The 112,171-nt window shown below is 70.0% G+C and carries 101 protein-coding genes and 1 riboswitch (2 of these 102 running past the window's edge); of the genes, 44 read left to right on the top strand and 57 right to left on the bottom strand.

Annotated elements, in window-relative coordinates:
- Positions 1-98, top strand: the 3' end of a protein-coding gene (locus OHB49_RS06105; RefSeq protein ID WP_329158555.1) for a potassium transporter Kup. It extends 1,873 nt beyond the left edge of the window; the window shows 98 of its 1,971 coding nt (coding positions 1,874-1,971); the start codon falls outside the window, past its left edge; its stop codon occupies positions 96-98.
- Positions 99-640: 542 nt separating this feature from the next.
- Positions 641-1,444: a Cof-type HAD-IIB family hydrolase gene (locus tag OHB49_RS06110; protein ID WP_030980804.1), complete on the top strand. Its 804-nt coding sequence runs from the start codon at positions 641-643 to the stop codon at positions 1,442-1,444.
- Between the two features lie 143 nt (positions 1,445-1,587).
- On the opposite strand, the gene OHB49_RS06115 is transcribed toward OHB49_RS06110, so the two are convergent.
- The gene (locus tag OHB49_RS06115) at positions 1,588-2,553 is read right to left on the bottom strand and encodes a pirin family protein (protein ID WP_329158556.1); all 966 of its coding nucleotides are present in this window, start codon (positions 2,551-2,553) and stop codon (positions 1,588-1,590) included.
- 166 nt (positions 2,554-2,719) lie between these two features.
- On the opposite strand from OHB49_RS06115, the gene OHB49_RS06120 reads away from it, so the two are divergent.
- The gene (locus OHB49_RS06120) at positions 2,720-3,085 is read left to right on the top strand and encodes a tetratricopeptide repeat protein (protein WP_329158557.1); all 366 of its coding nucleotides are present in this window, start codon (positions 2,720-2,722) and stop codon (positions 3,083-3,085) included.
- A gap of 142 nt (positions 3,086-3,227) precedes the next feature.
- Positions 3,228-3,803: a GNAT family N-acetyltransferase gene (locus OHB49_RS06125; RefSeq protein WP_329158558.1), complete on the top strand. Its 576-nt coding sequence runs from the start codon at positions 3,228-3,230 to the stop codon at positions 3,801-3,803.
- Positions 3,804-3,892: 89 nt separating this feature from the next.
- Here the strand turns inward: OHB49_RS06125 and OHB49_RS06130 are convergent, their stop codons facing one another.
- Positions 3,893-4,666, bottom strand: a complete 774-nt coding sequence (locus tag OHB49_RS06130; RefSeq protein ID WP_329158559.1) for a CbtA family protein — start codon at positions 4,664-4,666, stop codon at positions 3,893-3,895.
- Positions 4,667-4,694: 28 nt separating this feature from the next.
- Positions 4,695-4,913 carry a CbtB domain-containing protein gene (locus OHB49_RS06135; protein ID WP_030980799.1) on the bottom strand — a complete coding sequence of 73 codons (219 nt, stop codon included), beginning with the start codon at positions 4,911-4,913 and terminating at the stop codon, positions 4,695-4,697.
- Positions 4,914-4,916: 3 nt separating this feature from the next.
- Positions 4,917-5,065: riboswitch (adenosylcobalamin (AdoCbl) riboswitch) on the bottom strand.
- Positions 5,066-5,192: 127 nt separating this feature from the next.
- Between OHB49_RS06135 and OHB49_RS06140 the strand changes: the two genes are divergently transcribed.
- The 4 genes from OHB49_RS06140 to OHB49_RS06155 all read left to right on the top strand — a co-directional run bounded on the left by OHB49_RS06140 (position 5,193) and on the right by OHB49_RS06155 (position 7,836).
- On the top strand, positions 5,193-5,789 hold the full coding sequence (locus tag OHB49_RS06140; protein ID WP_030980798.1) for a histidine phosphatase family protein: 597 nt from the start codon (positions 5,193-5,195) through the stop codon (positions 5,787-5,789).
- A gap of 250 nt (positions 5,790-6,039) precedes the next feature.
- Positions 6,040-6,549: an Asp23/Gls24 family envelope stress response protein gene (locus OHB49_RS06145; RefSeq protein WP_329158560.1), complete on the top strand. Its 510-nt coding sequence runs from the start codon at positions 6,040-6,042 to the stop codon at positions 6,547-6,549.
- A 162-nt stretch (positions 6,550-6,711) separates the two neighbouring features.
- Entirely contained in the window at positions 6,712-7,266 is a 555-nt protein-coding gene (locus OHB49_RS06150) for a hypothetical protein (protein WP_329158561.1), read from the top strand.
- A 255-nt stretch (positions 7,267-7,521) separates the two neighbouring features.
- Positions 7,522-7,836 (top strand): hypothetical protein, encoded by a 315-nt coding sequence (locus OHB49_RS06155; protein WP_329158562.1) that lies wholly within the window; start codon positions 7,522-7,524, stop codon positions 7,834-7,836.
- A gap of 79 nt (positions 7,837-7,915) precedes the next feature.
- On the opposite strand, the gene OHB49_RS06160 is transcribed toward OHB49_RS06155, so the two are convergent.
- The gene (locus OHB49_RS06160; RefSeq protein WP_329158563.1) at positions 7,916-9,358 is read right to left on the bottom strand and encodes a dihydrolipoyl dehydrogenase family protein; all 1,443 of its coding nucleotides are present in this window, start codon (positions 9,356-9,358) and stop codon (positions 7,916-7,918) included.
- Between the two features lie 115 nt (positions 9,359-9,473).
- On the opposite strand from OHB49_RS06160, the gene trxA reads away from it, so the two are divergent.
- Complete coding sequence (gene trxA / locus OHB49_RS06165; RefSeq protein WP_030980386.1) at positions 9,474-9,848, top strand: thioredoxin; 375 nt, start codon at positions 9,474-9,476, stop codon at positions 9,846-9,848.
- 70 nt (positions 9,849-9,918) lie between these two features.
- On the opposite strand, the gene OHB49_RS06170 is transcribed toward trxA, so the two are convergent.
- The 3 genes from OHB49_RS06170 to OHB49_RS06180 form a co-directional block, all read right to left on the bottom strand.
- Complete coding sequence (locus tag OHB49_RS06170) at positions 9,919-11,355, bottom strand: aldehyde dehydrogenase family protein (protein WP_030980387.1); 1,437 nt, start codon at positions 11,353-11,355, stop codon at positions 9,919-9,921.
- Positions 11,356-11,646: 291 nt separating this feature from the next.
- Positions 11,647-11,979: a hypothetical protein gene (locus OHB49_RS06175; RefSeq protein WP_392749877.1), complete on the bottom strand. Its 333-nt coding sequence runs from the start codon at positions 11,977-11,979 to the stop codon at positions 11,647-11,649.
- Positions 11,980-12,125: 146 nt separating this feature from the next.
- Complete coding sequence (locus tag OHB49_RS06180) at positions 12,126-13,148, bottom strand: LacI family DNA-binding transcriptional regulator (RefSeq protein ID WP_329158566.1); 1,023 nt, start codon at positions 13,146-13,148, stop codon at positions 12,126-12,128.
- A 49-nt stretch (positions 13,149-13,197) separates the two neighbouring features.
- Between OHB49_RS06180 and OHB49_RS06185 the strand changes: the two genes are divergently transcribed.
- The 3 genes from OHB49_RS06185 (at position 13,198) to OHB49_RS06195 (ending at position 15,798) form a co-directional block, all read left to right on the top strand.
- Positions 13,198-13,416 (top strand): hypothetical protein, encoded by a 219-nt coding sequence (locus OHB49_RS06185; RefSeq protein WP_329158568.1) that lies wholly within the window; start codon positions 13,198-13,200, stop codon positions 13,414-13,416.
- Positions 13,417-13,576: 160 nt separating this feature from the next.
- Entirely contained in the window at positions 13,577-15,106 is a 1,530-nt protein-coding gene (locus tag OHB49_RS06190; protein ID WP_030980391.1) for a flotillin family protein, read from the top strand.
- Between the two features lie 206 nt (positions 15,107-15,312).
- Positions 15,313-15,798 carry a type II toxin-antitoxin system PemK/MazF family toxin gene (locus tag OHB49_RS06195; protein WP_052190215.1) on the top strand — a complete coding sequence of 162 codons (486 nt, stop codon included), beginning with the start codon at positions 15,313-15,315 and terminating at the stop codon, positions 15,796-15,798.
- Positions 15,799-16,048: 250 nt separating this feature from the next.
- Here the strand turns inward: OHB49_RS06195 and OHB49_RS06200 are convergent, their stop codons facing one another.
- Positions 16,049-16,885 (bottom strand): TIGR02452 family protein, encoded by an 837-nt coding sequence (locus OHB49_RS06200; protein ID WP_329158570.1) that lies wholly within the window; start codon positions 16,883-16,885, stop codon positions 16,049-16,051.
- Positions 16,886-17,034: 149 nt separating this feature from the next.
- Here OHB49_RS06200 and egtA point away from each other — a divergent pair, with 149 nt between their 5' ends.
- Genes egtA through egtD form a run of 4 tightly spaced genes read left to right on the top strand, consistent with a single transcriptional unit; the run spans position 17,035 to position 21,432 of the window.
- A complete protein-coding gene (egtA, locus tag OHB49_RS06205) occupies positions 17,035-18,369 on the top strand; it encodes an ergothioneine biosynthesis glutamate--cysteine ligase EgtA (protein WP_329158571.1) in 1,335 nt (444 codons plus the stop codon).
- Positions 18,366-19,718, top strand: a complete 1,353-nt coding sequence (egtB, locus tag OHB49_RS06210) for an ergothioneine biosynthesis protein EgtB (protein WP_329158572.1) — start codon at positions 18,366-18,368, stop codon at positions 19,716-19,718. The genes egtA and egtB overlap by 4 nt, the downstream gene beginning before the upstream one ends.
- Positions 19,718-20,473, top strand: a complete 756-nt coding sequence (gene egtC / locus OHB49_RS06215) for an ergothioneine biosynthesis protein EgtC (RefSeq protein WP_030980396.1) — start codon at positions 19,718-19,720, stop codon at positions 20,471-20,473. The genes egtB and egtC overlap by 1 nt, the downstream gene beginning before the upstream one ends.
- Positions 20,470-21,432: an L-histidine N(alpha)-methyltransferase gene (gene egtD, locus OHB49_RS06220; protein ID WP_030980397.1), complete on the top strand. Its 963-nt coding sequence runs from the start codon at positions 20,470-20,472 to the stop codon at positions 21,430-21,432. The genes egtC and egtD overlap by 4 nt, the downstream gene beginning before the upstream one ends.
- Here egtD and OHB49_RS06225 read toward each other — a convergent pair.
- From OHB49_RS06225 to OHB49_RS06235, 3 genes are all read right to left on the bottom strand, one after another.
- Positions 21,375-22,223, bottom strand: coding sequence for a lysophospholipid acyltransferase family protein (locus OHB49_RS06225; RefSeq protein ID WP_329158574.1), 849 nt, complete (start codon positions 22,221-22,223; stop codon positions 21,375-21,377). The genes egtD and OHB49_RS06225 overlap by 58 nt on opposite strands.
- The gene (locus OHB49_RS06230; protein WP_329158576.1) at positions 22,220-23,119 is read right to left on the bottom strand and encodes a GNAT family N-acetyltransferase; all 900 of its coding nucleotides are present in this window, start codon (positions 23,117-23,119) and stop codon (positions 22,220-22,222) included. Before OHB49_RS06230 ends, OHB49_RS06225 begins: the two co-directional genes overlap by 4 nt.
- Positions 23,120-23,312: 193 nt before the next feature.
- Positions 23,313-24,569, bottom strand: a complete 1,257-nt coding sequence (locus OHB49_RS06235) for an extracellular solute-binding protein (RefSeq protein WP_329158578.1) — start codon at positions 24,567-24,569, stop codon at positions 23,313-23,315.
- Between the two features lie 201 nt (positions 24,570-24,770).
- Between OHB49_RS06235 and OHB49_RS06240 the strand changes: the two genes are divergently transcribed.
- A complete protein-coding gene (locus OHB49_RS06240) occupies positions 24,771-24,986 on the top strand; it encodes a dodecin (protein WP_030980401.1) in 216 nt (71 codons plus the stop codon).
- Between the two features lie 60 nt (positions 24,987-25,046).
- Here the strand turns inward: OHB49_RS06240 and OHB49_RS06245 are convergent, their stop codons facing one another.
- Positions 25,047-25,535, bottom strand: a complete 489-nt coding sequence (locus OHB49_RS06245) for a phosphatase domain-containing protein (RefSeq protein WP_030980402.1) — start codon at positions 25,533-25,535, stop codon at positions 25,047-25,049.
- Between the two features lie 170 nt (positions 25,536-25,705).
- Between OHB49_RS06245 and OHB49_RS06250 the strand changes: the two genes are divergently transcribed.
- The gene (locus OHB49_RS06250) at positions 25,706-28,129 is read left to right on the top strand and encodes an excinuclease ABC subunit UvrA (protein ID WP_329158580.1); all 2,424 of its coding nucleotides are present in this window, start codon (positions 25,706-25,708) and stop codon (positions 28,127-28,129) included.
- Positions 28,130-28,373: 244 nt separating this feature from the next.
- On the opposite strand, the gene OHB49_RS06255 is transcribed toward OHB49_RS06250, so the two are convergent.
- Genes OHB49_RS06255 through OHB49_RS06265 form a run of 3 tightly spaced genes read right to left on the bottom strand, consistent with a single transcriptional unit; the run spans position 28,374 to position 31,775 of the window.
- A complete protein-coding gene (locus tag OHB49_RS06255) occupies positions 28,374-29,120 on the bottom strand; it encodes a succinate dehydrogenase/fumarate reductase iron-sulfur subunit (protein WP_030980404.1) in 747 nt (248 codons plus the stop codon).
- Positions 29,117-31,066: a fumarate reductase/succinate dehydrogenase flavoprotein subunit gene (locus OHB49_RS06260; protein ID WP_329158582.1), complete on the bottom strand. Its 1,950-nt coding sequence runs from the start codon at positions 31,064-31,066 to the stop codon at positions 29,117-29,119. Before OHB49_RS06260 ends, OHB49_RS06255 begins: the two co-directional genes overlap by 4 nt.
- Position 31,067: 1 nt before the next feature.
- Positions 31,068-31,775: a succinate dehydrogenase gene (locus OHB49_RS06265; RefSeq protein ID WP_078853139.1), complete on the bottom strand. Its 708-nt coding sequence runs from the start codon at positions 31,773-31,775 to the stop codon at positions 31,068-31,070.
- Positions 31,776-31,870: 95 nt separating this feature from the next.
- On the opposite strand from OHB49_RS06265, the gene OHB49_RS06270 reads away from it, so the two are divergent.
- Positions 31,871-32,761, top strand: a complete 891-nt coding sequence (locus OHB49_RS06270; protein ID WP_030980407.1) for a LysR family transcriptional regulator — start codon at positions 31,871-31,873, stop codon at positions 32,759-32,761.
- 49 nt (positions 32,762-32,810) lie between these two features.
- Here OHB49_RS06270 and OHB49_RS06275 read toward each other — a convergent pair whose 3' ends face one another.
- The 3 genes from OHB49_RS06275 to OHB49_RS06285 form a co-directional block, all read right to left on the bottom strand.
- A complete protein-coding gene (locus tag OHB49_RS06275) occupies positions 32,811-34,985 on the bottom strand; it encodes a putative bifunctional diguanylate cyclase/phosphodiesterase (protein WP_030980408.1) in 2,175 nt (724 codons plus the stop codon).
- Positions 34,982-35,800: an SAM-dependent methyltransferase gene (locus tag OHB49_RS06280; RefSeq protein ID WP_329166380.1), complete on the bottom strand. Its 819-nt coding sequence runs from the start codon at positions 35,798-35,800 to the stop codon at positions 34,982-34,984. Before OHB49_RS06280 ends, OHB49_RS06275 begins: the two co-directional genes overlap by 4 nt.
- A gap of 202 nt (positions 35,801-36,002) precedes the next feature.
- Complete coding sequence (locus OHB49_RS06285; protein ID WP_313940437.1) at positions 36,003-36,980, bottom strand: SCO0930 family lipoprotein; 978 nt, start codon at positions 36,978-36,980, stop codon at positions 36,003-36,005.
- A gap of 204 nt (positions 36,981-37,184) precedes the next feature.
- On the opposite strand from OHB49_RS06285, the gene OHB49_RS06290 reads away from it, so the two are divergent.
- The 5 genes from OHB49_RS06290 to OHB49_RS06310 all read left to right on the top strand — a co-directional run bounded on the left by OHB49_RS06290 (position 37,185) and on the right by OHB49_RS06310 (position 40,915).
- A complete protein-coding gene (locus tag OHB49_RS06290; RefSeq protein ID WP_329166828.1) occupies positions 37,185-37,661 on the top strand; it encodes a hypothetical protein in 477 nt (158 codons plus the stop codon).
- A 15-nt stretch (positions 37,662-37,676) separates the two neighbouring features.
- Entirely contained in the window at positions 37,677-38,453 is a 777-nt protein-coding gene (locus OHB49_RS06295) for a bestrophin-like domain (protein ID WP_030973728.1), read from the top strand.
- A gap of 163 nt (positions 38,454-38,616) precedes the next feature.
- Entirely contained in the window at positions 38,617-39,147 is a 531-nt protein-coding gene (locus OHB49_RS06300; RefSeq protein ID WP_030973726.1) for a hypothetical protein, read from the top strand.
- A 447-nt stretch (positions 39,148-39,594) separates the two neighbouring features.
- Positions 39,595-40,251 carry a class F sortase gene (locus OHB49_RS06305; protein WP_329158588.1) on the top strand — a complete coding sequence of 219 codons (657 nt, stop codon included), beginning with the start codon at positions 39,595-39,597 and terminating at the stop codon, positions 40,249-40,251.
- Positions 40,252-40,453: 202 nt separating this feature from the next.
- Entirely contained in the window at positions 40,454-40,915 is a 462-nt protein-coding gene (locus OHB49_RS06310) for a universal stress protein (protein WP_329158590.1), read from the top strand.
- A 40-nt stretch (positions 40,916-40,955) separates the two neighbouring features.
- Here the strand turns inward: OHB49_RS06310 and OHB49_RS06315 are convergent, their stop codons facing one another.
- From OHB49_RS06315 to OHB49_RS06330, 4 genes are all read right to left on the bottom strand, one after another.
- Entirely contained in the window at positions 40,956-42,587 is a 1,632-nt protein-coding gene (locus OHB49_RS06315; RefSeq protein ID WP_329158591.1) for an extracellular solute-binding protein, read from the bottom strand.
- A gap of 61 nt (positions 42,588-42,648) precedes the next feature.
- A complete protein-coding gene (locus tag OHB49_RS06320; RefSeq protein ID WP_030973718.1) occupies positions 42,649-43,569 on the bottom strand; it encodes a carbohydrate ABC transporter permease in 921 nt (306 codons plus the stop codon).
- Positions 43,566-44,558 (bottom strand): ABC transporter permease, encoded by a 993-nt coding sequence (locus OHB49_RS06325; RefSeq protein WP_392749895.1) that lies wholly within the window; start codon positions 44,556-44,558, stop codon positions 43,566-43,568. Before OHB49_RS06325 ends, OHB49_RS06320 begins: the two co-directional genes overlap by 4 nt.
- Positions 44,559-44,657: 99 nt before the next feature.
- On the bottom strand, positions 44,658-45,797 hold the full coding sequence (locus OHB49_RS06330; protein WP_329158593.1) for an ROK family protein: 1,140 nt from the start codon (positions 45,795-45,797) through the stop codon (positions 44,658-44,660).
- 97 nt (positions 45,798-45,894) lie between these two features.
- On the opposite strand from OHB49_RS06330, the gene OHB49_RS06335 reads away from it, so the two are divergent.
- Positions 45,895-48,795, top strand: a complete 2,901-nt coding sequence (locus OHB49_RS06335) for a glycoside hydrolase domain-containing protein (RefSeq protein WP_329158595.1) — start codon at positions 45,895-45,897, stop codon at positions 48,793-48,795.
- A gap of 227 nt (positions 48,796-49,022) precedes the next feature.
- Positions 49,023-49,595 (top strand): sigma-70 family RNA polymerase sigma factor, encoded by a 573-nt coding sequence (locus tag OHB49_RS06340; protein WP_030973714.1) that lies wholly within the window; start codon positions 49,023-49,025, stop codon positions 49,593-49,595.
- On the opposite strand, the gene OHB49_RS06345 is transcribed toward OHB49_RS06340, so the two are convergent.
- A complete protein-coding gene (locus OHB49_RS06345; protein WP_030973713.1) occupies positions 49,526-49,726 on the bottom strand; it encodes a zf-HC2 domain-containing protein in 201 nt (66 codons plus the stop codon). The genes OHB49_RS06340 and OHB49_RS06345 overlap by 70 nt on opposite strands.
- A gap of 129 nt (positions 49,727-49,855) precedes the next feature.
- Between OHB49_RS06345 and OHB49_RS06350 the strand changes: the two genes are divergently transcribed.
- Positions 49,856-50,386, top strand: coding sequence for a hypothetical protein (locus OHB49_RS06350; protein ID WP_329158599.1), 531 nt, complete (start codon positions 49,856-49,858; stop codon positions 50,384-50,386).
- A gap of 37 nt (positions 50,387-50,423) precedes the next feature.
- Here OHB49_RS06350 and OHB49_RS06355 read toward each other — a convergent pair whose 3' ends face one another.
- The 4 genes from OHB49_RS06355 to OHB49_RS06370 all read right to left on the bottom strand — a co-directional run bounded on the left by OHB49_RS06355 (position 50,424) and on the right by OHB49_RS06370 (position 54,401).
- The gene (locus tag OHB49_RS06355) at positions 50,424-51,653 is read right to left on the bottom strand and encodes a sensor histidine kinase (RefSeq protein ID WP_329158601.1); all 1,230 of its coding nucleotides are present in this window, start codon (positions 51,651-51,653) and stop codon (positions 50,424-50,426) included.
- Between the two features lie 62 nt (positions 51,654-51,715).
- Positions 51,716-53,197, bottom strand: a complete 1,482-nt coding sequence (locus OHB49_RS06360; protein ID WP_329158603.1) for a sodium/solute symporter — start codon at positions 53,195-53,197, stop codon at positions 51,716-51,718.
- Positions 53,194-53,556: a hypothetical protein gene (locus OHB49_RS06365; protein ID WP_052189755.1), complete on the bottom strand. Its 363-nt coding sequence runs from the start codon at positions 53,554-53,556 to the stop codon at positions 53,194-53,196. Before OHB49_RS06365 ends, OHB49_RS06360 begins: the two co-directional genes overlap by 4 nt.
- 62 nt (positions 53,557-53,618) lie before the next feature.
- The gene (locus tag OHB49_RS06370) at positions 53,619-54,401 is read right to left on the bottom strand and encodes a LytR/AlgR family response regulator transcription factor (RefSeq protein ID WP_329158605.1); all 783 of its coding nucleotides are present in this window, start codon (positions 54,399-54,401) and stop codon (positions 53,619-53,621) included.
- A 36-nt stretch (positions 54,402-54,437) separates the two neighbouring features.
- Between OHB49_RS06370 and OHB49_RS06375 the strand changes: the two genes are divergently transcribed.
- Positions 54,438-55,133 (top strand): anti-sigma factor family protein, encoded by a 696-nt coding sequence (locus OHB49_RS06375; RefSeq protein ID WP_329158607.1) that lies wholly within the window; start codon positions 54,438-54,440, stop codon positions 55,131-55,133.
- 27 nt (positions 55,134-55,160) lie between these two features.
- On the opposite strand, the gene OHB49_RS06380 is transcribed toward OHB49_RS06375, so the two are convergent.
- The 7 genes from OHB49_RS06380 to OHB49_RS06410 all read right to left on the bottom strand — a co-directional run bounded on the left by OHB49_RS06380 (position 55,161) and on the right by OHB49_RS06410 (position 63,166).
- The gene (locus tag OHB49_RS06380) at positions 55,161-56,021 is read right to left on the bottom strand and encodes an Fpg/Nei family DNA glycosylase (RefSeq protein WP_329158608.1); all 861 of its coding nucleotides are present in this window, start codon (positions 56,019-56,021) and stop codon (positions 55,161-55,163) included.
- Positions 56,022-56,055: 34 nt separating this feature from the next.
- A complete protein-coding gene (locus OHB49_RS06385) occupies positions 56,056-56,913 on the bottom strand; it encodes an amidohydrolase family protein (RefSeq protein ID WP_329158611.1) in 858 nt (285 codons plus the stop codon).
- Position 56,914: 1 nt separating this feature from the next.
- The gene (locus OHB49_RS06390) at positions 56,915-57,226 is read right to left on the bottom strand and encodes an L-rhamnose mutarotase (protein ID WP_030973703.1); all 312 of its coding nucleotides are present in this window, start codon (positions 57,224-57,226) and stop codon (positions 56,915-56,917) included.
- A 2-nt stretch (positions 57,227-57,228) separates the two neighbouring features.
- Entirely contained in the window at positions 57,229-58,227 is a 999-nt protein-coding gene (locus OHB49_RS06395; RefSeq protein WP_329158613.1) for an aldo/keto reductase, read from the bottom strand.
- 120 nt (positions 58,228-58,347) lie between these two features.
- Positions 58,348-59,772 carry a wax ester/triacylglycerol synthase family O-acyltransferase gene (locus OHB49_RS06400; protein WP_329158615.1) on the bottom strand — a complete coding sequence of 475 codons (1,425 nt, stop codon included), beginning with the start codon at positions 59,770-59,772 and terminating at the stop codon, positions 58,348-58,350.
- A 166-nt stretch (positions 59,773-59,938) separates the two neighbouring features.
- Positions 59,939-62,005 carry a SpoIIE family protein phosphatase gene (locus OHB49_RS06405; RefSeq protein ID WP_329158617.1) on the bottom strand — a complete coding sequence of 689 codons (2,067 nt, stop codon included), beginning with the start codon at positions 62,003-62,005 and terminating at the stop codon, positions 59,939-59,941.
- A gap of 108 nt (positions 62,006-62,113) precedes the next feature.
- A complete protein-coding gene (locus tag OHB49_RS06410; protein ID WP_329158618.1) occupies positions 62,114-63,166 on the bottom strand; it encodes a chitinase in 1,053 nt (350 codons plus the stop codon).
- Positions 63,167-63,468: 302 nt separating this feature from the next.
- Between OHB49_RS06410 and OHB49_RS06415 the strand changes: the two genes are divergently transcribed.
- The 4 genes from OHB49_RS06415 (at position 63,469) to OHB49_RS06430 (ending at position 67,101) form a co-directional block, all read left to right on the top strand.
- Complete coding sequence (locus OHB49_RS06415; RefSeq protein ID WP_329158619.1) at positions 63,469-63,972, top strand: cyclic nucleotide-binding domain-containing protein; 504 nt, start codon at positions 63,469-63,471, stop codon at positions 63,970-63,972.
- Positions 63,973-64,124: 152 nt separating this feature from the next.
- A complete protein-coding gene (locus tag OHB49_RS06420) occupies positions 64,125-65,120 on the top strand; it encodes a YndJ family protein (protein WP_329158621.1) in 996 nt (331 codons plus the stop codon).
- Positions 65,117-65,626 carry a DUF1990 family protein gene (locus tag OHB49_RS06425; RefSeq protein WP_030973689.1) on the top strand — a complete coding sequence of 170 codons (510 nt, stop codon included), beginning with the start codon at positions 65,117-65,119 and terminating at the stop codon, positions 65,624-65,626. The genes OHB49_RS06420 and OHB49_RS06425 overlap by 4 nt, the downstream gene beginning before the upstream one ends.
- 38 nt (positions 65,627-65,664) lie before the next feature.
- A complete protein-coding gene (locus OHB49_RS06430; RefSeq protein ID WP_030973687.1) occupies positions 65,665-67,101 on the top strand; it encodes a lipase maturation factor family protein in 1,437 nt (478 codons plus the stop codon).
- Here the strand turns inward: OHB49_RS06430 and OHB49_RS06435 are convergent.
- From OHB49_RS06435 to OHB49_RS06445, 3 genes are all read right to left on the bottom strand, one after another.
- Positions 67,079-69,439 (bottom strand): alpha-L-fucosidase, encoded by a 2,361-nt coding sequence (locus tag OHB49_RS06435; protein ID WP_329158624.1) that lies wholly within the window; start codon positions 69,437-69,439, stop codon positions 67,079-67,081. The two genes, OHB49_RS06430 and OHB49_RS06435, sit on opposite strands and share 23 nt — an antisense overlap.
- 243 nt (positions 69,440-69,682) lie before the next feature.
- Positions 69,683-69,856, bottom strand: a complete 174-nt coding sequence (locus OHB49_RS06440) for a hypothetical protein (RefSeq protein ID WP_313940411.1) — start codon at positions 69,854-69,856, stop codon at positions 69,683-69,685.
- Positions 69,857-70,135: 279 nt separating this feature from the next.
- Entirely contained in the window at positions 70,136-71,620 is a 1,485-nt protein-coding gene (locus tag OHB49_RS06445) for an SDR family NAD(P)-dependent oxidoreductase (protein WP_329158628.1), read from the bottom strand.
- A gap of 180 nt (positions 71,621-71,800) precedes the next feature.
- On the opposite strand from OHB49_RS06445, the gene OHB49_RS06450 reads away from it, so the two are divergent.
- Positions 71,801-72,679 carry an RNA polymerase sigma factor SigF gene (locus tag OHB49_RS06450; protein WP_329158630.1) on the top strand — a complete coding sequence of 293 codons (879 nt, stop codon included), beginning with the start codon at positions 71,801-71,803 and terminating at the stop codon, positions 72,677-72,679.
- 102 nt (positions 72,680-72,781) lie between these two features.
- On the top strand, positions 72,782-73,237 hold the full coding sequence (locus OHB49_RS06455) for an ATP-binding protein (RefSeq protein WP_030973679.1): 456 nt from the start codon (positions 72,782-72,784) through the stop codon (positions 73,235-73,237).
- 44 nt (positions 73,238-73,281) lie between these two features.
- Here OHB49_RS06455 and OHB49_RS06460 read toward each other — a convergent pair whose 3' ends face one another.
- The 4 genes from OHB49_RS06460 to OHB49_RS06475 all read right to left on the bottom strand — a co-directional run bounded on the left by OHB49_RS06460 (position 73,282) and on the right by OHB49_RS06475 (position 80,854).
- On the bottom strand, positions 73,282-75,633 hold the full coding sequence (locus tag OHB49_RS06460) for a GH92 family glycosyl hydrolase (protein ID WP_329166382.1): 2,352 nt from the start codon (positions 75,631-75,633) through the stop codon (positions 73,282-73,284).
- Positions 75,634-75,783: 150 nt separating this feature from the next.
- The gene (locus OHB49_RS06465) at positions 75,784-78,387 is read right to left on the bottom strand and encodes a PA14 domain-containing protein (RefSeq protein ID WP_329158632.1); all 2,604 of its coding nucleotides are present in this window, start codon (positions 78,385-78,387) and stop codon (positions 75,784-75,786) included.
- Between the two features lie 365 nt (positions 78,388-78,752).
- The gene (locus OHB49_RS06470; protein ID WP_329158634.1) at positions 78,753-79,697 is read right to left on the bottom strand and encodes an NAD-dependent epimerase/dehydratase family protein; all 945 of its coding nucleotides are present in this window, start codon (positions 79,695-79,697) and stop codon (positions 78,753-78,755) included.
- A gap of 215 nt (positions 79,698-79,912) precedes the next feature.
- Positions 79,913-80,854, bottom strand: a complete 942-nt coding sequence (locus OHB49_RS06475; protein ID WP_329158636.1) for an alpha/beta hydrolase family protein — start codon at positions 80,852-80,854, stop codon at positions 79,913-79,915.
- Positions 80,855-81,144: 290 nt separating this feature from the next.
- Here OHB49_RS06475 and OHB49_RS06480 point away from each other — a divergent pair, with 290 nt between their 5' ends.
- Entirely contained in the window at positions 81,145-81,735 is a 591-nt protein-coding gene (locus OHB49_RS06480; protein ID WP_329158638.1) for a TetR/AcrR family transcriptional regulator, read from the top strand.
- A gap of 27 nt (positions 81,736-81,762) precedes the next feature.
- Here the strand turns inward: OHB49_RS06480 and OHB49_RS06485 are convergent, their stop codons facing one another.
- Positions 81,763-82,476 (bottom strand): (2Fe-2S)-binding protein, encoded by a 714-nt coding sequence (locus OHB49_RS06485; protein ID WP_030973667.1) that lies wholly within the window; start codon positions 82,474-82,476, stop codon positions 81,763-81,765.
- A 225-nt stretch (positions 82,477-82,701) separates the two neighbouring features.
- On the opposite strand from OHB49_RS06485, the gene OHB49_RS06490 reads away from it, so the two are divergent.
- Entirely contained in the window at positions 82,702-83,907 is a 1,206-nt protein-coding gene (locus OHB49_RS06490) for a DMT family transporter (RefSeq protein ID WP_030973665.1), read from the top strand.
- On the opposite strand, the gene OHB49_RS06495 is transcribed toward OHB49_RS06490, so the two are convergent.
- From OHB49_RS06495 to lepB, 4 genes are all read right to left on the bottom strand, one after another.
- The gene (locus OHB49_RS06495) at positions 83,877-85,145 is read right to left on the bottom strand and encodes a transglycosylase family protein (RefSeq protein WP_329158641.1); all 1,269 of its coding nucleotides are present in this window, start codon (positions 85,143-85,145) and stop codon (positions 83,877-83,879) included. The genes OHB49_RS06490 and OHB49_RS06495 overlap by 31 nt on opposite strands.
- Positions 85,146-85,271: 126 nt before the next feature.
- Entirely contained in the window at positions 85,272-86,627 is a 1,356-nt protein-coding gene (locus OHB49_RS06500) for an ROK family transcriptional regulator (protein WP_329158643.1), read from the bottom strand.
- 158 nt (positions 86,628-86,785) lie between these two features.
- Entirely contained in the window at positions 86,786-87,385 is a 600-nt protein-coding gene (locus OHB49_RS06505) for a TetR/AcrR family transcriptional regulator (protein ID WP_030973659.1), read from the bottom strand.
- Between the two features lie 92 nt (positions 87,386-87,477).
- Entirely contained in the window at positions 87,478-88,203 is a 726-nt protein-coding gene (lepB, locus tag OHB49_RS06510) for a signal peptidase I (RefSeq protein WP_384113702.1), read from the bottom strand.
- Positions 88,204-88,599: 396 nt separating this feature from the next.
- Here lepB and OHB49_RS06515 point away from each other — a divergent pair, with 396 nt between their 5' ends.
- The 4 genes from OHB49_RS06515 (at position 88,600) to OHB49_RS06530 (ending at position 93,836) form a co-directional block, all read left to right on the top strand.
- The gene (locus OHB49_RS06515) at positions 88,600-90,129 is read left to right on the top strand and encodes an SDR family oxidoreductase (protein WP_329158645.1); all 1,530 of its coding nucleotides are present in this window, start codon (positions 88,600-88,602) and stop codon (positions 90,127-90,129) included.
- Between the two features lie 234 nt (positions 90,130-90,363).
- Positions 90,364-91,806, top strand: a complete 1,443-nt coding sequence (gene gndA, locus OHB49_RS06520; RefSeq protein ID WP_030973653.1) for an NADP-dependent phosphogluconate dehydrogenase — start codon at positions 90,364-90,366, stop codon at positions 91,804-91,806.
- A gap of 162 nt (positions 91,807-91,968) precedes the next feature.
- Positions 91,969-93,039: a Dyp-type peroxidase gene (locus OHB49_RS06525; RefSeq protein WP_329158648.1), complete on the top strand. Its 1,071-nt coding sequence runs from the start codon at positions 91,969-91,971 to the stop codon at positions 93,037-93,039.
- On the top strand, positions 93,039-93,836 hold the full coding sequence (locus OHB49_RS06530) for a family 1 encapsulin nanocompartment shell protein (protein ID WP_329158649.1): 798 nt from the start codon (positions 93,039-93,041) through the stop codon (positions 93,834-93,836). The genes OHB49_RS06525 and OHB49_RS06530 overlap by 1 nt, the downstream gene beginning before the upstream one ends.
- A gap of 25 nt (positions 93,837-93,861) precedes the next feature.
- Here the strand turns inward: OHB49_RS06530 and OHB49_RS06535 are convergent, their stop codons facing one another.
- Positions 93,862-95,238: a M64 family metallopeptidase gene (locus OHB49_RS06535; protein WP_329158650.1), complete on the bottom strand. Its 1,377-nt coding sequence runs from the start codon at positions 95,236-95,238 to the stop codon at positions 93,862-93,864.
- 323 nt (positions 95,239-95,561) lie between these two features.
- On the opposite strand from OHB49_RS06535, the gene OHB49_RS06540 reads away from it, so the two are divergent.
- Positions 95,562-96,869, top strand: a complete 1,308-nt coding sequence (locus OHB49_RS06540) for a helix-turn-helix domain-containing protein (protein ID WP_329166383.1) — start codon at positions 95,562-95,564, stop codon at positions 96,867-96,869.
- A 208-nt stretch (positions 96,870-97,077) separates the two neighbouring features.
- On the top strand, positions 97,078-98,460 hold the full coding sequence (locus OHB49_RS06545) for a diaminopimelate decarboxylase (RefSeq protein WP_329158652.1): 1,383 nt from the start codon (positions 97,078-97,080) through the stop codon (positions 98,458-98,460).
- Positions 98,461-98,817: 357 nt separating this feature from the next.
- Here OHB49_RS06545 and OHB49_RS06550 read toward each other — a convergent pair whose 3' ends face one another.
- From OHB49_RS06550 to OHB49_RS06590, 8 genes are all read right to left on the bottom strand, one after another.
- Positions 98,818-99,444 (bottom strand): aspartate/glutamate racemase family protein, encoded by a 627-nt coding sequence (locus tag OHB49_RS06550; RefSeq protein WP_329158653.1) that lies wholly within the window; start codon positions 99,442-99,444, stop codon positions 98,818-98,820.
- 44 nt (positions 99,445-99,488) lie between these two features.
- Positions 99,489-99,839: a GNAT family N-acetyltransferase gene (locus OHB49_RS06555; RefSeq protein ID WP_329158655.1), complete on the bottom strand. Its 351-nt coding sequence runs from the start codon at positions 99,837-99,839 to the stop codon at positions 99,489-99,491.
- 28 nt (positions 99,840-99,867) lie between these two features.
- The gene (gene panD, locus OHB49_RS06560) at positions 99,868-100,293 is read right to left on the bottom strand and encodes an aspartate 1-decarboxylase (RefSeq protein ID WP_030973639.1); all 426 of its coding nucleotides are present in this window, start codon (positions 100,291-100,293) and stop codon (positions 99,868-99,870) included.
- Between the two features lie 714 nt (positions 100,294-101,007).
- A complete protein-coding gene (locus OHB49_RS06565) occupies positions 101,008-101,880 on the bottom strand; it encodes a hypothetical protein (RefSeq protein ID WP_329158658.1) in 873 nt (290 codons plus the stop codon).
- Positions 101,877-102,626: a MerR family transcriptional regulator gene (locus OHB49_RS06570; protein WP_329158660.1), complete on the bottom strand. Its 750-nt coding sequence runs from the start codon at positions 102,624-102,626 to the stop codon at positions 101,877-101,879. The genes OHB49_RS06565 and OHB49_RS06570 overlap by 4 nt, the downstream gene beginning before the upstream one ends.
- A 135-nt stretch (positions 102,627-102,761) precedes the next feature.
- The gene (locus OHB49_RS06575; protein WP_329158662.1) at positions 102,762-103,271 is read right to left on the bottom strand and encodes a hypothetical protein; all 510 of its coding nucleotides are present in this window, start codon (positions 103,269-103,271) and stop codon (positions 102,762-102,764) included.
- Between the two features lie 27 nt (positions 103,272-103,298).
- Positions 103,299-103,841, bottom strand: a complete 543-nt coding sequence (locus tag OHB49_RS06580; protein WP_329158664.1) for a GNAT family N-acetyltransferase — start codon at positions 103,839-103,841, stop codon at positions 103,299-103,301.
- Between the two features lie 186 nt (positions 103,842-104,027).
- Entirely contained in the window at positions 104,028-104,402 is a 375-nt protein-coding gene (locus OHB49_RS06590; RefSeq protein WP_329158666.1) for a VOC family protein, read from the bottom strand.
- A 1,050-nt stretch (positions 104,403-105,452) separates the two neighbouring features.
- Between OHB49_RS06590 and OHB49_RS06595 the strand changes: the two genes are divergently transcribed.
- Positions 105,453-107,426, top strand: a complete 1,974-nt coding sequence (locus OHB49_RS06595; RefSeq protein WP_329158668.1) for a discoidin domain-containing protein — start codon at positions 105,453-105,455, stop codon at positions 107,424-107,426.
- A 98-nt stretch (positions 107,427-107,524) separates the two neighbouring features.
- A complete protein-coding gene (locus OHB49_RS06600; RefSeq protein ID WP_329158670.1) occupies positions 107,525-109,594 on the top strand; it encodes a glycosyl hydrolase family 28-related protein in 2,070 nt (689 codons plus the stop codon).
- A 69-nt stretch (positions 109,595-109,663) separates the two neighbouring features.
- Here OHB49_RS06600 and OHB49_RS06605 read toward each other — a convergent pair whose 3' ends face one another.
- Positions 109,664-111,670, bottom strand: a complete 2,007-nt coding sequence (locus OHB49_RS06605; RefSeq protein WP_329158672.1) for a GxGYxYP domain-containing protein — start codon at positions 111,668-111,670, stop codon at positions 109,664-109,666.
- 429 nt (positions 111,671-112,099) lie between these two features.
- Positions 112,100-112,171: the 3' end of a DUF6114 domain-containing protein gene (locus OHB49_RS06610; protein WP_329158674.1), read on the bottom strand. It continues 498 nt past the right edge of the window; 72 of the gene's 570 nt are visible here — the last part of the coding sequence; the start codon falls outside the window, past its right edge; the stop codon is at positions 112,100-112,102.

A 112,171-nucleotide genomic window follows, 5' to 3' on the forward strand; every position in this document is an offset into this window, starting at 1 on the left:
TGTTCATCGCCACCTCCTACATCACGGCCGACGCCGCCGAGTACTTCAGCCTGCCCCGCGACCGCACGGTCATCATGGGCTCGCACATCGAGGTATAGGCGCGCACCGCGGGGAGCCGGGCCCGTTCGGCCTGCGTGGGCGGTCAGTTGCAGCGGGCACAGCCAGGGCCGCGCCCGCACGCGTCGTCCGCCTCGCCATCGACCGTCGACACCGCGGCGGCCACAGGCCCGCGGCCCCCTACCCTGCCACGCGTCGCGCCCCTCCTCGACGGCGATGGCGGCGATGACGAGGGCCGGCGAGGGAACGCTGACCTCGCCGGTGCCGGTGAATCAAGGGCACTGCCCCGCGAGAGCCTCGCCACACAATCGTTAATACTTAATATGTCCCTTTTATTGGTCAGGTTGCCCTTCAAGGGTTACATCGACACTTAATGGGTATATCCAAGCATTGCGTGCCTACAAGGGCATTAGCCTTCCCCTCCGTTCGAGAGGAACGCGACTGCGACTGATGCCGCCTCGACGATGCCCTCCAGCAACTTTCGGAAATCAACGACCGGGGACCCGCCCCACAGGCCCACCGCATCCTTGAGCCGTTGCCTTTCCCACCCCGACCTGCCGCGACCAGAGCTTACGGAGGCGTGATGCCAACCCGACCGATCCGCCTACTTCTTGCCGACGTCGACGGCACGTTGGTCACGAGCGACAAGCTCCTCACCGACCGCGCCATCCAGGCGGTCCACAAGCTGCACGACGCCGGCGTCCTCTTCGCGGTGACCAGCGGGAGGCCACCCCGCGGCATGTCCATGATCATCGAGCCCCTGGCGCTGACCACTGAACTCGCCGCCTTCAACGGTGGTCTCATCGTCAACCCGGACATGACCGTTGTCGAACAGCAGGTGATTCCCACGGAGGTGGTGGCCCCGGCCGTCGCGCTGATGGAATCGTTCGGCCTCAGCGTCTGGATCTACCGGGGCGCCGACTGGTACGTCCGCGATCTCAAGGGGCCGCACGTTGATCGCGAGAGCTGGACGGTGCAGTTCTCGCCCACGCTCGTTCCCGATTTCGACGGGCTCGAGCAAGGCGCCGCCAAGGTCGTCGGGGTCAGCGATGACCACCAGGTCGTAGAGGCGGCCGCGGTCGCAACTCGCGCGCAGTTCGGCGAGCATGTCTCGGCCGCCCGCTCGCAGCCCTACTACCTCGATGTGACCCATCCGCAGGCCAACAAGGGCGGTGTCGTCAAGTACTGGTCCGCCAAGCTCCGGATTTCCCCCGAACAGATCGCCACGATCGGCGACATGCCCAACGACGTGCTGATGTTCGCCCACTCGGGACTGTCCATCGCGATGGGAAACGCCAGCCACGAGGTCCAGCGCGCGGCGAGGCGGGTTACGACGAGCAACGAGGAGGAGGGTTTCGCGAACGCGGTCGAGCAGTTCATCCTATGACCCGCGGCACCGCATGACCGCGTCTGCCGCCTCAGGCCCGGATCACGGGCCTTCAGCCACCAGCCCACCGCCAAGGGGTACCGCAGCCGCCGACCCCGGACGGACACCAGCTCGACCCGTCCGATGCCGGCGCCCCACACAGTTCAACGCACCCGGCCCCGCGGCTTCAGCGCCACAGGCGGCAGTGCGGGGGCGGCCAGCCGGTCGCCGTCGTAGCCCTTCACCTCGCCGAAGCGGGAGCTCTCCATCCAGCCCCTCCGGGCCTCCTCGATTTCCTCATGGGAACGCCCGATGAAGTTCCACCACATGACGATCTCTTCCTCGAACGGCTCGCCACCCAGGAGCATGAGGCCGGCGTCGGAGGTGGCGCGCAGGGGGAGTTCGCTGCGGCCGCAGCCGAGGTAGAGCATCGATCCCGGCTGCAGCGGCACACCGTCGACCTCCGCCTCGCCGGACATCGACAGCACTGCGTACTCGAAGTCGGGGTCGAGCGGCAGTCGCGCCTCGGCGCCGCCCGCCAGGGCGACGTCCGCGCCGACGATCGGGGTGTAGGCCGTGCCCGGTGACGTGGCACCGTCGAGTTCGCCGAGGATCACCGTGGCGGTGAGGCCGGGGGCGGTGACGGTGGGCAGCTCGGTGTGGTGCTGAAAGTGCGGCTCGACCTGCCGGTGCGCGTCGGGCAGGGCCACCCAGAGCTGGGCGCCGTGCAGAAAACGGGCGTGTGACTTCGGGCTCTCCTCGGAGTGGCTGATCGCCCGGCCGGAGGTCATCAGCCCCAGTTCGCGCGGGCGCACCGTCTGCAGACTGCCGAGGCTGTCGCGGTGCAGCACCTCACCCTCGTGAAGCCAGCTGACCGTCTGAAGACCCATGTGGGGGTGCGGCGGGACCTGCATCCCGGGCTCGTCGGCAATGTCGTCAGGGCCGTAATGATCCACGAAGGCCCAGGCGCCGACCATGCGCCGGCCGAGATTGGGCAGCAGCCGGCGGACCTCCGTGGACTCGCCGAGCTGGACGTGGCGCGGGGCGAGAAGTTCACGTACCGGCTCAGCGACGACGAAACCCCGCCCTCCGCAGACGGAGAGTGCGGCCTGGCGATCGAGATTGCTCATGGCGCTCAACCTATTCCCGTGCGGGCGCGGGCGGTCGATACCCACGCCGAGATTTTAGTGGAATGTTCAACCATTATGCTGTGTTGTCAAGGGCGAACGAACGGCTGGGCGGATGAACGGACGCCCGACCGGCAGGATCCGGGAAGGCCGCGACCGAGGAGGACAAGTGAACGACAGCTACTTCGAGTTCGGTACGGCAGCCGACCGCTGGGACCGCGCCCGGATGTTCTTCGAGGCGAAGGAGTATCTCACCGCGGCCCGGATCCTGGGTGGGCTGGTCGAGGAAGCGCCGGAGCAGGTCGCCCCGCGGCTGCTGCTGGCCCGCGCCTACTACCACTCGGCCCGACTCGGCAAGGCCGAGACGGAGCTGCGGGCCGTGCTGGAGCGCGACCCTGTGGAGCACTACGCACGGCTCATGCTCGGTCGCACGTTGGAGCGGCAGGGACGGCAGGCCGAGGCGACACCGCATCTGCGCATGGCTGCGGCGATGTCCGGGGCTTTCTGGGACGACGAGGGCGACTCGGACGTCTGAGGCGGAGCGCCTTCGGTAGGGCTGCGGGCGTGTTCGGGGGGAGTCGGCCCTTACGCACGTCGCTACCCCCTCTTCGAGCGGCCAAAATTCCGATGCGTCGAGGCTTGCCGCCGTGATAGTCCGACGAGTCATGGAAGCTCTAGTGACAACGCGGCTCGTGCTCCACCCTCTGACCCCCGCAGAGGCGGAGTACGTAGTGGAAGGCCGTCCCGGGCCGGACGCCCTCTGGGCACCTGACTATCCCAACGACGGCGACCGGGCGGGCGCGCGGCACTTCCTGGAGCACTGCGCGGACACCGGCAATCCCGAGCCGTTCGGCGCGTACGAGATCCGCCTCCGCGAGGACGGGCACGCCATCGGCGGAGTCGGCTTCCATGGCGTCCCGGACGACCAGGGGCAGGTCACGATCGGCTACGGCCTGATACCGGCGATGCGCGGCAAGGGGTACGCCTCCGAGGCTCTGCGCGCGCTGCTGGAGTTCGCCCGTGCCGAGGGTGTCGCGTCGGTCAAGGGCGACGCCGACCTCGACAACGCCGCGTCCCAGCACGTCATGGCAGCGGCCGGGATGCGCTTCGTCGGGGAGGACGACCTGCTGAGGCACTACCGGATCGACTGGACGGCCGGATCGGCGGACGAACGCGGGGACGGAGCGGCTGCGACGGACGGAGCCGCCGGGTCCGCACCTTCTCCCCAGGTCTCGGCTCGACGTCCGTCATGACGCCGGACACCCGGGCGGCTGGACCCCTACCACGACCGAACCCGCCAGGCAGCTCCTGGCGGGTTCGGTCGTAGTGGTGTTTCGGCCGGTCAGCCGGCAGCGGTGGCCGTGCGGGATACCGTGCCACCCTCCGCCGGGACCGTGTCCGATCCCGGCACCAGCAGACGCTCGGTCAGATAGCCGAAGAACAGACCGAAAGTGGTCCAGAGCGTGGCCTGAACGGCGAGGGTGGCGAGGCGGAACTCCCACAGCAGGCCGGCCGGGAAGTCCTTGCCGACCTCGTTGAACGAGGGCAGGAAGACGTAGGCGAGCCCGATGACGAGGACGTAGGCGGCGGATGCGGCGATCGTCGCGTTCCAGTTGCCCAGGCGAGGAGCCAGCCGCTTGCCGAGAATGACGGCCGCGACGGCGAGCAGCACACTGAGAGCGACCATGAGGAAGAACATGGCGGTGCGTTGGCCGATCGTGTCGGGGTTGCCGACGGCCGGCGGGTTGGCCGGGTACTTGAGGAACGGCACGACATACACGGTCAGCAGGGCGCCGAACGCGATCAGTGCGGCGGTGGCCCGGGGGCCGAACCTGCCGATGCGGCCGAGGGCGTAGCAGAAGACGAGCGCGGCGATGCCGCCGACGGCCACGCCGAAGACGAGGACACCGGTGGCGAGGCCGGCCGTGGACTGCATGGCACGGCTGACGAGTTCCTCGCCGCCACCGTGGTCGTGGCTGTGCGCCTCTTCGAGGGCGATCGCCGCGTCGACCCGCGACTCCCCGAGGAAGTAGGCGACGGCAAGTGCGAGCGCGCCCGCGACGAGGCCGGCCAGCATGCCTCGGATCAGCAGGGCTCTGACAGATATGGAGTTCATGAGGGGTTCCCCTGGCTTGCGCGGTATGTCAGTGGCAGGGGAAACCGAGCAGGTGGCGACCGTCGTGGACCCACTCGTGGACACCCTCGCCGGAGATGACCGCAGTGGCGCCCTGCTCGGCGCCGACGAAGTACAGCAGGACGAGCATGAGAATGCCGAAGAAGACCGCCCACGGGGCAATGGCCTTCAGCGAGATGGGGGTGATGGCGGGTGATGCGACGGCGGCGGGGGCAGCAGTCTGTGCCATGGCAGAACCTCCTGGGGGAACACGCGTCCCGATCGTGGTGCCTGAGACGACAGTGCTGGGTCTGACTTCCCGTACGGATACGGGTTCACAGTGGCGCGACCGTGCCGGATTCTCACCGGACTTCCATCACACCGTCGTCATGTTCGTCGCGACCATACCGCCTGGGAGCACCCCGCCGCCATGGCACCATCTGCCCACCCCACAGCCCTGGATGCCATGGTGTGCTTACTGAAGAGGCCACAGTTCAGGGAGTTGACGCGGGTGTTCACGGTACGGGTGATGTTGATCTCACCGGCGCTCAACGCGGCGCTGCGCGAGGCCCGCTTCGACGGCGACGCCCCGCTCGACGCGTCCGGCGTCCGGCGGGCGCGTGCGGCCGCGGCCGCGGTGCCTGCTGCAGACCGCCGGGTGCACGGCTCGGACGAGCGGTGCAGCGGGACCGCCGAGGCGTTGGGGCTGCGGTCCGAGCCCGAACCTGCCCTTCGGGGCTGGGACTTGGGGCGTTGGCGCGGACAGCGGCTGGCAGAGGTGAGCCGGGGCGAGCCGGAGGCGGTGTCGACCTGGCTGTCCGACCCCTCGGCCGCCCCGCACGACGGTGAGTCGCTGCTGGAGCTGCACGCGCGGGTAGGCGGCTGGCTGGATTCGCTGCATGGGGAGGGTGCCGACGACGGCAGCGTGCTCGCCGTGGTCGAACCCGCGGCGGTACGGGCCGCGATCGTGCATGCGCTGGGCCTTCCGCCGCAGGCGTTCTGGCGGTTGGACGTCGCCCCGCTGACGCTGTCCGAGCTCAGCGGCCGGTCCGGGCGCTGGAACCTGCGTTGCGGGCGGCCCCTGAGCACCGGAACCGACGAGATCACCGCGTCGCACGGACGGTAGCCGGGGGAGCCGTCTCCGTGATGGATCGCGGAGTCACGTACGCCCCCCTCCACCATGGGTCACGACGGACTTCGCCTCCCCTGCCCGGCCGGAGGGCGGGCACCTGAGGCCCCACTCCCCCACAACGACCCGCCCTCCTCCGCGGCGGCGGGCCCGGCCGCACACCCTTCCACCCGGGCAATGATGACAAATCGTACGTAAAATGGCCAAGGCGATCGAGCCCACCTCCTCTTCGGAAGGGCGACCGACCATGACCGATCAAACGCAGCTGAGCCGGCCCGAGACCACCCGCCCGGCATCCGAGTCCACGCACGGAGCAGGATCTCAGGGCGAAAGCCGCCGGGAGAACCGCCGAACGGAATCCGGGGCACGGGGGCGTACCACGATCGCCGACGGCGTGGTGGCGAAGATCGCCGGGCTGGCGGCCCGGAGCGTGCCCGGAGTCCAGGGCATGGGCGGAGGATTCACCCGCGGTATGGGGACCGTGCGGGAGCGAGTGCCCGGAGCGGGAGGTCGGTCCGTCACCGGCGGTGTCAAGGTCGAGGTCGGTGAGGTCCAGACCGCGGTCGACCTGTCGCTCATCGTCGAATACGGCTTCCCGATCGTCGAGCTCACGGGCGACGTCCGGACCGAAGTGATCGCCGCCATCGAGCGGATGACCGGTCTGGAGGTCGTAGAGGTCGACATCACGGTGACCGACGTGAAGCTGCCCGACGAGGAAGAGGAGGAACAGGTGCCGGAAAGGCGAGTCGTGCAGTGATTCGCCGGACCGGATCTCGCCTGGCCGCAGGGGGTGACCATCGGCCGTGTCGTCGGCCTGAACCTCGGCTGCCTCCCGAGGTCCATCGGATTTCCGCCTGACAGGGCCCACTGAGGCAGCCGCGCATGACGGGGATGGGGCCGACCTCGATCGGAGGACCAGATGTCCACAGGAATCATTGTTGCCATCGTCGTCGTGGTGGTGGTCCTTGTCGCCATCGCGGTGATTGTCCGGCTCGCCGTTCGGCGGCGGCATCTGCGAGAGCGCTTCGGGCCGGAGTACGAGCGTGCTGTCGAAACAGGTGACAGCCGCACGGCGGCTGAGCGTGATCTGCGCGACCGCGAGCAACGGCACGACGACCTCGATCTCAAGCCGCTGCCCTCGACCGCTCGTCAGCAGTACGCGCAGGAGTGGAACAGCGTGCAGGAGCATTTCGTGGACCGCCCGCAAGAGGCGGTCGGTGAGGCGGACCAGCTGGTGACCCGGCTCATGACGGAACGTGGCTACCCGACCGAGGGCTACGAGCAGCAGGTGAAGGACCTGTCGGTCGAACACGGGCGCACGCTGGAGCATTACCGCGCCGCCCACGCAGTCAATGCACGAGCCGGTGGCCAGCAGACGACCACCGAGGAACTGCGGGGAGCGATGGTGCACTACCGCGCACTCTTCGACGACCTGCTCACCAACGGCGACAGGCCGGGGCAGCAACACGCTTGACCCGGCCCCGCGTATACCGGCGGGCCACGGATCGAGAGCCCGTCGACACCCATTCGGACGAGGTGAACAAGCATGCAGCGCGAACACAGTGGAGCAGGCGACCACAGCAGCGCGACCGACGAGGGACTCAGCACCGAGGATCTCGCCCGGCCTCGGGACGACCGAGACGCAGATCGTGGAACACCGCCGGCAGCGGCGGCCGCTCCCCCGCCCACTGTGGACGCCGCTGAGGGCTCCCTGTCCACGGAGCACGCCGTGGCGGGTACACCACACGCTTCGGCGCCGGAGGAGGGCCAGGAGAACGAGCCGCTTCTCGGTCCCGAGGAAGCCGAGGCCTTCAAGTCCAAATGGCAGGCCGTCCAGACAGCCTTCGTCGACGATCCACAGGACGCCGTCCGTACGGCCGACGCCTTGGTCGCCGAGGTCATGCAGACACTGGCCCGGTCGTTCGCATCCCGCAAGGAAGGCCTCGAAAGCCAGTGGGGCCGGGGCGAGGAGGTCCTCACCGAGGATCTGCGCATAGCGCTTCAGCGCTACCGCTCGTTCTTCAACCGCCTGCTCAGCGCCTGATCGCGGAGAGCACAGCGACCCCGCCTCTCGCAGGGCCGCTCGGCCACGTCGGGATCCGGCCCTCGCTCACCGTCCGTACTCAGCTGCGGTACGTCTCCAGCAGGCGCAGCCAGACCTCGCTGATCGTGGGGAAGGAAGGGACCGCGTGCCAGAGCCGGTCGATGGGGACCTCCCCCGCGACCGCGACGGTCGCCGAATGCAACAGCTCGCCGATGCCCGGCCCTACGAACGTGACGCCGAGCAGGATCTCCCGGTCGAGGTCGACGACCATGCGGGCACGGCCCCGGTAACCGCTCGCGTAGAGGCCGGAGCCCGAGACCGCGCCGAGGTCGTAGTCGACGGCACGTACCCGGTGGCCGGCCCGCTCCGCCCCGGCGAGGGTGAGACCGACGGACGCGGCCTCCGGATCGGTGAAGACCACCTGGGGGACGGCCGCGTGGTCGGCGGTCGCGGTGTGGGCACCCCAACGACCGGTCGCCTCCGGGGCGCCCTGGGCCCGCGCGGCGATCGCAGCACCCGCGATACGGGCCTGGTACTTGCCCTGATGGGTGAGGAGCGCCCGGTGGTTGACGTCGCCGACGGCGTAGAGCCAGTGGCTGCCCTCCACCCGGCAGCTGTCGTCGACCGGGAGCCAGGACCCGGGCTTCAGGGCCACCGTCTCCAGCCCGAGGTCGTCGGTGCGCGGGGCGCGGCCGGTGGCGAAGAGGATCTCGTCGGCCTCGATGGGCTCGCCGTTGTCCAGTTCGACGGTGACGGGTCCGTCCGGGGCTGTGCGGTTGACGGAGGTGGCCGAGACGCCGGTACGGATGTCGGCCCCGGCCTCGGTCAGCGCCTCGGCGACCAGCTCACCGGCGAACGGCTCCATCTTCGGCAGCAGGCCGTTGCCACGGATCAGCATCGTGACCTGGGCACCGAGCGCCTGATAGACGGTGGCCATCTCCACGCCGACGACCCCGCCGCCGACGATCACCAGGCGGCCCGGAACCTCCTTCGCGCTGGTCGCCTCCCGGCTGGTCCAGGGGCGGGCATCGGCGACTCCGGGCAGGTCGGGAACCACGGCGCGGCTGCCGGTGCAGACGGCGACGGCGTGCCGCGCGGTGAGCCGCTGTTCGGTGCCGTCGGGGCTGGTGACGGAGACCTGCTTCGTACCGGCCAGACGGCCCTGGCCCCGGTAGAGATCCGCACCGACGCCCTCCAGCCAGGCGACCTGCCCGTCGTCGTGCCAGTCCGAGACGTACCAGTCACGGTGGGCAAGGACCGCGGCCGTGTCCAGCGGGCCCTGCACGGCTGCGCTGAGGCCCGGGACCCTGCGCGCGTCGGCACGGGCGACGACCGGGCGCAGCAGGGCCTTGCTGGGAATACAGGCCCAGTACGAGCATTCGCCGCCGACCAGCTCCGCCTCGACGACCGCCGTACTCAGCCCGGCCGCGCGGGTCCGGTCCGCCACGTTCTCCCCCACCGGCCCCGCACCGATCACCACGACGTCGTATACGGCGTTCTTCACAGCATCAGCATCTGTCATGGGGACAGTCTGGTGGTGGGTGTGGGCTGCGGCCACATGGGCAGGCGGAATAGCGCAAACGAAGCCACCGTTGTCCCGTACAGGTCCGAGCGGGCACAGGAAGAGGTACAGAAGCATGAGCACCGTAGAGCTCACCAAAGAAAACTTCGATCAGGTCGTCAGCGAGAACGAGTTCATCCTGATCGACTTCTGGGCTTCCTGGTGCGGCCCGTGTCGGCAGTTCGCGCCGGTCTACGACGCGGCGTCCGAGCGCCATGACGACCTGGTCTTCGCCAAGGTCGATACGGAGGCGCAGCAGGAGCTGGCGGCGGCCTTCGAGATCCAGTCCATTCCGACGCTGATGATCGTCCGGGACAATGTGGCGGTGTTCGCCCAGCCCGGGGCGCTGCCCGAGGCCGCGCTGGAGGATGTCATCGGACAGGCCCGGAAGCTGGACATGGACGAGGTGCGCAAGTCCATCGAGACCCAGCAGAAGGAACAGCAGCAGTAGCCTGCTCACCCGAACAGCGGATAGGAGGGCCCGGCCATCGGCCGGGCCCTCCTGGCGTCAGGAGCCGGGGCTAGAAGGGGTGGCCGGCCGGTTCGTGGCGCACGGTCGTCCAGCGCAGCTGGGTGAAGGCCTCCAGGTTGGCCCCGCCGCCGAACCGTGCGCCGGTGCCGGACGCGGCGATGCCGCCGAAGGGCGCGACCGCCTCGTCGTTCACCGTCTGGTCGTTGATGTGGACGATGCCGGTCGGGATCCGGTCCGCGAGTTCCAGGCCGAGCGCGGTGTCACGGGTGACGATGCCGAGAGAGAGTCCGTACGGGCTGTCGGCGGCCAGCGCCGCGGCCTCGTCCAGAGTCTCGAAGGACCGCACGGGGGCCACCGGGCCGAAGACCTCCTCCGTGTAGGCAGGCGTGTGGTCGTCGACGTCGGTGAGCACGGTGGGGCGGTAGAACAGGTCGCGGTGGGTACCACCGGCCGCGAGCTTCGCGCCGCCCGCGGTGCTCGACTCCACCAGCCGGTGGATCTTGCCGAGCTGGCCGCGGTCGATGATCGGGCCCAGGTGGACCTGCTCACGGTGCGGGTCGCCGACCGCCAGCGCGTCGGCCTTGGCGACGAGCCGTTCGACGTACTCGTCGAGCAGTGAGGCGTGTACGAGGTGTCGGCCGGTGGTCATGCAGATCTGGCCCTGGTGGAAGAAAGAGCCCCAACTGGCCTGAGCCACCGCGCCCTCCAGGTCGGCGTCCTCCAGAACGACAAGGGCGGAGTTGCCACCGAGCTCCAGGTGGGCGCGCTTGAGGAGCCGTCCGGCAGCTTCGCCGACGGCGCGCCCCGCAGCGGTGGAACCGGTGAAGGAGATGACCGGCACGCGCGGTTCGGCGACCAGCGCCTGTCCCGCCTCGGCGCCGCCGGGCAGGATGTGCAGCAGGTGTTCGTCGAGTCCGGCCTCGGCGAAGACCGCAGCCAGCGCGAGCCCGCCGCAGACGGCGGTGCGCGGGTCGGGCTTGAGGAGGACCGCGTTGCCCAGGGCGAGTGCGGGGGCGACGGACCGGATGGAGAGGATCAGCGGCGCATTGAACGGGGCGATCACGCCGACGACGCCGACCGGGACGCGCCGGGTGTAGGAGAGACGCTCGTCCTCGCTGGGCAGTACCTCACCGGCCGGCCGGGATGCGAGCGCGGCGGCCTCGTAGCACTCCTGGGCGGCGACGTGGAGCTCGAAGTCGGCCTTGCCGGGGATCGAGCCCGACTCCCGTACGATCCATTCGCGCAGTTCGTCGGCGTGCGCGGCGAACAGGTCGCCGGCCCGGCGCAGGACCGCGGCGCGGACGAAGTGCGGGGTGCGGGACCAGGCGGCCTGGGCGGCGGCCGCGGACCGGGCGGCCGCGGCGATGTCCTCGGGTGCGGCGAGGGTGACTCGTCCGAGCACCTCGCCGGTGGCGGGCTCGACGACGTCCGACTCACCTCCCGCAAGCGTGCGGGGCTGCCAGGCCTTGGGGTCGAGCAGGGACATGAAGACTCTCCAGTCGATCGGTTCGAGGGGTGGTCCCATGCGGTGGGGCGCGGGGGTGCGGCCGCGGCTTCGCGGGACGACGCGATCCGGCGCAACCGTGCGAGCTGCGTCCGGCAATCGAACGTGGCCTCGCCCGGTTGAACGTGCAACATCGTAGCCACGTGGCACCCACCGACAAGGGAATTGATCGAACTGCTGCTCCCTTTTGCGCCCGACGTTCCGTGCTGACCTCACACAGCGACGGCACCCCCCAACTCTCCATCCTTAGAAGGAAGTTCCCTGTATCCCGGCTCAGCCTCGGTTCTTCCGCTCCGAGACCCTGACCGAGAGGCCGTAGTCCAGTTCGGCGCCGTCGATCAGCAGGGCCTCCACGGTCCGGGTCACCGGATCGATGTCCGCCACCATGCCCTCCCCGGCGTACCGGGGGTAGCCCGAGGCCCCCGTCTCGCCCGTGGCCTCCACGACGGCCGAGCGGATGGCGGCGACGGAGTCGGGAGCCTCGGCGTTGTCGGTGTGCTCGGTGTCGTCGGTGGCTTCCGGGCGTTCGGTGGCTTCGGCCGGTCCGGTCGTGGCGTCGGTGAACCCGGGGACGAGCAGGATCTCGTAACTCTGCGGATAGCTCATGGTCATGACGCTAGGCAAGCGACGTGCGGCGCGCACGTTGCCGCGCTGCCGTGTTGCGGTGCCGTGTTGCGGTGCCGTGTTGCGGTGCGGGGCAAGCCCACCCCGGGTGCTGCCGTCGGTGAGCCCGGCGACCGGGCCCCGCCGCCTCAGCTCGACTCGCGGGGGATCGCCCGCGCACTCAGCAGGTCGTGACGCTCGGGCTCGCCCCCCGGGTTCCGCACCAGCCGGTCGACGAGATCGGCCAGCGGCTGCGCCGTCGCCAGTTCCATCCGCACACTGCTCAACCGGGGCCTCAGCAGCCTGCCCAGCATCAGATCCTCGGCTCCGATCACGGCGGTCTCGCCGGGCACGTCGATGCCCGCGTCCTGGAGCGCCCGCATCAGAAGCATCGCGTAGTCGTCGTTGTACGCGAACACGGCGTCGAGTCCGAGCGTGCGCCACCGCGCGGCGAGGGCGGCGGCCGACTCCTCCTCGTACCGCAGGGGCAGCGGTTCGATACGGGCTCCGCCACCGGCCGCGGCCCGCCGGGCTCCGGCCAGCCGGGGTTCGGCGAACACGCCCACGCCCCGTTCCTCGGGCATGACCACGCCGATCCGGCGACGGCCGCGCTCCAGAAGATGCGTGGTGGCGCAACTGCCCACCTCCCGCTCGTCCATGACCAGGGCGTGGGCACCGTCGACCGGCTGCGGGCCGAGGGTGATCACCGCCCTGGCCCCGGAACGCCGGAGCACGGCGATGCCCTGCGGGGTGAGGGCGATCCCGCCGGGTGCGACGACGGCGACGGGGCGGAGCTCGGCCCAGGCACGGGCGGCCTCCTCGGCGTCCAGGCCGAGACTGCCGTGCTGGACCACGGTGTAGTCGAGGCGGCGCAGGCCGGACTCGAGCTCATGGAAGAACTGGTGGTGGAGCGGTCCGGCCGGATGGTTGCCGGTGGGAAGCAGCACCATCCGGGTGTGTCCGGCGCGCAGACTCCGGGCCGCCGCGTGCGGCACGTAGCCGAGTTCGCCTGCTGCTTCCCTGACCCGACGGCGGGTCGGATCGCTGATCCGCACCGTCGAGTTGTTGTTGAGTACGTACGACACGGTGGCCCGGGAGACGCCTGCGAGTCGCGCCACGTCGGCGCTCGTCGGGACCGGCCCTTCGGAGGGCTGCTTGGGTAACTGGCTCATGGCGTCGGGCAGTCTTCCAGACCGGTCCTGCGTGGGTACGCTCCGGGGCATGGATGACTCGTCGATGGTGGGACTGCTCGGCCGGGTGACCGGGACGGTGGGGCCGGGGTTGGTCGGCGAGGTGATCGTACGGATTCGCGGGGGCGCCGAGCACTTCCTCGCGTACCCGTCCTCACCGAAGGACCGCATGGAGCCGGGGACGGTGGTGTCGGTGATCGAGTATCTTCCCCCGCGCACGGTGTATGTGGCGCGTGCGTACGACAGCTGACGTGCACGCGCAGGACAGTTGAGGTGTGTGACGCACAGGCGTCGGGTCCGCTCCAGTCAAGAATGCGGCAAGGTTTTGCACACGTCTTCTCCACCGTCGCTCGCAGGAGAAGACTCCGTCTGTTCAGCAGTGCCGACGGGGCACTGCGATAAGGGGGCGCATGCCGATGGTCATCGGCGTCATGGCGGGGCTGGTTCTCGCCGCCATCATTGTGTTGATCGGCCTGTTCAAACTGATGTGGCGAGTGGCCGAGCCGAACGAAGCACTGGTCATCTCGGGCTCCAAGCACAAGACCGAAGGTCTTGGGCAGGGCATGGGGTTCCGTATCGTCACCGGGCACGGCACGCTCGTCCTGCCCGGTGTGCAGGCGGTACGGAAGATGTCTCTCGACCTCAACGAGACGGAACTGTCCGTCGATTGCGTCACGCATCAGGGGATTCCCCTGCGGGTGCGCGGTGTTGTCATCTTCAAGGTGGGCGACGACTTCGTGTCGATCGCCAATGCGGCCCGCCGCTTCCTCGACCAGCAGAAGATGATGGCGGAGCGGGTTCACAACGTGTTCGCGGGTCATCTCCGTTCCATCGTGGGTGGGTTGACCGTCGAGGACATGATCCGGGACCGGGAGAAGCTCACCGGTCAGACCCGGTCGGCGTGCGGCAGCGAGATGGAGAAGCTCGGGCTGATCGTCGATTCGCTGCAGATCCATGAGATCGAGGACCCGACCGGGTACATAAAGAATCTCGCCATGCCGCATGCCGCCGCCGTACAGCGGGATGCCCGGATCGCGCAGGCCGAGGCCAACCGGCGGGCGACCGAAGCGGAGCAGCAGGCCGCCGCCCGGATGTCGGAGGCGACCCGCGACAGCGAGATCCTGCAGGCCGGCTACCAGGCCGAGCGGGACAAGGCCGCGGCCAAGTCGCGGCAGGCAGGTCCGCTCGCCGACGCAGCGGCCCGGCAGGAGGTCGTGGTCCAGGAGACCCGGGTCGCCGAGCTGGAGGCCCAGCGGCGCGAGCAGCAGCTGCAGGTCGACGTACGGAAGCCCGCCGATGCCCAGGCCTACGAGAAGCGCACGCTGGCGGAGGGCGAGCGCGACGCCCGGATCTCGGCCGCCGAGGCTCATGCGAAGGAGACGGAGCTCGCCGCCATCGCCGAGGCCAACCGGGTGAAGACGGCGGCGATCGCCGAGGCCGAGGCGACCAAGGCGCGTGGCGCCGCCGCCGCTTCGGCGACCCGGGCGACCGGTGAGGCGGAGGCAGCAGCGGCGCAGGCCAAGGGGCTCGCGCTGGCCGAGTCGACCCGGGCGAAGGGTCTGGCCGAGGCCGAGGCGATCAAGGCACGGGCCGCGGCCCTGGCCGAGAATCAGGAGGCCGTGGTCGCACAGCAGTTGGCGGAGAAGTGGCCGGAGATCGTCGAGGCCGGCGCAGGCGCCTTCAGCAGCGTCGATCACATGGTGCTGCTGAACGGGGCAGACGGCATGTCGGAGATGTTCGCGAAGGCGCTGACGATGGGTGGTACGGGGCTGGGCCTGGCCCGCCAGCTCCTGTCCACGATGAGCCAGGGCGACGGCCGGAGCAACGGCGGGACGGAGGCTGCACCCCCGGTCAACGGTGTCGCGCCCGCCGTCCCGCCCACGCCGCGCAAGGAGCACATTCCGGTGACAGGTGGTCAGGAGGGCGGCACACCTTCCTGACCGGTCGTGGCCGCTGTGGCCGGTTCCTGTCCGTCAACCACGGGCGAGTACCGGCCACAGCTATGTGCTGTCCCGTCCATGTCCCGTCGAGCGGCACGGCGCGCCCGGTGCCCTTCGCAGCGCATCGGCGTCGTCCATCCCGGTCCGCTGCGTGTCCGGCGGACCCGGCTCCCCGGAATGGGTCGTACACGTTCTACGGTGTCGGGATGACGATCCCTCACCGTTCAGTCGGCACATTCAGCATGATCAGCACCGACGGCTCGGCCGACTTCCCCGGCCGTTCCGGTCCGACAGCCACCGCCGAGGCCGACCCGCACGATGTGGGCCAGGTCCGCACCTCGTACGCCCCCGACCGTGACGGCGATCCCGATCCCGGCGAGATCGTCTGGACCTGGGTGCCGTTCGAGGAGAGCGACGGCCGGGGCAAGGACCGCCCGGTGCTCGTGGTGGCGCGCGAGGCGGCGGGCACGCTGCTCGCCGTGCAACTCTCCAGCAAGCAGCACGACCGGGAGCGTGAGTGGGTGGCCCTCGGCGCCGGGCCGTGGGACAGCTCGGGCCGGCCGTCCTGGGTCGATCTCGACCGGGTGCTGCGGGTGCACGAGGACGGGATGCGCCGCGAGGCGTGCGCGCTGGACCGGGACCGGTTCGATCTGGTCGTCGGGCGGCTGCGGGAGCGCTACGGCTGGAGCTGACCGACGGGGCCGGGCCCACCGGCTGTGGCGGCTGCGGTCGACCTCTCCGGCTCGGCACCGTCACGGCCGGCGCCCATCCCTCCAGCTCGACCTGACCGTTACGGTCGGCGCCTGCCCCGACGTCCCGACGTATCCGTCACGGTAGATGCCCACAACACCGTCCGACGTCGGCCGTCACGGCCGGTGAACACTCCTTCGGCTCAACGTGACCGTTACGGTCGGCCGCCACTCCTCCGGCTCAACGTCACGCTCACGTCTGCGCTTCACGGCCGAACGTCCGGGCGAACGCGTTACGGGTCTCCGCTGTGCGGCTGCGGTCGAGGATGCCGAAGACGATCTGCTCGAAGTGGCCGTCGAACCGGCCCCCGTCGGCGAGCAGCGCCCGGAACGCGCCTGCCACCTGCGCCGGATCGTTCATGAACACGCCGCAGCCCCAGGCCCCGAGCACGAGCCTGCGGTACCCGCGCACGGCGGCGACCTCGAGCACCCGCTCGGCGCGGGACGCGAGCACCGCGGGGATGCGGTGGGCGTCCTCGGGCGTCCGGCTGCGGATGACTCCGGCGTTGGGCGCCGGCGAGGTGAGGAAGCCGACGGTGTACGGGGTGTCCAACAGCTGCCCCCGGTCGTCACGGAACACCGGCACGCCGGGCGAGTGGATCACTCGATCGGTGTAGAAGGCGCTGCGTTCGGCCCGGTGGTGGGCGTAGTAGTCGGGGGCCCGCAGCAGGGTGGCGTACAGCGCGGAACCGCGGCACAGGGCCTCCTCCTGGGCCTGCGCGCCGTTGAGGTAGCCACCCCCGGGGTTACGGGCGGAGGCGTAGTTCAGGACGGCGATCCTGCCGGGCCCTTCGCCGGTCATCCGGCGCGCCGCCTGCAGGCTGCTCTCGCCGGTCACCTCGATGACCGCGGTGCGGTCGGTGTCGAGCGCGGCGACGGGCACCGGGTCGGGACCGTACAGCCGGGTCCCGGAGAGCGCGGCAGCCAGAGTGCGCTCAATACTGATCTCACGCCCCTCGGGCGTGCGGTAGAGCCCGGCTTCGACGATGGACTCGGTCTCTGTCGCGATGGCGCGCAGCCGTGCGCTCATCGGCACTCCCCCGTGTGATGCATAGGGGGCATGATCGACGCTCCTGCGCTCCCTGCGCAACGGGATTATGTGCCGCGCAAGGGCACCCTTGTGCGATCTCCCTGCAAGGGTTTGGGTGGTACGGACGTACCGAAAAAGGAGGCCCCGGCATGTCACCGGACGCACCCGTCGGCCACGGTCCGACCGATTACGACCGCCCTCTCGGTGAGGGCGAGGCGGAGGATTTACTGCGATGCATCTGCTTCAAGACCGGCCCGCCCCGGACGGTCGGTGTCGAGCTCGAATGGCTCATTCACGACCGTGACCGGCCCCGTACGCCGGTCGCCCACGACCGTATCGACGCGGCCGTCGCCGCCGTGGGCGCGCTGCCACTGAGTGCTGCGCTCACGTTCGAACCCGGCGGACAGCTGGAGCTCAGCTCGCAGCCGGCGGACTCCCTGATGGCCTGTATCGAGGCCATGGCCACCGACCTGGCCGCCGTACGTGCCGCGCTCGGCCGGCTGGACCTCGTACCGGTCGGTCTCGGCGTCGATCCGTGGCATCCCCCGCGTCGTCTGCTGCACGAGCCCCGCTACGACGCCCTGGAGGCCTCGCTGGACCGGTCGGGACCGGCGGGTCGCGCCATGATGTGCTCCACCGCGTCCGTCCAGGTCTGTCTGGACGCCGGCGAGGAGGAGCCGGGGCCGCTCGGCTACGGGCGGCGCTGGCAGCTGGTGCATCTGCTGGGTGCGGTGCTGGTGGCGGCGTTCGCCAACTCGCCGTACCGGGAGGGCCGGCCGACGGGATGGCGGTCCACCCGCCAGTCGCTGTGGGCCGACCTCGATCCGGTACGGAGCCTGGCACCGCCGGGCCGTTCCGCCCCGCGCGACGACTGGGCCACGCATGTGCTCGACGCCCCGGTGATGTGCATCCGGAGCGACGAGGCGCCGTGGGCCGTGCCGGTCGGTCTGACCTTCCGGGACTGGATCCGTACGGGTGCGCCGCGGCCGCCGACGCGCGCCGATCTCGACTACCACATGACCACGCTGTTCCCGCCGGCTCGCCCGCGCGGACATCTCGAACTGCGCATGATCGACGCACAGTTCGGTGACGACGGATGGCTCGTGCCGCTCGCCGTCACCACCGCCCTGTTCGACGACCCGGAGGCTGCCGAGACCGTGTACCGCACCGTCAAACCTCTGGCCGAGATAGCAGGCGCGCGGTCCGCTCCGCGCAATCCGCTCTGGGTCGGCGCCGCCCGTGACGGCCTGGCCGACCCGGAACTGCGGGTGACAGCCGCAACCTGCTTCGAAGTGGCGCTGGAGGCTCTGCCCCGACTGGGTGCGTCCGAGGCGGTCCAGCAGGCGGTGGCGGTCTTCCACGACCGTTTCGTCGCCCGGGGCCGATGTCCGGCCGACGATCTGCCCGAACTTCTCGCGATGCCCTCGGTGCATGCGGCGCGCCCGGCGCTCCGTCCGGATGAGGGAAGGAAAGCCCGCTCATGACTGAATCCCGCGCAACCCCGACGCCCGATCTCGATGCGGAGGCGCTCCGGCAGCGCGCTCTCGCGGCGCTCCTCACCGCCCGGGAACGCACCACGCTCCTCACCGACAGCGTCGACGACCGTGAACTGACGGCCCAGCACTCGCCGTTGATGTCGCCCCTGGTCTGGGACCTCGCGCACATCGGCAATCAGGAGGAGTTGTGGCTGCTGCGTGGCGTCGCCGGGCGTGAGGCGATGCGCCCCGAGATCGACGGGCTGTACGACGCCTTCGAGCATCCGCGGGCCAGCCGTCCCTCTCTTCCGCTGCTGCCGCCCGCCGAGGCCCGCTCGTATGCCGCGGAGGTGCGCGGAAGGGCCCTGGACGTCCTGGAGAGCACCGCACTGATCGGTGACCGCCCGCTCGTGGAGGCCGGCTTCGCCTTCGGGATGATCGCCCAGCACGAGCAGCAGCACGACGAAACGATGCTGATCACCCATCAACTGCGATCCGGTCCGGCCGTGCTCACCGCACCGGAGCCGCCGCGGCCCACCGACGCGGCCTCCCTGCCCGCCGAAGTCATGGTTCCCGGTGGCCCGTTCACCATGGGTACGTCGACCGAGCCGTGGGCGCTCGACAACGAGCGTCCCGCCCATGTGCGTGAGGTGCCGGGATTCTTCATCGACACGGCGCCGGTCACCTGCGGCACGTACGAGCGCTTCATCGAGGACGGTGGCTACACCGATCAGCGCTGGTGGGCCCCCGAGGGCTGGGCGATGGTCCGTGAGCACCGGCTGACCGCCCCGCAGTTCTGGCACCGGGACGGAGGCCAGTGGCTGCGCCGCCGTTTCGGGGTGACCGAGCCCGTGCCCGCCGACGAGCCGGTGCTCCATGTCAGCTGGTACGAGGCGGACGCGTATGCCCGCTGGTCGGGGCGCAGGCTTCCCACCGAGGCCGAGTGGGAGAAGGCGGCGCGTCACGACCCGGATTCGGGGCGTTCGCGGCGCTATCCGTGGGGCGACGAGGACCCGTCCCCCGAGCGGGCCAACCTGGGCCAGCGCCATCTGCGGCCCGCACCGGCCGGCGCCTATGCGGCGGGCCGGTCACCGCTCGGAGTGCGGCAGTTGATCGGCGACGTGTGGGAGTGGACGTCGAGCGACTTCCTCCCCTATCCGGGCTTCTCGGCATTCCCCTACCGCGAGTACTCGGAGGTCTTCTTCGGGCCCGCCCACAAGGTGCTGCGCGGCGGCTCGTTCGCCGTGGACACGGTGGCCTGCCGGGGCACGTTCCGGAACTGGGACCTTCCGGTGCGGCGCCAGATCTTCTCCGGATTCCGCACCGCGAGGGATCTCCATACCGCGAAGGATCTCTGATGTGCCGCCATATCGCCTATCTGGGGCCGCCCGTGGCGCTCGGTGAGCTGCTGACCCGGCCGCCCCACGCGTTGGTCCGCCAGTCCTGGGAGCCACGCCGGCAGAAGTACGGAACGGTCAACGCGGACGGCTTCGGCGTGGGCTGGTACGCGGACGGCGACCCGGTCCCGGGACGCTACCGGCGCCAGGGACCCATCTGGGCCGACCAGTCGTTCGACGATCTGGCCAGAGTCGTACGCAGCACTGCGCTGCTCGCCGCCGTCCGGGACGCCACCGAGAGGGACGCGGACGGTGAGGCCGCGGCTGCGCCGTTCGCCGCGGGGCGGCTGCTGTTCAGCCACAACGGCGCGGTGAAGGGCTGGCCCGGATCGCTGGCGCCGCTCGCCGCCACGCTGCCCCCGGCCGAGCTCCTCGCCCTTGCCGCCCGCTGCGACTCGGCCCTGATCTGGGCGCTGGTGCGGCACCGGGTCGCGGATGGCGACGACGTGCCCCAGGCGGTCGCCGACACGGTGCGCGAGGTCGCGGAGGCGGCGCCCGGCTCACGGCTCAATCTGCTGCTCACCGACGGTACGACGATCGTGGCGACGGCCTGGGGCGACACCCTGTGGTATCTGGCCGAGCCGGGCCACCGAACGGTGGTGGCCTCGGAACCCTACGACGACGATCCGCACTGGCGCGAGGTCCCCGACCGCACTCTGCTGGTGGCGACCCGCGCCGACGTTCTGCTCACCCCGCTCAAGGAGCCCACCGAGTGAGTCCCTTTCTGCTGACCCGCACCCTGCCGGTGGACGCGACGGACGCGGCGCTGCGCGCCGATGTGCTGCACGGTCTGACCAGGCACCCGAAGACGCTGCCGCCCAAGTGGTTCTACGACGCGCACGGCAGCGAGCTGTTCGAGGAGATCACCCGGCTCCCCGAGTACTACCCGACCCGCGCCGAGCGGGAGATCCTGGTCGCCCGCGCGCCGGAGATCGCCGCGGCGTCCGGGGCGAAGACCCTGATCGAGCTGGGTTCCGGCTCGTCGGAGAAGACCCGGCATCTGCTCGACGCACTGCCCGGACTCCACAGCTACGTGCCGGTGGATGTGAGCGAGAGCGCGCTGCGAGGCGCGGCCGAGGCGCTGCTCGTGGAACGGCCGGACCTCTCGGTCCACGCCCTGATCGCCGACTTCACGGGCGAGCTCGTGCTGCCCGACACGCCGGGACCGCGACTCGTCGCGTTTCTGGGCGGCACGATCGGCAACCTGCTGCCGGACGAGCGGGCGGTGTTCCTGAAGTCCGTGAGGTCGCTGCTCTCGCCTGGCGACGCGCTGCTGCTCGGCACGGATCTGGTGAAGGACGAGGAGGTGCTGGTCGCGGCGTACGACGATGCGGCCGGAGTGACGGCGGCGTTCAACAAGAACGTACTGACCGTCGTCGACCGGGAGCTGGGCGCGGACTTCGACCCGGCCGACTTCGACCATGTGGCGCTGTGGGACCGGCGGCAGGAGTGGATCGAGATGCGCCTGCGGGCCCGCAGAGCGCTGACGGTGAAGATCCCCGGACTGGATCTGGTGGTTCCGTTCGAGGCCGGCGAGGGCCTTCGCACGGAGGTGTCGGCGAAGTTCCGCAAGGAGGGGATCCGTGGCGAGCTCGCCACGGCGGGGCTGAGGCTGACTCAGTGGTGGACGGATTCCGCGGACCGCTTCGCACTGTCGCTGGCCACGGCGGTCTGAGCGGCACGGGCGAGCGCACGGCGGCCGGGCATCGTGCCCGCGGGGATCGGCGGCAGGACGTGGATCTCTGCGGTCAGTCCGGCCGCCGTGACCACGCGCCACAGTGAGGCGGTGAGCGGATCGTCCCCGACGAAGGCGGCGGCGCCGGCCGCCGGCTCGTCCGGCCGCGCGGTGCGGTAGGTGATACGTACCGGGCGGACATCGACGTGCGCGTCGAGCGCGGCCTGGAACGCGGCGGGCCGGAACCGGCCGCCGGTTCCGCGACCGCACCAGGTGCTGCCTTCGGGGAAGACCACCACCCGGGAACCGCCGCGCAGCGCCCCCGCGATGTCGCGCACGGTCGTGGGCAGAGCCCGCAGCCGGTCGCGGTCGACGAACAGCGTGCCGCCGAGGGCGGCGAGCGTGCCGAGCACCGGCCAGCGCCGGATCTCGCTCTTGGCGAGCATCCGGCCCGGGATCACGGCGGCGACGAGCGGTATGTCCAGCCACGAGATGTGGTTCGCGACAACGAGTGCGCCGGCGCGCGCCTCTCCGGCCGACGGCTGCGGCCGGCCGATCACCCGTACCCGTACGCCGAACGCACGCACCACCCCGTACGCCCACCACCGGATCAACCGGTCCCGCGGGGCCTGGCCGAGCAGCAGCACGGCCGGGAAGCACACCACGCCCACGAGGACGAAGGTGCATCCCGCGACCAGCAGGGCCGAGGCCAGGAGCCGGCCGCGCACGGGGCCGGTGTGACCGGCGCAGGTGTGCGGGGTGCAGGGTGCCGTGGGCAGCCAGACGCTCATGTCAGCGGAGCGAGTGACAGGAAGTGGCGCAGATAGCGCGGGTCGGTGCGGCGCAGCGACAGCAGTACGTAGAGGTCGGCGACGTTGAAGTCCGGGTCGTGCGCGGGCGCACCGCAGACCCAGGCGCCGAGCCGCAGGTAGCCGCGGAGCAGCGGCGGGAGGGCGGCGAGCCCGGTGCGCGATGTGGTACCACCGGCAGCACCCACGGCTCCGGTGGGGCGGGTGGCGACGGTGGGCTGCCAGAGGCGGTGCGGGGTGACCCAGTACTCCTCGGGGGCCAGGTACTTCGTCCGTACCGTGTCCCAGGAGTCGGCGGCCAGCACACCGCCGTCTGCCAGGGGAATCGAGCAGCAGCCGGCCAGCCAGTTGTGCCCGCTGCGCTCCATGTAGCGGGCGAGGCCCGCCCAGATGAGGGCGATGACGGCGCCGTCCCGGTGGGCCGGGTGGACGCAGGAGCGGCCGACCTCGATCAGGTCGTCGCGGATCGGGCCGAGCCGGCCGAGATCGAATTCGCTCTCCGCGTAGAGACGGCCGGCGATCCGGGCCCGCTCGGGCGGCAGGAGCCGGTACGTGGCGATGACGTCGCCGCTCGCCGCCTCCCGTACCAGCAGGTGGTCGCAGTACGCGTCGAAGGCGTCGCTGTCCAGGCCGGGTTCGGGGCCGTCGAGCCGGGCGCCGAGTTCACCGGCGAAGACCTGGTGACGCAGCCGCTGTGCGGCGCGCACGTCTTCCTGGCTGACGGCGAGGGAGACCCGGTAGAGCGGCGGGGCCGGGCGGTCGGACGGGACCGGGGCCTCGGACAGCGCCGGGGTGGACGGCGTCGGGGTGGGCTGCTGCGGTACGGAGGGGGTGGTGAGCGGTCCGGCGACGAGTGGTGGGGTGGGCAGCGCGTTCATGACGGTCTCCGGGGACGGATCGGCAAGGGCGGCTGCCGGGCTGCCGCACTGCTGCGACGGCCCGGCCCCTTACTTCTTCCGTGACCGGCTGGATTCGACGTGACCGCTGTGGAGAGCCTGGATGTGCGACGGCTGAATCCCGAGGTGTCGGGCGGCGGACCGGGCAGCTGCCGTACACGGATCGAGCTGCCCCTCAGCTGCCCGCGAGCTCGGCGGTGATCCGTTCCGAAGCGGATTTGGCCTCTTCCAGCGGGTCGCCGCCCTGCAGGACAGCCGTCATGTACGGCTTGATCGGGTTTTCGGCCTCGACCGCCGCCCACTGGGGCGAGCTGGGGGTGGCACGCCCACGCCTGGCGCCCTCGGCCATGGCGGCGGTGCCCTCCTGGCCCTCGATGACATGGGCGAGGGTCGGCTTGTTCGGTACGTAGCTCATCGTCCTGGCGAGGTCCTGCTGCCACTTCTCGCCCGCGAGCGCCTTGACCACGTCTATACCGGCGGTGCGCTCGGCCGCCTTGTCCGGAACGATCAGATCGGAGCCGCCGGTGAATACGGAGCCGGGGTTCTTCGCGGTCTTGCCGGGGATCGGGAAGTATCCGAGTTTCCCCTTCAGTTCGGGGTTCTTCTGCTCGATGAGCTTTGCGCTGCCCGGCACGGAGATGATCTGCGCGACATCGCCCTTGGCGAACACGTCTGTCTGCGGGGGCTTTTCCTCGTCGGCGTCCTTGGGGCCGTTGCCGTACGACTGGAGTTCCTTGTAGAAGGCCATGCCCTTGAGCGCGGCGGGAGTGTCCAGGGCGCCCTCCCATTCGCCGCCGTTGTCGTTGGCCAGGTCGCCGCCCTCGTCCCAGATGAACCCGGCGAGTACGTACCAGTTCTGGCCCGCGAGATACATGCCCTGGTTGCCCTCCCGATTGAGCGACCGGCTGTCCTCGATCCACTCCTGCCGGGTCTTCGGCGGATTCTTGATGCCTGCCTGCTCGAAGAGGTCCTTGTTGTAGATCACCACACGGTTGGCCGCGTACCACGGGATGCCGTACTGAATGCCCTCGATGCTGCCCGGCTCGGCGAGACCGGGCAGCCAGTCGTCGCTGCCGAGGTCACGCATCGATTCGAGAGTGAGGTCGCGCAGACCGCCGCTCTCCGCGTACTGGGCGATCTGGGTGTTTCCGACTTCGATGACGTCAGGGGTGTCCTCGCCCTTGAGGGCCGCGGTGACCTTGGGGCCGATTCCACTCCAGCTCTGAATCTTGAACTCCAGTTCGATGGAGGGGTGTTCGTCCTCGTACGACTTCGTGAAGCGGTCCAGGAAATCGGCGGAAACGCTGTCCTTCATCAGCCAGATCGTGACCTTCTTGTCGCCGGACCCACCCGAGCCTGGGAGATAGCCGCAGCCACCCAGTACAACGGTGGACACGAGCGCGACGGCGCCGATGAGTACGCGGTTCTTCACAGGGGTCACCTTCTGCGAAACAGCACGACTGATACAGGACCCGATGTGGGGGGACTGCGGGCGGTGCTCGCACGGGTGTGGCTGGATTTTGGTATGGACCATTCAATTGGTCAAGGCCAGTTCACGACACGTTCCCCACCCCGACCCCTCGCGCACCAGGGCCGGATGGGGCACCGTGGTAAGGACGAAAGGAGACACACGATGTCAAGCCACACCTATCGGGTCACCGAAATCGTAGGAACCTCCCACGAAGGGGTCGATGACGCCATCCGCAGGGGCGTCGCAAGGGCTTCGGAAACATTGCACAATCTCGACTGGTTCGAGATCACCCAGGTGCGCGGGCAGATCGTGGATGGCCGAATCGAGCACTACCAGGTAGGCCTGAAGGTGGGCTTCCGGCTCGACGGGACCAGCTGAGCCGGCGCAACGCGCACAGCCGAGCCGGCGCGACGTGACAGCCGAGCCGACTCGACGGCGTCACGTACGCCCTTCGCGCTCCTGCGCGTCCCGCATCGAAGGCGAGGTCACCGCCCAGCGGGCCCGCACCACGGCGAACCCGGCCTGCTCGGCCGCGTCACAGACCAGCTCGTCGTCATCGACCAGCATCCGCACGTCACGCTCCCGGCCCAGCCGCTTCAGGATCTCCAGCTTGGTGTGGCGGGCCGGCCGGCGGTCGTCGTTGCGGCGCATGTACACCCGCCCCTCGGGCAGGCCCTGTTCCGCCAGCCAGGCCACGGTGTCGCGGCGGCAGCGCTCGGGCCGTCCGGTGAGATACCTGATCTCGCACTCCTCGGCGCTGCTCAGCACCAGCCGCACGCCCTCGTCGAGCGGCGGATCGTCGACGGCGGCGGCGAAGAAGCCGCCCCAGTCACGCCGGGCTCCTTCCAGGAAATGCTGCCGGTGGCCGCTGTCCGCGAGCGTGCCGTCCAGGTCGAATACGGCCAGCGGCCGGGCGTCGTCCATCACGCCTCCAGTGTCCTGGGCGACAAACAACGCGTCCACACCTCCGGGCTCCCGGGTCGCTTCGCACGGCCTGCGGGAGGCCTCCTCTCGGGCCCGGCCACCATCGACGCCTAGGATCGTGCTGTTTGCCTCAGGTGTCAGCCCTGTCCCGATCCGTACGGAGTCCCGCGCGCATGCCCACCCCCCACGATCGGTACGTTCGGGTGCGCGGCGCCCGTGAGCACAATCTGCAGGACGTCCAGGTCGACATCCCGCGCGACACCCTCACCGTCTTCACGGGCGTCTCCGGCTCAGGGAAGTCCTCGCTCGCCTTCGGGACGATCTACGCCGAGGCTCAGCGCCGCTACTTCGAGTCCGTCGCCCCGTACGCCCGCCGGCTGATCCACCAGGTCGGCGCGCCCCAGGTCGGCGCGATCACCGGGCTGCCGCCCGCCATCTCCCTGGAGCAACGCCGGACCGCGCCCGGCGCCCGGTCCTCCGTGGGCACGGTCACCACGCTGTCCAACTCGCTGCGGATGCTGTTCTCGCGCGCCGGGGAGTATCCTGCCGGCGCCGAGCGGCTGGACTCCGACGCGTTCTCGCCGAACACCGCCGCCGGGGCCTGCCCCGAGTGCCACGGGCTGGGCCTGATCCACCGCACCACGGAGGAACTGCTCGTCCCCGACCCGTCGCTGTCGATCCGCGACGGTGCGATCGCGGCCTGGCCGGGCGCCTGGCAGGGCAAGAACCTGCGCGATGTGCTGGACACGCTGGGATACGACATCGGCCGGCCGTGGCGCGAGCTGGACGCGAACGACCGGGAATGGATCCTCTTCACCGACGAGCAGCCGGTGGTGACGGTCCATCCGGTGCGTGACGCGGGCCGGATCCAGCGCCCCTACCAGGGCACGTACATGAGCGCGCGGCGCTATGTGATGCACACCTTCGCCGACTCCAAGAGCCGCACCCTGCGGGCCAAGGCCGAGCGCTTCCTGACCGGTGTCCCCTGCCCGGTCTGCGGCGGCAGCCGGCTGCGCCCGGAGGCGATGGCCGTCACCTTTGCGGGCCGTACGATCGCCGAGCTGGCCGCCCTTCCCCTCGCGGATCTCGCCGAGGTGCTGTCGGCCGCGGGCGGCGACGACACCGCGCGGGTGCTGACGGCGGATCTGCTGGCCCGGATCGAGACGGTGACCGAGCTCGGTCTCGGCTATCTCGGCCTCGACCGTACGGCTCCGACGCTGTCCTCCGGCGAGCTGCAGCGACTGCGGCTCGCCACCCAGCTGCGGTCGGGGCTGTTCGGGGTCGTCTATGTGCTGGACGAGCCGTCGGCCGGTCTGCACCCGGCGGACACCGAGTCGCTGCTCGCGGTCCTCGGGCGGCTGAAGGAGGCCGGGAACTCGGTCTTCGTCGTGGAGCACCAGATGGATGTGGTGCGGCAGGCGGACTGGCTGGTCGATGTGGGGCCACTGGCCGGCGAGCACGGGGGCAGGGTGCTGCACAGCGGGCCCCCGGCCGGGCTCGCGGACGTGCGGGAGTCGGCGACGCGACGGTTCCTCTTCGACCGGGGTCCGGTGCCGGTGCGGGAGCCGCGTACGCCCTCCGGGTGGCTGAGGCTGATCGGTGTCGAGCGGCACAATGTGCGCGGAGTCGACGCCGCGTTCCCGCTCGGGGTGTTCACGGCGGTCACCGGTGTCTCCGGCTCGGGTAAATCGACCCTGGTCGGCCAGGTGCTCGCCGGGGCCCTCGCCGACCGGCAGGCTTCCACCACCGCCGATCTCCCGGCCGAACGGCCCGTGCCGGGGTGCGCATCGGCGCGGGGGCTGGAGGCGGTGGACCGACTCGTCCAGGTCGACCAGCGGCCGATCGGCCGTACCCCGCGCTCCAACCTGGCCACGTACACCGGTCTTTTCGATGTCGTGAGGAAGCTGTTCACCGCGACCGACATGGCGCGCGAACGCGGCTACCGGGCGGGGCGGTTCTCGTTCAATGTGGCGGGTGGGCGGTGCGAGACCTGCCAGGGCGAGGGGTTCGTCTCCGTCGAGCTGCTCTTCCTGCCGAGTACGTATGCGCCCTGCCCGGACTGTCACGGTGCGCGGTACAACCCGCAGACGCTGGAGGTGACTCTGCGCGGGCTGAACATTGCGCAGGTGCTGGACCTGACGGTGGAGTCGGCAGCCGGGTTCTTCGCGGGGACGCCCGCCGCGGAGCGCAGTCTGCGGACGCTGCTCGATGTCGGGCTCGGCTATCTGCGGCTGGGGCAGCCGGCGACGGAGCTGTCCGGTGGTGAGGCGCAGCGGATCAAGCTGGCCACCGAGCTGCAGCGCACCCGTCGCGGGCACACCCTGTATCTGCTCGACGAGCCGACCACGGGTCTGCACCCGGCCGATGTCGAGGTGCTGATGCGGCAGTTGCACGGGCTGGTCGACGGGGGCAGCACGGTGGTGGTCGTGGAGCACGACATGGCGGTCGTCGCGGGCGCCGACTGGGTGATCGACCTCGGTCCGGGCGGCGGGGACCGGGGCGGCCGGATCGTCGCCACGGGACCGCCGACGGAGGTGGCCGGTGCGGCGGACAGCCGGACGGCACCGTACCTGTCGGCGGCGCTGCGACCGGGCTGAGCCTGCGCCCTCCGGTCCCGGGAGCGGACGGCTCCCGGGACCGGGAACGACAAAGAGGCTCCAAGGGCTGGGGCAGCCCCTGAGGGCTGTCCCGTGATCCCTGGCGGGCGCGCGACGACAGCTACGGGCACCTCGCCGCGTTGTCGGAACGCCCGAATACGCCCAGTACGAGGACGCCCCTTCGCCTTGCGATGCACCGCATCCGACGCCGCGCGCCGATCCACCAGGGATTACGGGACAGCGCTCAGCGGTGCACCTTGCGGGTCGCTCGCAGCCACTCCTTGTTCATGGCCGAGATCGACGGCAGCGGGATGCCCTTCGGGCAGGCCGTGGCGCACTCCCCGGTGAGCGTGCAGCCGCCGAACCCCTCGCTGTCCATCTGGTCGACCATGTCGAGCACTCGTGTCTCGCGCTCGGGGGCGCCCTGTGGCAGGACGTTGAGGTGGTTGATCTTCGCCGAGGTGAAGAGCATCGCCGAACCGTTGGGGCAGGCCGCTACGCAGGCACCGCAGCCGATGCACTCGGCGTGCTCGAACGCGAAGTCGGCGTCGGGCTTGGGAACAGGGGTGGCGTGGGCGTCGGGGGCGGTACCGGTCGGGGCGGAGATGTAGCCGCCCGCCTGGATGATCCGGTCGAAGGCCGAGCGGTCCACGACCAGGTCCTTGACCACCGGGAAGGCCGAGGCGCGCCACGGTTCGATGTCGATCGTGTCGCCGTCCTGGAAGGACCGCATGTGGAGCTGGCAGGTGGTCGTGCGTTCCGGGCCGTGGGCGTCGCCGTTGATGACGAGGCTGCAGGCGCCGCAGATGCCTTCCCGGCAGTCGTGGTCGAAGGCGACGGGGTCGTCGCCGGTGAGGATGAGCTCCTCGTTGAGGGTGTCGAGCATTTCCAGGAACGACATGTCCTGCGAGATGCCGTCCACCTGGTAGGTGGACATGGCGCCGGGGGCGTCGGCGTTCTTCTGGCGCCAGACGCGCAGGGTGAGCTTCATGCGTAGCTCCGCTGAGTGGGGTGGACGTACTCGAAGACGAGGTCTTCCTTGTGCAGGACGGGGGCTTCGCCGGTGGCACTGAACTCCCACGCGGCGGCGTACGAGAACTCCTCGTCCCGGCGGGCGGCTTCGCCGTCCGGGGTCTGCGACTCCTCGCGGAAGTGGCCTCCGCAGGACTCGGCGCGGTGCAGGGCGTCGAGGCACATGAGCTCGGCGAGCTCCAGGTAGTCGACGATGCGGTTGGCCTTCTCCAGGGACTGGTTGAACTCGTCACCGGTGCCGGGGACCTTGATACGACGCCAGAACTCCTCGCGGATCTGCGGGATCCGGTCGAGTGCCTTGCGCAGCCCCGTCTCGGTTCGGGCCATGCCGCAGTACTCCCACATGAGTTCGCCGATCTCCCGGTGGAAGGAGTCGGGAGTGCGGTCGCCGTCGACGGCGAGCAGCAGGTTCAGCCGGTCCTCGGTCTCCGCGAGGGCCTCTTCCACGGCCGGGTGCGAGGCGTCGACCTCGTCGTGGTGCGGGTTGCGGGCCAGGTAGTCGTTGATGGTCGACGGCAGGACGAAGTAGCCGTCGGCGAGCCCCTGCATCAGCGCCGAGGCGCCGAGCCGGTTGGCCCCGTGGTCGGAGAAGTTGGCCTCACCGATCGCGAACAGACCGGGGATCGTGGTCTGCAGGTCGTAGTCGACCCAGAGTCCGCCCATCGTGTAGTGCACGGCGGGGTAGATCCGCATCGGGGTCTCGTACGGGTTCTCCGCGGTGATCCGCGCGTACATGTCGAAGAGGTTGCCGTACTTCTCCTCCACCTTGGCCTTGCCCATCCGCTGGATGGCCTCCGCGAAGTCGAGGTAGACGCCCTGGCCGCCGGGGCCGACGCCGCGGCCCTCGTCGCAGACGTTCTTCGCGGCGCGCGAGGCGATGTCACGCGGTACGAGGTTGCCGAAGGCCGGGTAGATGCGCTCCAGGTAGTAGTCGCGCTCGTCCTCCGGGATCTCGTTCGCCGTCCGGTTGTCGCCCTTGGCCTTCGGGACCCAGATCCTGCCGTCGTTGCGCAGCGACTCGCTCATCAGCGTCAACTTGGACTGGTGGTCGCCGGTGCGCGGAATGCAGGTGGGGTGGATCTGGGTGAAGCACGGGTTGGCGAAGTACGCGCCGCGCCGGTGGGCACGCCAGATGGCGGTGGCGTTGGAGTTCATGGCGTTCGTCGACAGGTAGAAGACGTTCCCGTAGCCGCCGCTGGCCAGCACGACCGCGTCGGCGAAGTACGTGTCGATCTTCCCGGTGACCAGGTCGCGGGCCACGATGCCGCGGGCCTTGCCATCGACGATGATCAGGTCGAGCATCTCGGTCCGGGCGTGCAGCTCGACGTTGCCCGCGGCGATCTGCCGCGACAGCGCCTGGTAGGCGCCGAGGAGGAGCTGCTGCCCGGTCTGGCCGCGGGCGTAGAACGTACGGGAGACCTGGACGCCGCCGAAGGAGCGGTTGTCGAGCAGACCGCCGTACTCGCGGGCGAAGGGAACGCCCTGGGCGACGCACTGGTCGATGATCTCGACGGAGATCTGGGCGAGCCGGTGGACGTTGGACTCGCGGGCGCGGAAGTCGCCGCCCTTGACCGTGTCGTAGAAGAGCCGGTGGATCGAATCGCCGTCGTTGCGGTAGTTCTTCGCAGCGTTGATACCGCCTTGCGCGGCGACGGAGTGGGCGCGGCGGGGCGAGTCCTGGAAGCAGAACTGGACGACGTGGTAGCCCTGTTCGGCCAGCGTCGCCCCGGCCGAGCCGCCGGCCAGGCCGGTGCCGACGACGATGACGGTGTGCTTGCGCCGGTTGGCCGGGTTGACGAGCTTGGCCTCGAAGCGGCGGGTGTCCCAGCGTTCGGCGACGGGGCCCTCGGGGCCCTTGGTGTCGACGACGGGTGCACCGGTCTCGTAGTGCGAGTAGTCGGTCATGTCAGCTCACGACTCCGGTCATGACGGCGACGGGTACGGAGATGAAGCCCAGCGTCAGCACCAGTGCGAGGGCGTTGGCGATGGTCTTGAGAACACGGTCGCGGGTCGCTCTGCCCGCGCCGAGGGTCTGTGCGGCGCTCCAGAAGCCGTGCTGGACATGGAGTCCGAGGGCGAGCATGGCGACGATGTAGATGACGTTGCCGTACCAGGTGGAGAAGGTGTCGATGACGTTCTGGTACGGATGCCCGGACTGGAAGCCGCCGGAGTGCACGGTGCCCGTGGTCAGGTCGAGGAGGTGCCAGACGATGAACAGGGCGAGGATGATCCCGCCCCAGCGCATGGTGCGGGTGGCATAGCTCGCGCGGGGCCTCTTGTGGACGTACTTGCTGGGGCGCGCCCTGAGGTCGCGACGGCTCAGCTGGTACGCGGAGGTGGCGTGCAGCACGACGGCCGCGACGAGCACCACCCGGACGATCCACAGGGCCCACTCGTAGTGCAGGAAGGGCTCGCCCAAGGTCCGCAGCCAGTGGGCGTAGTGGTTGAACTCACCGGACCCGAAGAAGATCTTCAGGTTGCCCACCATGTGAACGACCAAGTAGAGGAGCATGATCAGGCCGCTCACGGCCATGATCGCCTTCTTGCCGACGGACGAGTCCCAGAGCGTGCGCGTCATGGACGGCCGTCGGTCCGTCCGGGTTGCCAATGCCATGGACACGACGCTAGGACGGAAGGGCCTCATCAGTCCAAGACATGGTATGGCTCATATCCATAGGCGCGGGCTATCGTGGGGTTTATGCTGCGTGTATGCACTTCCAGCAGCTCACGTATTTCGTGGCCGTCGCCGAGGCGCGGCATTTCACCCGCGCCGCGGAGGAGGTGCATGTCTCCCAGCCGTCGCTCTCCCAGCAGATCAGGGCCCTGGAGAACGAGCTGGGGGCGGAACTGTTCAGTCGGGCCCGCGGCAACATCACGCTCACCGACGCGGGCGAGGCGCTACTGCCGCTCGCCCGCCGGATCCTGGCGGACGCCGACACCGCCCGCCACGAGGTGCAGGAGCTGGCCCAGCTGCGCCGGGGCCGGGTCAGGCTCGGCGCGACACCCAGCGTCTGCACAGGGCTGCTGCCCGACGTGCTGCGCGCCTTCCACGACCGGCATCCGGGGATCCAGCTGCTGCTGGAGGAGGGCGGCTCGCACGACCTCGTACGGGAGCTGGCGCGAGGCGCGCTCGATCTCGCACTTGTGGTGCTGCCGCTACCTGCCGCGTCTCCGGCGCTCACCACGGTGGAGCTGCTCCAGGAGGACCTGGTGGTGGTGTCGGCGACGGAGGCTCCGCGGCCCGGGAAGGGCGGGAGCGTACGGATCGCGCATCTGGAGGGCGAGCCGCTGGTGATGTTCCGGCACGGCTACGACCTGCGGGAACTGACGGTGGCTGCCTGCCGGGCGGAGGGCTTCGAGCCGTCGTTCACGGTGGAGGGCGGCGAGATGGACGCGGTGCTCGGGTTCGTACGGGCGGGGCTCGGGGTGGCAGTGGTGCCGAGCATGGTGGCGACGCGGGCGGGGAGCGATCTGCGGACGACACCGTTGGCCCCGCCGGGGTTGCGGCGCACCATCGCGCTCGCGCACCGCAGTGACGTGGCGCCGCCACGGGCGGCGCGGGAGCTGCAGAAGGTACTGCTGGCCAGCCGGACGGGGTGATCGAGCCCGTCCGGCGGCCGGGGACGGAACCGGTGGCCCGTCCCCCCGTTCAGACCGCGTCGGCCAGCAGCAGCGAGTGGATCCGGTCCGGCGCACCGGGCCGCGCGTAGTACCACCCCTGCGCCGTGTCGCAGCCAAGCTTCCGCAGCTGCTCCGCCTGGGCGCCCGTCTCCACACCCTCCACCGTCACTGCCAGGTCCAGGCTGTGCGCCAGCGACACGATCCCCTCGACGATCTTCAGGTCGACCGGGTCCGCCGGATGCTGCTGCATGCCCCGGGTGAAGGAACGATCCAGCTTGAGCACGCTCACCGGCAGCCGACGCAGATTCGCCAGGTTCGAGTACCCCGTGCCGAAGTCGTCGAGCGCTATGTCGACGCCCATTTCGGCCAGTTGACGCAGCGGCTTCAGCAGATCGTCGTCCGCACCGATGAGCGCGGACTCGGTGACCTCCAGGCAGAGCGCCCTCGGCTCCAGCCCCGAACGCTCCAGGACATCGACCGTCTCGGCAACCAGCTGCGGGTGGTGCAGCTGGGTCGGCGACAGGTTGACGTTGATCCGCAGCGGGCCGCCGTCACTGTGCCGCTCCTGCCAGAAGTTGGCCTGCCGTACGGACTCCTCCAGCACCCAGCGCCCGAGCGGCACGATCAGCCCGGTGTGCTCGGCGAGCGGGATGAACCGGTCCGGGCCGAGCACGCCGTGCTGCGGGTGGCACCAGCGCACCAGGGCCTCCGCACCGTGCACCGTACCGTCGCCGAGATGCACGAGCGGCTGGTACTCGATGAAGAACTCACCGCGTTCCAGGGCGGCGGGCAGTGCGGTGGTCAGCCCGTGCCGGGTGATGGCGCGGGCGTCCGCCTCGGCGTCGGCGAGTTCGAAGCGGTTGCCGCCAGCCGACTTGGCCCGGTACATCGTGATGTCGGCGCTGCGCAGCACTTCGGCGGCGGTGCGTTCGCCCGCCGGTCCTTCGACGACGCCGATGGAGCCACGCACCGTCAGTTCGCGGCCGTCGAGCCGGATCGGGGTGGCGAGTACGCCGAGGATCCGGCCGGCCAGTTCATCGACCTCCTCCTCGGTGCCGGGGCCGGTGGTCAGCGCCACGAACTCGTCGCCTCCGAGCCGCGCCACCATTTCGCCGGGCGCGGTCGCACAGCTCTGCAGCCGGTCGGCCACCTCGACGAGCAGCCGGTCCCCTGCCGCGTGGCCCAGGCTGTCGTTGATCGCCTTGAAACCGTCGAGGTCGAGGTAGCAGAGCCCGAAGCGGCTGCCGTCGTCGGCGGACAGCGCCTTCTCCAGCCGCTCGAAGAACAGCGTCCGGTTGGGCAGGCCGGTGAGCGCGTCGTGGGTGGCCTCGTAGCGCAGCCGCAGATTGAGCAGCCGGCGCTCCGTAGTGTCCTCCATCAGTGCCAGCTGATACTCCGGCCGCCCCTCGGAGTCGCGGAGCAGCGACACCGTGAGGTTGGTCCACAGCACGGTTCCGTCGTTGCGGTAGAACGGCTTCTCGACCCGGTAGTGCTCGCGTTCGCCGCGTACCAGCTCCTCGTAGTACTTCCACACGTACGGCGAGTCCTCGGGGTGGACCCATTCGTTGACCTTGTGGCTGCGGACATGGTGGTCGAGCCCGCCGAACATCCGGGTCAGGGTGTCGTTGACCTCCAGCACGTTGCCTTCCAGGTCGGCGATGCCGATGCCGACGGCGGCGTCCTTGAAGACGGCGCGGAAGCGAGCCTCCGTGGCGTGCAGGGCCTGTTCGGCGTGGGAGCGGGCGGTCAGCGCCGAGCGGGCAATCGCCTCCTGCTCGGCGAGGGTCCGTTCGCGCAGCGCCTGGGTGAAGCCGCCCGCGAGGGCGTGCTGCATCCGGGCGCAGCGGGCCCGGCTGTCCTCGGTCGACAGCGCCACCGGGCCGTTGCCGCCGCAGTAGAGCACCAGGTACGAGTCGACGACGCCGAGCGTGGAGCTGAGGGCCTCCGGATCCGTGCAGTGCGCGTCGACGAGCGCGGCCCCCACCTTGTTCGCGGGCGCCGCGTCGAAGGGCCGGGCGTGCAGGATGTCACTCAGTCTGCGGGCCAGCGGCAGCAGGTGCTGCTCGAACTCCGGACGGGTCATGGAGGTGGCCGTCGACGGGAAGGTCGCCCGGCTCCAGATCGTCGCGAATCTTCGGAGCCGGTCCTCGGGACCGTCGGGCTCCGCGTCCGGTGCGTCGGACGCCTGGGCGGGAATGCTCACGCCTTGCGTCCCACTCCGGCGAAGCCCGAGAACGCATACGGGTCTTCCTGCTCCTGCGCCGCGGAGGTGTCGGGGCGCCACTCCGGCATCGCCACGAGACCGGGCTCGACCATCTCGTAACCGTCGAAGAACCTGGCGATCTCGTCGCGCGACCGCATGATCAGCGGGTTACGGATGTTCCGGTAGACGCCGACCGCACCCCCCGCCTCCTCCTGGGTGAGCGGAATGCCCTCGTACGAGGCGTGGGTGATGATGACGAGGCTGCCGGGTGCGAGCCCCTCGCGCAGTTCGGCGAGGGCCGTCTGCGGGTCGTCGGCGTCCTCGATGAAGTGGAGGACGGCTACGAGCATCAGCGCCACCGGACGGTCCATGTCGAGGAGTTCGGTGATCTCGCGGCTCTTCAGGATCTCCTGCGGGCTCCGCAGATCGGCGGTGACGATCACCGCCCGGTCGTTGCCCTCGAGTACGGCCTGGCTGTGCGCGACCGCAACGGGGTCGTGGTCGACGTACGCGACTCGCGCCTCGGGGTCGGCCGCCTGGGCGATTTCGTGGACATTGCCGAAGGTCGGTATGCCGGAACCTATGTCCAGGAACTGGGTGATGCCCTCACTCACCGCATGACGCACGGCCCTGCGCATAAAGGCGCGATTGGCTTGCATGATCTTGGGAAGTCCCGGCATGAACTCCATGGCCTTGCGGGCCGCTTCCCGGTCCACCTCGAAATTGTGCGATCCGCCCAGATAGAAGTCATACATGCGTGACACGCTCGGCACCGATATGTCAATGCCCTGCGGTGCCCAGGCGGGACGCTCCATCGATGTCTCCAACAAGTCGCCACGGTGATCCGGCCATGTTCATGGTCAGTGTGGACCAGAGGCTACTGATCGACCGCCAGGAGAGCGAGCGGAAACGGAAATTAGCGGTCCGTTATTGGTCACACACCAGTGGCATGTGCAACCGGCCCGTCGCTAAGTGTGACATTCAGCGACGGGCCGGTCCGGAACGGCTGTTGTGAGGTTACTTCGGGGCGCCGACGAGCTTTGCGTCGGGCGACACCGCGTACCATGTGCCCCCGACACCTTGTCCGTTGGTGTCCCCGGGCTTCGTGTCACCGGAGAACGTATAGATGGGCCAGCAGTCGATGGACTGCTGCTTGAGTCCGTCGGGCCGATTGAAGGTGACAAATCCCTTGGTGGTAACACCCGAGACATCATTCTTGGCCAATGGGGCGACAACCGGCCACTTCGAGAGGCAAGCCCCGGTGCAGGCCGACTTCATCGGCCAGGCGCTGTCCTTCTTGAACCGGTAGACCGTCATGCCGCGCTTGTCGACAACGATGTTCCCGAGTTCCGGGTCCTTGCGCACCGAAAGTCCCGCGAGATCAGCCTGCTCGCCACCGGCCGGCCCGTCGGCGTTCACCGCAGCTTTCTTGCCGTCGGGAGCGGAGGCGAACCAGGTGCCTCCCACCCCCTGCCCATTGGCGTCGCCGGGCTTGGCGTCCTTCGCATACCGGTACATCGGCCATCCCGCAATGGTGAGTTGCTGGGTGCCGTCCGCGCGGGTGACCTTGCCGATCAGTGCGTCATCGGTACCGGCGGCGGCCGTGACATTGCCCGCTGGGACGACCGGCCAGATCTTCGCGCAGTCACCTTCGCAATTCGACTTCGGCGGACTCGCGGTGTCCTTGTCGAAGCGGTAGAGCGTGAATCCCTCGCTGTCCGTCAGCACCTTGCCGAGCTTCTTGCTGTCCCACACCGCGAGCTGTCCGGCCTGCTTCGACTTGGCGGACTGCGCCCCGGAATCGGAGCCGTAGCCGGTGTCGGAGCCGTAGCCGCTGTCCGTGTCGTAGCCGCTGCCCGCCTGCCCGGCCGGGCTCGCGTTGCCCACGTTCTGCCCGTTGGGGGACTCGGTGCCCTTGTCCTGACCGCACGCCGTCGTCAGCGCCAACAGGGCCGCCGCGGTCACCGCGAGCGAGGCGTTCCGCCAGGTGTTCATGTCAACTCCCGTAATTCTTCCGCCAGTTGCGACGCAAGTCCGCGTCGTTCATGGCCCTAGGTACGGGCAGCGGGTGCTTCTTTGTTCAACGCGTCCGCAGAATTTTCCCGAGCCGCAAACCCCCAGCGCCCCAGGTCCGCTCCATCAGGGGAATCCTGGCCGCGGTCCGCGTGTGGTCCTACCAGCCGGAACATGCTCCCCGTCGTGTACGGATCACTCGTGGGGCGGCTCACCGCAGCCCTCGCACTCATCTGGCTCCTGGCCGCCCCGGTGCCCGCGGCGGCCGACAACTGCTCGTACGCCTCGATCGGGGACGGCGGCGGGAACGCGGCGGTCGCCACGACAGGCGACGGGCACTGCGAGGCGGGCCCAGCGCCCAAGCCGACTCCCCGGCCCGAGCCACCACCCCCGCCACCGCCACCACCCCCTCCTCCCCCACCTCCACCGCCTCCACCGCCACCGCCACCGCCCGCACCGGATCCGGAGCCCGCGCCGCCACCTCCGCCGCCCCCTCCCTCCGCACGCCCCACGCCGCCCCCACCCAGGCCGGTGGCGCTCCCCGACTACCGCAGGCCGCCGCGCAAGGTCCCGCAGCGCGGCCCCTCCCTGGTCACTCTCACCCTGCTGATCACCGCCCCCGCGGTGTTCGCCGTCGCCGTGCTACGTCCCCGCTCCCGATGACCCACGGAGAAGCCCATGTCGGAATGGCTTGTTCTCACCCTCGCCATGGCCGCGGCCTGCGCCGTCGTGTTGACCATCGCCGTCCTCAACAACCGCCGGATCGCGGAGGACGACGACCCGTCAGAGACCCCTGACGTCATCGAGTACATGACGATGATGATCGGCGTGGTGTACGCGATCGTGCTCGGCCTCGCCATCGCGGGCGTCTGGGAGGGCCGCAGCGCCGCCCAGGAGTACGTACGCCAGGAGGCCCAGGCCCTGCACGAGGTGAACGTCCGCTCCTCGGTCTACCCGGCCGAGGTGCGCGCCCGGATCCGCGCCGACGTCGACGCGTACGTCAGCTATGTCGTCCACGACGAGTGGCAGGCCATGAGCGAGCACGGAGATCTCACCGATCGGGGCGCGGAACTCCTCGGCCGGGTACGTGCCGATGTCACCGAATACCGGCCGAAGACCGACCATGAGGGGCAGGCCTATCAGCCACTGGTCGACCAGGTCGCCGCGGCCGACGACGCACGCAGCGCCCGCGGGCAGAGCGCCGGCGCCACCATGCCGGGCGTCGTCTGGTTCGGTCTGATCACCGGGGCGCTGGTGACCGTCGGACTGATCTTCACCCTGCAGATCCGCAGAACGTTCCGAGAGCTGCTGCTGGCCGGGCTGTTCAGCGTGCTCATCGCCTTCCTGCTCTTCCTGATCTGGGACTTCGACTCCCCGTTCGGCCGCGGCATTTCCGCCACCGCGGCGCCGTTCCTCGACCTGTTCCCCAACGCGGGGGGCGGGCCGTCGTCCTGACGGCATGGCGGTGCGCCGCCCGAGGGACACCCGTGCCCCATTCGCCGGACCCCGATCGCGCATGATATGCGGCACTTCTAGCGTTTCTCCCATCGAGGTGCATATCTGACGCTTTGTGGGAAATCGTTCCGCAGCTGCTCCTCGGGGACTCGGAGGAATCATCATGCGCCCCATAGGTGTCGCACCCGTCGCCCTGCTGGGCGCCACCGCTCTCGCTCTGACCGCTCCGGCCGCGACCGCGCATGCCGCGATGTCCAAGGAGGCGCCCAGCGCGACCCGACCCATCGTCGCCCCGTCGGTGGTCGCGCCGGGAGGCCAGGTCACCCTGGCCGCCCGGGGGTGCTCAAAAGCAGCGACGGCCAGTTCGGGCGTCTTCGACAGCATCACCATTCCCAGCGGGGGCACCGCCGCGGCCACGGTCGACTGGGATGCCAAACCTGGCGCTGCCTATGAAGTGACGTTCATCTGCAATACGTCCCCTACGTCCACGGCGAAGATCCGCCTCACGATCTCCGCCGGCAATCCCACACCCACCGGGTCCACGACGATCGCGCCGCGCAGCGTGCAGGGTGGCCTCGGCGGCATCGGCCGGATGAGTTCCGCGGAGGTGGTCGGCGGTACCGCACTCGCGGTGGTCGCAACCACCGGCACCCTCTTCGTGGTGCGCCGGCGGAAGGAGAGCCGCCACCACTGAACGGCGCGAGCCGACGGTGGAACGCGCGTCGCCCCGGGTCCTGATCCAGGACCCGGGGCGACGCGCACATCGGACCGATGATCCGACACATCCCGTCGGCATTCACTGATCTGACGGGACCACATGTAATGGATGGACAGAATCGTCACCCGGTCCCGGCTCCGATGAGGACGGCCTCTCGGCCGGCCACCCATTCGCTCTTCCCTGATCGCCGCCCGGGCGCCGCGCGCCTAGTGTTCCCAGCATCGTCGCGACGAAGGGAGAACCGTGACTCCTCCCCCTCGTAAACGAGGCGGCTTCTCACCTGACCCCACGGGGTCTCATGACGGCCAAGCCCTGACCGCTGCCGAAGCAGGATCGCAGGCTACTACGCAGCTTCGCGGCTCCGAATCTCAAGATGCGTTTCCCGCCCGGCCTGAAGGCCGGAATTCCCACCCGAGATCAGGGATGGGCCGGGACCACTGGCACGTCGAGCGGACCAGATACTCGCCCTGGGGTGCGCTCGCCCTGGTACTGCTCACCGGCCTCGCCCTGGTGCGGAACGGTCCGGACCCCTCGCCGGCCCCGCCCCAGCCGGTCGCCGTCGCCTCGGCCCACCGCCATCAGGACGCCGCCGGTGCGCCTCCGGCGGTCGTCACGGTGCTGCCGCTGGCCTACGCCCCCGCCGCGCGCGCGGTCATCCCCGCGATCCGGGTCGATGCGCCGCTCGTCGATGTGGACCTGGAGCCGGACGGCTCGCTCGGGACACCCCCTCCGGAGGATCCTCAGCTCGCCGGGTGGTACCGCGACGGTGTCGCACCGGGTCAGCTGGGCACGTCGGTTCTCGTCGGCCATGTCGACACCATGGCGGGACCTGCCGTGTTCCACGACCTCGGTTCGCTGAGGGAGGGCAACCGGATCGAGGTGCCAAGGGACGATGACCGGGTCGCGGTGTTCGAGGTCTACCGGGTCGAGGTGCTCTCCACAGACGACTTCCCCGGCGACCGGGTGTACCGCGACACCGGCAGGGCGGAGCTGCGGCTCATCACCCACGGCGGCTGCACGACAGCCGACGGCCACGACGCCGGTGTCGTCGTCTTCGCCCGCCTGGTCGCGACCCTCTGATCCGGGGCGGACCAATCGCAGCCGCGCGCTCAGCCGCGGTGCGGCACCGTGATCCGGCAGCCGTCGTCGGGAGCGGCATCCTTCGCTCCGGGGCGCTTTGCACCCAATGGAGGGAGTGCGCCCGAGGTAACCGGCGACTCCGGACCCGGCAGTGGGGCAGCCCGGGTCAAGGGTGGCGGCGGGAGCGGCTAACCTCACTGCCGTGACAGACCAGCAGCCCCACCAGTTCGAACGTGGCACAGACGGTCCGAAGGTGATCGTCGCGGGCCTCGACGGGTCCGATTCCTCGATGCGCGCCGCCGCGTACGCTGCCGGGCTGGCCCGCCGGCAGCACGCCCTGCTCGCCCTCGTCTATGTGCAGCCCGTGATGGCTGCGGGTGCCGCGCTCGGAGCACCGGTCGCCGACGCGACCGGCGAGGTCGCGGAGGGTCTGGTGAGCGAGATCCGTGCGGCGACCGAGCGGCTGAAGGACATATGGGATGTGCGCTGGGAGTTCCACACCTTCCGTGGTGATCCGTACAACGGGCTGGTCACCGCGGCCGACGAACTGAGGGCGGACGCCGTCGTGGTGGGCGCGTCGGAGTCGGCGGGGCACCGGTTCATCGGCTCGGTGGCGATCCGGCTGGTGAAGGCGGGGCGCTGGCCCGTCACCGTCGTTCCGTAACCGGCCGACGGTGTCGTGGCGGGCCCCGCCTGCCGGGCCGTCAGGCGTTCTTCTCGATGGACTTCTGGAACTCCCGGGCCATCTGGTCCAGCCCCTTGGAGCGCCACTCGGTCCAGAACGGCTTCCACTCTCCGATCTTCTTGCGGCCACTGACGATGTCGTTGACCAGGTCCGTGGCCTCGGTCGACATGCGCCCGTAGTGCTCGGTGTACGCGTCGGAGTAGTGGCCCACCGTCGGGTTGGCGATGGCGGTCCCGATGAGCTTCTGCTCGACGGCGTACGTCGCTTTCACGTCCTCGGGGCCGTGGGTACCGGGGAAGGCCGAGGGCAGCAGTGCGAACGGTGCGGTCGTCGCGGTCGCCAGTCCGCTGTAGAACCCCTCGACCTGCTGCTTCCCCTTCTTGGTGCGCTGCGGGAAGCCCTGCTCGTCGTACGTGAAGTCAGCTCCCTCGGTGCCGAACTCCAGCAGCTCGCGCTCCTTGCTGCCGAACGGTGCAGCGAGGTAGTTCAGCACCCCGAGCAGCATCCGTACCCGCTTCTCGCTGCCCTTCTTGATGGCGGTGTAGCCGATCGTGCCCAGGTGGTAGTGGTGGTTCGGCTGCCGGCCGCCCGCGGCGAACGGGATCAGGACCTCCGCCGCGAGCGATGGGTCGTTGGTACGGAGGTTGGCACGGCCGCCGGACGGATTGGCGAACACCGTGGCGCCGATGGATCCCTGCGCCATCTTCAGATAGGCGTCGGCCATCTTCGGGTCGCCCGGGTAGAAGACGCCGGCCTGCTTGAGCTTGAGCACGAAGTCCAGTGCCGCCAGGTACTCGTCGGTCTCCTGCCAGAAGGTGAGCGATCCGTCCTTGTTCTGCCGCCACTTGTTCGGGGTGCCGAAGCACTGGCTCAGCACGCTGACGGCATTGACATAGATCGGTTCCAGGGCCCATACCTTGCCGCCGGTGACCTCCTTGCACTTGGCCAGGAACTCGTCGGGGCTGCTCGCGGACAGGCCGCCCGCCTTCTCCCAGACCTCGGGGTTGCCGGCGTAGACCTGGCCGAACGCAGGGTAGGGGCTCGGCGCACCCCAGATCTTGCCGTTGACCACGGCGGTCTTCCAGTGTGCGGGGGTCATCGCGGCGAGGTTCGGGTAGTCCTTGACCGCGTCACCCGAGACGTAGTCGGTGATGTCGGCGCACTTCGATTCCAGCAGCTCGGCAATGTGCTGGATGCCCTGGTTGGGCGGTATCCACATCAGGTCGGGCAGGTCCCCGCCGGCGACGGTGGCGGAGAACTTCTCCTCATACCCGGGATCCGTGCCCAGGATCGCGGAGAGGTCGACGCCGAGCTCCTGGTTGATCTTCTGCCAGTGCTCGTTGGATCCCTTGGGGAGCGGCGGCTGGGTCCAGATCTCGGTGAGCAGGGTGACCTTCGAGCCGTCGCCGGGGGCCTTGGGGACGCTCCGGATCAGCTCCTTGGGGTATGAGAGATAGCCCGCGGAGAGGCCCTTCGCGTTGGCCGGCAGATCGGGCGTGACCTTGGTGAAGGGGACGTACGCGGGAAGCTTCACCTTTGCCGAGGCGGCTTCGGTCCGGTGGCCGGTGGACGAACCGCAGCCGGTGAGCGCGGTGGCGGCGGCGCCCGCCGCGACGGCGGTGCTCAGGCCCAGAAATGTGCGTCGGGACATGCCGGTCATGGAAATCTCCGCAACAGGGTGAGAGGGGGGACGGGTGAGGAGCGGGCTCGGGTCAGCCCTTGATCGCGCCGGTGAGCACGCCCTTGGTGAAGTACTTCTGGAGGAACGGGTAGAGCAGCAGGATCGGGATCAGCGCGATCATGACGACCGCCATGGAGATCGACTGCTGAGGCGGCAGATGGGCCACGCCGAGCTGGTCGGCCGCCATCTGCTTGTTCTGCACCACATAGGTCCGCAGCAGCAGCTGGACCGGCCACTTCCCGGAGTCGTTGAGGTAGAGCATCGCGTTGAAGAACGCGTTCCAGTACGTCACCGCATAGAAGAGCCCGACGACGGCGATGACGCCTTTCGAGAGCGGCAGCACGATCCGGGTGAGGATCCGCCAGTCGCCCGCACCGTCGATCCGGGCCGCCTGGTAGAGCTCGTCGGGGATGTTCATGAAGAACGCCCGCATCACCACCAGGTTGAAGGCGTTGACCAGGCCCGGCAGGATCAGCGCCCAGTAGGAATCGAGCAGACCGAGCTCCCTGACCAGGACGTACATCGGGATCATGCCGGGGGCGAAGAGCAGCGTGAACAGGACGAGCAGCAGGACGGGTTTGCTGCCGGGGACGCCTCGCTTGCTCAGCGCGTAGGCCAGGGCGATGGTCGTCAGGAGGGAGAGTGCCGTGCCGACGCCGGTGATCAGGACGCTGACCGTGACGGCGCGGGTGACCAGCCCGCCGGACAGGATCGTGCGGTAGGCCTGAAGGGTCGGCTCGGTCGGGAAGAGGACATACCCGCCGGCGGCCGTGATCTCCTCACGGGAGGCGAGGCTGGTGGAGAGCACGATGAGGAACGGCACCGTCATCACAGCGACGATGACCGTGATCACGACGGCCTTGGCGGCCGAGCCGAGCCGGGTGGGCGGCTCCTCCCAGGCGGCCCGGCGGTCCGCGGTCCGGGGCTTCGACAAGGGAAGTCCGATGCTCATCTGCTGTACACCCCTTGCTCTCCGAATGCGTGGGCCAGCCGGTTGGCGCCCCAGATCATCAGTGCACCGACCACGCCCTTGACCAGGCCGGCGGCGGCGCCGATGCCCCAGTCGCCGTAGACCACGCCGTGGTAGTAGACGTAGGTGTCGAGAACCTCTGCGGCCCGGGCGCCGACCGCGTCGCGCTGAAGAAGGAACTGCTCGAAGCCGACGGACAGTACGTCGCCGAGGCGCAGCACCAGCAGCATGATCGTGACTCCGCGGACGGCGGGCAGCGTGACATGCCACATGCGCCGCCAGGGTCCGGCACCGTCCACGGCGGCCGATTCGTACAGGCTCTGGTCGACGTTCGCGAGCGCCGCCAGATAAATGATCATGCCCCAGCCGATGTCCTTCCAGATCACCTGCGCGGTGATCAGCATGGGGAAGGTGCCGGGGTCGGTCATCACGTCGAGGGCCGAAAGACCGTGGTCACGAAGGAAGTTGCTGATCAGTCCGGCGCCGCCGACCACTTGCTGGAAGAGGGCGACGACCAGCACCCAGGAGATGAAGTGCGGAAGGTAGACGACGCTCTGCACGAACCTCTTGACGCGGCTGCTGACCAGGCTGTTGATGAGCAGGGCGAGGGCGAGCGGGGCCGGAAAGAAGAAGATCAGCTGCAGCGCGGCAAAGGCAAGGGTGTTGCGTACGGACTCCCAGAACGCCGGATCCGCGAACATTTCCTGGAAGTTGGCCAGGCCCACCAGGGGGCTGTCCTTGAAGCCGATGAACGGCTGGTAGTCCTGGAAGGCGACGATGTTGCCCAGCATCGGCACGTAGAAGAAGACGGCGAAGAAGAGCAGGCCCGGGGCCATCAGGGCGAGCATCACCCAGTTGTTGCGCAGCCGGACCCGCAGCGGTACGCGCCGCAGCGGGGGACGGCCGCTCTCGGCCCTGGGCTCGGGTGGGGACGCGGCCCGTGGGCTGCGCGCTGTTGCAGCGGATGTCACACGTACTCCCTGGCCTGGCGGCTCGACGAATTTAGAAACCAACTTTCCGAAAAGAGTGGCCACATCATCGAAGCGTCGAACCGGTAGGTCAACAGCCAATTAGTCCTCGGCAGTTGGACTTTTCTGCACGGCGTGATCGATGTGTTCCAATGCCATCCGGGCTGCCCCGATTGCAGTTGATTCCTCGCCCAGTGCGGAGTTCCGCACGGATGGCGCATTCGGGCAGCGGCCCGCGAGTTCCGCGGCGAACGGCTCGCTGAGCAGCGCGCCGGCCCGGGAGATGCCGCCGCCGAGCACCACCAGTTCCGGATCGAGCGCGGCAACGTGGGGCGCCAGGCATTCGGCGAGCGACTCGGCGAAGGCGCGCAGGGCGTACCGTGCGCCGCCGTCCCCGGCGGCCGCGGCCTCGACCACGGCGCGGGCGGCGCTGTTCCGGGTGGGCAGCTCATCGCCCTGGTGTCCGGCGGCCCAGTCGAGCAGCCGCCGGTATGCCGCCGACCAGCCGTCCGGGGGCAGCAGTTCGCCGGCTGCGCCGCCGTTGCCCCGGTGCAGCCGGCCGTGCAGCCACAGACCGATGCCGGGGCGGTTGCCGACGTACAGGTAGATGGCGTCCCGTACGCCGACGGCCACTCCCCCGGCGCATTCGGCGAGCGTCGCGAGCTGGATGTCGTTGCCGACCAGGACCGGCCCCGGCGCGCAGTCGGCGAGCTCATGGCCCAGGTCGAGTCCGGTCCAGCCGGGCAGCGCGGTGCTCCGCACCACCCGGCCCGCCAGATCCACCATGCCGCTGGTGCCGATCCCGGTGGCCAGGGGGCGCACCCCGGCGGCCTCGGGCTTGGCCAGGCAGGCCTCGATCGCCCCGCGGACGGCCTTGAGCCGTCGCCGAGCGGTCATGGCGGGAGTGACCACGACGCGCTGCGCGGCAACCGTGCGGCCGAGCAGGTCCACGGCGTGGACCAGCACCTTGTGCGCTCCGATGTCCACGCCGACGACATGGCCCGCCTCGGCCCGGAAGCGGAACCGGCGGGCCGGGCGGCCGACGGCGCCGCTGCTGGCCTCCAGCTCCACCAGCCTGCCCTCGCGCAGCAGCTGTGCCGTGAGGTCCTGGGCGGTCGGCCGGGACACTCCGATCAGCCCGGCGAGCTCCGGCACGGTGACCTCGTCGCGTGCCCGCATCACCCGTAGCGCGGCGGCCGTGTTCAGTCGGCGCAGCAGCGAGGCGTCCCCACCCCGGTCCATGGCCTCTCCCTTGACAGCGTGATCGAAGTCTCTCCATGGTGGCCCATGGCGATTGAGCAACTTACCTAATAAATAGCGCCCTTGAGGGAGTGCGGACATGGGTGAGCAGGGCCATCCCGAGCTGGAGTGCGGGCTCGGATCATGGGACAGCGACATGTACGGCAACCACCGGATCCTGGTACGCGCCCCTTCGGGCGGCCCGGTGTTCGGGGCCGAACTGCCATGGCGTCGCAGGGATCCGGACCCCGCGGCGGTGGACGTCATCGTGCTCGCGCCATCCGGTCGGCGGGTGCGGAACACGGTGCCGATCGAGGTGACGGCCGGGCACGGCCGGATCGCCTTCGAGCCGGTGGAGGGCGAGGGTGACTACGCCGTGCACTACCTGCCGTACGCGCATACCGGCCGGCCGTACTATCCGCAGGCCGCGTACCGGCAGCCGACACCGACCGCCGACCCCGGCTGGGTGCATCGCTGCGGGCTGCACCGGCCGGAGCGGGTCTGGGCGACGCTGCCTCGCGCGGAGGCGTTCCGGTACGAGGCCGTGAGCGCCGTCGACTCCTTCGCCCCGATGGGGTTCGCGGCCACCGCCGGCGAGTGCGCGGCGCTGACCGCGGCCCACCCGGACGAGCCGTTGCTGCTGTTCGGCGAGGACCGCGACCGTCCGCTCGGCCGGTACGACGGGCTGCCCGCCCGCTGGGCGGACGCCGTGCCGTTCGCGCCGTTCTCGGGTTCGGCGGCGCGGGGCGAGTTCTATGTGCTGCAGACCGGGGTGTACGCAGTGCGGGGGCTGGCGGAGGTCCGTACCGAGGTCCGCGGGCTGCCTTTTCCGGTCCGGTCGCTCACCGCCGGCGGCACCGATGCACGCGGGCTGCCGTTCGAGAATCAAATCGGCATCGACGCGGGTCGCGTACACGTGCTCTGGTTCGGCCTGGACGTTCCGGAGGACGCGGAGCCCGGTATGTACGAGGGCGAGATCGCTGTACGCGCCGACGGCGCCGGCGAGCGGGTGCTGCCGCTGCGGATCACCGTGGATCCGCGGACCGTCACCGACCACGGCGCCGGGGATCCGGCACGGCTGGCCCGGCTGCGCTGGCTGGACTCGACGCTCGGCCAGGACGACGAGGTCGTCCCGCCGTTCACCCCGGTGAAGGTGGCTGGACGCCGGCTGGAAATCCTCGGCCGGGCGGTCGAGATCGGCCCCGACGGGCTGCCGCAGCGGCTCACCTCCTCGTTCACCTCGGCGGTGACCGGCACGGACGGACCGGAGCGCGATCTGCTGGCCGGGCCGGTGACGCTCACGGTCGGCCGCCCGCTCGACCGGGTTCCGCTGAAGCTGGAACGTACCGGACCGGCTCGGGTGCACTGGTCCACCGAAGCCACCGGTCCCGGGCTCCGACTCGTCACCGAGGGCGAGTTGGAGGCCGACGGTTTCCTTGTCGTACGGGCCACCGTCGAGGCGGTCGACGAACTCGCCCTGGACGTACGGCTCGATGTGCCGGTCGTCGCCGAGATCGCCCGGTACACGATGGGGCTCGGACTGCCGGGGCAGATCTGCCCGGAGACGTACGACTGGCAGTGGGACACCCCCACGCGCAATCAGGACTCCCTCTGGCTCGGCTCCCCCTCGGCCGGCATCCAGGTGTCGCTGCGCGACGAGCACTATGCACGTCCGCTGAACACCAACTACTACCGCGAGAAGCCCCTCGTCGCGCCGCGTTCCTGGGCGGGGGACGGGCACGGCGGCATCCGGCTGCGCACCGCGGACGGGGTGCGGACGGTGACCGCGTACAGCGGCCCGCTGAGGATCGCCGCCGGGGAGCGCCACTGCTTCGAACTGCGTCTCCTGCTCACTCCGTTCAAGCCGATCCGGGTGCGACGCCACCTCGCCGAGCGCTACTTCCACGCATACGCCTCCCCCGCCGAGATCGCCGCCTACGGCGCGAACGTCGTCAACCTCCACCACGCCACCCCGCCCAACCCGTACCTGAACGACCCTCTGCTCGCCGCCGACGTGCTCGAGGAGTACACAGCCGAGGCGCACCGGCTCGGCATCCGCGTCAAGGTGTACGACACGGTGCGCGAACTCACGCGTCACAACCCGGAGTTGCCCGTCCTGGCATCCCTCGGAAGCGAAGTGCTGGCACCGGGGCCCGGCGGTGGACACGCCTGGCTGCACGAGCATCTGGGCACGGACTACGTCCCCGGCTGGGTGGCACCCGATGTCGCCGATGTGGCCGTCGTGACCTCGGGCGACTCGCGGTGGCACAACTCCTATGTGTGCGGTATCGACCGGCTGCGTCGCCGGATCGGGGTCGACGGCCTCTATCTCGACGACGTGGCGTACGACCGGACCACCATGAAGCGCGTACGCAAGACCCTGGCGCGCTCCGGGGAGACGGCACCCCTGATCGATCTGCACTCCTGCAACCAGTACCGGGAGCCGGACGGCTTCGCGTCCAGCGCCAATCTGTACGCGGAACTGATGCCCTACACCGACCGGCTCTGGCTGGGCGAGCTGTTCGACTACGAGGGGAGCGATCCGGCGTACTGGCTGGTGGAGCTGTCAGGGATCCCGTTCGGGCTGATGGGCGAGATGCTGGAGGGGGGCGGCAACCCGTGGCGGGGCCTGGTCTTCGGGATGACGGCGCGTGCCCCGATGACCGATGTGCGGCCGATATGGCGGGCTTTCGACGAACTTCGCCTCACTGAATCCGAGTTCACCGGCTGGTGGTCGGACGAACCTCCTGTGTCCACCGGCCGTGACGATGTCCTCGCCTCCACCTGGGAGGGACCCGGCGGGACGGTGACCGCGGTCGCGTCATGGGCTGCGGAACCGGTGGGGTGTGTCCTGACGGACGCCGACGGCCCGGTGGCGGCGTACGCGCCCGCGATCGAGGGCTTCCAGCCGGAACGCTCCTTCGCGGCGGGTGAGCGGGTACCGGTGGCGCCGGGACGCGGCTGGCTGCTGTCCGTACGACCGGCTCCGGTGCCATGCTGACCGGCCCGTCCTCGGCCGCGGCGGCCGAGGACGGGCCGGGGGCCTGCCGCACAAGTCCCTGAGCCCGATCGGCGTCCGCCCGACCGTTCACCGCACCATTCGCCGCTCTGTGCGACCGCTCGTCGCACGCCTCGGTGCATCTCCTGTTCGTCTCGGCGCGAATGCGTTCGTATACGGCGCAGGCAGCGGCGCGGCGGCAAGGGCCTCCGCGGGGAAGGGCGTGCACGATGACCACGACGACGACCGATGAGCAGGCCCTCGCGAAGTTGCAACGCGAACACGGTCCCGCGCTCCTGCACTTCCTGCTCGGTCTGACCTTCGGCGACCGGCAGCGGGCCGAGGACCTCCTCCAGGAGACGCTGGTACGGGCCTGGCAGCACCCGGAGGCGTTCGACGGTCCGTACGACTCGATGCGGCCCTGGCTCTTCACCGTCGCGCGGCGCCTCGCGATCGACGCGCGCAGGTCCCGGCAGGCCCGGCCGACCGAGGTCGGCGACGTCGCGCTGGAGAGCGCCCCGGACCGGGAGGACTCCACGGAGTCCACCGTCGCCGCACTCGATGTACGCGAGGCGGTGCGCACGCTCAGCCCCGAGCACCGTGCGGTGCTGGTGCAGATATATTTCCGCGGGCTGAGCGTGGGCGAGACGGCGCAGGTGCTCGGCATTCCGGCGGGCACGGTCAAGTCCCGCTCCTACTACGCGCTGCGCCTGCTCTCCCGTAATCTGCCCGGCTACTCCCCGAGCAGGTCCTCCTCGCTGACCAGGCCGAGCAGGGCCGCGGCCTCCGCGATCTCCACATAGTCGGCGATGCAGCCGTCGCAGTCCCGGAGATGGCGGCAGACGCGGCGGGTCTCCCCGGGCGTGAGTGCGTCGAGAACATAGGCACCGAGCAACTGCCGTACATGCGGGCCCTCCCCGGGATCGGCGGTCATCGCAACCTCATGTCTGTTCTGTGACGGATCCGGTCCGACGGATCCTGTCCTTCTGGCCACGCGGGGCGCGCTCCCCCGGTTCAATGCTGCGTGTAGCCCGGTGCCGAGAAGAGAAAGAGGCGAGACGGGATGCGTCCGGAACGTACGGATGGAACCAGTGGGGGCGGGCTGCTGGTCCCGATGGCCTGGATGTACGCCGAGTACATCGCCGATGAGCTGCTGCGGACCGGCGAGCTGATGGAGCCGTCGACGCTGGAGTACCGCGCGGGGCGCGATGCGCTCGCCCTGACCATCTTTCTCTCCGACGGAGGCGTGGCCGATGCCCTGCCCGCCACCCGGATGGACGAGCTGCGGCTGCTGACCGCGTACGGGACGGCCTGGCGCAGATGGGTCTGCGAACGGCTCGACGCACTGGCGGCGGCTCCGGTGCCGGACGGGCGGGGCCGACCGGACCCCGATCTGGCGCTGGCCCGCGTCGCGTGGCGATGGCTGGAGGAGACCGAGCTGCTCGCGGCCGACCTCGATGCGATCGGTCCGGCGCCCTGGGAACCGGTCGATGTCGAGGAGGACCTGGAGTGGCCGCAGGAGATGGCCCAGGTGTGGACGCCGGCCTGGCAGCTGGGACTGCCGCTGGGGCATCTGGCGATCCACCTGTACTGACCGCTGCCCGCCCGGCGGGTGTCGCTCGTGGCGTCGGTCACGAACCGTGCACCCCGGCGCGGTACTTCGGCAGACGCACGGTGATCTTCATCCCTGCGCCGATCCCCGTCTCGATGACGAGCCCGTAGTCGTCGCCGTACACCTGACGCAGCCGCTCGTCGACGTTGAGCAGGCCGATGCCGGTGGAGGTGCCGCCCTCGCCGCGCAGGATCTGCCGGAGCCGTTCGGGATCCATGCCGGTGCCGTCGTCCTCGATGACGACCACCGCCTCGGAGCCCGCGTCCAGGGCGCTGATGGAGATGCGGATCGGGGTCTCCCCAGCTCGAGCGGAGTTGAGATCTCGGGGAAGGGCGACGGCGCCTTCGAGGCCGTGCTTGACCGCGTTCTCGACGAGTGGCTGGAGACAGAGGAACGGCAGGGCGACGGGCAGCACTTCGGGGGCGACCTGGAGCCTGACCGAGAGTCGCTTGCCGAAGCGGGCCCGTACGAGCGCCAGATACTGATCGATGGAGTGCAGCTCGTCGGCGAGGGTCGTGAAGTCGCCGTGGCTGCGGAACGAGTAGCGGGTGAAGTCGGCGAACTCCAGCAGCAACTCACGCGCCTGCTCGGGATCGGTGCGGACGAACGACGCGATGGCAGCCAGGGAGTTGAAGATGAAGTGCGGGGATATCTGGGCGCGCAGGGCCCTGATCTCGGCCTCGATGAGCTGGGTCCGGGACCGGTCGAGTTCGGCGAGTTCCAGCTGTACACAGACCCAGCGGGCGACCTCTCCGGCCGCCCTGGCCAGCACCGCGGACTCGCGCGGGGCGTAGGCGATCAGGCTGCCGAGGACCCGGTGGTCGACGGTCAGGGGCACGGCGACGGCCCAGCGCAGCGGGCAGTCGAGGTCGTCGCAGTCGCTGTGGAAGGCGGTGTCGCGACCGCTCGCGAGGAGGCCCCGCACCTGGTCCATGACGTGCTTGCCGTGGTGGTCGCCCTCGCCGTCCCAGACGAGCACCCGGTCCCGGTCGGTGAGGCAGAGCGCGTCGGTGCCGAGCAGGGAGCGCAGCCTGCGGGCGGACTTGCGGGCGCTCTCCTCGGTGAGCCCGGCGCGCAGCGGGGGCGCGGCGAGCGAGGCGGTGTGCAGGGTCTCGAAGGTGGCGTGCTCGACGGGGGTGCCGACGTCGCTGGTGCGAACGGGGCGGGCGGTACGGCGGCCGAGCAGAAAGCCGCCGCCGAACAGCAGGAGTACGAGCAGGACGAGTACGGCGTATCCGGCCCCGGTCATGGCTGTCCCCCAGTCGTCGAGGCCCCCGGCCCACCACGTTCCTCAGTCATCGAGGCCCCAAGTCATCGGTGTCTGCCGGGCATCAGCGCTTCCGGCAGGTGGAAGCGCGTCATCGCGGCATTCGTCCCGGGCGGGATGCGGCCGGGCGTGGCCAGCGACACCAGAACCATCGCGAGGAAGCCGACCGGGACCGACCATACGGCGGGCCAGGCGAGCAGCGTGTGCGGCCATCCCGGCGGACGCACGGCACCGCTGACGGTGATGGCGACGGACAGGAACGCCGAGCCGCCGCCGAGCAGCAGTCCGGCGATCGCGCCGGGCGGGGTGAGCCGCCGCCACCAGATGCCGAGGATCAGCAGCGGGCAGAACGACGACGCCGACACGGCGAACGCCATCCCCACCGAGTCGGCCACCGGCACCCGGCTGACCATCAGCGAACCGGCCAGCGGGACACACATGGCGAGCACGGTGGCCAGCCGGAAGTGCCGTACCCCGCGCGACGGCAGGACATCCTGGGTAATGACTCCCGCGACGGCCATGGTGAGTCCGGAGGCGGTCGACAGGAACGCGGCGAACGCGCCGCCCGCGATGAGCGCGCCGAGCAGATCCCCGCCGAGCCCGCCGATGACCCGCTCGGGCAGCAGCAGCACCGCCGCGTCCGCATCCCCGCCGTGGATGAGCTCGGGGGCGTACACCCTGCCGAGCGCTCCGTAGACGGGCGGCAGGAGATAGAACGTGCCGATGAGGGCGAGCACGACGACGGTGGTGCGGCGGGCGTCGCGGCCGTTGGGGCTGGTGTAGAAGCGGACGACGACGTGCGGCAGCCCCATGGTGCCGAGAAACGTCGCGATGATCAGCCCGTACGTGGCGTACAGGGGGTGGTCGGCGCGGAAGACGGACAGTTGCTCGTCGAAGGTGCCCCGGGGGTGCCCGCTGCCGTGCCAGGCCAGCACCAGGAAGATCGCGGGGACCAGGAGCGCGGTCAGCTTCAGCCAGTACTGGAATACCTGCACGAAGGTGATGGACCGCATGCCGCCCGCGGCGACCGCCGTCACGACGACCGCCGCGACGAGCACATCGCCGAGCCAGCCGGGCGCCCCGGTCAGGATTTTCAGGGTGAGCCCGGCGCCCTGGAGCTGCGGTACGAGATACAGCCAGCCCGCCCCGACGACGAGGACGCTCACCAGCCTGCGCACCTGCCGCGATTCGAGCCTCCCCTCGGCGAAGTCGGGCAGGGTGTACGCCCCGGAGCGGCGCAGCGGCGCGGCGACGAACACCAGCAGCAGCAGATAGCCGGCGGTGTAGCCGACCGGGTACCAGAGCATGTCGGGGCCGTGCACGAGCACCAGGCCCGCGATGCCGAGGAAGGAGGCGGCGGAGAGGTATTCGCCGCTGATCGCAGCGGCGTTGAGCCGGGGTCGGACGGTGCGGGAGGCGACGTAGAAGTCCGAGGTGGTGCGGGAGATGCGCAGCCCGAAACCGCCGACGAGAAGGGTGGTGAGAACGACGGCGGCCACGGCCGCCACCGCGTATGTCCGGCTCACTGCGCGGGGCGGCCTTCCACGAGCCGGGCGAAGTCGCGCTCGTTGCGCTCGGCCCGCCGCACGTACCACCAGGCGATCAGGGTCAGTGGCGGATAGGCGGCGAAGCCGAGGACCGCCCATACGACGGCGGCGCTGTGCAGGGCCTCGAAGACCAGCGGGAGCGTACCGACGACCACGGCGAGCACGCTGAAGGCGGTGAGTCCGGCGCGCAGCTGACTGCGCATCAACGAACGGACATAGGCGCCACCGAGAGCGGTCTGCTCGTCGATCTCCGACTGGGTGCGGTAGCGCGGAAGCGGGCGCACCCGCCGGGGCTCCCCCGTCACCACTTCACGCCGGGGCGTCGACTCTGCGGACATGGGCCCGGAGTGTACGCAGCCGGGGGCGCTCTGGGAAGGGTTCGAACCCGGGTAGGCCCTGGTCAGCGGCCGGTCCGCCGCATCAGCAGGTCGCGCAACGCGCGGGTGTGACGTCGGCTCACGGCGAGCTCCGCGGTGCCGATACGGACGCTCATGGTGCCCGCGTCGAGCCGCAGCTCGTCGATGCGGGCGAGGGAGACGAGATGGCGGCGGTGGATGCGCACGAAGCCCCGCGAGCGCCAGCGCTCCTCAAGGGTGGTGAGGGGAATACGGACGAGGTGGCTGCCGGTGGCGGTGTACAGCCGCGCGTAGTCGCCCTGCGCTTCGGCGTACGCGATGTCGTCGACCGGGACGAACCGGATGACTCCGCCGAGTTCGACGGGTATCTGGTCGGCTGCGGTGTCGTGGACGGACGCGGAGTGGACAGGCGTGGGGTGCGCGGGTGCGGAGCGGTCGCCGATCTGTTCCGCGACACGGCGCACTGCTTCGGAGAGCCGCTCGCGGCGCACGGGCTTGAGGACGTAGTCGACGGCCTTGAGGTCGAACGCGTGGACGGCAAAGCCTTCGTGGGCGGTGACGAAGACGATGAGCGGGGGCGCGGCGAACCCGGCCAGCAACTGGGCGACGTCGAGTCCGGTGAGGCCCGCCATGTGGATGTCGAGGAAGACGACATCGATGGCGGACGGGTCGTCAGGCCCCGCGTCCACGGCGCTGCCGATCCGGCGCAGCGCCTCGGTGGCACCGGTGGCGCCCTCGGCACTGCGTATGCGCGGATCGGCGCGTAGGAGGTAGAGCAGCTCCTCCAGGGCGGGTGCTTCGTCGTCGACGGCCAGTACGCGCAGCATGAGGCCGGAGTGTAGAGCGTGTCCGGTGGAGTTGGCTTGAGTGATTCGCGGGCCGGGTCCGTACCAGACGGCATGCGCACCCCGGAACCTCATCGCAATGTCGGCGCCTACGCACTTGGCGTGCTCGGCGCTGCCGATGCCTTCCGCTTCGAGGAGCATCTGGCCCAGTGCCCCCTGTGCGAAGTCCGGGCGGCGGAGTTCGGTGCGGTGACCGCGGTGCTCGCGGAGCATGCGCGGCGGACGCCGCCCGGGGTGGATCCGGCGGTACGGGCGGGCCCGGAGCTGATGCGACGTGCGGTGGGTGCGGTGGTGGCCGCGCGGCGCAGGAGCCGCAGGCGACGGCTGGCGCTGGTGGCGGCGGCGGTGGTCCTCGCGGTGGGCGGGCCGCTCGTGGTGGTCGGTGAATCGGCCGGGCCGCCGGGGCAGGCGCAGGTGCAGCGGTGGGCGGCGGCCGACCGGTCGACGGGGCTGGCGGCCGTGGTGACGACCGGGGCGAAGGAGTGGGGCACGGATGTCGGCCTGGAGGTGTCGCGCGTGCCGTTGGCGGGGGTGTGCGCACTGGTCGCGGTGGGGCGGGACGGCAGCGAGGAGACCGTCACCACCTGGTCGGTGGCCGGCCCGGACGAGAATCCGCTGTCGATGCAGGGCGGGGCTGCGTTGCACCCGGCCGCCATCGACCGTTTCGAGATCCGTGCGGCGGACGGACGGCGGCTGCTGCAACTGACCCGCTGAGGGGCCGGCGGTGAGCGCGGCGGCGCGCTATTTGAGCAGCTTGGAGAGCCGGCGGTCGGCCAGCGGTTTGCCGCCCGTCTGGCAGGTCGGGCAGTATTGCAGCGACGAGTCGCTGAACGAGACCTCCCGGATGGTGTCCCCGCAGACCGGGCAGGGCTCGCCGGCGCGGCCATGGACACGTAGCCCGCTCTTCTTCTCCGCCTTCAGCTTTCCGGCCGCCACTCCGCTGGAGCGTGCCACGGCATCCTGGAGCGTGGTGCGCAGCGCGGTGTGCAGCCGGGTGGTCTCGTCGTCGGTGAGGCTCGCGGTCAGTTTGAACGGTGACATCTTCGCGGCGTGCAGGATCTCGTCGCTGTAGGCATTGCCGATGCCCGCGATCAGCGATTGGTCGCGCAGAGCGCCCTTGATCCGACGGCGTTCCCCGGCAAGCAGCGCGGCGAACGCGTCACGGTCGAAGGCGTCGTCGAGCGGATCGGGCCCCAGTCGGACGATGCCGGGCACCTCGGCCGGGTCGCGGACCAGATACACGGCGAGGCGTTTGGTGGTGCCCGCCTCGGTGAGGTCGAAGCCGTCGCCACCGGTGAGTACGGTGCGCAGCGCCAGGGGTCCCTTGCCGGGGCGCGGCGGGGTGGCGGGGAAGCTGTCCCTCCAGTGCAGCCAGCCGGCCCGGGCGAGATGGGTGACCAGATGCAGCGGGCCGACGCCGATGTCCAGGAACTTGCCGTGCCGGGCGACACCGGTGACGGTGTCGCCCTCCAGGGCGGTGAGCGGTGGATCGTAGGTCTTGAGCACGCTGACGGCGAGCGGCAGGACGCGGGCGATCTCCTTGCCGACCAGGTTTTCGTCGAGAAAGACCCGCAGGGCCTCGACCTCCGGTAGTTCGGGCATGGTTCCCAGGGTGCCGCACTCGAGGGGGCGGTGCCTATCGAAGTCCGTACACCCGCTCGGCGGTGGTCGCGAAGACCGCCGCCCGCTCGTGCTCGGCGAGGTCTTCGGTGAGGGTGCGGGCCGCGTCGACGACTTCCGCGTAACTCGCCGCGAGCCGGCAGACCGGCCAGTCGGAGCCGAACATCAGCCGGTCGGGCCCGAACGCGTCGAGAACGGTGTCGGCGTACGGGCGCAGGTCGTCGACCGTCCAGGAACGCAGGTCGGCCTCGGTGACCAGGCCGGAGAGTTTGCAGACGGTGTTGGGGTGGTCGGCCAGGGCCTCGAGGTCGGCCGCCCAGGGGTGCAGGGTCCGGGTGGCGATGGGCGGCTTGCCGGCATGGTCGAGCACGAAGGTGAGTTCGGGCAGCAGGGCCGCGGCCGAGACTGTGGCGGGCAGCTGATGGGACTGGACGACCAGGTCGTAGACGAGTCCGGCGGCGGCCACGGCGGACAGCCCGCGACGGACGTCGGGGCGCAGCAGCCACTCGGGGTCGGGTTCGCCCTGGACCTGGTGGCGGATGGCGACCAGCCGGTCGCCGCCGGGGAGTTCGCGCAGCGCGGCCAGGGTGTCGGCGATGTCGGGCGCGGTGAGGTCGGCCCAGCCGACGACGCCCGCGACGAGGTCGTTGCCGTCGGCGAGGGCGAGGAACTCGGGGGTCTCCTCGGGGACGGTGACGGTCTGGACGAGGACGGTGGCGTACACCCCGGCGGCGCGGGCCTCGGGCTCCAGGTCGGCGAGGGTGAACGTGCGGGCGAGCGGGGCCATTTCGTCCCCGGTGATCCACTCCTGGTCGCGTACCGCCAGGTCCCATACGTGGTGGTGGGCGTCGACGATCCGTTCCCGGCCGGTCATGTCACAGCTCCCAGGCAACGGGGAGACCGGCAGCGGCGCCGTCCGACGAGTAGTCGTGCGCGACATCGAGGAGCTCGTCCATCCGGGCCTGCCAGGCGACGTTGACGGGGAGCTGCTCCAGCTCCGCGAGGAGCCGGGCGTAGTCCGCGCAGTCGATGACGTGGAAGAGGTCGGTGCCGCTGCGCCAGATCGTCCACGAGGTGGCGCCCGCCGCGCGGATCGCGGTGGTCAGTTCCGCGGGGACTTCGCGGTGCGCTGCCTCGTACTCCTCGATGCGGTCGGCACGGACCTTGGTGTGCAGGGCGATCCTCATGATCAGCGTCCGTCCTCGTCGTGCGGGTCCTCGGTGAGCAGGCCCTCGGCGCGCAGGTCGTCCCAGACGGCGTCCGGGATCTCGCGGGAGAGCAGGTCGGCGGCGTCGTGCATCTCGTCCGGCGAGCGGGTGCCGACGAGCACCGAGGCGACAGCCGGGTGAGCGAGCGGGTAGCGCAGCGCGGCGGCGCGCAGCGGTACGCCGTGCGCCTCGGTGACGGCCTTGATGCGCAGGGCCCGGTCGAGCAGGGTCATCGGGGCGGCGGCGTAGTCGTAGGTCGAGCCTGGCCGCGGGTCGGCGAGCAGCCCGGAGTTGAAGACCCCGCCGATGACGACGGCGCGGCCGCGGGCGGCTGCTTCGGGCAGCAGCTCGGCCAGCGCGGACTGGTCGAGGAGGGTGTAGCGACCGGCGCAGAGCACGGTGTCGACGTCGGTGTCGCGCAGGAAGCGGGTGAGCATCGCGGTCTGGTTCATGCCCGCGCCGATGGCGCCGACAACACCTTCGGCGCGCAGCTTCTCCAGGGCCGGGTAGGCCGTGCGGAAGGCTTCCTCCGCATGGTCGTCCGGGTCGTGCAGATAGGCGACGTCGATCCGGTCGAGGCCGAGCCGGTCGAGACTGTCCTCGATGCTGCGGCGTACGCCGTCGGCGCTGAAGTCCCATCGCCGTCGGTGGGTGGCCGTTACGGCGAAGCCTTCGGAGAGACCGTCGTCCGGGGCCGGCTCGCCGGCCGGCAGGGGGTCGAGCACCCGCCCGACCTTGGTGGACACCACGTACGCGTCGCGGGGCCGGTGGCGCAGGGCCTCGCCGAGCCTGCGTTCGGAGAGGCCGAGCCCGTAGTGCGGTGCCGTGTCGAAGTAGCGGACGCCCTCGTCCCAGGCGGCGTCCACGGCGGCGGCGGCCTGCGCGGCATCGACCTCGTGGAAGAGATTGCCGATGCCGGCCGCCCCGAAGGACAGCTCGGTGACCTCGACCGCACTGCTTCCCAGCCTGTTTCGCCGCATGCCGTTGCCGCCCTCCCCGATGATCGCTGTTTCTGCACAACGAATATTCATCGGATCACTTGGGCGCGTCAACTACTTGAACGCCATCACATACGACTTGTACGAGGAAATTTGTCCGACCTATAGGCGGACGCCTTCCGGCAGGCGGGCGCCCTGGTCCGCGGGCATCAGGGCGAGCAGCTCGCGCAGCTCGTCCTCGGCGCAGCGGGCCAGCCGCTCCAGGTCCGGGACCGCCTTGCCGTCGGCAACCAGGCCGATGTGCACCCGGCCGCTGTACGTGGACAGGGCGACGGCCAGGGACTGGCCGCGGGCCAGCGGCGCCATCGGATAGACGGCCTGCAGCGGGCAACCGCCGAGCGAGAGCGCCGAGCGCGGCAGCGGCACACTGGTGACCAGCACGTCGAAGAGCATCCGGGCCGCGCTGCCCGCCAGCGGGGCGCCGAAGCGGTGCGCCAGCGAAGGCAGTTGATCGGCGAGTACGGCGACCGCACCCGCGCCCCGCAGCGGTCCGGCGGCCTTGTTGCGGTCCATGGCCGTACGGACGGCGCGCAGCCGGTTCCACGGGTCGGCCTCGGAGACGGGGAGGCCCAGCAGATAGGCGGACAGCCGGTTCCCGGTGGCGCCGGCGGCACCGGGCCTGCGCCGGGAGACGGGGACGAGGGCGCGTGGGTCGGCGTCGGGCAGTTGGTCGCCGCGCTCCAGCATCCAGCGGCGGAGTGCCCCGGCGACGACGCCGAGCAGGACGTCATTGGTGGTGCCGCCGACGATCCGGCGGATCCGGCCGACGGCCTCTGCGTCCAGGTCGGTGGTGGCCAGCTGCCGGGTGCCGCTGGAGGTCGCGGTGAGTGCGGGGGCGCCGCGCAGATCGAGGCGGCTGGCCCGTACGACGGAAGCACCGACACCGAACGCCCGGCCGAGATCCTCGATCCGGCCCAGCGCGAAGCCGGCCACCTGGCGCGGCCCGGGCATCCAGGAGCGGGGCGGGACCGGGCGCGCCCGGCGGGTGCTCGCTCCGCCGCGGGCGCGGGCCCCGACCGAGGCGATCTCGTCGAAGATCCCGGCACCGATGGCGACCGCGCGCATTCCGTCGGCGAGCGCGTGATGCAGCTTCACGAGCACGGCGAAGGGGCCGTCGTCGGCGCCGCTGACGACGTACATCTGCCAGGGCGGCAGCCCGCGTTCGAGGGGCTGCTCCATCAGCTCGCCGGCGAGCCGGGTGGCCCCCGCCATGAACCCGCCGCCCGCCTGATCCACCTCGCCCTGGGGCAGCCGCACTCGCTTGACGTGCCGGTACACGTCGAAGTCCTTGTCTACGGACCAGGCGGCACCGCCCACCGGCAGCAGAACGTCCCGCACCCGCATCCGCAGCCTGGGGATCGCGGCCGCGCGGGTGCCGAGCAGCTGGAGGACCGCCTCCGCGTCGACACCGGGCGCGGGGGCGGGGGGCGGCGAGAAGACGGCGAGCGCGCCGAGGTGCATCGGGTGCGCATCGGATTCGAGATGCCAGAACGCCAGATCGAGAGGTGCCAGTAGCTCAGTGCCCAACGGGTCCTCATGTCATCGAAGACAAAGATTGCCGGAGTCAACGACTGCCGCAGTCGCAGTCAATCCCCCTCGATCGGTTACGGTCAAGTACAGACATGTTACGTTCTGTTACTGTCCGGTAGTGTCGCCCGCTCCCTCCACCGGCCCAGCCCCTCCGCCCGACCCGTCATTCGCGCTCCGGAATGATGAATTCACACCAGACGCACTTGCCGGTGCCGCGGGACTCCACGCCCCACGCGTCGGCCAGCCTGTCCACCAGCATCAGGCCCCGTCCGGACACCCCGGTCTCACCCGCGTCCCGGCGTCGCGGCAGTGCGCTCGACCGGTCCTCGACATCGACCCGCAGCCGCCGACTGGGCCCGGTGAGCACCCGAATGGTGACGCTCGCCCCGCCGTCGGTGTGCGTCAGCGCATTGGTGATCAGCTCGTCGGCGGCCAGCTCGACCTCGTCCGCCCGGTCCTTCGCACCCCAGGCCCGTACCGCGGCCCGGATCATGTGCCGGGCCGAGGTCAGCGCCTCCGGGTCGTTCTGGGCCACATTCTGCTGGAGCCGGCCACCCGGCCGGGGCGCGTGCGCGGCCTTGCGGCGCAGCAGCAGCACCGCCACGTCGTCCTCACCGCAGCACTCGTCGACCTCCTCGCAGAGCTGGTCGGCCAGCCGCTCGAGGTCCTGCGGACCGTTGCGGATCATGGCGGCCAGCCGCTGCATCCCCTCGTCGAGATCGGCTCCGGGCAGCTCCACCAAGCCGTCGGTGTACAGCACCAGCGTCTGCCCCGGGTCCAGCTCCATCGTGCTGACCGGGTACTCGAGCCGTCCGAACTCGGCCGAAAGGCCCAGCGGCAGCCCGCCCTCGACGGGCATCCTGCGACAGCTTCCGTCGGTGTCCCGGACCAGCGGATCGATATGACCGGCCCGGACCAGCTGTATGACTCCGGTGGTCAGGTCGACCTCGGCGTACGTGCAGGTCGCGAAGCGGTCGGTGTCGAGTTCATGGAGGAACGCGGAGGCCCGCGCCATGACCGTGGCCGGGCTGTGCCCCTCCGCCGCGTACGCGCGGAGCACGATGCGCAGCTGTCCCATGACGGCCGCCGCGTGCGTGTCGTGGCCCTGTACGTCCCCGATGACGGCGCCGACGCGGCCGCCGGGCAGCGGAATGACGTCGTACCAGTCGCCCCCGATGTCCTGCCCCTGCCGGGCCGAGCGGTACCGCACGGCGATCTGCGCGCCCGGCACCTCGGGGATCCGGCGGGGCAGCATGGCCTGCTGGAGCCCCTCGGCGAGGTCGTGCTCCTGCTCGTACAGCATGGCCCGCTGGAGGCTCTGGGCGATGGAGCTGCCGAGCGCGACCAGCAGATTGCGTTCGTCCCCCTCGAAGCCGTCCTTGTCGCTGTAGAGGAGTCCGATTGCACCGATGGGCCGGGCCTGGGCGATCAGCGGCAGATAGGCGGCGGAGGTGATGCCGAGACCGCTGATGCGCGGCCACAGGATCGGGTACGAGGTGGCGAAGTCCTCGGCGGACACGATGAAACGAGGCCTGAGGGTACGGATCACTTCGCTCATCGGGTACGGCTCGTCCGTACGGGTGAAACGGGTGCCCGGCACGAAGGACCCCGCTGGGCCGTCCGCGACGAGATGGATGCGCCCGGCTTCGAGCAGGCCCACGACGAGACTGGTCGCACCGAGGTGGGCGAGACCCTGCGAGTTCTTCAGGACCTCGATGACGTCGTGGACGGTACGGGCATGGGCCAGGGCGGCCGTGGTGGTCTCGACCAGGCTGGTGCGGCGGCGCCGCTCCTCGTCCAGCTCCCGGCGGGCGGTGGAGTCTGCCAGCTCCTGGGTGGCGTCCCGGACGATGCCGATGATGCGGTGGGGGCGGCCGGCCCCACCGCGACGGATGAAGCCCTGGGTGTGGGCCCAGCGCAGCGTGCCGTCGCGCCGGAGTACGCGGAAGTACGCCCCGTAGTTGGCCTGGCCGCACTTGAGGGCCTGAGACACCATGGCATCGAGCCGTGCGGCCTCGTCGGTCGGTATCCGAGGTCCGAGGCTCTCCGGCCGGCCGTCGTATTCGTCGACGCGCAGGTCGAACACGTCGAGCGCGGGCCGGTCCATATGCATGAGGCCACTGTCGAGGTCCCAGTCGAAGCTGCCCATACGGTTCAGGGCGAGGCTGAGATCCGGGTGGGCGGGCCAGTCGTCCGGGAGTGACAGGGCACCCGCAACCCGATCATCCATGCCGGTCACTCTGCCATCAATTGTCCGATTCTTCGAATGATCCCGGCCGCCGGACGCCAGGGGGCCCGGTCGCCGGGCCCCCTCCGCTGCACCGCTGTGCCACCGATTTCAGCGACCTTGGAACGCCTTGACGTTGTCCCCGAACGTCCACCCCTTCGATCCGTCCCAGTTGAGCGACCAGTCCATCAGCCCCTTCAGCCCACCGCCGTAGGTGTTCCAGGCCTGTGAGACCAGGTTCGGCGTCATGTAGCCGCCCCCGGCGCCGGGCTGCGCCGGCAGGCCCGGGACCTGTTTGTCGTACGGAACCTTGATCGTGGTGCCCTGGATGGTCAGGCCGTTGTTCAGACAGTCGGTCTGCACGGTGAACCCCTGGACGGTTCCGGCGGAGTACGAGTCGCCGGAGCAGCCGTACATGCTGCCGTTGTAGTACTGCATGTTCAGCCACCAGAGGCGGCCGTTGTCCGCGTACTTCTTCACGATCGGCAGGTACGCGCCCCAGATGGAGCCGTACGCCACGCTGCCCCCGGTGACGTACGCCGTCTCGGGCGCCATCGTCAGGCCGAAGTCGGCGGGCATCCGGGCGAGTACACCGTCGATGATGCGGATGAGATTGGCCTGCGACGTGGACAGCTGATTGATGTTGCCGCTGCCGGTGAGGCCGGTCTCGATGTCGATGTCGATGCCGTCGAAGTTGTACGTCTGCAGGATCGGCACCACGGTGTCGACGAAGCGGTCGGCGACGGCGCTGGAGCTGAGGTCGATCCCGGCCGTGGCACCGCCGATGGACAGCAGGGTGGTCAGACCCGACGCCTTGGCCTGGCACATCTCGGCAGGGGTCGGGACCTTCACGGTCGAGTCCATCCCGTCCTCCCACAGGACGGTGCCGTCGGAACGGATGACCGGGAAGGCCGCGTTGATCACGTTGTACCCGTGGGCGGTGATGCGGGAGTCGGTGATCGGGATCCACCCGAGCGGCGGGTGTACACCGTTGGCCGCGCCGTCCCAGTTCTCCCAGTAGCCCTGGAGCACCTTGCCCGCGGGCTTCGACTTCACCGCGCAGGTCTCGTCCTGCGCCGCGCTCGGGGTCGCGGCGACGAGCGTCTGCACGAGACACACGGCCGCCAGGCCGACCCCGAGCAGACGCGATGTCCGACCGAACATGCGGGTTCCCTTCTGTCATGGCCGGCCGCCCACCGCACCGTCGAGAAACTGTCATCATGCACCTGTCAATGCACACGCTAAATTGGTCCAGACCTTCCGTCAATGGGCCCGGACCGACGACAGGCGAGGCCACCGGATGGGCCACTCGGCGCGGGAGACTCCACGAGCAGGGCGCGGCACGGCCCGTGCCGCGCCCGAGCGGCGGCGCGGAAGAGCGCATATCGTTCATTAGAGGTGGTGCGCCGGTGCGGCTGCAGTCCGCGTGCACAGCACCCCGGAATCCGTGGCGGACGGAGGACGGAATGTCAACGGCCAAGAATCTGCTGGACGCGCTCCCGCCCGAAGGGCGCGCGCGACTGCTCGACCAGGCGGCCCGCGTGGTGTCATTGCCCGTCGGCACCCGGATCTTCGAAGAGGGACGAAAGGCCGACCGCTTTTGGATCATCCGGTCCGGACAGGTCGAACTCGACCTCCACGTGCCCGGCCGTCGTGCCGCGGTGATCGAAACGCTGGGCCGCGACGAACTACTGGGCTGGTCCTGGCTCTTCCCGCCGCGCATTTGGCATCTCGGCGCCGCCGCGATCTACCCGGTGGAAGCCGTGGAGTTCGATGCCGCGGCCGTCTGCGCACTGTGCGACGAAGACGCCGAGTTGGGCCGCGCGTTGTACAGGTACGTCGCGGAGACCGTGGCGGCACGGCTGCGCGGGACCCGGACCCGACTGCTCGCCCTGTACGGTCCGCAGTCCGGCAACCGGGCGGGTGCGGCCCATGAAACGGACATCGGCCAGGACCTCGCGGACATCTGACGCGCCGCGCACGGTCGCACGCCACCCGCCGTTCCATCATCTCCTGTTGAAGCGGCCGCACATCCCCGGCACTCCTTCTTGAACACGTTCAATAAAAGCTCTAGAGTCAACACGGGCAACTACTTGAACGCGTTCAAGACGGGGGATGTGACGTGTCCGTACTGGTCGACCTGATCGTGATGCTGGGCATGCTGGTCGTCGTCCCGGCCGGGCTGCGGCTGACCGGGGCACCCGAGCTCGACCGGATCCGCCGGCTCTGGCCGCTCTTCGCCGTCCCCGGTGCCGTAGCCCTCTGGCTGCCGCGCGGCGGACCCGCCACGGTGCTCGCCGGCTGTTACGCGCTCGGGGCCGTACTCCTCGCCCTGCATGCGCCGCTCCGTCTGCTCCGCACGGTCCGGGCTTCCGCCGCTCACCGCACCGCCGAGATCGCACTGTTCACCGCCCTGGTCACCCCGTCGGTCGCCGCCACCGCGTTGGTCGCCGAACGCTCCGGGCATGCCCTCTTCGGCTTCGGGCTCGGAATCCTCGCGCTGACCGTGCCGCACTTCCACTTCGCCGGGTTCGCCGCCGCACTGATCGCCGGACTCGTCTGCCGGGTCGCTGACGGCCCGGCCGGAACCTTCGCCGCGTCGAGCGTGCCCTCGGGCACCCTGCTCGTGCTCATCGGATACTTCATCGGCGACTGGGCCGAGTTGGCCGGGGCAGTCGTGCTGACGGCCGGGATGTGGACCGTCGCCCTGCTGACCTGGCGCACGATCCGCGGCAGCGGCCGGGACCGGACCACCCGCATGCTGTTCGCCGTCTCGTCCGCCGTGCTCGTGGCCACCATGGTGCTCGCGCTGAGCTGGGCGCTCGGCGAGGCGACCGGGCTGCCCCACCCGACGCTGACCTGGATGGCCGCGACCCACGGTCTCGGTAACGCACTGGGCTTCGCGCTCTGCTCGGTGCTCGCCTGGCGACGGCTCCAGGACCGTCCCGAACAGGCCCCACCCGAGCAGACCCAACCCGACCGTCCTCGTACCGAGCGGCCCCCTGCCGCCCCGGCCCTCACCACCTCGGTCCGCACGGACCCGCTCCTCACCGGCCCCGCCCTCACCGACCTCACCGACCTGACCGACCTCACCGACCTCAAAGGCAGGACGTCATGAGCACCCTCACCTATCCCGAGGTCGGCGCCACCCGGCTCGGCCCGCTCCCCGACGGGTACCACCACCTCCACCACCGGGTCGCGGTGGGCCGCGGCCGCGCCGACTTCGAGGCGGCGGGCGCCGCCGTCACCGCCTGGCGCATGCATCGCACCTCCGGCGCCCGGGTTCAGGCGTCGACGGCCCGTGCCGAGGCCGGGACCAGCGTGCGGGTATCGATCGGGGTCGGCCCGTTCCGGTTCACCGCACCGTGCGAGGTGGTCTGGACCGCGTACGAGAAGGAGCGCATCGGCTTCGCCTACGGCACACGTCCGCACCACCCCGAGTGCGGTGAGGAGTGCTTCGTGGTGGACCTGGCGGACGACGGCACGGTGTGGTTCACCGTGCTGGCGTTCTCCCGTCCGGTCGGTTGGTACACCCGGCTCGCCGGGCCGCTCGTGCCGATGGCCCAGCGAATGTACGCGCGTCGGCTCGGCACCGCACTGCGCCGGATCGTATCGGCGAGCTGAACCGGCTCAGTCGCTCCGCAGCGCCGATACTGGACGTGATGGAGTGGTTCACCGCAGATGGCTACTGGCTCAGCCGGCTGATCTTCCAGCGGGCTCTCGCCGGCATCTATCTGGTCGCCTTTCTCGCCGCCGCGCTCCAGTTCCGGGCGCTGATCGGCGAGCGCGGCATGCTCCCGGTGCCGGAGTTCCTGCGGCGTACGGACTGGCGGGAGGCCCCGGGTCTCTTCCGCCTCCACTACTCCGACCGCTTCTTCGCCGCCGTCTGCTGGACGGGCTGCGCCGTCGCGGTCGCGCTGCTCGCGGGGGTGGACTCGTACGTTCCGCTGTGGGCGGCGATGCTGCTGTGGCTGCTGCCCTGGGCGCTGTATCTGTCGATCGTCCAGGTCGGTCAGGTCTGGTACAGCTTCGGATGGGAGTCGCTGCTCCTGGAGACCGGCTTCCTCGCCGTCTTTCTCGGCAACGCCGGTACGGCTCCGCCGGTCCTGGTGCTGTGGCTGCTCCGTTGGGTGCTGTTCCGGGTCGAGTTCGGCGCCGGACTGATCAAGATCCGCGGCGACGAGTGCTGGCGCAGGCTGACCTGTCTGGACTTCCACCATGAGACCCAGCCGATGCCGGGCCCGCTGAGCTGGTTCTTCCACCGGCTGCCGAAACCGCTCCACCGGGTCGAGGTGGCGGCCAACCATGTCACCCAGCTCCTGGTCCCGGTGCTGCTGTTCGCCCCGCAGCCGGTGTCGAGTGCCGCCGCCGGGCTGATGATCGCCACCCAGCTGTGGCTGGTGCTGTCCGGGAACTTCGCCTGGCTGAACTGGGTGACCATCACCCTCGCCCTGTCCGCGGTCGACTGGTCCTTGGTGGCCACACCGCCCGCACAGTCCGCCCCACCGCTCTGGTACGAGGTGGTGGTCATCGCCGTCACCGCGCTGGTCGTGGTGCTCAGCTACCGTCCGGCGCGCAACCTGGTCTCCCGCCGCCAGGTGATGAACCGCTCCTTCGACCCGCTTCATCTCGTCAATACGTACGGTGCGTTCGGCAGCATCAGCCGGGTCCGCCTGGAGATCGTGGTCGAGGGCACCGACGAACAGCTGCTCCACCCGGGCACGGCCTGGCAGGAGTACGGCTTCCACGGAAAACCGGGCGATCCGCGCCGGCTGCCGCGCCAGTTCGCCCCGTACCATCTGCGGCTCGACTGGCTGATGTGGTTCGCGGCGCTGTCCCCCGCCTACGCACAGTCCTGGTTCGGCCCGTTCGTGGAGCGGCTGCTGGAGAACGACCGGGACACGCTGCGGCTGCTGCGCCACAACCCGTTCCCCGACGTCCCGCCCGCACACATTCGCGCCAGCGTGTACCACTACCGGTACACGACCTGGCGCGAACTGCGGGCCACCGGACGCTGGTGGCACCGCACCTATGTGCGGGACTTCATCCGGCCTGTGTCGCTCGGTCCCTCGTTCCTCAGCCCGACCAGGCGACCTTGAAGACCCAGGCGTGCTTGCCGGTCCTCCGGGCACCCGCCGGTACGTCGATCACCAGCGAGCCGCCCGTGGTGCGCCAGTGGAGCGGCCGGTCGTAGCCGAGCAGGGTGACCCGGTCGCCGCTGCGGATCGGCACCGGGGCCTCGACGGTGAGGGTGGCGCCGGGCTGTGCCAGCGAGTGGATGTAGAAGGCCTTGTCCGGCCGGACGGTGAACCGCAGGTCCTCGCCGAGCTGCGGCATCCGTGACCAGTACGTGGTCCCGTGGATGGCTTCGCCGTTGATCTTGAGCCACTCCCCCGTCTCACGCAGCCGACGCTGCATGATCTCGGGGATCGTGCCGTCGGCCTTCGGTCCGATGTCGAGCAGGAAATTGCCGTTCTTGGAGACGATGTCGACGAGCGAGTGCACGACCTCCTCGGTCGTCATGTACTTCTCGTCGGGTGTCTGGGCGTTGTAGCCGTACGAGAACGGGTCGAGGCCCCGGCTGGATTCCCATTTCGCCGTGACGATCTGGTCGTACGTCGTGTATTCGGGCGTCGTGAAGTCGTATGTCCCGATCCCGGAGCGGTTGTTGACGGTGACATCGATGGGCCTGGCCCGGTTCTTGGCGTGGTTGAAATACTCGGACAGCACCCGGTGGCTGTCGTTGTCGCCGCCTATGTCGCACCAGAGGATCTCGGGGTCGTACCCGTGGACCAGCTCCAGCATCTGCGGGCCCTGGAACTCGGTGACGTAGTCCTTGCCCGCCGTGTATCCGGTGTACGGGACGGGCTCCAGGGTGTACGGGTTGCGCGGGGCGTGGCCCATCCAAGGGTGGTCGGGGTTGAACCACTCGGGCATCGAGAAGTACAGCCCTCGGTGCAGTTCCGGGGTGTAGCGGCGCGAAGCGTCGAAGAGCTCCTTGACCAGGTCGCGCCCCGGCCCCATCTTCACCGCGTTGCGGTCGGAGAGCTTGGTGTCCCAGAGCGCGAAGCCCTCGTGATGCTTGGAGGTGAGGACGTGGTACTGCGCGCCCGCGTCCCGGAACAGCTCCACCCAGGACCGGGGGTCGAACCGCTCGGCGCGGAACTGCGGGATGAAGTCGTCGTAGTCGAAGGACTCGCCGTACGTGTCGCGGTGGTGGGCGTACGTCGGGTTGTTGGGGTCCTGCATCTGGTTCCAGTACCACTCGGCGTACTGCGTGCCCACCGGCGCCCAGGCGGGCACCGAGTAGACCCCCCAGTGGATGAAGATGCCGAACTTCGCCTCCTGGAACCAGTACGGCGCCTGGTGGGTGGAGAGGGAGGCGTCGGTGGGCCGGTAGTCCGGGACGCCGAGGGTGAGCGAGCGGCGGACGGTGGCCGCCTGCTGTCCGCGGCCGCGCGCGACAACGTTGCCGTCCTGAGCGGTGCCGGGTGCGGTGCCCGGCCTGCTGCGGATGCCGATCCGGACGCGGGCCTGGTCGCCGGGGGCGAGCCGGGTGATGCGGGCGGGTTCGACGGTACGGGCTCCGGGGACGTCCACGGAGAGGCTGAGGCCGTCGGCGGCGAGGACGGCGACGGTGCCCGCGTTGACGACGGTGGCCTCGACGCTCTGCGCGCCGGAGTCCAGCAGCGAGGTGGTGGAGTGCGCGTCCCGCAGGGACAGTGCCCGCCCCTCGGCGGCCGGCTGGAGCGACAGCGCGAAGATGTGCAGTGATGAGCTGTTGGCCTCGGCGGGCCGGGTGGTGGGCAGCGTCAGCGCGACCGCTTCCCTGGTCGGGTCGAGCGCGATCTCGGTGACGGCGATCGAGACCTGGTGCGCGTCCTTGTCGCCGTCGGGGCGGTAGCGGTACGGGGCGGTGAGCGCGCCGCTGCCGGAATACCAGTCGGGGCCGCCGAGGGCGGGGGTCGATGTGGTGCCGTCCGCGTAGTGGACGGTGGCCTGGCCGGAGGCGGCGCCGTAACTGCATGCGGTGAGGAAGAGCCCGGAGAGGTAGCGGCCGGGCGGCAGGTCGATGCGCTGGCCGAGGGCGACGATGTTGTTCTTGGCACCGGCGCCGGAGGCGGGGAAGAGGAACGTGGTGCCGTCGATCTCTCTTTCTCCTGCGGGGAGCTCCTCACCGGGGAACGTGTAGCCGGAGCCGTCGAAGTCGCCGCCACGGGCCTCGGCGGTATCGATGCCGTCATTGTCGAACCAGCTGTCCAGGGGCACGGGGACGGCGGCGGGGACGGTGCCCCAGTCGCTGCGGTGGGCGTCCGGCCCGGGGAGTGCGGCTCCGGTTCGCGGGGCCGCATCGGCGGTGGCGGGGGTGAGCAGGGCGGCGCCGACTGCCGCCCCTGCCGTCATTCCGAGTACATGGCGTCTGGGAAGTTCGGTCATGACGTCCGATGATTGGAGCGTGGCGTGGACCTGTCAATGATATTTTCCAGACAGAACGAAACTCCATCCCCGCAACCATCGGATGACTGGATGTATCTGCCGTCGGGCCGGTCGGCCCGACCGGTGCTGCCGAGTCGCCGGATCACATGCCGAAGCCCCGGCTCTCCGTGATGGCGGAGGGCCGGGGCTTCCGAGCTGACGGACCGGGGCGAGTAATCGGGCCGCGCGGGTCGGGCCGGAGGATCAGTCGATGCCCGGCAGGATGTGCGGCTCGGCGAGGTCGTCCTCGTAGCCGGCCAGCCGGATCGGTGCGGACCTGGCCCAGACCTCGATGTTCCGGAGCTTTTCGGGCCGCTTGGCCTGCTTGCCGTTTCGCTCCGCCGGTCGCTTCTCGTGCTTCGTCAGTTCTGGTGTCACCGCGCACTCCTTAGTGTCACGTCACCCCGGGCGGCGCCGAGCCTCCGGCCTCAGTAACCGGAAATCGACTGCCCATGAGGGGCAGGGGCAGGAACAGTTCGGTCGCGGTGGCGCCGGGTGTGGATCGGGGACGGCGGCCTGGTTACAGACCTGTCCCAGGACGGCCGAGGAGGTTTCGTGGATCCCTTGGTGGCGTCCGTGCACATCAGACTAACCAAATGAGCGCGTCCGCGCTCGATGGAATGCGTGCGGTGGGTCACTTTCGGACATCCGGGTGATCTACCAGCCTGCGGGCGCGTAGTCCTTGAGGAAGCAACCGAACAGATCTTCGCCCTCTTCACCTCGTACGATCGGGTCGTAGACCCGGGCGGCGCCGTCGACCAGGTCCAGCGGGGCGTGGAAGCCCTCCTCGGCCAGGCGGATCTTGTCGGGGTGCGGACGCTCGTCGGTGATCCAGCCGGTGTCCACGGCGGTCATCAGGATGCCGTCCTTCTCGAACATCTCCTGGGCGCTGGTGCGGGTGAGCATGTTCAGCGCGGCCTTGGCCATGTTGGTGTGCGGGTGGCCCGCGCCCTTGTAGCCCCGGCTGAACACGCCCTCCATCGCCGAGACGTTGACCACATAGGCCCGCTTGGCGGCCGTCGCGGCCATCGCCGGGCGCAGCCGGCTGATCAGGATGAACGGCGCGGTGGAGTTGCAGAGCTGGACCTCGAGCAGTTCGATCGGTTCGACCTCTTCGACCGTCTGGATCCAACTGTTGGTGTGATGCAGGTCAGGCACGAGACCGCCCGCGTCGATCGCGGTGCCGGCGGCGATACGTTCCAGCGACGCGGAGCCGGTGACCAGGGCGAGCTCGGTGACGTCCTGAGCGGTCAGGCCCTCCTTGCGGGCGGCGGGCAGGGCCGCGACGCGGTCGACCGAACCGCTGCCGAAGGTGCCGATGACCTCGGCGGCGGGCAGCTCGCCCGCGGGCAGCGGGGCGGATTCGGCACTCACCAGCTCGCTGTACGCCTGCGGGGAGCGGCGCACCGTCTGGGCGGCGTTGTTGATCAGGATGTCCAGCGGCCCCTCGGCGGCGACCGAGTCGGCGAGCGCGACGACCTGGGCGGGGTCGCGCAGATCGATACCGACGATCTTCAGCCGGTGGATCCACTCGGCGCTGTCCGGCATCGCCTTGAAGCGGCGGATCGCGTCGTTGGGGAAGCGTGTGGTGATCGTGGTGTGCGCGCCGTCGCGCAGCAGCCGCAGCGCGATGTACATGCCGATCTTGGCGCGGCCGCCGGTGAGGAGCGCCCGGCGCCCGGTGAGGTCGGTGCGGGCGTCGCGGCGGGACCGGTTCTCCTTGGCGCACTGCGGGCAGAGCTGGTGGTAGAACGCGTCGACCTCGATGTACCGGGTCTTGCAGATGTAGCAGGACCGGGGCCGCTGAAGTATCCCGGCGATCTCGGCACCGGCCGAGGAGGACGGCAGGACGCCCTGGGTCTCGTCGTCGATGCGTTCGGCCGACCCGGTGGCTGTGGCTTCGGTGACGGCCTTGTCGTGCGCGGTCTTGGCGGCCCGGCGCTCCTGGCGGCGGCGCTGCTTCACCGTCCGGTAGACACCGGCGGTGGCGCGGCGCACGGCGATGGCGTCCGGGTGGTCGACCTCGATGGAGTCGAGTTCGTCGAGCACGCTCAGGCAGACGGCCAGCCGCTCCGGGTCGATACCGGGACCGAACTCCTCGATACCGGGAGCGAGCTCCTGGCTGTCCTCTGTCACCGTCATTGCCGTTCCTCTGTCACTGGTCATGGGGTCACTGATCGCGGGCAGAGCGCCCCGATCAAGTTTGCCATGCGACGGGCGCTGCTCCGTTCGCGTGAAGCGGCGCGCGAAAAGGGGGCATGACTTCGCCGAGGCCGGGCAGGAGCGCGTTGACAGCATTCCGCCGTAGGGGAGGACGACGTCATGGCAGCCAGGTCCGCACGGACGACCGAAGTGATGGGCGTACCGGCACAACGGATCGAGCAGACCAGTGGGCTGCCACTGGTCGGGGACGCCGGCAGCGTCGCACCGAGTGATGCTCGCGCACTCTCGAAGCTGTTCTTCGACCGCCTCCAGGATCTGGAGGAGGGGACGCACGCGTACGCGTACGCCCGCAACACCCTGATCGAGATGAACATCTCACTGGTGCACTTCGCCGCGTCCCGCTTCCGCAACCGGGCCGGAGACGACGCCGAGGACATCGTCCAGGTCGGCACGATCGGTCTGATCAAGGCGATCGACCGGTTCGACCTGTCCCGGGAGGTCGAGTTCGCCACCTTCGCCGTGCCGTACATCGTCGGCGAGATCAAGCGGTTCTTCCGTGACACGACGTGGGCCGTCCATGTGCCGCGGCGGCTGCAGGAGCTCCGTGTCGATCTTGCGAAGGCCAAGGAACGGCTCGCACTGGAGCTGGACCGGGACCCCACGGTCACGGAGCTCGCCGCGCATCTGGAGCTGTCCGAGGACGAGATCATCGAGGGTCTGGTCGCCGCCAACGGTTACGCGGCAGGGTCCCTGGACACCCATGCGGTCGACAGCGACGACGGCAAGGACCGGCGTACCTTCGCCGATGTGCTGGGCGCACCCGATCCGGCCATGGAGAGCGTCGAGAATCTGCATGCGCTGGCGCCGCTCCTCGCCGGGCTCGACGACCGCGAACGCAAGATTGTACAGATGCGCTTCGGTGCCGAGATGACGCAGTCGGAGATCGGGGCGGAGCTGGGGGTCTCCCAGATGCATGTGTCCCGGCTGCTCTCCCGGATCGTGAAGCGGCTGCGTACCGGCATGTGCGTCGTCAGCTGAACTGCGTCGTCCACTTTTGCCTGGAGTGAGACCGTTCGCCGGGGGTAGGCGCACGGTGAGACATGGTCACCGACCATCCCTGCGTCGCCCTGGCTGGAGCACATGAACGATCAGGTCACCCTGCGGCCGACCGGCCGCCCGTACGGGCATCGGCCCACGGAGGTGCTCCGCAGCGCCGCGGCGTTCGACGGCGAGCCCGGCTGCATCGCGCAGGCCCGGGCCCTCGCCGACAGCTTTCTGGCGCGGCTGGCGGCCCAGTCGCGGACGGCGTTCGGTGAGCACACCCGGGGCGATCTGATGCTGGCGGTCAGCGAACTGGTCACCAATGCCGACCGGTACAGCCAGGGCCCGTATCTGCTGGAGCTGGAGGGCACCGCCGAGCGGGTCAGCGTCACGGTGTACGACAGCAACACGGCGCTTCCGCTGTTCTACTCCCCCGACCCGACCCGCCCCGGCGGTCACGGCATGGAGATCGTCACCGCCCTGTGCGACCGGCTCACCGCCGAGCGGGTGCCGGTGGGCAAGCGGATCCGGGCCGAGTTCGAGCTCAGCAGCTGAGCCGTGGGGTGGGCGGGACGCCGCCCACCCCACGACCACGCCGGTCAGCCCAGGGCGGGCGGAGCGTCCGCAGGCGAGGTGCCCCATGCCGAGGGCGCGCTGCCCACGGTGAAGGCGAGCGACCGCGCCGAGCGGATGTCCTCGGTGGTGAGGTACGTACGCGACTGCGCCGCGCCGTCGATGCTCGCCGACTGGATGTAGCAGTCGGTGTCCGACGTCCCGGGCGCGCTCACGGTGAACGACCCGTGCGGGTAGTAGCGGCGGTCGAGTGAGAGATCGACACGCTCGAACGCCGGCGTGGACAGGCCCCAGGTGTCGGTGCCGGGCTGGACCGGGAAGACACCGATCGAGGAGAGCACCATCCAGGCGGACATCGTGCCGAGGTCGTCGTTGCCGGTCATGCCCGTCGGGGCGTCGGTGAAGAGGGTCAGCGCCGCGTGCACCACATCGGTGGTCTTCCACGGCTGCCCGGTGGAGAGATAGGTGTACGGGGCGATGAGGTCGGGCTCGTTCTGCGGGTTGTACTTGTCTGCGTTGTAGTACGCGTACGGGCCGTTGACCCAGACCTCACGGGCGGTCTTCGCGGGATCGGCGAGCAGCTTGTCGTACGCGAAAAAGGAGTCGAGCCGCTGGTTGGCGGCGTCCTTCCCGCCGATCAGGCCGACCATGCCGGGCAGGTCCTGCGGCACGAGCCACTGGTACTGCCAGGACGTGCCCTCGTGGAAGCCCTCGCTCTGTGCCGGGTCGGCGGGGCCGGTGAAGGCTCCCGAGGCGTCGCGGGCACGGAAGAAACCGGTCGAGGGGTCGAAGATCTTCCGGTAGTTCTGGGCGCGGTCCTCGTACCGCTTCGCGTCGGCGTCATGGCCGAGGTCACGGGCCATCTCGCCCAGCATCGCGTCGGAGAGGGCGTACTCCAGGGTGGCGGAGGCACCGTGGTCGAAGTCGGAGTCACCGGGCTTGGCGTGCGGACGGTCCTTGATGTACGGGGCGAACCCGTCCTTCAGATACTGCACGTTGGCTTCGCGGCCGACGGGCGCGGAGTCGGTGGGCGGGACGCCGTCGGCGTTCTTCTTCAGGGCGCGGTACGCCTCTTCCTCGTATCCCTTCAGCAGCCCCTGCTGATAGGCGTTGGTGAGGAACGGGGTGACGGGGTCGCCGGTCATGATGTTCGTCTCGACCGTGCCGTAGCCCCACTTGGGCAGCCAGCCGCTCTCGGCGTCGATCCGCAGGACCGAGATCGCCATGTCACGGGACTCGCGCGGGGCGAGCAGCGAAAGGAGCTGGGCCTGGGTGCGATAGGTGTCCCAGAGGGACCAGTTCTGGTAGTAGGTGAAGCCCTTGGCGCGGTGGGTCTTCTGGTCCCAGCCGGTGTAGCGGCCGTCGACGTCACTGCCGACGTTGGGGGCGAGGAAGGAACGGTAGAGCGACGAGTAGAAGGTGCGGCGCAGCTCGTCGCTGCCGCCCTGGGCCTTCACGTCGTCGAGCCGGTCCTCCCAGGACCGCTGGGCGGCACGTTCGACGCGGTCGAAGCTGCGGCCGCCCTCGGCGCCGAGGTTGAGTGCGGCGCCCTTGGCGTCGACGTAACTCAGGGCCGTGGTGGCCTCGACGGTGCGGTCCTTGCCGGTGTCGAAGCGCAGCCAGGCGCCGTTGCGCTCACCGGCCGCCGAGGACACCTTCGAACCCTCGGTGACGGTGTCGCCGTTCCAGGTGCCGGAGGTGGTGAAGGGCCGGTCGAAGCGGGTGATCGTGTAGACGGTGTACGGCTTGGTGTCCTGGCAGAAGCCGCTGCCGGTGATCGCGGTCCGGACGGTCCGGTTGTCGAGGATCTCCACCTTCGAGGACAGTGTCCGGTGCAGCGACTGGCCGGCGTTGAGCAGGACGTTGGCCTTGTCGGTGGCAGGGAAGGTGTAGCGCTGCACGCCGGTGCGCCGGGTCGCGGTGAGTTCGGCGTCGATCCCGGTCTTCAGCCCGACCTTGTAGTAGCCGGGGCTCGCCTTCTCGTCGTCGTGGCTGAACTCCGCCGCGTACTTGGCGTAGTCGGTCTGAGTGATGTCACCGGTGGTGGGCAGTGTCGGCAGATCGCCGCCGAGTCCGCAACCGACACCGGAGAGATGTACGGCGGAGAAGCCGCGTATGTGGTTCTCGGCGTAGTCGTAGCCGGTGTTGTGGCCGGTGTCCGGGGAGAGCTGCACCATGCCGAACGGCACGGACGCACCCGGGTAGGTGTTGCCCTCGTTCTGGGTGCCGATGAACGGGTTGACCAGATCGGTCAGTTGCCCTTCGGCGCGGGGCGCGGCCTGGGCCGTGGCCCCGGTGGTGAGGACACCGCCGAGGAGCGCGACGGCGGCGAGTGCGGCCGCCGGGCCGCGGAGTCTCGGCCGTGGGGTCCGGTGCATCCGTGGGATCCGGTGCATGGGGGTACTCCTCCTTGGACAACGTTGTCAGAGCGCGATCATTCTTGGTTCCCTCGTGATCCGCGTCAAGGGTTCGGACGCGAACGCTCCGGTCCGCCCCGGGCAGGGGGCGGACCGGAGCACTGTGACAGGTCAGGCGGTGGGGCATCCCGCCACGACCGGGTTGGACGCGTCGCGGATGAGCGCGTCCTGCGCCGCCTTGATCCGCTTCACGTCGGGCTTGACGATCCGCCGGTCGTAGGTGAGCAGTCCGTTCAACTCGCCCTCCACGTCCGAGATCTGGGTGTAGACGGCGCCGTTGCTGCCCTTGCAGGCGAGCTTCCGTACCTCGTCGAGCTTGGCGAGATAGTCATCGGTGTAGGTCGACTGGTCGACCGCGATGTACGACTGCTGCACGGCCCAGGCGTGGCCCGGCACCGCCAGGCCCAGTCCGCCGTACTCGCCGCTGACCAGGGCGCGTTGCCCGTCCGGCGCGGGCAGGGCCGGGCTCGGGTAGCCGTGCTCGTCGATGATGTCCCCGGTGCCTCCGTCGACGCCCAGGTTGATGCCCGACATGCTGTTGACCAGCCGGGTCGGGTCCCAGGACTTCGCCTGGTCGGCGATGCGGGCCTCGTCGTACTGGCCCCAGCCCTCGTTGAACGTGACCCACATGACGACGGACGGGTGGTTGTAGTGTTCGTCGATCATCTCCTTCATCTCGTGCTCGTACTCGGCACGGGCGGCGGCGGACGGGTTGACAGTGTTCATCGCCGGCATGTCCTGCCAGACCAGCAGGCCCAGCCTGTCCGCCCAGTAGAACCAGCGGTCGGGCTCCACCTTGATGTGCTTGCGCACGGAGTTGAACCCCATCGCCTTGTGCATCTTCAGGTCGTACGCGAGTGCCTCGTCGGTGGGCGCGGTGTGCAGTCCGTCGGGCCAGAAGCCCTGGTCGAGCGTGGCCATCAGGAAGACCGGCTTGCCGTTGAGGACGGTGCGCGGGGTGCCGTTCACCTTCTCCACGGCGATCGACCGCATCCCGAAGTAACTGCCGACCCGGTCGGAGCCGACGGAGACCTTCAACTGGTAGAGGTGCGGGTCGTTCGCGGACCACAGATGCGGGTCCGGCACGCGCACGTCCAGCGCCGATCCGGTGCGGCCGGTGGCCGTCCCGACCTTGCGCTTCCCGTCGTACACGGTTGCCGTGACCGGCACCCCGTCACGTACCCCGTGCACCTCGACGGCGACCTTCTCGCCCTGGACGTCAGGGGTGAGCTTCAGTGAGTCGGCGTGATCGGTGGCCACCGGCTCCATCCACACGGTCTGCCAGATGCCGGACGACGGGGTGTACCAGATGCCGCTCGGGTCGAGGCGCTGCTTGCCCATCGGCGGGTTCTCCCCGTCGGCGGCGTCGGTCGGATCGTAGACGCCGACGATCAGCTCCTGGGTCCGCCCCGGCTTCAGGGCATCGGTGATGTCGGCGCTGAACTTGTCGTAGCCGCCCTTGTGTTCGGCGACCTTGTGCCCGTTGACATACACCTCGGACTGCCAGTCGACGGCCCCGAAGTTCAGCTGCAGCCGCTTGCCCTGACCGACCTTCCACCCCTCGGGAACGGTGAAGGTGCGGCGGTACCACATGCGGTCCTCGTGCCGTTCGAGGCCGGAGAGCTGCGACTCCACCGGATACGGCACGAGGATCTTCTCGCCGAGCTTCCTGCCGACCGGGGGCTGCTCCCCCGCCTTCGCCGCGGCGAACTCCCAGGAACCGTTGAGGTTCTGCCAGTTGTCGCGGGTGAGCTGCGGCCTCGGGTACTCGGGCAGCGCGTTGTGCGGTCCGATCTTGTCGGCCCACTTCGTACGGAGCTCGTACGTCGAGTGGTTGGGCCCGCTGGACCAGAAGGCTCCGACGGCCTTGCCGTCCTGGCCCGTCAGCCCGCCCTGGCCGTCGTAGCGGATGTCGGCGAGTCCGTTGGCGTCGCCGGCCTTGTTCCCGACGACCGGTTCCTTGAGCGCGACGGTGAGGCTGCGCGGGTCGGCGGGATCGGCCTTGATGGCCCCGAGCGGCCACGTCGCACCGCCGATGACGGCATCGAGGTGGTTGGTGAGTCCGTCGGGCAGGGCCGCGAGCTTCTGGGCGAAGTCGAGCTTGAGAGTGCGGCCGTCGGCGAGGACGGTGGCACCGATGGCCCCGTCGTAGGCGAAGTCGTCCGGCAACCGGAAGGCGGACTGCGGCACGGGCTCCTTGGTGCCACCGGGCTCGGTCCACTTGAGGTGCAGGTTGGACCCGCCGAAGTGTTCGAAGTACTCGACCTTGAAGTCGTAGGCCTTGCCCGCGGTCAGCTCGACCGGCTGCGAGGTCTGTTCCTTCTCCCAGTCGTCGACCCAGTGGTCGACGACCGGCTTTCCGTCGATCCAGAGACGGAACCCGTTGTCCCCGATCATCGAGAAGACATGGGAACCGGTCTTCTCCGGCACGATCTTCCCGGTCCACCGGATGCTGGCGTCGTCGGCCTGCCCGGTGGCCGAGCTCAGCCGCGATTCGAGGCTGGGGAAGTCGATGTCCGGATCGAATCCGGTGGCCTTCAACTGCCCGAAGTCGAAGGCCCCTGGGGCGGACTGGGTGTAGTACTCGCCCTTCAGACCGTGCACCTCGGCGGTGTCGCCGGGGTCCGGGGCTGCGGATGCGGCAGGCACACCGGACAGCCCGGCGGCGCCGAGAGCGACGGCGAGAAGCAGGACGACTTTCTTTCTGATGCGCACGGATCCTCCTTGATGAGGAAGGGTGGCGGCTCGTTGCAACAGGATGTACAACGTTGGAAGGAATGACAGTTGGCATGACAGCACGACTCCCGTTCCACTGTCCAGGTGCATGACAGCCCGAAGGAGAAGGCCGGAGGGAAGCCTCGGAACGCCAGCGACGGACCGGCCGGCAAGATGGCCGCGCCGCGTTCTGGCCTGCGCATTCCTGGCCGCCGGCACCTCGCCGTCCCGGGCTGACGCAAACGCCGCCCACGCGGTCCGGTCCCGCTCCTCCCGGCGTCGCGGCCGACGCCGCCGAGCGGAAACGGCGTCACCTCGGCGGAAGATCAGGCGTGTCGGGGCCGTGGCCGGGGCGAGGCCCCGGCTCAGTTCCTGTTGCCTGCGCGCAGCCATGCGATGTAGTCGCCGACGGCTCGCTCGGTGTCGTACTCGGCCTGGTGGCCGGTGTCCTCCTGGAGACGGCTGATGTCGAGGACCAGGTGCGGTGCATCGCCTCCGGTGGGAAGGTCGAGCTGGGCGTCGGGAACCACCTTCCTGATCGCTTCGACGAGCTGGACGTTGGTCGTGGCTCGGCCGGAGCCGACGTTGTACGTGCGGTGGTTCAGCTTGCCCGCGAGCTGGAGGAGAGCGATCGCCCGCCCGGTGTCCTTCACATAGTTGAGGTCGAGCCCGTCCTCGGCGAAGGCCGGCCCCACGAGGTGGGAGAGGTCCGGGGCGGTGCCGCGGGCGGCAGCGTGGACGAGGGCGGGCGCGGCGAAGAACGGATCGGGATGGCCGAGCGGGCCCCAGGTACCGGAGACGCGATAGTTGACGATGTCGATACCCGTGGTGTCCGCGAGGAATCCGCCCAGCAGTTCGCCGACCTTCTTGAAGGTCGGTATCGAGACGAGTGCGCTCATCGGCAGCGGAGCGTCCTCGCGCAGCGGCCCTTCGTTCCTGGCGCCGAAGTAGACCCCGATCGTGCTGGCGACGCCCAGACGCCGCACCCCCCACTCCTGCGCCGCCTGCGCGATGTTCAGCAGCCCGTCAAGCGCCTGCCGTGTCGCCTCGACCGGCGCGTCGGGGACAGGAGGCCAGGGATAAGACCCCGCCAGGTGCACGATGCCCGTGATGTCGTGGCGGTGGCCGATCGCGAGCAGGGCTTCGCGATCGGCGACGTCCGCCTGCTCCACCTCCACCCGCGCTCCAGCGAGTACGGGCGGGAGTTGACGGGCACGGCGTTGGACCACAACGCAGTCTTCGCCCAGGTCGAGCAGCGCTCGCACGGTGTGGGATCCGATGAAGCCGAAACCTCCGGTGACGAGGATCATCGCGTGTCCTTCCTGTAGCAATCCTGATCGTCAGCGGTGCCGACGATTCCGGCGAACGACCGCCGGGGGTATCTGCTGGAACATGAGCGGGCGGGCGTGGCCGAGCTGGGCGACGCCACGCTCGAACCGCTCGGCGTCGCCTCAGAGTTGGTCGGTGCCGGTCCGCCATGGCGGACCGGGCCTGCCGGCGCCCGTGAGGCTCGGAAGCAGGTTGCTTACTTGCTCTGCAGCTTCCCCAGCGGGTTGGGGTCTTCCTCCAGTGCGGCGGCCGCCGCCCGCCAGCCGGTGTCCTCGGGGTAGAGGGCGCTGCGCAGGAAGACCGTGGTGAGTTGCTGGATCAGGGCGACGCGTGCGGGGCTCTCGTCCGTCGTCTCGGCGACCTCGTACCCGGCGATTCCCCCGAGCGAGTGCTCGGCGCCGAGCAGCGTGAGCAGGCTCTTGCTTCCGGGGCTGCAGGTGTAGGGGTCGGTGAACCAGTCCGGTCCGCGAGTGGACAGGTGGGACTGGTCGTTGTCCCCGGCGACGATGAGAGCCGACGTGGTCATCCTGTCGAAGGACGGCCTCATGAAAGGGAAGTTCTCGGCGGCGAATGGGGTCAGGTCGTCGCCCAGGCCGGTCAACGCGAGCAGTACACCCGCCTTGACCCGGGCATCGGACATGTCCTCTCGGGGAACGCCATCGGAGTCCAGGACACGCGCACCCAGCAGCGTGCTCGCCGTCTGGGCTCCCCATGAGTGGCCGGCCACAGCGATGCGGTCGTGGTCGAGGCGCCCGGCGAGGCCCGGCGCGGAAGCTTCCAGAATGTCGAGTCCGTCCAGTACACACGTGAGGTCCTCGATGCGGAAGCGCCAGATCCGCGGCGTGCGGGGGTCCTCGGCGGCGAGGCCGAGCGTCCTGGAGTCGAGGTGGGTGGGCTGCAGGACCACAAAGCCGCGAGCGGCCCAGAAGTCCGCCAGCGGGGCGTAGCCGTTCATCGACCAGCCGAAGCCGTGCGAGAAGACGATGACGGGCAGATCTCCGCCGGTCGCGGGGGCGGACACGCGGACATGGAGGTCCTCACCGCGACCGGGGGCGGACAGGACGACCGGCTTCGCGGATACCACCGTGGTGGGCGCACCCGCCGTCTTCTGCGCGTTCGCGGTTTTCGAGTCGGGCATGGAAGTGCCTTCCGTTCGGTTCGGTGCCTTCGCACTCTCGGGTTCGGTGGGGCCGGCGGCCGGTGGCGCCGCAGGCCGGGCAGAGTGGGGAGCGAGGAGCGTTTCTCATGCGGAACCACATCGACGCGGGTGCCGACCTCGCGCGCTCTTCCCATCCGGGTGGAGCGTGATCGCGACAGCGGCCTGGTGTACCGCTCCCGGTTCTGCCATCATGAGCAAAACGGAACGTTGCTCCGTTAACAATACGGAGCACTGTTCCGCTTTGCAAGACCTACGGAAGGAGTGCCGCGGTGGACGACAGCGGCCAGGGCCCGGGAAGCTCAGCCAGGTCCAAGCGCAAGGACGCCCGGCGCAACCAGCAGACCCTGCTGGACGCGGCCGCCGCGGTCTTCGTCGCCTCGGGCGTGGAAGCGCCGGTGCGCGACATCGCGGCCAAGGCCGGCGTCGGGATGGGCACGATCTACCGTCACTTCCCCACCCGGGCGGACCTCGTCATCGCCGTCTACCGCCACCAGGTCGACGCCTGCGCCGAGGCCGGCCCGGCCCTGCTGGCGGCAAGCCCGACACCCCATGCAGCCCTGGGACGGTGGATCGACCTCTTCGTCGACTTCCTGGTCACCAAACACGGCCTGGCCGCCGCGATGCAGGGGGACGGCACCGGCTTCGAGACGCTGCACGCCTACTTCCTCGACCGCCTCCTGCCGGTGTGCACCCAGCTCCTCGAAGCTGCCGCTGCCTCGGGCGAGATCCACTCCGACCTGGACGCCTATCAACTCATGCGCGGCATCGGAAACCTCTGTATCGGTGCCGAGAGCGACCCGCGCTACGACGTGCGCCGACTGGTCGCACTCCTCGTCGCAGGACTACGCCGGCCGTGCTGACCGTGACGCTCCCGAATGACGGAGTCCTCACGTGAACGGTTCTGTCCCGGAGCGTGATCCTGGCCGGCGGTCGAGGACGCAGTCTCCGCAGAGGCCGGCGCCCGGGCACCGGTAGTAGAGGCAACAGCTGTTCCTGCGGAATGCCGGGGTGTGCGGAGTCCCGGTGGTCCGCAGGTCCGGGTGGTCGAAGAGTTCGGCGGCCAGGGTGCGGGCCCGGTGCGCTGCGTCGGGGCGATGGTGGGCCCGGGCCCAGGTGATCAGCTCGCGCAGCGCTCCGGCCAGGGCCGAACCCGCATTGCCCCACAGCAGCCGGGGTGCGATGTGTCCGTCCCGCTGGACCGCCGCCGCGAGCGGTACGAGATGGCCGTACTGGACGCACTCGCGGATGCGGTCCGCGGTGCCCGGGAGCGTGTCCGCGGAGTCGAGCCACAGGTCGTCCGGCGCGGAGTGCTGCGGATCCCAGTGGAGTGCCGCCGGGGTGAGATCCGGGAAGCGGCCGGAGAGGACGGCCGGTCCCAGGGCGATCGACCAGAGGCGGGCGGCCAGCCCCAGGTGCGCGACGGACGCGGCGACCCTGCGCTCGGGGGTACGGAGCCGGGCGGCAACGGTGTCGATGCGGGCCGTGAGCGGTGCCGTCTCCCCCGCGTACAGGAGGGCGAGCGAGCGGTGCGCGCCGCCGGGCACCGGTGTTCTGCGCAGGGCGAAGAATCCGCCCACCGACGCCGCCCCGGCCTGCTCCATGCGCTGCTCCTTCACGGGCTCCCCCGGCCACTCGTAGTGACGACCCGGCCACCCCTGGGCGCCGCGTCCCAACGTTCACCGTAGCCGCGGAGGTGATCGTCCTGAGTCTCGGCAGCGAGAGGACTACCGTCGGTAGGAGGACACAAAAACCACCCCCCTACTACCAAAGCAGTACGTCGGAACGCCGTCTCAGGGACGACGACGCGACGGCTTTGAAGGGCCATCGTGGTGTACATGAGCTTCCTTGCACTGTCCGTGCTGCTGTCACTGATCTCCGCGGTCGCCTACGCGGCCGGGGCGATAGTCCAGGAGCGCGTCGCCACGGCCGGAGACGGCCGTTCGTTCGCCCCTCTGCGCAACCGCGTCTGGTGGGTGGCGGTGGCGTTGAACGGTGTGGGTGCGGTGCTGCACGTGGTGGCGCTGGCGTACGGCCCGCTCAGCCTGGTGCAGCCGCTCGGCGCGCTGACGATCGTCTTCGCCCTGCCGATGGCTGCGCTCTTCGCACGCCGCCGGGCCAGGGCGACCGCCTGGCGTGGTGCGATCATGGCGACCGTCGGTCTGGCGGGTCTGCTCGCCCTGACCGGCAACAAGGAGTCGCACACCCTGGGCGGCTCCGAGCAGCTTATGCTCGCGACCGTGACGTTCGGTGGCGTGGCGCTGCTCCTCCTGATCGCGAAGGGCATGCGGCCACCGGTGGTACGGAGTGTGGTCCTGGCCGCGGCCGCCGGTGTCGCTTTCGGTATCGCGTCGGTCTTCACGAAGACGGTGGCGATGCAGTGGGCGTCCGGTTCGGTCGGCGCGGGGATGCCCGCGCTTGTGGTCATAGCGGCTCTGGCGTCGGCCGGGCTGCTGCTGTCGCAGTCCGCGTACCGGGGCGCCGGCCTGACCGCACCGCTGGCGACAGTGACCGTGGTGAACCCGGTGATCGCCTCGGCAGTCGGCATCACGTTGTTCGGTGAGCAGTTCCAGCACGGCACGGCGGGCGCGTTCCTGGCACTTGCCTGCGGTGTGGCTGCCGGGGGCGGGCTGATCATGCTGATGACGGAACGGCTGGGCACGGAGCAGCGCGAAGGACAGCAGGTGCTCCCGGCCGGTCCGGATGCCCCGGCGGTTGCCGCGGAGGGCGCCGGAGGCGCTGCGGAGGCCGAGCCCGCGCTGGTCGTTTCTCCTGAGCCCGGAAGGGCCACGGCCGTGGCCGTCGGGGCAGCCCCGCCCGCCGCTGCCGCAGAAACGCTTCCGGCACCGCTCCCGCTGACTGTCACGGTGCCGCTGGAGCGGCGGCGGGTGGGGCAGGTCGACTTCGGCTCCGCACAGCAGCCGCGCACCGGTTCGGGACGACGAGGTGCGTTTTCCGCCGAGGACGGTCAGGCCGGCGGTCCCCTGGAGCTGCACCGGACCGTTCAGACGTTGACGCCGCCCGCCCGGAGGTAGGACAGCGGATCGACGTCGGAGCCGTAGCCGGGCCCCGTACGGATCTCGAAGTGCAGGTGCGGTCCGGTGACATTGCCCGTGGAACCTGATCGGGCGATGCGCCGGCCGCCGCTGACGTGCTGGCCCTCGCGCACCAGCAGCGCGGACAGGTGCGCGTACTGGCTGTACTTGCCGTCGCTGTGCCGGATGACGATCTCGTAGCCGTACGCCCCCGCCCAGCCTGCCGAAACGACCGTGCCGGAGGCCACCGCCTTGGCCGAGGTGCCGGTGGGGACGGGGAAGTCGACGCCCGTGTGGTAGCCGCTCGCCCAGGAACCGGCCTGGTGGTACGCGGTGCCGACATGGGTCGCCGACACCGGCGCGACGAGCCCGGAGTCCTTCTCGGCCCGCTCGGTCTTCTTCGGCTGCGCCTTCGCGACCTGGTGCGGACTCGTCGACCGGTGACTCGGCTTCGCGGGCTGGTGCGGACGCGTCTTCTGCTTCGGCTCGGACGACCGGCTCGGCTTCGCGGCGGGCCTGGCTCCGCTCTTCGGGCCGTCCTGCGGGGTGTCGGACACATCCAGGGTGATCCGCTGGCCCGGGAAGATCAGATCAGGGTCGTCGCCGACAACCTTCCGGTTAGCCGTGTAAAGGCGCTGCCAGCCGCCTCGCACATGCTCGGTCGCCGCGATCCCGGAGAGGGAGTCGCCGCGCGCGACGGTGTACGAGTCGCGCTTGCCGGGCACCGTGGTCGGGGTGGCGGGCGCGGACGTCCTGTTCGCCTTCGGGTTCGCCTTCTTGGGCGTGGAGGTCGTTGCCGATGAGGCATCGACGGGACCGCCGGCCCGTTCCGACCGAGGCGTGATGTCGGGGGCGCCGCCGCCCCGCTTCAGCCCCGCTCTTACGGAGCAGGTCGGCCAGGCACCTGGGCCCTGTCCCTCCAGCACCTTCTCCGCGACGGTTATCTGCTGTTCCCTGGTGGCCAGATCGGCGCGTGGGGCATAGACCGTGCCGCTGTATGCCGCCCAGGTCGACCGGGTGAACTGCAGCCCGCCGAAGTAGCCGTTGCCCGAGTTGATGTGCCAGTTGCCGGTCGACTCGCAGGCGGCGACCTTGTCCCACACATCGGCCGATGCGGCGCCCGCCGAGGCGGCGGTGACGAGAGGGAGCGCGATGCCCGCGCCGCCCACCGTGACCGTGAGCGAGGCGCGGTTGATGCGGCTCGGCTGGTATCTGCGGTGTCGTCCGTTCGCGGCCATGACTTGGCTCCCCCACTGGCTGTAGGACACGTCGCAAGCGGTCAACTTATGGGCAGACAACGGGTGATGACAAGGCAGTGGCCGAGACCTGCCGGTCATGGGCGGATCGGGGAGCGCAGGCGGACCTCATGGTGCCGGGGTGCGGTGGCGGTTGCGTACGACGTCGGCCGCCGTGAGGAGCCGGGCCGCGGGCACGTCCGCCGCACGTCGGCTGCCGCCCCGTGTCAGGAATTCGGCCAGCGGGAGCGTCGCCGCGCCGAGGGTGACCGCGTCCGGGCCCAGCCGGCCCATCTCGATCGTGGTGCGGGCCGCCGGGTGCCGGAGCGCGTACTCCTGCGCGTGCCGACGGATGTCCGGAATCAGATGCGGTCCGATCAGCAACCCCGCCCAGCCGCCCAGCAGGATGCGTTCGGGCAGGAACAGGTTGACGAGGTCGGCCAGAGCCGCGCCCAGGCATTCGGCGGTCTCGTCGAGGATGGAGAGCGCGACCGGGTCGGGATCCGGGCCGTCGGCATCGGGGTACGCGGCGGCCAGGAGCGCTGCCAGCGCGGTTTCGTCGTCGGCGTCGCGGGGCAGCGGACCGCCCGCCTCGTGCCAGCGTTCGCGCATGGCCTGCGCACCCGCGTACGCCTCCAGGCAGCCGATGGACCCGCAGCGGCAGCGGCGGCCACGAAGCTGCACCGTCGTGTGGCCCCATTCCAGCGCCGTGCTGCTGCGGTCCTCGTCGAGGATGTCGCCGCGGTTGACGCAGGCACTGACACCCGATCCGAACAGGGCGATCACGGCAGCCTCCGTGCCGCGTCCGCCGCCGAACCACATCTCGGCCTGGCCCAGCGTCTTCGCGCCGTTGTCGATGAACAGCGGAACGTCGAGCGGTACGTCGACCGCGTCGCGCAGCAGCCGTTCGAAGGGGACATCGCGCCAGCCGATCGTCTGACCGTGCACAACGGCGCCGACTTCGCCCGGTGCGCCAGGCGCCTCACCAACGGCCCCTTCTCGGCCGCCCCGTTCGACGATGCCCGGTACCCCGATACCGATGCCGAGCAGCCGTCGCGCGTCCGCTCCCGCTTCCCGCAGCACGTCCGTCACGCCGCTGCCGACATGGTCGACGATGCGCTCGACGTCGTAGCCGTCCTGGGCCAGCGGCCGTTCCGTGCGGGCGAGTTCGGTCAGCGACAGGTCGAAGATCTCGACACGGACCCGGGTCTCGCCGATGTCGATGCCGATGAGAAGTCCCCCGCCGGGCGCCACGCGCAGCAGCGTGCGTGGTCGGCCGCCGTCGGAGCCGACGATGCCGGCCTCCTCCAGGAGGCCCTCCGCGGCAAGCTCGGCGACGACGTTGCTGACGGATCCTGAACTCAGCCCGGTGGCGGGGCCGAGCTCCTGGCGGCTCAACGGCCCGTCGAAGTAGAGACGTTGCAGCACACGCGCTCGATTGGCCCGCCGCAGGTCGCGCACGGTCCGTCTGGTGCGCTCGACCATGTTTTCCTTCCCTTCACGGAATCAAGCCCGGCGGCCGGGCGCGGAACGGGTGCGGCCGCCCCGTTCAGCAGATGCCCCGCAGCAGAGGACCGGAGTCGCTCACCTTGCAGTGGATCGCCCCGGGTACTTCCGGACGGCCGGTGCGGGTCGAGGTCCGCTCATCCATCGTTCTCCCCCTCCCCGCCCCGCTGTGCGGACGGCCAACGCTCCAGCACGACGTGCAGCGCCTCGACGCACTGCTGCCAGGACGCCTGCACGTCGCGGGGGGCACCGAAACCGCCGCTGGCCTCCAGAGCGCTGTAGCCGTGGAAGGTGCTGCGCAGCAGCCGTACGGCGTCCGTGAAGTCGGGTTCGGTCAGGTCGTAGGCGCGCAGCATCGCGTAGATGATCTCGATGGTGCGGTGGTACGCGGTGGACCCGGCGACGACGGTGGGATCGAGCCGGATCTGGGTCGCCGCGTACCGGCCCGGCCGTTCCAGCGCGAAGGTGCGGTAGGCATCGGCGAACGCGACGAGTGCGTCCTTTCCGGCCCGTCCGGCGATCGCCGTGCCGAGTCGGTCGGCGAACTCCCCCGCGGCCAGCAGCGCGACCCGGATGCGCAGGTCCTGCACGCTCCTGACGTGGGAGTACAGGCTGGCGTCCTTCACCCCGAAGCCGCGTGCCAGCGCGGATACGGTGACCTTGTCGAGACCGATGGAGTCCGCCAGATCGGCCGCCGCCTCCACCACGCGATCGGTCGTCAGACCAGCGCGAACCATCCGCCACCTCCACCGGAGCAAGAGGCCCTAGGCTACTACCTAGGGCCTCTAGACACTCCGGTCATACGCAGGCGCCGACGCTCACCGACTGTCTACTGCTCGAAGGTGTCGGGGACGGACAGCCAGTCCCATCGGTCGACCGGCCAGACGACGGTGAACGCACGTCCCACCACGTCGTCGACGGGTACCGCACCGCCACCCGGCTTGTTCCGGTGGTAGCGCGAGTCCGCCGATGCCTGGCGGTGGTCCCCCATCACCCAGATGTGTCCCTGCGGAACAGTGATCTTGAATTCGGCATCCGAGCTGCAGGGGGTGTTGCCGGGGAAGACATAGGGCTCGTCGAGGGCCTGGCCGTTCACCTTGACCGGGCCGGTGCCCTTGCACTCGACGGTGTCTCCCCCCACCCCGATCACGCGCTTGATCAGGTCCTTCTCGTCCGCCGACGGCATCAGGCCGATGAAGGACAGCACTTCCTGCACCGGGTTGGCGTGCGAAGTCGGGTCGGACGGCAGCCAGTTGTCCGGGTCGTGGAAGACCACGACCTCCCCCCGCTCCGGCTGCGCCCCGAACCAGGGCGTGAGCTTGTCGACCAGCACACGGTCCCCGCGCTGCAGCGTGTTCTGCATGGAGTCCGAGGGGATCGAGAAGGCTTGGGCCAGAAACGTCTTGATGAGCAGCGCCAGCACCAGCGCAATACCGATGAGCAGGGGCAACTCCACCCAAAAAGACTGTCGTTCATTCTTCCGAGGGCGCTGCTCGGCAGGGGGCTCGCCCTCTGCGTCGCTCGAATCGCGCGCTCCGACCTCTGCTTCTGTCACGCCGCCCCCCGCTTCGTCGCGGCGCGCCTCGAACGGCTGCCGCACGCCCCGTCCGCAACCCTTGTGAGGTCGGACCAGTTGTCAGTGCTTCGCGACCACTCTATGGGCAACACGCTTCGGGTTTTAGCCGTCCCGACCAGGCGTACTGTGCTGTGGATCTTCCGTACCGTCGCCTCCGGCACCTCGCCGACCGCCGCTCGCGCCGGCGGACGTCCGGCGAGGGAGCCCCCGGAGTTCCTGACGGCGACTGCGGTGGCCTTGCCGCCCCCGTGAAAGGGCGGCGGCACCGGCCCCGGCGGGTTCCTGCCACTCGGTGATCCAGAAGTCGCCGGGCAGCGGAAAGGAGGGCGCGCAGGCACGGTGGAAGAGTCGGACATCGAGACATGTGGAGGCGCCATGAACCACGACGACGGCGCACCGGTACTGCGCTGCCTGGTGACCGGTGCGACGGGCTACATCGGGGGACGGCTGGTCCCCGAGCTGCTCGATGCCGGGCACAGCGTGCGCTGTCTCGCCCGTACGCCTGAGAAGCTGCGGGACCACCCCTGGGCCGCCCGGGCCGAGGTGGTCCGCGGTGATGTCGTGGACCCGGAGTCGCTGGGGTCGGCCATGCGGGGTGTGGACGTCGCCTACTACCTGGTGCACGCGCTCGGCAGCGGATCGGACTTCGAGGCGACGGACCGGAAGGCGGCCAGGACATTCGGCGAGCAGGCGCGCGCCGCAGGTGTGTCACGCATCGTCTACCTGGGCGGTCTCACACCTGCCGGCGTCCCCGAGCACGAACTGTCGCCGCATCTGCGCTCGCGTGCCGAGGTCGGCAGGATCCTGCTGGAGTCGGGCGTGCCGACCACGGCGCTGCGCGCGGCCGTGATCATCGGCTCCGGTTCGGCGTCCTTCGAGATGTTGCGATACCTCACCGAACGTCTACCGGTCATGGTCACGCCGAGCTGGGTGTCCACCAGGATCCAGCCGGTCGCCGTCCGTGACGTACTGCGGTATCTCGTGGGAAGTGCAACCATGCCTGCCGAGGTGAGTCGCACCTTCGACATCGGCGGCCCGGACGTCGTCACGTACCGGGAGATGATGCAGGACTACGCGGCCGTCGCCCGCTTGCCGCATCGACTGATCCTGCCCGTCCCGATGCTGACGCCCCGGCTGTCGAGCCACTGGATCGGGCTGGTCACACCCGTCCCCGCCGCCATCGCACGCCCGCTCGCCGAATCGCTGAAGTACGAGGTCGTGTGCCGCGAGCACGACATCACACGCTACGTCCCTGACGGGCCGGGGCAGCCGTTCACCTTCCGGAGAGCACTCGCGCTCGCACTGCAGCGCGTGCGCGAGGCGAACGTGACGACCCGGTGGTCGTCGGCCTCGGTGCACGGTGCCCCGAGCGACCCGCTGCCCACGGACCCCGGCTGGGCAGGCGGCAGTCTCTACACCGACGAGCGGGAACTCGACATCGACGCCGCCCCGGAGGCCCTGTGGCGGGTCATCGAAAGCATCGGGGGCGACAACGGCTGGTATTCCTTCCCCCTGGCATGGGCCGTCCGCGGCTGCCTCGACCGTGCGATCGGCGGCGTCGGACTGACCCGGGGCCGCCGGGACGCCACCCGGCTCAGGGTGGGCGACTCGCTGGACTTCTGGCGGGTCGAGGAGATCGTGCCGGGCCATCTGCTCAGGCTGCGCGCGGAGATGCGGCTGCCAGGCCTGGCCTGGCTGGAGCTGTACGCCGAGCGGAACAGGACCGGAGGCGCGCACTACCGGCAGCGTGCGCTGTTCCATCCCCGAGGGCTGCTGGGTCATGCCTACTGGTGGAGTGTCGCCCCGTTCCACGCAGTCGTCTTCGGAGGGATGGCCCGCAACATCGCTCGCGCCACCATGCTGCCCACCCGGTCGGAGCAGGTGAAGGCAGCCTCCGCCCTCTGACACGCGACACGCGACAGGCGACAGGCGACAGGCGACAGGCGACAGGCGACAGGCGACAGGCGACAGGCGACAGGCGAGCGTGGCACCGTCCGGCCCGGCCGGCTGTGCACTCGACCGTACGGACGGATTACCGCGGCGGCGTGACCGGCGTGCGGCGGCTTGAACAGGCCGTCCCCGCGCCCCGTATCCATACTGGTCATCCCGGCATCCTCGACAGATTGCAGGAGCACACAGATGAGCGGCACTGCGCAGATCGGCGTCACTGGCCTTGCGGTGATGGGCCGCAATCTCGCCCGGAACTTCGCGCGTAACGGCTTCACCGTCGCGGTGCACAACCGTACGACTGCGAAGACCGACGCCCTGGTCAAGGAGTTCGGCGACGAGGGCACATTCGTCGCCGCGCGCACGCCCGAAGAGTTCGTGGCGGCGCTGGAACGCCCGCGCAGGCTGGTCATCATGGTGAAGGCAGGCGATCCGACGGACGCGGTGATCGAGGAGTTCGCCCCGCTGCTCGACGAGGGCGACGTCATCATCGACGGAGGCAACGCGCACTTCGAGGACACCCGCCGCCGCGAGAAGGATCTGCGCGAGCGCGGCATCCATTTCGTCGGTGTCGGTATCTCGGGCGGCGAGGAGGGCGCGCTGAACGGGCCGAGCATCATGCCCGGCGGTTCCACCCGGTCGTACGAATCACTGGGACCGCTGCTGGAGAAGATCGCCGCGAAGGCGAAGGACGGCACTCCGTGCACCACACACATCGGCCCCGACGGCGCCGGGCACTACGTGAAGATGGTCCACAACGGCATCGAGTACGCGGACATGCAGCTGATCGCGGAGGCGTACGACCTGCTGCGGAGGGTGGCCGGCTACTCCCCCGCGAAGATCGCCGAGACGTTCCGCAGCTGGAACACCGGCCGGCTCGACTCCTATCTGATCGAGATCACGGCGGAAGTCCTCTCCCACACGGACCCGGAGACGGGGAAGCCGTTCGTCGACATCGTGCAGGACCGGGCCGAGCAGAAGGGCACGGGCCGCTGGACCGTGCAGATCGCACTCGACCTGGGCGTGCCGGTCTCCGGTATCGCGGAGGCCGTCTTCGCCCGTTCGCTGTCGGGTCACGCGGATCTGCGGGAGGCCGCGCGGGATCTGCCCGGCCCCTCGGCCACTCCACTGGCCGGAGCCGAGGCCGCCGCGTTCGCCGACCGGGTGGAGCAGGCGCTGTACGCCTCCAAGATCGTCTCGTACACGCAGGGGTTCCATCAGATCCGCGCGGGCAGCGAGACGTACGACTGGAAGATCGATCTCGGTGCGGTGGCGGCGATCTGGCGGGCCGGCTGCATCATCCGGGCAGCATTCCTGGACCGGATCCGGGCCGCGTACGACGCACGGCCGGAGCTGGTGAGTCTCCTCTCCGACCAGCAGTTCGCCGAGGAGATCGGTGCGGCGCAGGACGACTGGCGGGCGGTGGTCGCCGAGGCGGTACGCCAGGGAGTTCCGACCCCCGGGTTCGCCGCCGCGCTTTCGTACTACGACGGTCTGCGCGCCGACCGGCTCCCGGCAGCGCTCACTCAGGGGCAGCGGGACTTCTTCGGGGCGCACACCTACCGGCGTACGGACCGCACGGGTTCTTTCCACACCCTCTGGGGCGGCGACCGGTCGGAGACCGCCACCGGCTGACGGGCCGTTCGTCCGGCCGGGTCACCCGGGGTGCGGCGGGACCGTGCGTATGCGTAAGTAGCAGCGAGTCCCGCCGCCGTCCCGCACTCCAGCACCGCCGGGACGGTGGCACCGCACCGACGCCACGACCGCGCTGTCGCCACCACTCCTCGGAGCCGCCGCATGCCCGACGCCGTCCCGGACCAGGCCGCCGCCCAGCCCGTCGTCTCGCCGCTGACCACCGCCGCCCTGATCCTGGTCGCCACGATCGAGCCCGGTGGTGAGTCCGCCGTACGCGATGTGCTCCCGGACCTCGGGGCGTTCTCCCGGTCCATCGACTTCCGGTACCCGGGCGTCGAACTGGCCTGTGTGACCGGGTTCGGCTCGGACGCCTGGGACCGGCTGTTCGCGGGGCCGAGGCCGGCCGGACTCCATCCGTTCCAGGAGCTGCACGGCGCCCGCCACCACGCTCCCGCCACCCCCGGCGATCTGCTGTTCCACATCCGGGGCGAGCGGATGGACGCGTGCTTCGAGTGGGCCGCCCGGCTGACCGGCAGACTCGGCGGGGCCGTGAAGATCGTCGACGAGACCCAGGGGTTCCGCTATTTCGACCACCGGGATCTGCTCGGCTTCGTCGACGGGACGGAGAACCCGGTGGGTGCCGATGCGCGGGCAGCTGCTCTCGTGGGCTCCGCCGACCCGGACTTCGCCGGCGGCAGCTACGTCATCGTGCAGAAGTATCTCCACGACCTGGCCGGCTGGAACTCGCTGAGTACGGAGGAGCAGGAGCGGGTCATCGGCCGCACCAAGGCCGACGACGTCGAGATGTCCGATGCCGTCAAGCCCGCCAACTCCCATGTCGCGCTGAACACCCTGACCGCGCCGGACGGGTCGGAGCGGGAGATCCTGCGCGCCAATATGCCGTTCGGCAGCTTCGAGCAGGGCGAGTTCGGCACGTACTTCATCGGTTACGCCGCCGACCCGGACGTGACCGAACAGATGCTCCGCAACATGTTCCTCGGCAGTCCGCCCGGTACGTACGACCGCATTCTCGACTTCTCGACCGCGGTCACCGGCACGCTCTTCTACGCCCCCTGCGCCGACTTCTTCGACGCCCCGCCGCCGTCTCCCGTCCTGTCCGGGACCGAGTCCCTGCCGCAGCCGGCGTCCGCGCCGGTGGCCCAGGCCCCGGCTCCGACGGGGGCGGGCGACGGTTCGCTGCACATCGGCAGCCTGCAAGAAAGCGCCCAGTGATGAACAACCTCCACCGCGAACTCGCCCCCGTCACGGAAGCCGCCTGGGACCAGATCGAGGATGAAGCCCGTCGCACCTTCACCCGCCATCTTGCGGGCCGCCGCGTCGTCGATGTGACGGACCCGGAGGGGCCCACGCTGGCGGCGGTCGGTGACGGGCATCTGAGTGACATCGATCCGCCGACACCGGACGTGATCGCCCGGGCCCGTACCTCGAAGCCGGTCATCGAGTGGTGGGTGCCGTTCACGGTGACCCGGGCGGCCGTGGACGATGTCGAGCGCGGCTCCGACGACAGCGACTGGCAGCCCGTCAAGGATGCCGCCCGGACCTGTGCGTTCGCAGAGGACATGGCCATCATCGACGGGTACGCCGCCGCCGGGATCACCGGCCTTCGGGACGGCTCCTCGCACCCCGCGCTGCCGCTGCCGGCCGATGCCCGCGACTACCCGACCACCGTGAGCCAGGCACTGACCCAGCTGCGGCTGGCCGGTGTCGACGGGCCGTACCGGCTGCTGCTCGGCGCCGACGCGTTCACCGAGGCGACGGAGACGTCCGACCACGGCTATCCGGTGGCCACGCATCTCGCGCGACTGCTGGACGACCAGATCCTGTGGGCGCCCGCCGTCAAGGGCGGGGTGCTGCTGTCCACCCGTGGCGGCGACTTCGAACTCCGGCTGGGCCAGGATCTGTCCATCGGCTATCAGGACCACGACGCGACCCACATCCGGCTCTACTTCCACCAGTCGTTCACGTTCCGGATGCTGACGCCGGAGGCCGTGATCCCGATCGTCGCCTGAGGCGGGAGGGCCCGGAACAGCCCCGTCACCTCCGGTGGCCGGTGGCCCGGACGCTCCAGGTGAGGGTGTCGGTGGCCAGAGCGCGGACGGCGGGGTCCCGGATGGCCTCCGTACGGTCCACGGCCTCGGCCGTCACCTTGTGACTGCGACCGTCGGCACGGACGCCGAGCGAGGCGGGGGTGACGGCGGTACGGCCCCGGGCGCGGACCTTCTCGACCCCGTCGACGTACCAGCGCAGATCCGTCCGGGCGAGGCCGGTGGTACCCACAGCCAGGCTGACCTGGATCCGCTTGCCGTGCTTGATCGCGGTGTTCGTGTCGAGGGTGGTGCTGAGCGCGTTGCCCGCGCGGTAGAAGCCGGCGATCATCGCCTCGCGCCCGGGCAGGTTGAAGTCGGTGCTGGACAGCTCACGCATGATCGAGGTCGAGGTCGGCCGGTAGAGGCCGTACGGGTAGTAGGCGCTGCCCTCGTACGTGCCGACCGTGGAACCCGTCGGGTCGCTCTGCCCCAGCCAGCGGTACCACTTGGCCCGCTTCTCGATGAGCTGCGCCGGGTTGTACGTGGTGGAGTTGGGGCCGTCCGTCTCGCCGCCCGTCCAGGTGCCGTACGAGGGGTACGTGTACTCGTCCTCCAGCAGACCCACCGAGTGGCCGATCTCGTGGGCGGCGATCATGCTCGACGACGGGTGGTCGGAGGAGAGGGTGGAGACGCCGTTGAACGGGTAACCCTCGGCCTGCAGACCGGAGTAGCCGGCACCGCCGTACTTGGTGGAGTTGGCGATGACGACGACGAGGTCGGCGGCGGGCGCCTCGGCCGCGTAGGACGCCACCTTGTCGATGTCTGTGCAGACGAGACGCTCGGTGTCCGCGCACCAGAAGTAGCTGGAAAGCGCTGTGTCCCTGACGACGTCGGCGCCCGGATCGCCGCTGATGCCGGACTCGTTGGAGACGGCGTCGACGGTCCAGACGTTGAACAGGTTCTGATAGCTCCGGTACGGCTCGATGGCGGTGATGTCGGCCCACTTGGCGGAGGCGTCCGCGTGGAAGTCGTCCTGCTGGTCGGCCGTGTAGCCGTCCCCGATGATCACGACGTCGAGCCGGTCGTCGGTCGAGCCGGTCACGGCCTGCTCGCCGACCGTTCCGTCCACAGTGGCCTCGGCGGCGCTCAGGGACGCCCCGGAGCTCCGGCCGGTGCGCGCGGGCGCGGTGGCCGGGACCTCAACGGTCCTCCCGGCACCGCCGGGCTGCGGGAAGTACTCGACCCGATGGCTTCCCCCACCGTCGGCCCCGGTCGGGGCGGCCGCCGCGGGGGCGGTGCCGGCGACGGTCGCTGCCAGCAGGCCGGCGAGGGCGAGTCCCGCCACCGATCCTGCCGTTCGGCGCGTGCCTGGGCGTATGCGCATGTAGAACTCCTTGAGAGCCTCGGACTTCGGGCGGACGCGAGTCGGCGCGACCGTTGATTAACTTGTGAGTTAAATCGACTTAGCGTGAGGCTTAACCTAGAGGTGCGTCGGACACGGAACAAGGCCCGTACGGCGCATGGTTGGTGTTCATCACCGAGCAACTACCCCTCACCGGGCGCAGGGTGAGATGTGAGAGGCAGGAGGGCGACTCAGTGGCCGCGAAGCACACCGCAGGGACGGACACCGGGCAGAAGCCGCGCGACGGAGGCGGACAAGGGGCCCGGCGCGGGCCGTCCGACGACCCCGGCGCCGTCGGACGACGCGTGCACCGGCTGCGTACGGAGCGCGGCCTCACCCAGCGTCAACTGGCCGAACCCGCCTACACCGCGGCGTACATCTCCACCCTGGAGGCCGGCCGGGTCCGCCCCTCGGAGGCTGCCATACGTCATCTCGCGGAGCGTCTGGGGGTGACGTACGAGGAGCTGGAGACGGGACGTCCCGCCCATCTCGCCACCGACCTGCGACTGAAACTTGTCGAAGCCCAGCGGACCCTGGCCACCGGCGCCGCCGAGGACGCCGTGGCCGCCTACACCAGGCTGCTCGCCGAGGCGGAACAGCTCGGCCTCGACGGCGAACGCGCCACGGCTCTGCTGGGGCTCGGGCAGTGCGCGCTCGAGACGGGCGAGCTGCCGGTGGCCCGCGAGCGGTTCGAGGCCGCGGAAAAGCTGCTTGCGAACGCCCCGCTCCCGCAGCGCGCCCCGGCCGTCCGCGGGCGGGCCGTCGCGCACCTCCTGGCGGGCGAACTCCGGTACGCCTGCTATCTGCTGGAGAGCGCGATCGACGAACTGAACGCCTCGGGTCTGCAGGACCCCGGTGCGCTCCTGCTGCTGTACACGGCCGCGATCGCCCCCTACATGGACATGGGTGCCCACGCCCGTGCCGCGCAGGCCGGCGAACTGGCCCTGGCCCTGGCTCCCCAGGTGTCCGACCCGGAGCTGGTCGCCGGGCTGCACCGGGGCGTCGCCCGTACGCTCATCGCGGCCGGCCGCACACAGGAGGCCGACGCCTCACTCGCCAGAGCAGCCGAGATCTACCAACAGCTGCAGATCCGTACGGAGATGGCGCACTGCCACTGGATGCGCGGCTACGTCCATGCGCAGGACGGCGATCTGTCCGGCGCCGAGAGCGAACTGCGGGCCGCTCGCGACATGCTGGCGTCGAAGCGGGCGACGCTCTACACGGCACAGGTCGAGGTGGAACTCGCAGATGTCCTACGCCGGCTCGGCAAGCGGCAGGAAGCGGAGGCCCTGCTGCTGCGGCTGCTCGGCGAACTGCAGGCGGACCGGGGCTCGGTCCATGCGGGCGGCGTGCACCGGCTGCTCGGCCTGATCGCCGAGGAGCGGAGCGACCTCGACCGCGCCGAGGAGCATTACGTCACCGCGCTCGGCCTGCTGGAGCGGGCGGGCGCCGCCGGTGACCTCGCGGACATCTGCCGGCTTCTCGGTGATCTGCTGCGGCGGACCGGCCGTACCGAGGCCGCGATGGACGCGTACCGGACCGGCCTCGGCCACCGGGCGGCACCCGGCAGCACGACGCTGGGCCCGGCTCCGGTGCGCCCGCCGACTTCGTGACCCCGCGGTACCGGCTGCGCCGTGCCCAGGAGCGGTTCGCGGCGATCTCGACCATCCCGACACCCGGCCGCTCATCACTCCCGCCGCCCACCTCAGCGGATAGATTTGTCCTGTATTGCTACAACCGTTGGCCCCACGGCCAAGGACCGAACCGATCCTGTCCCGTCCGACAGACACCTGTGGGGCTCCCATCACCGACTCTCGCCACATGCCTCTCACCTCGCCCGCTCCCGGCCCTCCGTCCTCCGCGCGTGTCGCCGCGGCGGTCCGCCACGCCGTCGGCGCCGGGCTGCTGGGCGAGTCCCGGCCCGTCGCCGGGTTCATCGACACCGACGGGGTGCGCGGCTCGGTCACCGCCCTCAAGGACGCGTTCGCCGGGACCCCCGGCGTGCTGCACACGTTCGCCGCCAAGGCCGCCTCCCTGGTCCCCGTACTGCGGCTGCTCGCCGACTGCGGCATGGGGTGCGAGGTCGCCAGCCCGGGTGAGCTGAGGCTCGCCCTCGACGCCGGTTTCGCGCCCTCGGACATCGTGCTCGACTCCCCCGCCAAGACACGTGACGAGATCCGTCAGGCGCTCGCGCTCGGAGTGGCGCTCAACGCCGACAGCCTCGACGAGGTGCGCCGGATCGCCTCGCTGCGGCCCAGCAGCTCGGCCTCCGTCATCGGGATGCGCGTCAACCCGCAGGTGGGCAGCGGCTCCATCGGGGCGATGAGCACCGCCACGGCGACCTCCAAGTTCGGCGTGGCGCTGCTCGATCCCGGCGCGCGCGAGCGTGTCGTACAGGCCTTCGCCGAGCACCCCTGGCTGACCCGGCTGCATGCCCATGTCGGTTCCCAGGGCTGCTCGCTGGAGCTGATCGCGGCCGGTGTCGCGGAGATGTACCAGCTCGCCGAGGAGATCAACGAGACGCTCGGCACCCGGCAGGTCACCAGCATCGACATCGGCGGCGGCCTTCCCGTCAACTTCGACGACGACTCCGTCCGGCCCACCTTCGCCGCCTATGCGGCGGCGCTGCGGGCGGCGGTACCGGGTCTTTTCGACGGTCGCTACGGGCTGGTCACCGAGTTCGGCCGGTCGCTGCTCGCCAAGAACGGGTTCATCGGGGCACTCGTCGAGTACACGAAGGACGCTGGGGGCCGCCGTATCGCGCTGACCCACGCGGGGGCGCAGATCGCCACCCGTACCGTCTTCATGCCTGCCGCCTGGCCCCTGCGGGCGGGGGCGTTCGACGGCGAGGGGCGGCCCAAGCACGGTCCGCCGCTGGTACAGGACATCGCGGGGCCGTGCTGCTTCGCCGGCGACGTCGTCGCACACGCCCGGGAGCTGCCGGAGCTGCGGGAGGGCGACTTCGTGGTGCTGTACGACACGGGCGCGTACTACTTCTCCACACCGTGGTCGTACAACAGTCTGCCGCGCCCCGCCGTGTACGGCTTCAGCACGGTCGGCGACGGCGGGGACGACAGCTCGGACGGAGACACGGTGCGCTTCGCGCCGGTGCGTGATGCGCAGTCGCTGGACTCGATCGCCGAGGAGAGCGGCGCCGGCCACGCCGATTCGCTCCTCGGGCTCGGAACGCTGCGCGACCGGTAGCAGGTCGCGGCGGTACGGACCGGCCCCGTCATCCGGGCGGCTGGGGCGACGGCTCCGGTTCCGGCACCGGCTCGGGTTCGGGCCGCGGCGGCTGCGGAATCGGGTCCGGCGACGGACCGGGCGGCACAGGGCCGGGGACGGGCGGCGCGGGCGCCGGCTCGGGCAGCGGCGACGGCGGTCCCGGCATGGGACCGGGGGTCGGCGCGGGTGGTACGGGGTCGGGATACGGGTTGGTCATCTCGGGCCTCCGAGGGTTCGGGCGGATCTCGAGTCCACCGTCTCCTGGAGCGGCTGCCCTCGCCTGCCGAGTCCATACGTACGAGTTCCGTACCGTCGGACGAGAACCCGTACGGCGGTTCAGCCCGCCGCGGCGGCCGCGGCGGAGAGCCCGGGTCGGGGGCTGGAGAGGACCGGAATAGCGGTGGCTGTGCGGGTGGCGGCATCGGCCATGGACGCCTGGGCCAGCACGATCACATCGGCGTCCGTCACCCGGTCGGCGGCCGCCGCCACCAGCTCGAGGTAGCCGTCACGGTCACCGGCCTCGAACCGCGCCCATGCGCCGGCCACCAGCACCGTGCGGATGTCCACGCACCGATCGCCGGCCTCCTCGGCGAGCAGGGCGAGCGTCGGCGGCAGGGTGTCGTCGATCGCCGCGAGGACCACCACCCGGTCCCGTGCGACGGCGGCGGCCGCCATCGGGCGGTCGACGCGCAGGACGGGTACGCCGAGCGACTCCGCGGCGGACTCGGCGACCCCGCCGATCGTCGAACAGGTGCATAGCACCGCGGTCGCACCCTCGGCGACCGCTCCCACGAGCAGCGCCTCGACGTCACTCCGCACCGCGTCCGGACCTGAGTCCCGGGCACGGGCGAGCAGGTCCTCGTGCACGAGATGCCTCAGGGCGAGACCGGGGTGGTCGGCGTCGCGGAGCGCCTCGAAGACCGGGACGTGGACCGGGGAGGTGTGCAGGAGCGCAAGTGTCATCGGCGAGGGCTCGGATCCTGTTCGGACGGGACGGGATCGGATGGCTACAGCTCGGGGTGGGACCTGAGCTGCTGCTCCGCCCGCTCCACCAGCTCGGCCGGGGCCACCGGAGCCTGGTCGGGGTGGCCCAGAGCCCACTTCGCGGCATACGAGCAGAGCGGGACGACGGGCACACCCTCGCGGTCCGCCATGGCGTAGAACTCCTGGACCAGGGCTCCGGCGAAGCCCTTGCCCTGGTGCTCCGGTTCGACGACGGTGTGCACGGCGACGAGAGCGGCGGGCGTGCCGTCCATCACGAAGTACGCGATGACTCCGGCGGTCCGGCCGTCCACCCGTGCCAGCAGGTTGCCCTTCTCACGGTCGTCGAAGAATTCGAGCGCGGTGTTCTCAGCCATGGCGGGGTCTCCCTCGTGAACAGGACGGTCAGTTGGCCGCGGGAACGGCGTACGGGCTGCGTTCGGTGGCGGTGCCGGGCACGGGCGCCGAGGCGTCGGCTCCGAGCTCGACGATCCGGTTGCCGGCGTCGACATGGACGATGCGCGGGGTCAGAGCGCGGGCCTCGGCGTCGTCGACCTGGGCGTAGCTGATCAGGATGACCAGATCGCCGGGGTGCACGAGGTGGGCGGCTGCGCCGTTGATGCCGATGACACCGGAGCCGCGCTCGCCCTCGATGACGTACGTCTCCAGCCGGGCACCGTTGTCGATGTCGACGATGTGCACGAGCTCCCCGGGCAGCAGATCGGCCGCTTCCATCAGCTCGGCATCGACAGTGACAGAGCCGACGTAGTGCAGATCGGCCTGGGTCACGGTGGCCCGGTGGATCTTCGACTTGAACATCGTACGCATCATCGAGGCACTCCTGAATCTAGGCTCCCTGCCTGCGTTTATGCAGGTCAAGGGCAGTTTCCCTACCTTACAACGAGTCGCATGTTCGGTCAGCTTTCACCAAGTTTTTGAGGATCGATGCTGACCAATTGCTGACTTTTCTGACGCGCCATCAGGCAGGTTGGAGGTCATCCACGGACAACGTGCGCCCGTCCCGCCGCAACGACGACGCCAGCCTACGGAACCACCGTCCGACCCTTCCTCTGGGCCACCCCGCGCCATCCCCCACCGCACCCCGGCTCCGGCCCGAGGGCGGAGGGCGGAGGGCGGAGGGCGGAGGGCGGAGGGCAGGCGAGCACGGAGCAAGGCCACATCCCCGCTCGAGTCGCCCCCTGCTCCACCAGTCTTTTACGAGACGGCACGGGCGAGCACGAATCTCGGGCGGCGGGAACACAGCAGCAGATGACCGGCTGGGGAAACCGGTGATTCGCTGGACCATTCCTGTTGTCCGCGCGCCGGCACTTGGCGGTGGGATCCGGCGGACCCTCCCGCGGCACACGGATCGGACCCGCGGAGGCTAGGAAGTTGTGCCTGAAGGGATGCAAACTCGGCCGAGGCCGGAACGCCAAGGTCTTGTACAAGAGGACTGAGGTCTTCAAATGGCTGGAGCAGCAGAAGATTCTCCAGCCTGCGGAGGACAGCCTGTGCCATGAGAGGTGGCGTCCAGGCCTCTGCGTGTCAGACCGATGCAGGCGGACCCGGGACGGGTGTGGGTGCGGTTTGTGCCCGTGTGACGGCGTCGTGGAGGGCCTTCGGGTCGTCCGCGTGCAGCCTGATCACCTTGACGAGGCGGGGCGCGCCGAGGAACTTCGGCGCGCTGACCGGTTCGGTCAGTGCGAGGGTGATGGAGGTCTGTGAGCCGATGGGCAGGTTCAGCTCGTCGTCCTTCTTCTCGTGGGTGAACCGTGCCTCGCGTCGGATGGAGGCGATCTGGTGGAGGGGCACATAGACGTCGATGTGGGCTGCCTGCCTGACGCGCAGGGTACCGTCGGCGAGGACGTGTGGCCGGGTGACGGAGGCCGCGTGAAGGCCGAGGACGAACAGGACGGTGTAGACGTCGACCACCAGAAAGACAGTGTGGACGACGGGCCAGTTCGCAAGCAGGTACGACAGGGCGACGGTCTCGACGACGCAGGCGAACGCGAGGCCGTAGATCATGATGGCCTGGTCGCGGCCGTGTGAGAAGACCGCGTCGGCGCCGTTGACGCCGTGCCGGCGGCGGGCTGCCCACCGGACCAGGCTCGCCATGATCCGCAGCTCGTGTTTGACGAAACGCAGCACGGGCTCGGGCACGAGCTGCGCGAGCGCCTCCCGCCGGGACAGCCCGCGCCGCCGCAGCCGCAACCAGACGTGCGCCTCGGCGCCGAGCAGCACCAGCAGGAGCAGCTTGCCGCCGAGCAGGACGGTGCCGGATATCGACATTCCGCTGATCAGACAGACGGCCAGCACGAGCTGGGTGGCCAACGCGATGCTGCGCAGCTTCCGCAAGGCCGGCCCCCGGACGGAGGCGACCGGCTGGGGCAGGGCCTCGCCACTCTCCGGAGTCGTCATGATGGTCCTTCCTGTCGTTCCGTCACGAGTTCCATCGCCCGGCGGACGGCCGCCGACTGGGCCGGCGCCAGGTCCGCGAAGATGCCGTCCGCCAGACCGCCGGCGTCGTTGTCAGGGAAATGCACCGCCAGGTCGTCGGGAAGTAGGGCCGCCAGCGCTGCCGCGGCACGGGCCACCCGCGGGTCGTCCGGCTCCTCGTCCGCGAGGGCGTCCAGCAGGCCGTACACCTCCCCCGCGTGCTCCCTCATCCCGTACAGCGCCGTCATCAGCGAGCCCCGCTCCTCCTCGGGTACCAGGGCGTCGAGGAAGGCAAGGTGCTCCCGGTCCTGCACGGCGGTCGGGGAGTCCGGCACCTCGCCCAGCCCCACCAGCAGCCGGGCGAACTCCGGCGACACCGGCCCCTCGGCGGCGAACCGCCCGGCCCGCACCTCGGCCAGCAGCGGGGCGAGCCGTGCCCGCCGCTCCCGGATGACCGCCTCCTGCCGTCCGAGGTCTTCGTCCAGCTCCTCCAGCACCTCCACCAGCTCCCGCGCCTTGTCATCGGCTAGGACGTCCCGCACGTCGTCGAGCCCAAGCCCGAGCTCGGTCAGCCGCCGGATCCGGGCGAGCAGGACAGCTTCCCGGATGCCGTACTCGCGATAGCCGTTACTGCGCCGTACGGGCTCGGGCAACAGCCCGAGATGGTGGTAGTGCCGCACGGCCCGCGGGGTGACCCCGACGAGGGCGGCGATTTCGCCGATTCGCATGAGCCCAGTACAAACCCTGACGTTGCGGCAAGGTCAAGGGTGCCCTTGAACGGCGGCTGGCCTTTCACGGCGCAACCACGGTGGGGCGGCAGGGGGAGTCTGGGACGGTTCGACCTGGCCGCGACGTCAAGGCTTCTACTGAGTGGCACCCGGCCCGAAGCAATCACCGAGCACGCGGGACGATCCCCCGAGAAGCATGCGAGATGACCACCACCGAGAAGAACATGGCCCTGCTGCGCGCCACGTACCAGTCCGTGAGGCGGGCGACTGGGGCGAGAACAGCTCGCGCTGGTCGATGCAGGAGTAGGCCGCGATGGTGGCGTACTCGGCTGCGAGTGCGTACAGGGCAAGGCGCACACGCTCACTGGCGTTGCGCTGCTGGAGTTCCAGCACCTCGGTGCGGCCTTTGAGAGCTGTAGTCACCAGGGACGTTTGGCCGCCCTGACGGTCATCGGCTTCCACAAGCTGGTTCATGCCGGCCGAGGCGCGGGCCACGTCCGTCATGCCTACCGACCGGCGCTGTTTGCCGATGGGGACAGCGGCGGCTGCCGTTCCGGTGGTCGCTTGTCGGTCGGCGAACAGGACACACGGCACACGCGGGACAACGTCGCCGTCCTGGCCCTCGGCCGTCCATGTCGGCTCCACGACCTGCCCTTGACCGTCGGACGGCAGCTAGCCCTTCGAGTCCGGCTTCCAGTCCTGGACGAGGAGCCCGAGCAGCATCTGGTCCAGGAACTCGCCCAGCACCCAGGCCGAGGAGCGCAGCACGCCCTCGCGGACGAACCCGTTGTGCTCGGCGGAACGCAGCATCGCGGCGTTGTCCGACAACGTCTCAATCTGCAGCCGCTGCAGGCCGCGCACGACGAAACCGTAGTGGCACAGCACCGCGACCACGTCGGTGCCGTAGCCCTTGCCGCGCGAGGACGGCAGCAGCCCCAGCCCGATGTGCGCGGACCGGTTGTGATTGTCGATGCCCCACAGCGTCGCGGTACCGACCAGCGTGCCGCCGTCCAGCTCCACCACGGAGAACGGGACGAGCCCCTGCTCCTTGTCGTCCACGACGAGCCGCGAGTCCTTCGAACCTGGCGTGATCGGCCGCCACGGCCGGCCTTCGGCCCGCGAGCCGTTGACCACGTCGTCGTAGAGTTCGGCCCGCAGGACCGGGATGTCGTCCTCGTGCCGGGCCCTCAGCCCGACCTTGCTGCCCTTTAGCATGCAAGCTTCCTATCCGACCGGGCTGGTCCGCGGCAAACCACCAGAAGATCGGCCCAGTTGGTGCAGCGGCGGTAGCAGATGAGGGCGCTGGCGATGCTGACGAGGGCCAGGAAATGCTCGGCTTTGCGCTCGTAGCACCTGTGCAGGCGGCGGGAGTTGTTGAGCCAGACAGTGCGCACGAGGTTCTCAGTGGAGGCAGAGGCAGAACGGATGGCCGGCCGGGTCCGCGTAGATCCGCCAGTTGGCACCCGGGCGGAGCTGGTCCGTCCGCTCCAGCACGGTCGCGCCGAGGGCGAGCGCCCGCTTCTCCTCTCCGTCGAGATCGTCCACGTCGAAGTCCAGGTGGAGTTGCTGCGGGCGCTCCTGGCCGGGCCATTCGGGCGGTTGGTAGCCGTCCACCCGCTGGCAGGCCAGCGGTGTCCCCTCGAACCCGTACACCTCGACCCAGTCGGGCGCTTCAGGGTCCGCGATCACCCGGCCGCCGAGCAGATCCGCGTAGAACTCAGCGAGCCGTACCGGATCGGCGCAGTCCAACGCGACCGCCTGCAGCTTTCGAATCACTTCCGACACCCTTCGCTCTTCGGCCGCTTCTGCGACGGCCCCGTACGGGAGGGGTCGTACCCGCCGCGGCGGCGGGCATGCGCGGCGGGACGCCGGACCGCGGCCGAGCTTCACCCAGAAGGGACGCGGCAGCGGGATCCGCTATCCACTACGCGAACGCCGCCCGCTCACTCCTCGAACCGGCACCCCGAACAACAACCGCCCTGACCACCCACGTCACGACGAATGAGGCACATTGCACAACACCACACCCAAGCCCCGAATGCACCGCACCCCCCGCCCGTCAACGAACCCAACTCCCCAAACCGGGCTCCCGGAAACGTCGACCCCCATGCACGCGGAGCCGCCCTGTCCGCCGAATTTCAACACGAAGTAGTTTCAGTTCCGCTGAACTCCGGGCGGTCGGATGACTGGGAAAGAGCCAGTACGAGCTTGGGAATCGGGTATGCGGCGTCTCCACGGGGACAGACCGTGGCCGGCTTGCGGCCGGCGGCGACAGGCCGAGCTGACGGTACTCGGCGGCAGTACCGACTGGTTCGAAGAGGCCCACGCCGCTGACCTCGTCATACCAGCCCTGACAGTAGGCGACCGCTTTCCTCTCGTAGACCATGACGCTGCAACACGGCGTTGCGCCAACAACCAGGGCCTGTTGGTTGTCGTGATCACGTGGCGGGTGGGCGGCTACGGAGCCAGATGACGGCGAACCGGCCGCCCGCCGCGGCTGCCCTTCTTCTTGCGGTGGGCTGCATGGTCAGCTTCGTTCGCAGTCCGCTAACCGCCACCGCGCCGGATCCTGCCGCGGCCACCCATGGCCTGTCACACCGTCAGACAGAGGTCCCGATCACGATCTACTGAATGCTTACGTTGGACTTGCCAGGACCCCCGCAAGTCGTGTCTTGCGTATATCCCGTCAATTATTTCGTTCGATGCACGATGTATTGCGGAACCATAACCGTGTCGTTACGCTCCCCGGCACCAGGCTTCCAGTCGCTACGGATGGCCGATCAGCCGCGGAGCGGCGGTAGTTGACAGCCGACCGGAGGAGTCCAGATGGGTGTCACGCGCAGGGTCTTCCTGCAGGCCGCGATCGCGGCCACCGCCGCGGGCGGGATCGGGGCCGCAGAGACCGCGCTGGCGTCGCCGGCCGGCGCCGCCGCCAGTCCGCCCGGCGACGTGGTCGGCAAGGTCACCGTCGGCTACCAGGGCTGGTTCGCGTGTATCGGCGACAGCGCCCCGATCGACGGCTGGTGGCACTGGAGCCAGAATTGGGGCCAGCCGCCGTCCCGGTCCAACACCGGCATCACCTGCTGGCCGGACATGCGCGAGTACGCCCACGGTTACCGGACGGCGTACGCGAGCCTGGGCAACGGCCAGCCGGCCACGCTGTTCTCCTCGTACGACCAGCAGACCGTGGACCTGCACTTCTCCTGGATGCAGCAGAACGCCATCGACACCGCGGCACTGCAGCGGTTCAACCCCAGCGGTCAGGAGGGGCCCACGCGCGACGGGATGGCGGCGAAGGTCCGCAGCTCCGCCGAGTCGCACGGCGTGAAGTTCTACATCATGTACGACGTCTCCAACTGGTGGCAGATGCAGTCCGAGATCAAGACGGACTGGACCACCAAGATGTCGGCGCACACCTCCTCGTCGGCATACGCGCGCCAGAACGGCAAGCCGGTGGTGTGCATCTGGGGCTTCGGCTTCAACGACGACAACCACCCGTTCTCGGTCGATGCCTGCCTGGACGTGATCAACTGGTTCAAGGGGCAGGGCTGTTACGTCATCGGTGGGGTGCCGCGCGAGTGGCGGACCGGCGGCGCGGGCACCAAGACCGGGTACATGGACGTGTACCACGCCTTCAACATGATCTCGCCGTGGATGGTGGGCGCGATCGGCAGTGCCGCGGAGTCCGACAACGCCTACAACACCTACACCGTCGGCGACGAGGCGGACTGCGTCGCGCACGGCATGGACTACCAGCCGTGCGTGCTGCCCGGCGACGTCTCGGGCCGACAGCGGGCGCACGGCGACTTCATGTGGCGGCAGTTCTACAACATGTGCCGGGCCGGGGTGCAGGGCATCTACATCTCGATGTTCGACGAGTACAACGAGGGCAACCAGATCGCCAAGACCGCCGAGACCCAGGCCTCGGTGCCCACCGACTCCGGGTTCCTCGCCCTCGACGAGGACGGCACCTTCTGCTCCTCGGACTACTACCTGCGGCTGACCGGCGACGGCGGCCGGATGCTCAAGGGCCAGATCGCCCTGACCGCGATCCGGCCCACCCCGCCGGTGGCCGGCGGCGGCGACATCACCCCGCCCTCCGCGCCGGGGTCGCTGCAGGTCACCGGCCACAGCGACACCACGGTCGCGCTGGCCTGGAACGCCGCCGGCGACAACGTCGGGGTCACCGGATACCGGATCATGCGGGTCAGCGGCTCCACCAGCACCCAGGCCGGGACCGCCACCGGAACCTCCTTCACCGTCACAGGCCTGAGCCCGTCCACCGCCTACACCTTCGAGGTGGTGACGACCGACGCGGCCGGGAACCTCTCCCAGCCCTCGAACCAGGTCTCCGTCACCACCGACGCCGGCTCAGGCACCATCGATCTGGCGCTGCACAAGCCCACGTCGGAGAGCAGCCACACCCAGGTCTACGGGTCGGGGAACGCCACCGACGGAAACCCCAACAGCTACTGGGAGAGCGCGAGCAACGCCTTCCCGCAGTGGCTCCAGGTGGACCTCCAGGTCGCCACCGGCATCCGCCGGCTGGTCCTGAACCTGCCGCCGTCCACAGCCTGGGGCACCCGCACCCAGACCCTGACGGTGCTGGGCGCCACCGAAGTCGGCACCTTCACCACCCTGCTGTCCTCGGCCAACTGCACCTTCGACCCGGCGACGGGCAACACCGCGACCCTCACCCTGCCCGCCTCGGTCACCACCCGCTATGTGCGGCTGAACTTCACCGCCAACACCGGCTGGCCGGCCGGCCAGTGCTCGGGGCTGCAGATCTTCAGCACCTGACCGGCACCGCGGCCCGCGGTGCCCGGCGCCACCGCGCCGGGCCCTCCGCTCCGCCGAGCGTCGCAAGCGTTCACCCTTCCGACAGAAACGAGCATGCGATGTCATGGAGCATCACAGGAGCCGCAGCGAGACGGTCCGGCAGAGCATCGCGCAGGGCCGCCGCGGCGGTCGTAGCGGTGACTGCGGCCGCTGTCGGTCTCAGTGTTCTGGCCGGCGGTACGGCCTTCGCCGGCACAGGCACTGACCGGGCGTCGACCTCCGTTGCGACGCGCGCCGCCCTCGATCCGTCGCTCGTCGCGGGCAGGGGCGCGAGCGTCGACTTCGTCGAGCAGGAGGCTGAGAACGCCGTGACGAACGGCGCGGTCATCGGCCCGGACCGTACCGCATACACGCTGCCGGCGGAGGCGTCCGGCCGTATGGCGGTCAAACTGACGCCGAGACAGTACGTCGAATTCACGCTGCCGAGTGCGGCCAACGCGATCACCGTGCGCTACAGCATTCCGGACGCGCCGAACGGCGACGGGATCACCGCGCCGCTCGATGTCACGGTGAACGGCAAGAAGCGGTCCACCATGACGCTCACATCGCAGTACGCGTGGCTGTACAACCAGTATCCGTTCTCGAACGACCCGAACGCCGGTCTGCTGCACCCCGACTGGTGGATCACCGAGTGCTCCTGTGTACCGAGCGCCACGACGCCGTTCCCGACGATCACCAAGCCGTTCCGGCCGAACCACTTCTACGACGAGCAGCGCCTCTTGCTCGGCACGAAGTACCGCGCGGGTGACAAGGTGCGGCTGACGGTTCCCGTCGGGAGCAGAGCCGCGTGGACAGTCATCGACCTGCTCGATTCGCAACTCGTCGGCCTTCCGCACGTCGACCTCTCCGCCGCGAACGTACTGGCCTTCGGCGCCGATCCGTTCGGCCTGCGCGACTCCGCTACTGCGTTCGAGAAGGCGATCGCGTTCGCGAAGCGCAAGCAGCTCAAGGTGTACATACCGCCGGGCAGGTACCGGGTGAACCGCCACATCATCGTCGACAACGTGACGATCGTGGGCGCCGGCAACTGGTACACGATCATCAAGGGGCGCCAGGTCGACCTCGACACCCCGGCACCTGACGGCTCGGTCCACACCGGCGTCGGCTTCTACGGCAAGGACGCGGCGGACGGTGGCAGTACCAACGTCCATCTCTCCGGCTTCGCGATCGAGGGTGACGTCCGCGAGCGCATCGACACCGACCAGGTGAACGGCGTCGGAGGGGCGATGAGCGACTCGACCATCGACGGCCTCTACATCCGCCACACCAAGGTGGGCCTATGGTTCGACGGACCGATGTCGAACCTGCGGATCACGAACAACGTCATCGTCGACCAGATCGCCGACGGCCTCAACTTCCACACCGGCGTGACGGACTCGGTCGTGTCGAACAACTTCATCCGCAACTCGGGTGACGACGGCCTCGCCATGTGGTCCGAAAAGACCGCCAATGCCAATAACACGTTCGACCACAACACCGTACAGACGCCGGTACTCGCGAACGGCATCGCCATCTACGGCGGCAAGGACAACACCGTCTCGAACAACCTCATCGCCGACCCGATCCGGGAGGGCAGCGCCATCCAGGTCGGGTCGCGCTTCGGCGCCGAGGCGTTCACCGGGTACCTGCGGATCACCGACAACACCACGGTCCGCGCCGGCACCTACGAGCTGAACTGGAACATCGGCCTGGGTGCCATCTGGTTCTACGCGCTGGAGAAGAACATCGCCGCCGACATCCAGGTGACGGGGGATCACTTCCTCGACAACACCTACAACGCGATCATGCTGGTCAGCGACTGGCCGGTGAAGGATCTGTACTCGATCACGAACGTGCGTTTCAAGGATATCAAGGTCGACGGTACGGGCACTTCGGTGGTCAGCGCACGGGTGGCGGGATCCGCGTCCTTCGAGAACGTGGACACTCGCAACGTCGGGGCAGTCGGCGTCAACAACTGCGGGTCGTTCAACTTCACGGCTGCCGGCTCGGAGTTCTCGCTGACGGATCTCGGCGGGAACGACGGCGGCGGCACCACCGGTCCCTGGCTCGCCCCGTGGGAGCTGCCGAACACCATCACCTGCAACGACCGTCCGCCGGTGGTCACACCGCCGGCGCCGTCCGCGTGGTGATACCAACCGGGGCGAGCAAGGGAAGTCGCTGATCGGCTTGCCCGGCAGATGATCGAGCGGTCGCTCCTCCTACCGGGAGGCCCGGTCCAGCAGCTCGAAGAAGGTGTCCCCCCTCACCACCTCGAACGGGTCTGTGAGCAGCTCGCCCAGCTCGGCGATGTCGCTCGGCGTCCAGTTCCACGCGTTGACCGCCCCGGCGATGAACAGCGGGCCGCTCCCGTCCCAGCCCTCGATGTGCTTCATCAGCCCGTCCCGGTACTCCGCCGCGTTGCCCTGCGGCCAGTAGTTGCCGATCACCGCCAGCCCGGCGGGGCGGATCTGCAGGTCACCGGTCTCCCAGGACTGGATGATGCCGCGCAGCGGGGTGTTGTCCCGGTAGGAACGAACGATGCGCTCGTCGAAGGGCACCCAGCCGTTGCCCTCCGGGAGCCGCTGGTTGTACGCGTAGACGAGATCCATGCCAGTACGCCGCAGGAACTTCCCGGTGAGCCGGGTGTACGCGTCCAGCGCCTCCCGGGGCCAGGAGCCGGGGTAGGTGTATCCGGCGCCCGACGGGCCGCTGATCAGCAGGTCGTTGGCGGTGGCGGTGCGCTGGTAGTGGGCCAGCAGCGCGGGCCCGATGTCGGCCAGGAGCGGGCTGACCGTCCAGTTGACGGGCACCCGGCCGCGCGCGGGGTTGTCCCACAGGTCGCGCATGCGGCGCTGGCAGTACTGGATGTTGTCGCCCTCGCCGACGGTGAGCGTGAGGTACACCCGGTTGCGAAGCGTCGCCGGCGGGCGCGGTCGAACCCGGTCGGAGACCTTCGCCCGGGTGCCGGCGTGCACCGTGCCGTTCATGTAGTAGTCGGCGGGCACCACTTCCACCCCGTGCTGTGAGGCCCGGTCGACGCCGCCCCACTCCCCGGCCACGTCATTGGAGAACCAGCCGCAGTACGGGGTGGTCGGCTCGACCCGGCTGAACACCTCGTCGAGCAGCGCGCCGGTGGCCCCCGAGGGCGGCAGCCACACCACCATGGCCCGGGAGGCGACCGCGTAGTCGCGGAAGTACGGGAAGGGCTCGACGCGGGTGGGCGCGGTGGTCGTGGCGGTGACCAGGTACTGGTTCCACAGGTCGACGTCGACCGTGAGCCGGGTGGTCCCGGCCGGTGCGGTGAACCGGTAGACGAAGTAACCGCCCCCGTCGCAGAACCGGTTGGCGTCGCCGCCGAGGGAGGAGTTGAGCCCGTCGAACAGGTACGGGGCCTCGGCGTCCGTACCCGGCGCGAAGGAAGCGATCTCCTGGCCGTCGGCCCGTACGGTGACCCGCCCCACCGAAGCCCCCCAGCCGTCGTCCCCGAGGGAGTCCTGGAAACGGAGGAAGGCCCCGTCCGTGCCGGGCAGTTCGGAGCTGAGGTCGAAGGTGCGGACCTCCCGGTTGGAGGAGTCGCGGATACGGTCCGGCTCGCGGGCGATCTCCCGCCACTGGACACCGTCCACCTTCACGGTTCTGGTGGGCGGGAGCCCGGCCAGCAGGGTGTGGGCGCAGCGGGGGAAGAGGTTGTCCAGCTGCCAGCGGTAGACCGTCTGCGGGTCGTCGGCGAAACGGCCCCGCAGATCGGCGACGACCTTCAGGCCGTACCGGCTCGCCTGTTCGGCGGTGGCCGCGACGGCGTTCTCCAGACCGGCGAGGGTGGTGGCGACGTTGACCGAGTCGGGGACCTCGGGGTCGTGCAGGACGGCGCCGCGGACCTCGCCGCGGTAGCGGCCGATCAGGTCGAGGGCGTTGTCGTGGCGCGTGACGTCGGCACCGGTGCCAGCCAGCCAGCGCAGATCGACGCCGCCGGCGTCGTAGTTGAAGTAGAGGCGAGGGCGGCGCCGGTTGACGACCCCCTGCAGGGTGGTCAGCAGCAGCTGATCGTCCCCGTGGAGCCTGCTCACGTCGGCGACGTCGAGCGTGGTGGCGTGGCCGAAGGACGGCAGCAGGGGGGTGGGGCTGTCACGTTCGGCGGCGGCGGCCTGACCGGGGAGGCCGAAGCCCAGTCCGGCTGCCGCCAGGATCGTTCCGTTGGTCAGCAAGAAGTCTCTTCGTGACACCATGGACGATCGCTCCTCCTCGAGTGCGGAGTTGACATCGTTGTCACCAGCCAGTGAAGCTAGCGACGCGTGGGTCGCGTGTAAAGAGTGCGGACACCCCCGTCGGCCAGGTCGGCGACGAGGGCGGGGTTGCCGCCTCCCTCGTCACTCCGACAAGCGCGGACGATGGCAACGGGCAGACCGCGCCGCACCGTTCCGAGTCGAGGTCCTGGGCCGCCGGCGCCGGGCCACGTGAATCTCCAGCCCCCGGTGAGCTCGAGTGCACAGGTAGGGGCGAAGCCGCACTCGGGCGCCGGATGCGGTGCACCCCGCTGTCGTCGGAGCACCAGAACGTCCTGTCGAAGGGCGCCGGGACGTCCTGGATGAGGGACGTCGGAGCGTACCGGGAAGGCCGCGGTCCGGACGAATGACAGCCCGCAGCACGGTGAGCGCTCAGGGCGCGCCGGGGGCGTCGGGCGCGTCCTCGCCCCGGCGACAAGGTCCGGCATCCGGGCCTCCACCGGC

The sequence above is a fragment of the Streptomyces sp. NBC_01717 genome, from assembly GCF_036248255.1.
GTDB lineage: Bacteria > Actinomycetota > Actinomycetes > Streptomycetales > Streptomycetaceae > Streptomyces.

What these genes read in the sequence shown, in the direction of transcription:
- OHB49_RS06110 (WP_030980804.1), top strand. Translation starts at nt 641, where the DNA reads ATGCCAACCCGACCGATCCGCCTACTTCTTGCCGACGTCGACGGCACG.
- OHB49_RS06115 (WP_329158556.1), bottom strand. Translation starts at nt 2,553, where the DNA reads ATGAGCAATCTCGATCGCCAGGCCGCACTCTCCGTCTGCGGAGGGCGG.
- OHB49_RS06130 (WP_329158559.1), bottom strand. Translation starts at nt 4,666, where the DNA reads ATGAACTCCATATCTGTCAGAGCCCTGCTGATCCGAGGCATGCTGGCC.
- OHB49_RS06135 (WP_030980799.1), bottom strand. Translation starts at nt 4,913, where the DNA reads ATGGCACAGACTGCTGCCCCCGCCGCCGTCGCATCACCCGCCATCACC.
- OHB49_RS06140 (WP_030980798.1), top strand. Translation starts at nt 5,193, where the DNA reads ATGTTGATCTCACCGGCGCTCAACGCGGCGCTGCGCGAGGCCCGCTTC.
- OHB49_RS06145 (WP_329158560.1), top strand. Translation starts at nt 6,040, where the DNA reads ATGACCGATCAAACGCAGCTGAGCCGGCCCGAGACCACCCGCCCGGCA.
- OHB49_RS06150 (WP_329158561.1), top strand. Translation starts at nt 6,712, where the DNA reads ATGTCCACAGGAATCATTGTTGCCATCGTCGTCGTGGTGGTGGTCCTT.
- OHB49_RS06160 (WP_329158563.1), bottom strand. Translation starts at nt 9,358, where the DNA reads ATGACAGATGCTGATGCTGTGAAGAACGCCGTATACGACGTCGTGGTG.
- trxA (WP_030980386.1), top strand. Translation starts at nt 9,474, where the DNA reads ATGAGCACCGTAGAGCTCACCAAAGAAAACTTCGATCAGGTCGTCAGC.
- OHB49_RS06170 (WP_030980387.1), bottom strand. Translation starts at nt 11,355, where the DNA reads ATGTCCCTGCTCGACCCCAAGGCCTGGCAGCCCCGCACGCTTGCGGGA.
- OHB49_RS06175 (WP_392749877.1), bottom strand. Translation starts at nt 11,979, where the DNA reads ATGAGCTATCCGCAGAGTTACGAGATCCTGCTCGTCCCCGGGTTCACC.
- OHB49_RS06180 (WP_329158566.1), bottom strand. Translation starts at nt 13,148, where the DNA reads ATGAGCCAGTTACCCAAGCAGCCCTCCGAAGGGCCGGTCCCGACGAGC.
- OHB49_RS06185 (WP_329158568.1), top strand. Translation starts at nt 13,198, where the DNA reads ATGGATGACTCGTCGATGGTGGGACTGCTCGGCCGGGTGACCGGGACG.
- OHB49_RS06190 (WP_030980391.1), top strand. Translation starts at nt 13,577, where the DNA reads ATGCCGATGGTCATCGGCGTCATGGCGGGGCTGGTTCTCGCCGCCATC.
- OHB49_RS06195 (WP_052190215.1), top strand. Translation starts at nt 15,313, where the DNA reads ATGACGATCCCTCACCGTTCAGTCGGCACATTCAGCATGATCAGCACC.
- OHB49_RS06200 (WP_329158570.1), bottom strand. Translation starts at nt 16,885, where the DNA reads ATGAGCGCACGGCTGCGCGCCATCGCGACAGAGACCGAGTCCATCGTC.
- egtA (WP_329158571.1), top strand. Translation starts at nt 17,035, where the DNA reads ATGTCACCGGACGCACCCGTCGGCCACGGTCCGACCGATTACGACCGC.
- egtB (WP_329158572.1), top strand. Translation starts at nt 18,366, where the DNA reads ATGACTGAATCCCGCGCAACCCCGACGCCCGATCTCGATGCGGAGGCG.
- egtC (WP_030980396.1), top strand. Translation starts at nt 19,718, where the DNA reads ATGTGCCGCCATATCGCCTATCTGGGGCCGCCCGTGGCGCTCGGTGAG.
- OHB49_RS06225 (WP_329158574.1), bottom strand. Translation starts at nt 22,223, where the DNA reads ATGAGCGTCTGGCTGCCCACGGCACCCTGCACCCCGCACACCTGCGCC.
- OHB49_RS06230 (WP_329158576.1), bottom strand. Translation starts at nt 23,119, where the DNA reads ATGAACGCGCTGCCCACCCCACCACTCGTCGCCGGACCGCTCACCACC.
- OHB49_RS06240 (WP_030980401.1), top strand. Translation starts at nt 24,771, where the DNA reads ATGTCAAGCCACACCTATCGGGTCACCGAAATCGTAGGAACCTCCCAC.
- OHB49_RS06250 (WP_329158580.1), top strand. Translation starts at nt 25,706, where the DNA reads ATGCCCACCCCCCACGATCGGTACGTTCGGGTGCGCGGCGCCCGTGAG.
- OHB49_RS06255 (WP_030980404.1), bottom strand. Translation starts at nt 29,120, where the DNA reads ATGAAGCTCACCCTGCGCGTCTGGCGCCAGAAGAACGCCGACGCCCCC.
- OHB49_RS06260 (WP_329158582.1), bottom strand. Translation starts at nt 31,066, where the DNA reads ATGACCGACTACTCGCACTACGAGACCGGTGCACCCGTCGTCGACACC.
- OHB49_RS06265 (WP_078853139.1), bottom strand. Translation starts at nt 31,775, where the DNA reads ATGGCATTGGCAACCCGGACGGACCGACGGCCGTCCATGACGCGCACG.
- OHB49_RS06270 (WP_030980407.1), top strand. Translation starts at nt 31,871, where the DNA reads ATGCACTTCCAGCAGCTCACGTATTTCGTGGCCGTCGCCGAGGCGCGG.
- OHB49_RS06280 (WP_329166380.1), bottom strand. Translation starts at nt 35,800, where the DNA reads ATGGAGCGTCCCGCCTGGGCACCGCAGGGCATTGACATATCGGTGCCG.
- OHB49_RS06285 (WP_313940437.1), bottom strand. Translation starts at nt 36,980, where the DNA reads ATGAACACCTGGCGGAACGCCTCGCTCGCGGTGACCGCGGCGGCCCTG.
- OHB49_RS06295 (WP_030973728.1), top strand. Translation starts at nt 37,677, where the DNA reads ATGTCGGAATGGCTTGTTCTCACCCTCGCCATGGCCGCGGCCTGCGCC.
- OHB49_RS06300 (WP_030973726.1), top strand. Translation starts at nt 38,617, where the DNA reads ATGCGCCCCATAGGTGTCGCACCCGTCGCCCTGCTGGGCGCCACCGCT.
- OHB49_RS06305 (WP_329158588.1), top strand. Translation starts at nt 39,595, where the DNA reads ATGGGCCGGGACCACTGGCACGTCGAGCGGACCAGATACTCGCCCTGG.
- OHB49_RS06315 (WP_329158591.1), bottom strand. Translation starts at nt 42,587, where the DNA reads ATGTCCCGACGCACATTTCTGGGCCTGAGCACCGCCGTCGCGGCGGGC.
- OHB49_RS06320 (WP_030973718.1), bottom strand. Translation starts at nt 43,569, where the DNA reads ATGAGCATCGGACTTCCCTTGTCGAAGCCCCGGACCGCGGACCGCCGG.
- OHB49_RS06330 (WP_329158593.1), bottom strand. Translation starts at nt 45,797, where the DNA reads ATGGACCGGGGTGGGGACGCCTCGCTGCTGCGCCGACTGAACACGGCC.
- OHB49_RS06335 (WP_329158595.1), top strand. Translation starts at nt 45,895, where the DNA reads ATGGGTGAGCAGGGCCATCCCGAGCTGGAGTGCGGGCTCGGATCATGG.
- OHB49_RS06340 (WP_030973714.1), top strand. Translation starts at nt 49,023, where the DNA reads ATGACCACGACGACGACCGATGAGCAGGCCCTCGCGAAGTTGCAACGC.
- OHB49_RS06345 (WP_030973713.1), bottom strand. Translation starts at nt 49,726, where the DNA reads ATGACCGCCGATCCCGGGGAGGGCCCGCATGTACGGCAGTTGCTCGGT.
- OHB49_RS06350 (WP_329158599.1), top strand. Translation starts at nt 49,856, where the DNA reads ATGCGTCCGGAACGTACGGATGGAACCAGTGGGGGCGGGCTGCTGGTC.
- OHB49_RS06355 (WP_329158601.1), bottom strand. Translation starts at nt 51,653, where the DNA reads ATGACCGGGGCCGGATACGCCGTACTCGTCCTGCTCGTACTCCTGCTG.
- OHB49_RS06365 (WP_052189755.1), bottom strand. Translation starts at nt 53,556, where the DNA reads ATGTCCGCAGAGTCGACGCCCCGGCGTGAAGTGGTGACGGGGGAGCCC.
- OHB49_RS06370 (WP_329158605.1), bottom strand. Translation starts at nt 54,401, where the DNA reads ATGCTGCGCGTACTGGCCGTCGACGACGAAGCACCCGCCCTGGAGGAG.
- OHB49_RS06380 (WP_329158608.1), bottom strand. Translation starts at nt 56,021, where the DNA reads ATGCCCGAACTACCGGAGGTCGAGGCCCTGCGGGTCTTTCTCGACGAA.
- OHB49_RS06385 (WP_329158611.1), bottom strand. Translation starts at nt 56,913, where the DNA reads ATGACCGGCCGGGAACGGATCGTCGACGCCCACCACCACGTATGGGAC.
- OHB49_RS06390 (WP_030973703.1), bottom strand. Translation starts at nt 57,226, where the DNA reads ATGAGGATCGCCCTGCACACCAAGGTCCGTGCCGACCGCATCGAGGAG.
- OHB49_RS06395 (WP_329158613.1), bottom strand. Translation starts at nt 58,227, where the DNA reads ATGCGGCGAAACAGGCTGGGAAGCAGTGCGGTCGAGGTCACCGAGCTG.
- OHB49_RS06405 (WP_329158617.1), bottom strand. Translation starts at nt 62,005, where the DNA reads ATGGATGATCGGGTTGCGGGTGCCCTGTCACTCCCGGACGACTGGCCC.
- OHB49_RS06410 (WP_329158618.1), bottom strand. Translation starts at nt 63,166, where the DNA reads ATGTTCGGTCGGACATCGCGTCTGCTCGGGGTCGGCCTGGCGGCCGTG.
- OHB49_RS06415 (WP_329158619.1), top strand. Translation starts at nt 63,469, where the DNA reads ATGTCAACGGCCAAGAATCTGCTGGACGCGCTCCCGCCCGAAGGGCGC.
- OHB49_RS06425 (WP_030973689.1), top strand. Translation starts at nt 65,117, where the DNA reads ATGAGCACCCTCACCTATCCCGAGGTCGGCGCCACCCGGCTCGGCCCG.
- OHB49_RS06430 (WP_030973687.1), top strand. Translation starts at nt 65,665, where the DNA reads ATGGAGTGGTTCACCGCAGATGGCTACTGGCTCAGCCGGCTGATCTTC.
- OHB49_RS06435 (WP_329158624.1), bottom strand. Translation starts at nt 69,439, where the DNA reads ATGACCGAACTTCCCAGACGCCATGTACTCGGAATGACGGCAGGGGCG.
- OHB49_RS06445 (WP_329158628.1), bottom strand. Translation starts at nt 71,620, where the DNA reads ATGACGGTGACAGAGGACAGCCAGGAGCTCGCTCCCGGTATCGAGGAG.
- OHB49_RS06450 (WP_329158630.1), top strand. Translation starts at nt 71,801, where the DNA reads ATGGCAGCCAGGTCCGCACGGACGACCGAAGTGATGGGCGTACCGGCA.
- OHB49_RS06455 (WP_030973679.1), top strand. Translation starts at nt 72,782, where the DNA reads ATGAACGATCAGGTCACCCTGCGGCCGACCGGCCGCCCGTACGGGCAT.
- OHB49_RS06460 (WP_329166382.1), bottom strand. Translation starts at nt 75,633, where the DNA reads ATGCACCGGACCCCACGGCCGAGACTCCGCGGCCCGGCGGCCGCACTC.
- OHB49_RS06470 (WP_329158634.1), bottom strand. Translation starts at nt 79,697, where the DNA reads ATGATCCTCGTCACCGGAGGTTTCGGCTTCATCGGATCCCACACCGTG.
- OHB49_RS06475 (WP_329158636.1), bottom strand. Translation starts at nt 80,854, where the DNA reads ATGCCCGACTCGAAAACCGCGAACGCGCAGAAGACGGCGGGTGCGCCC.
- OHB49_RS06485 (WP_030973667.1), bottom strand. Translation starts at nt 82,476, where the DNA reads ATGGAGCAGGCCGGGGCGGCGTCGGTGGGCGGATTCTTCGCCCTGCGC.
- OHB49_RS06495 (WP_329158641.1), bottom strand. Translation starts at nt 85,145, where the DNA reads ATGGCCGCGAACGGACGACACCGCAGATACCAGCCGAGCCGCATCAAC.
- OHB49_RS06500 (WP_329158643.1), bottom strand. Translation starts at nt 86,627, where the DNA reads ATGGTCGAGCGCACCAGACGGACCGTGCGCGACCTGCGGCGGGCCAAT.
- OHB49_RS06505 (WP_030973659.1), bottom strand. Translation starts at nt 87,385, where the DNA reads ATGGTTCGCGCTGGTCTGACGACCGATCGCGTGGTGGAGGCGGCGGCC.
- OHB49_RS06515 (WP_329158645.1), top strand. Translation starts at nt 88,600, where the DNA reads ATGAACCACGACGACGGCGCACCGGTACTGCGCTGCCTGGTGACCGGT.
- gndA (WP_030973653.1), top strand. Translation starts at nt 90,364, where the DNA reads ATGAGCGGCACTGCGCAGATCGGCGTCACTGGCCTTGCGGTGATGGGC.
- OHB49_RS06525 (WP_329158648.1), top strand. Translation starts at nt 91,969, where the DNA reads ATGCCCGACGCCGTCCCGGACCAGGCCGCCGCCCAGCCCGTCGTCTCG.
- OHB49_RS06530 (WP_329158649.1), top strand. Translation starts at nt 93,039, where the DNA reads ATGAACAACCTCCACCGCGAACTCGCCCCCGTCACGGAAGCCGCCTGG.
- OHB49_RS06535 (WP_329158650.1), bottom strand. Translation starts at nt 95,238, where the DNA reads ATGCGCATACGCCCAGGCACGCGCCGAACGGCAGGATCGGTGGCGGGA.
- OHB49_RS06545 (WP_329158652.1), top strand. Translation starts at nt 97,078, where the DNA reads ATGCCTCTCACCTCGCCCGCTCCCGGCCCTCCGTCCTCCGCGCGTGTC.
- OHB49_RS06550 (WP_329158653.1), bottom strand. Translation starts at nt 99,444, where the DNA reads ATGACACTTGCGCTCCTGCACACCTCCCCGGTCCACGTCCCGGTCTTC.
- OHB49_RS06555 (WP_329158655.1), bottom strand. Translation starts at nt 99,839, where the DNA reads ATGGCTGAGAACACCGCGCTCGAATTCTTCGACGACCGTGAGAAGGGC.
- panD (WP_030973639.1), bottom strand. Translation starts at nt 100,293, where the DNA reads ATGATGCGTACGATGTTCAAGTCGAAGATCCACCGGGCCACCGTGACC.
- OHB49_RS06565 (WP_329158658.1), bottom strand. Translation starts at nt 101,880, where the DNA reads ATGACGACTCCGGAGAGTGGCGAGGCCCTGCCCCAGCCGGTCGCCTCC.
- OHB49_RS06570 (WP_329158660.1), bottom strand. Translation starts at nt 102,626, where the DNA reads ATGCGAATCGGCGAAATCGCCGCCCTCGTCGGGGTCACCCCGCGGGCC.
- OHB49_RS06580 (WP_329158664.1), bottom strand. Translation starts at nt 103,841, where the DNA reads ATGCTAAAGGGCAGCAAGGTCGGGCTGAGGGCCCGGCACGAGGACGAC.
- OHB49_RS06595 (WP_329158668.1), top strand. Translation starts at nt 105,453, where the DNA reads ATGGGTGTCACGCGCAGGGTCTTCCTGCAGGCCGCGATCGCGGCCACC.
- OHB49_RS06600 (WP_329158670.1), top strand. Translation starts at nt 107,525, where the DNA reads ATGTCATGGAGCATCACAGGAGCCGCAGCGAGACGGTCCGGCAGAGCA.
- OHB49_RS06605 (WP_329158672.1), bottom strand. Translation starts at nt 111,670, where the DNA reads ATGGTGTCACGAAGAGACTTCTTGCTGACCAACGGAACGATCCTGGCG.